A 113,399-nucleotide genomic window follows, 5' to 3' on the forward strand; every position below is an offset into this window, starting at 1 on the left:
CAACATCTTGGAAAGCGTCGTGCTGCGCTACTCGTAGGCCCAGCAGTTTAGGAGGATTTCATGACGACAACAGTTCTTATTACCTTGATTGCAATCGTATTTCTCGCCCTTGCCTTTGACTTTATTAACGGTTTCCATGATACGGCGAACGCGGTAGCGACTTCGATCTCTACGCGTGCGATGAGTCCGAAAGTGGCCATTATATCCGCCGCCTGTCTGAATTTCGTCGGTGCCCTGTATTCTTCGGAGGTAGCCAAGACGATCGGCAGCGGGATCGCGGACCCGTCCAAGATCAACCACGGCGAATTTATCGTTATCGCGGCTCTGCTTTCTGCCATTATCTGGAACCTGGCAACCTGGTATTATGCCATTCCTTCCTCTTCCTCCCATACGCTCATCGGATCCATTGTCGGAGCCGTGCTGGCCGGGGCGGGAGCCGACTTCGTCAAATGGGGCGGTCTCGGCAAGATCGTGCTGATTCTGGTGCTTTCGCCGATTGTCGCATTCGTGGCCGGTTACATCATCATGACGATCATCAAATACCTGGTCATCCTGACGGGCAACAAATCCCGCTCGAAGCTGAACCGCGTATTCAAGTTCTTCCAGATCCTGTCCGCCTGGCTGCTGTCCTTCTCCCACGGGGGTAACGATGCTCAGAAAGCGATGGGCATTATCGTATTCGGACTCGTCGCTGCCGGAGCCCAGACAACCATGGACGTGCCGTTGTGGGTGAAAATCGCCGCTGCGACCGCAATGGGTCTCGGTACTTCGATCGGGGGATGGAAAATCATTAAAACGATCTCCAAAAACTTGATCAAAATCGAGCCGATCAACGGGTTCGCCTCGGATTTGACATCTTCCATCGTCATTCAGACTTCTACGCATATGGGGATGCCGCTTTCGACCACTCACGTAATTTCCTCCGCGATCATCGGTTCGGGTTCCGTACTCCGGTTTCATGAGGTGAAATGGGGTACCGTAACACGCATGATCATCACTTGGATCATTACGATTCCGATCAGCATCATTCTGTCTTATGTGCTGTACACCGTGTTGTTTAAGTTCTTCGTCTAACATGTAAATCAAATAGCGAGTTCCATTAAAAAACCGCCATACGGCCTACACGGCCCATATAGCGGTTTTTCTGGTTTTCAAGACCAAAACCTCACTTGTTTATTCAGGAAGGTAATAGGCCAGGCTCTGGAGCTCTGCCGTAAAGTCCGCATGATGCACGCGGATTTCCTCGGGTACTTTCAGAATGGACGGGGCGAAGTTCAGAATCGCTTCGATACCCGCCTTTACGAATTGGTTGGCGACATTCTGCGCTTCCGGCGCCGGTACGGTTATGATGCCGATTCGAATGCTGGAATCCCGGATAACATCGGCCAGATGCTCCATGGGCAGAACGCTCATGTTATTGATGACCTGGCCGATCTTGTCCGGCGACGAATCGAAAATCGCCGTTATTTTCATCTGATCCCGCAAGTAGATGTTATAGTTGCACAGCGCCCGTCCCAGGTTACCGGCTCCCACGAGGGCAACCGGTATTTGGCGGTCAAGCTTCAGAATCTGCCGGATCTTCTCGATAAGATAGGTCACATCGTAGCCGATCCCCTTCTTTCCGAATTCACCGAAGTAAGCCAAGTCTTTGCGGATTTGGGCCGGGTTAAGATTCAGCTTCTGCCCCAGATCCTGGGACGAAACCGTTAATACGTTTTTCTTCGACAGTTCATTAAGAAAACGCAGATAGATCGGCAGCCGTTTGACGACCGCCTCGGATATTTTAAGTGACTTCAAGCGAGTTCTCTCCCATCCATTCCTGAATTCTCGGTACGATGCGCTCTACAGGCATATGCTCAATCTTCGGTCCCGGCAGGGAGTAGAGAAAATGCTTCCCGTACTGCGTCTCGATGACACGCGTATCGTAAATCAGCACAATCCCTTTGTCCGAAGCCCTGCGTACAAGCCGGCCGAAGCCCTGCTTGAATCGGATGACGGCCTGAGGCACCGACAGCTTCATGAACGGGTTCTGATTCCGTTTTTTCAGGTTTTCGCTCTTCGCTTCAACCAGCGGATGATTCGGCGGCTGGAAAGGCAGCCGTACGATTGCCAGACAAGTCAAGGCTTCCCCGGGAATGTCCACCCCTTCCCAGAATGAACTTGTGCCGAGCAGCACGCACGCTTTATGTTCTTGGAAGAGCCGGGTCAGCTTGCTGCGGTTGCCGGTGTCCACCCCTTGACCCAGCACATGGATGCCGTGCGGGCGGAGATTTTCCTTCAGAACCGCGTGGGCAAGCTTCAGCATCCGGTTCGAAGTGAACAGCACGAGCATCCTCCCTCGCGTAGCCACGGCCACTTCGGAGAGTGATTCCGTCAGCGCTTTGAGGAATTCCTCTTCGCCGCTGCGGCCCCGGATCATCGGAAAGTCCCGCGGTATGCAGACAAGAGCCTGCTGCCGGTACTGAAACGGTGACGGAAGTTGGACGGTTTTCAGCTTCGGATTCTCTTCTTCTTCGGCCGGCAGTTTCAACCCCAGCTGATCCGCCGAATACTGGAACGATTTATTGACCGACAGGGTGGCCGAAGTGAGAATAACGCTTTCTTTGTTGTCAAAGAAATGTTCGCGGATAAGCGGACTTACGTCCATCGGCACGGAGATCAGGTTGATCGAACGGCTTTTGTTGTACGTCCCCGCTTCTACCCAGTAAACGAAGTTATCGTCCGCCATCTTCATAAAGAAGCGAAGCGTCTCCTTCGCTGCCTGCAGTTCCTTCGCCACGCCGCCGAGATCGGTTACGAAGCTCTGAACGTCGTATTCTTCCTGGACTTCTTTCAAATCCTGCACGAGCGAATCTACGGATTTATACACATCCTGAACATGCTGTTCCAAAATCTCCTCAAGATCCGTGAAATCGCTCCAGTTCGGGGGGAGCGAATCTTTCTTCAGACGCATCACCAGGGAACCGGGGTCGATTTGGCCGGGTTCGGAATTCGTCTGGAGCAGCTCGTAAAACTTTTCACAGAGTAAATCCCAAGCTTCCTTGATGAGCAAGGTTTTCGGGAACAGGTTGTCGATTCCGTTCATCCAGGTAGCCGCCCGGTAATCGTCGTCATACCGTTGAAGCTTCGTGCGGAGCGCCGGCAGCTGCCCATTCCGGCTGTCCTTGAACAGCCAGAGAAGCTGATTCGTCAGCCCCAGGTAGTGAAGCTCCTTGCCCAGATGCTTGCTTGCCACTTCTTCGAAATGGTGGGCTTCGTCCAGAACGAGATGCTTATAAGCCGGCAGCACCCGGTTCTCGGCCTTCATATCGGTAAACAGCAGCGAGTGGTTCGTAATGACAACGTCCGAATTGTTGGCGTCATGGCGCGCACGGTGATAAAAGCATTTTTTGAACCACGGGCAGTGCCGGTTCTGACACGACTCCGCATCGCTGGAAACGGTATGCCAGAAAGCGGCCCCTTTGTTCCCGAAATGCAGCTCCTCCTCGTCGCCGGTCTGCGTCTGGCTCAGCCAGACGACCATCTGGGCGGCCGTAATGGCGTCCTCCTTGCCCGTTTCGAACTCCTGCATGGAAATGCGGTTCTCGAACTTGCGGAGGCACAAGTAGTGGCTGCGGCCTTTGAGAACCGACGCTTTGAAATTCACCGGAAAAATGTCGTGAAGCAGCGGAATATCCCGCTCCCGCAGCTGCTCCTGCAGATTGATCGTATGCGTGCTCACGACCACCTTCTCGTCATGTTTAATCCCGTAATACAGGGACGGGATCAAATAGCCGAGCGATTTGCCCGTGCCCGTGCCGGCTTCGATCATGAGGTGCCGGTCGTTCTGGAAGGCTTCCTCAATTTCATGAATCATGATTTCCTGGGCTTCGCGGCTTTCGAAATGCTCGAACTTCGCTTTCAGCGCTTCTTTGACCTGATCGTAAACGTCTTCAAAAGAATCGCTCAGTTCCAGCACATCGTTCTCGTCGCGTACGGGGTCTTCTTCCCCCCAGTCCTGCACGTTCAGCGCGAACTGGCGGTAATACTGGTGAATCGATTGGTCCAAAGGGGTTTGCTGTTCCTTGAACCGGGCGATTTCCGACATAAACCAGCCGAGGTCGCTCGTCTCGGCCGGCAGGATTTGAGCCAGCCGCTGAACCGTCAATAAAGGCAGGGACAGAAGCCTGTCCAGGCTCATCGTCCAGATCTCCGCCGTAACGTCCGCGTCGCTGTCGGCCTGATGGGGCCGCTCATGTTCGATGCCGAAGGCTGAAGCCACCATGCCGAGCTGGTAAGTCGGAAGAGAAGGAAACACAATTCTCAGCATGTCTATCGTGTCCAGGACGCGCCCGGTAAAATCGGGGTAGCCCGTTTTGCGCAGGGCCCGCTGTAAAAAACCGAGATCGAACGAAGCATGATGGGCCACTAGAACACAGTCAAAAAGCAGCGGATACATCTCCGCCATAATATCGTCGACCTTGGGGGCATGCTCCACCATCTCGTCGGTGATACCCGTAAGCTCCGTAATCGAAGAAGGTATACTGATCCCCGGATTTACCAGGGAAGTATACCTGTCGGTTACTTCCATATCATCTATAATAACGAGACCGACTTGGATAATATCGTCCGCCGGGCCCGTTCCAGTCGTTTCAAAATCCAACACCGCAAATTTCATAAGTTCAAGCCTTCTTCCTTTCTCCAGCTTCTATCCTAAGCATACCACATTTAGAGGCCCAGAGGGGAAGTTAGTTTGTCAATTCCGCAAATAAGGAGATCATCCGTTCTTATTTCTTTTCATTCGTTCGATGCGGAAAAAAGCTCCAGGCAGTCCGGATCGGCATGGTAGGCTTTTTTAAAATATTCAAGCGCCTGTTCCAGATTCCGGTTCTGAAATTGAATACAGCCCATCGCGTTGTAAGAGATGGCTTTCATCTGTTTATTTTCGGTAAGTGCCAGAAGAAGGGTGAAGTGCCGGGCGGCTTCCTCATTGTCTCCCTGGCGCAGATAACCCATGGCGAGATAAGCCCTCGCAAGTAAAAAGTCCGGTTCGCGCGTGAGCAGAGCCTCGAATTCCCGGGTCGCCTGCTCATACATAAGCAGCATATAAAACCCCTGTCCGCGGATAAACTCCACCGCTTCCTTCCCCTCGGCCGGATGAGGCTGAGCCTCTTCGGCAGACTGCGGCAAGTCCGGCAGCTGATTCGAATCGGAGGCTGAGGCTGAAGAGGGCGGGACGGACGCGTTTCCGACGGACAGGGTTTTTCCAAGCTTCTCCTCAAAGAGGAGCCAGTGCTCGATACAATCGTCACTAATGGCCTTCAGGGCCCCAAGCTCGTCTTCAAGCTCCGCTTTTAACGCACCTTTGGCATTCGGCAACTGAAGCAAAATTTCATCCAACACTTCATTCATCGTGGCGAACAAATGTTTGAACACTGTGCATCCCCCACCTTCGGCTTTGCTGTCGTACACTCATTCTGCGTTGCCGAAGGGCTTTTCATACAGGTTCTTTAAGGGTGCCAGACGTTACAGTACAGTTGCATGCATTTCCTCTTTTAGCAGCTGGGCCACTTTATTGTTTTCTCCCATGATGGCAACAGTCGGCTTGTGACGCCGCGCCTCTTCTTCCGTCATCATCGCGTAAGAAATGATGATAACGGTGTCGCCTGTCTGCACGAGCCGCGCCGCGGCACCGTTAAGGCAGATGACCCCCGTTCCGCGCGGACCCGGTATAATGTACGTTTCCAGGCGGGCCCCATTGTTGTTGTTCACGATCTGAACCTTCTCGTTTGGCAGCATATCGACCTGATCCAGCAGATCCTCGTCGATCGTAATGCTTCCGATATAATTAAGATTTGCCTCGGTCACCGTCGCACGGTGAATTTTGGCCTTCATCATTGTTCTGAACATGCGATCACTTCCCCAGGGTTAAAATAGTGTTGTCGATAAGCCGTGTGGCGCCGAATTTGACCGCCAGCGCGACGATGAGCTGTACGGATACACCGGCTTCCACCGCTTCCGGCTGCTCCAGCTGCGGGTACGTCAAAACCTCAACGTAATCGATATCAGCGAGAGGAGCTTCTTCGATGACGGCCTTTACGGCGCTGCGGAGGTCTTCCGCCCGGAAAGCAGCATGCTCCCGCGCCCAGGCTTCCGCCGCTTTCAGGGAACGGCTCAGAACAAGCGCCTGTCGACGTTCTTCCTCACTCAGGAATACGTTCCGGGAACTCATGGCAAGTCCGTCTTCCTCGCGTAAAATCGGGCAGGCCACAATGTCCACGTTCATGTTCAAGTCCTGCACCATCTGAGAAACGACGGCAACCTGCTGCGCATCCTTAAGTCCGAAGAAAGCTTTATCGGGCTGAACGATATTGAGCAGCTTGGCAACGACCGTAGTCACCCCGTCGAAATGCACGGGACGTGAAGCGCCGCAGAGTACCGAAGTGATGCCCGATACGGAAACGGTCGTTTTGACCGGTCCCGGATACATTTCTTCGACCTGGGGCAGAAAAACGATGTCCACGCCGGCTTCTTCCGCCAGCTTCAGGTCCCGTTCCGTATCCCGCGGGTAACGGTCCAGATCTTCGGTAGGACCGAACTGAAGCGGGTTTACGAAAATACTGAGCACGACGATTTCGCTCGCTTCGCGGGCCGCTTTGATCAGACTCAAATGCCCTTCGTGAAGATAACCCATCGTAGGCACAAAACCGACCGGGGTTTTAAGGGCCGCCCCGATCCCGGATTTTTTCTGTTCCAGTGTACTGCGCAGCAAGGCTATGCTTTGAATAACTTCCAACGTCTCTCTCTCCTTCAGGACTAAAGGTAGGATAACCGTTTATTTCACGGCTGTTCCGTACAAATACTGGAGAACTTCGTTGTCTCCTTTAAAGCTGTGCTGCTCGGCCGGGAATTTGCGGCCCTTCACTTCCGCCACATACTGCCCGATCCCATCGCGGATGGCAAGGCCGACCTGCGCGTAAGCTTTAACGAATTTTTTGGCCGGAGCGTCCGGCTCGTAGCCTAACATATCGTGAAAAACGAGAACCTGGCCGTCACAGGAAGCTCCTGCACCGATACCGATCGTCGGGATGGACAGTTTGCTTGTGACCCATTCCGCCAGTTCTTCCGTTACCAATTCCAGTACGATCGCGATTGCGCCCGCTTCTTCCAGCGCTTTGGCGTCATCCATCAGTTTACGGGCCTGCTCGGAATTTTTGCCCTGTATCCGGTAACCGCCCAGCACGTGAACCGACTGGGGCGTCAATCCGAGGTGGCCCACGACGGGAACACCCGCCTGGGTCAACGCTTTAACCGCATGGGCGATTTCCGCGCCGCCTTCCATCTTAACCCCTTTGGACAGCCCCTCGCGCATAATCCGTCCCGCGTTCTGAAGCGTCGTATCCAGGCTTCCGTGATACGTCATAAACGGCATATCCGTTACGACAAAGGCCGATTTTACGGCACGCGTTACCGTTTTGGCATGATAAATCATTTCGTCCAGCGTGACGGGCAGAGTGGATTCATGACCCTGAATAACATTTCCCAGGGAATCTCCCACCAAAATCATGTCCACTCCCGCTTCGTCAGCCAATTTGGCCGTCAAGTAATCGTAGGCCGTCACCATCGAAATCGGTTCCTTGCTCGCTTTCATTTTTTGCAGCTTGACAGTCGTCATCGGTTTGCGCTCTTGCGCCATGTCAATCCCACGCTTTCTTTTATAATGTGGAAAAAATAAAACCGTGCTTCCGTCTAAGCCTTGACCGGGTTCTAAGCATCAAAAAAACCCTTCAGCAAACAGACTGAAAGGGCGCATAGTCAAAGAATCGTATGATCCTTCTGTCTCGGTCCTTCAGGCTCAGAGCAGAATCAGAAAACACACAAACGTACTTTATGCAATTGTCTAAAGCGTTAACCGTATAAGTGCGGTTCCGAAGATACCGCCTTACGGTGACAGTATATCAAAAACCCGGTCTTTTGAACAGACGGTTTAGCGTAATTCGACATCGCCGCTGTAAATTTTAACTTTGCGGCCGTCGTCCGTGATCACGGTCAGCGCCCCGCTGTCATCGAGCGAATCCGCCCGGCCTTCCACCGTTCCCTGGCTCGTTTTGACCCGGATGGGACAATTCAGCGAGACGCTCATCGCTTCCCACATGATCCGGATCGGAGCGAATCCGTTTTCCAGATACAGGTCGTACAGCTGCTCCAGCTCATTCAGAAAAGCCGCAATCATCGCTTCCCGCTTAACGGGTGAACCCGATTCAAGTGCAAGGGAAGTGGCCACCGGTTTCAGCTCTTCCGGGAAGTCGGCTCCGGTCAGGTTGGCCGTAATGCCGACACCGATTATGACGTATTTCAGCCGCTCGTCTTCCCCGCTCATCTCCAGCAGAATCCCGCTTACCTTGCGGCCCTTCACAAGAAGATCGTTGGGCCATTTGATGCCGATTTCGACGCCGCATTCCTTGCGGATGGCCCGGCAAAGAGCTACCGCGGTAAGCAGCGTAAGCTGGGGAACGAAATAAACCGGCACACGCGGCTTCAAGATCAGGCTCATCCAGATGCCCTTCCCTTTCGGCGAATGCCAGTGCCTGCCCATCCGGCCGCGGCCGGAGATCTGTTCTTCGGCAAAGACCAGCGTCCCTTCCTCGGCCCCTTCCGCGACGAGCCTATGCGCTTCGTTCATAGTGGAGTCTACCGCTTCGCGGACTTCGATTTGCCTGCCCATAAAGCGCGTCCGTAAGGCTTCTTCTATATGAGCTTTCCGGAGCTTGTCAGGCTCTTCCATCAGACGGTAGCCTTTACGGGTGACGGCTTCGAACTGAAACCCGTCCTGCCGGAGGCTTTCGATGTGCTTCCAGACGGCTGTCCGGCTGCAGCCCAGCTCCCGGCTGATTTGCTCGCCGGACAAATATACGCCCGGATTGCTCCGGAACAAGTCTACAATTCGCTCGCGTACCGCCATGAGTCACTCATCTCGCATTTCTGTAGGACGGAAAGCTTCCGTCATTAAAATTTCTTTGGTGTTTTCCAGCTGCCCCAAGGCAACCCGCTCCAGAAGCATATTCAGCGTTTCGCCTATCCAAGGTCCCGCTTTTTGCCCGCTTTGCGCCATCAGGTCGCTCCCGCCGACGGCGAGATCTTTGACGCCATAGACCGGCATCACGCGTATCCATGGTTCACCGTTTTCCAGGTAAACGGCAGCTTCCTCCGTCATGAAGCGGAAAAGTTCTTCCAGACATGCTTCACCGGCGGCCGTATACATGCCTTCGTCCGTGGGGAGGCCCCCGGAAGCTTCGTACGGACCGGATGCACGGTGTGGCAGCGCCTGACCAGGCTGCGCGAGATTCGCGGATGGTGGAGCGTCTTGCTCCGGGCGCCCGGCTCCCGTGTGTGACGCTGCAAGGCAGTCTGACTCACCTTGAGACATCGACAAGCCGGACTCAGCGGGATTCGCGGACGGCGAAGCGTCCTGCCGCCGCCACGCTGCGCGCAGCAGACCAGCCGCGCGCAGCCAGCCGCGCACCGCCTCCTTGCCGTGAGCAAGCACGGCAAGCTTGAATCGCGCGGCTGCGCGCTCCTCCGCGGACGCCTGCGCCTCCGGCCGCGGACGCACCGCCGCAGCTTCAGCGTCACCGCGCTGAAGCTGCGCATGCACGGCGAGGATGCGCGTCAGACGCGCGATGTCCTCACCGGGGAACGTCAGCGCGCGCAGCTCCGCTCTGACGGCTTCCGGCTGCTGCGAACCGATCAGCAGCAGCAGAACCGCCCATCTGTCCTCCTCCGCAGGGATAGAGGACAGATGGGCGATAACCGCCTGCGCATGGGGATGCCCCCATGCGGCGAAGGGCAGCGCGAGGGGAGTCTTGGCGTGCCGCCACAGACCGCTCGCGAGGAGCAGACCCGCGGCGCGGGCCGGGTCCGCGCCGCCTACCATGCGCTGGAGCTCCGCGCGTACGCGCTCCATCGCGATGTGCCGCAGCAGAGGGGCCTGCCGCAGCAGAGCCAGCCACGTGGCCTCTTCGATGTCGAGGCCGTATTCGGCTGCGAAGCGGATGCAGCGCAGCATCCGCAAGGCATCCTCCCCGAAACGTTCGGCCGCCTCTCCCACGCATCTCAGAACGCCTCTATCCATATCGTTTTGACCGCCGAACGGATCAATGAGGTTTCCTTCGGCATCCATGGCCATCGCGTTCATGGTAAAGTCGCGTCGTTTCAAATCTTCTTCCAAATCCGTAATATATTCGACTTCCGCCGGCCTGCGGAACCCCTCGTATTCCGTTTCCTTCCGGAAGGTAGTGACTTCAAAACTGTAGGCACCCGTCAGAACGGTTACCGTTCCGTGCTGGAGTCCCGTAGGAACCGTCTTGGAGAAGGCTTCCATCACCTCTTCGGGTTTGGCCGAAGTCGCGATGTCCACGTCCTTTACCGGCCTCTCCAGGACAAAATCCCTGACAAACCCGCCGACAAAATAAGCTTCATGCTGACGGGAGCGCAGCCTTTCGAGCACTCTGCGCCCTTCTTCAATCATGGTCCGGTTCTTCTCTTCCATCGTATGTACTCTTCCTTCCGTTACCGGATCGCGCTTACCTTTCCGCGCAAGCTTGTTTATCCACCCGGTGCGACGGAGGCAGTTCTCTTCCCAGAACCCGGTAATAGATTTCCTCGTACTGCATCGTAATCCAGTCGTTGCAAAATGTCGTGCGGGCACGGTTCAGACATGCGGCCGACATTTTTTCGTATTCCTGCTGATCGCTAAGCAGCTCCACCGCGTAGTCCGCCATCTTCTCCGTGTCGCCGATTTCCGCAAGAAAGCCGGTCTCGCCGTGCGTCACCAGCTCGGGAATTCCGCCCGCTATCGAACCGACAGTCGGCACTCCGCATGCCATCGCTTCCAGGGCGACAAGTCCGAAGCTTTCTTTTTCCGAAGGCAGAAGCATAACGTCCCCCAGAGAAATAAGCTGCGCGACATCATCCTGTTTGCCGCAAAAGTTAACCCGGTCGCTAAGGCCCAGCTCTCTCACGTACGAAATCACTTTGGACAGCTCCGGACCTTCCCCCACAAAAAGAAGACGGCTCGGGATTTTTTCACTGACGCGCTTGAAAATATCGACCACGTCCGTAACCCTTTTGACTGGCCGGAAATTCGAAATATGCAGCAAAATTTTCTCGTCGTCCCGGGCGAATTCTTTGCGAAGCGACTTCACGTCCCGCGGGTAATACACCCGTTTGTCCACGAAGTTGTAGGTCAGATCAATATCGCGGGAAATATCGAGCGTTTCTCTCGTTTCCGCGATCAGATCGTTGGAAACAGCGGTAACCGCATCGCTTTCGTTAATGGCATACCGGATCAGGTCGCTGATGGACTGATCTTGGGCGAGTACCGTAATATCCGTCCCGTGAAGGGTTGTAACGACCTTCAGATCCGGTCCCACCATCTGCTTGGCCAGCAGCGCGCAAACGGCGTGGGGGATCGCATAATGTACATGCAGCAGATCCAGATTCTGCATCTGCGCGACCTGCGCAAGCTTGCTTGCGAGGGACAAATCGTAAGGAGGGTAACGGAATACGTAATAATCGCTGACCTCTACCTCGTGATAGTAAATGTTCCGGTGAAATTTACCCAGCCTGAACGGCATACTGTGCGTAATAAAATGGACCTCGTGGCCTTTTTCCGCGAGCAGCTTGCCTAGCTCCGTCGCAACCACTCCGGAACCTCCCAGGGTAGGGTAGCACGTGATTCCGATTTTGAGCTTATCCTTCATGCTCAGGTTCCTTTCTTGGACAGAAAATATTGAAGTGCAACGGGCAGCTTGGACATAAATCCTTCCGCATAAGCCATCATCCGCTTCTGTCCGAGCAGCGCGTCTCTTGCTTCCACGCGTTCCACGTAATTCTGGTTCAGGGGGGTCAGCACAATGTCTTCTCCGACCTGAGGAGGCGAGAATTGGGAACGGTAAGCTTGCAACACTTCTTTCTTGCCGGGATAGGCGTCCGAAACATCCACTACGATGTCCGGATCAATGGTATCGTTAATAAAATAAAAGAATAGGCTCTCGACTTGAAAAGCTTCCGTTTCAGGCAAATATCGTCTAAGTTTGGCATTGAAAACCGCTTCCTGCACCAGATGCGAGCATGCGATATGATCGGGATGGCGGTCTTCCCAATACGGGGCAAAGACGATTCTCGGCTTTCTCAGCCGGATTTCCTTCGTAATCGCGTCAATCTGATCCTTGGAGCCGGCCGATAAGCCTCGGTCTGGAAGTCCGAGATTGGAGCGGAGCACAATTCCCATCGCTTCCGCCGCTTTGTTCGCTTCCTCCAGCCGGTTTTCGGGCGTTCCGTTCGATGACATTTCGGACCGGGTCAGATCACACAAGCCCACCGTATAACCGGCTCTTGTGTGCTTCAGGATCGTACCGGCCATTCCGATCTCCGCATCATCCGCATGCGCTCCGAATACGAGGATATCTACCGTCTGCATTACGCTTCACCCGGCTTGTACTTGTGGACAAGCTCCCGCCAAGCGAAATCTCCTCTGCCCAGAGCGCGGACAAGAAGCTCCGCGGTAGCGATATTCGTTGCGACGGGAATCCCCATTACGTCGGACAAACGGAGCAGAGCAATGATATCGGGTTCATGAGGCTGAGCCATCAAAGGATCCCTCAGGAAAATAATCAGGTCCATCTCGTTTTTAGCTACCATAGCACCGATCTGCTGATCCCCGCCAAGGGGGCCTGACATAAACCGATGAATCGTCAGACTTGTATTTTCCATAATTCTTTGTCCCGTGGTTCCGGTTGCGAAAAGCTGGTTCCCTTCGAACACCTTTTCATAGGCAGTCACGAAATTGACCATCTCGTCTTTTTTGCGGTCGTGGGCGATTAAGGCAATATTTAAACTCACTTGTAAACTCTCCCTTCCCTGCCTTCAGGGGGCCTGCTGATATGTATGGTTCGTAGAGAAGCATAAAAAATGAATAAGAGCTAATTAGGAAGTCCGATTGAAGGAATGAAGAACAATCAGTCGATAAAATGTTCGAACCCGTAGATCATGCCTTCATAGGTCATGACTTTATGCACGGCCGTATTCACGCCTGGCATATAAGCCGCGCGCTCATAGGAATCATGCCGGATTTTGAGCGACTCTCCGTAAGCCCCCATAATAACTTCCTGCTGGGCAAAAACACCCGGAAGCCGGACGCTGTGGATACGGAAGCCGTTATAATAAGCTCCGCGCGCTCCTTCAAGCTGTTCCTCTTCTTTGGGGTTTCCTTGCCGAAACTCTTCCCGGTTCTGGGAGATAAGTTCCGCTGTTTTCACGGAAGTACCCGATGGAGCGTCAAGCTTCTGGTCCCCGTGATATTCGATGATTTCCAGGTGCGGGAAATATTTGGCCGCCTGTGAAGCGAATTTCATCATCAGAATAGCGCCGATGGAGAAATTGGGGGCGATCAGTCCGCCGATTTTTTTATCCTTGCATTGTTTGTCCAACTCTTCGATATCCTGGGTACTAAAACCGGTCGTTCCGATTACCGGTCTAACGCCATGGCGAATAGCAAGCGCCGTATTGGCGACAGCGCTCTGAGGTCCGGTGAAGTCTACCAGAACGTCCGCTTTACCTTCAACCAAAGCCAGTTCCAGATCGTTCGACATTTTAACTCCGCAATCCGGAAGACCCACCAAAGATGCGGCGTCTACCGGACCGGAGGACCGGTCAACGGCAGCCACCAGCTTCAAGGAGGAATCTCCGAGTACCATTTTTACCACTTCACGGCCCATCCGTCCGCTTGCTCCGGCAACCGCCACTTTAATTACTTCCTGAGTCATCACATATACCGCCTTTCTTATCTTGTGCAGTGTTTAAGGTTTCAAATACTGGCGCAGTTTCCTGCGGTACTCAACCAGCAGTGCCGCCGCTGCCTTATTCAGCGGTTCAAGGCGAATGGCCTCTTCGGCCGCGTGTATGGCCAGGTCAAAGTCGCTTACGCCCGCGTAAGCAGCGGCAAGCTTCAAGCAGGCCTCGGCACTCAGCGGATCCAGGGCAGCCGCCTGCTTCAGCAGAACGATCGCGTTTTTAAGCTGCTCCCTATCCCGGCTTTGGTCCAGACACTTGTCCGCTTCCGCAATCAGTGCTTTGGCTTTCAGCGTTGTCAGATGATACTGATAGGCTTCGCTTTCCGGTTCCAGATCATAAGCGTCGACCGCATGATCGATCGCTTTCGCGAGCTTTCCGCTCCTGGCATACGTAATCGAAAGCTTATAATGGTAAGAAGCGTTACCTGGTTCCGATAAAACCGCCTTTTCAAACCATGCGATCGCTTCTTCGAAATCATTGTTCAGAATAGCCTCGTAGGCCTTCTGAATTTCCTGTTCCCCATCCATCCGTCCATCCTCCTTCCGCCCGCAGAAGAGCCGGGGATGGTACAGCATATGAGGATTAGTCGGAATCGGTGTTTACTTTGGTCCACCTGTCCGCATCCCGAGTGTTGAATTTCTTCATCACTTTATCGTGCGCTTCCGTTAAGTCAATGCCCAGAGAATTGGCGAAGCAGATGGTGATAAATAAAATGTCACCGAGCTCCAGCTCAATCGAGTTTTCTTCTTCGGATGCTTTTTTAGGCTTTTCCCCGAACTGGTGATTGACTTCCCTGGCCAATTCCCCGACTTCCTCGGACATTCTGGCCAGCATGGCAAGAGGACTGAAATAGCCTTCTTTAAACTGCGATATGTATGTATCCACTTCCTGCTGCAGATCCTTCATTGAACGTTCCGCCATAAAAGGGCCTCTCTTTCTTTCACGCCTAACTTAAATCTTACCAACATCTTATTATAGACTCGTTTTTATTGCAATTTTCGATTTGCGGACAACACTTTCCTTGTATGACATTTAGGGTAGAGGGAAAACCAAAGATAAGCAGCAAACGAAGTCAATCAGGAAGGCGGGAATCAGATGAAACGGCTGTACAGTTTTTCACTCTGCGTTATGATGTTTTTGACCGTTTGCGGTACCTGCATCGCGCAATCCGCTGACCGGGGCCTACATGGAGAACCCGGGACGCTCGGTTATCCCGATAATAAGCCCTCATCCTACGGAACTCAGCGGATCAAGTCCGGCATCAGCGGATCCACCGGAACGGCCGATCCGGCAGAATATTCAAACGGCGGCGTAGGCACTAGCCTGCCCCAGCCTCCCCGAGACCCGCTTCCTAAGCCGGGCGATTACCCTCCGTCCAAAAAGTACAACGTCAACCTGATGCCGTTCGATTCCAAAGTATCCGATTCCGCGAGGAGAGACGATCCGACCTGGGACTGGCTGGGCTTTATCGGTGTGATCGGTCTAGCCGGATTTATCGGCAAATACCGCAAAAAAGATTTTTATTAACCTTTTTCTTCCCATGCAAAAAAACAGGCCAAGAAAGGAATTCGGCCTGTTTTTCCATATGATCCGGTAGGAACAATCAAGTCGCCTCTGGCGCCCGGATGACAACGGACTCGAATTTCATTACAATAGGATTGGTGATTAGTGGTAAGTCAGGGAAGGAGGAGAAACCAATGGCAATGGCTTTAAAAGATAAGACAATGCCGTATTTGAAGCAGTTCTTGCCGATCGCATTCGGGACCGCCATCTTTTCGTTCGGGGTTCATTATTTTGTCATTCCCAATGAGCTAATGGAAGGCGGGCTCACGGGCATTTCGCTGCTTCTGCACTATATTTTCCTGCTTCCGCCTTCCGCGACGACGCTCGTTCTGAATGTGCCTCTCTTTTATTTGGGATGGAGACATTTCGGCTCTAAAGCTATGGTCTACACGATTTTCGGCTCTCTTTCGTCTTCGTTTTTCTTATGGGTGATGGAAATCATGATCGGAAAAGGATGGATAATCCCCTTTGCCACCAAGCAGGATTATTTGCTTGCCGCGTTATATGCGGGCTTTACGATAGGCTTGGGACTCGGAATCGTATTCCGTTTTGGAGGAACGACCGGGGGATCGGATATTCTTGCCCAACTGGGCAACAAGTGGAAAGGATGGAGTGTCGGGCAGGTCATCCTGTTGATCGACCTCATCGTTATCGGCACGTCTTTACTCTACATACCGAAGGAAAAAGTACTCTACTCACTGGTCAGCGTATTTATCGGCTCCAAAATGATCGATTACATCACGGAAGGCTCGCATTCCGCCAAAGCTTTTACGATCATTACCAATGAAGCGGAACTAGTGTCTCAAGTGATTCAAAAAGAATTGGACCGGGGCGTCACTCTTTTTCCGGCCAAAGGGGCTTTCTCTCGTCAAGAGAAAGAAGTGGTCTACTGCGTGGTCTACCGGCAGGAAATGCGGCGGCTCAAGGAACTGGTCAAATCCATCGACCCCACCGCATTCATTATTATCAATGAAGTGCACGAAGTATTGGGAGAAGGCTTCAAGGTTGACTAGAAGCCTTCTTTATTTTTATGCCGGACGGTATCGTAACCGGGCTTTAAGCGGAACATCCGCCAGCCGGCAAACAGCAGGACGCCGATAATGAACGCGCCGACGCCAAGCGACCAGAATATGGGCTCCTGCGTGTCGGGCAGCGGCAGGAATGCTTCACGGTCGGAGCGGCCGAATATCCCGTCGATTGTCTTGCCGAACTCTTCCGAAGCTTGAAGCAAATTCGTTTTGTCGAGAGTCGGAGCGCCCAATCCCTTTCTCATGAACACGAGCAAGGAATCCAGCTTCGCCACTTCCGCAGGAGCACGGCTGATAAGCAGCGCCGGGCGAATAGTCGACATGTGCCGGTACAGCTTGTTGTAGTCCAGCAGAGCTTCAAGCTTTTTCCGGGCCGCTACATTCGTCTCGATCCGTTTCAAGTCATCTTTGATCAGCTTGTAATACTGAAGCCACATGGGCTGTCCCCGGTGGGTCAGCGCGTCGGCGGCCAGTCTAATTTTGGCGGCGGCAAAGCGCCCTTCATCCTGGGAAAAGGAAACAGAGGCATAGGTTTTCTTCGCCTCCGTAATCGTTTCCGTCAGTGCATGCAAACCTTCTATCGTAATCGAACCGTCATACGTCAGCTTAGTCGCGAGTTCTCCGAGCTGTTCGAGTTCGATTCTGGCTTCCGTCGTTTTCCCCTGTTCCGACAGCTTGTACAGCTGCTCCGCGGCTTCATTCAAGGATTCAGCCGTCTTCATTTGAACCGGAGTCATCGATGCCGCGGGAACTGCTTCTTTCGAGGCCGGTGCACAACCAACCGCCGCCGAAGTGAAGATTGCCCATACTCCGAGCAATCCGATGATCCGCCTGTAAGAACTAAACAACATGTGGACATCCCTCCTACCACATCATATGGAGGGATGTCCACATTTAGACCTTGCGGTGCCGGTGTTTTTGATAAGGCAGATAGGCAAGTGCCGCAAGAATGCCCGCTGCGCTTAATCCGACGGTAAACCACTGGATCGTATCCAGATGAGGCATCAGCACCTCGGAGAGTCTGGGGAAAATTCCCTTTGTATAATCCATCCAATCGTTCGCAAACACCCAGACAGCCACCAGGAACACGGAGGGAACCGAGTAAGTCATCACCCATGCGAATAAAAGCACCTCAATCGCCATACCCAAATGAGAAAGAGTAAGCATCCAATCCTGCCAGGCGACGGGATCTCCCAGCGCATAGCCGGACCAGATCATGGCTACGGCCCAGATGCCGTATTTGAAAGAGGTCACAAGCCCGAACGCTTCAATAAATCCGCGAAGCAGCGAACGTTTACCCAAACCGACTCCGTTCGTCCGCTCATCTCTTAACAGATACAGAAGGGTTAGCGTAAAAAACAGGCTTGCCGTCGGGCTGTCCGGAACAAAGGGCAGGTACCAGGCAGGCTCGAAATCATACGTATCTATTAACTGATATTTATACCAGTAGTAGCCGTATACGGTTCCTAAAGCATTAATCCAAAACAGCAGCCATAGCATAGGCCGGCTTCTCAAGAGAGTAAGCGCCTGATGCAGGGTGGCGTTATTTCTCATCGTTCTGCTCCCCTCGGAAATCCGGCTAACGGATCTCTTGCGTACATTTGGTTTTACAAAAAAACCTGACCGTCTGCGTACGGTCAGGTTCTTAGACATGCTTATTGGGCTTTCTTTTGTTTAGCAAGCCAGTCAGCCAGTTTGTCCAAATCGGCATCGGTTAGCCCTTTGGCGATGTTGTCTTTATACTGAGGCTGCATACCGCCCTGGCCGTTCTTGATGATGTTCATGATCTGTTCCTTATCATGCTTGTCGCCCACACCGCGAAGTGCCGGGATTCCGTTGTTCGGCATCCCTTTCAGGTCGCCGCCATGACAAGATACACAGGTCGCTTTCTTGTAAATCTCAGCAGACGGGTCGTCCGCTGCTACGACGCCTGCCGCTTTCTGCTGCTGTCCGCCACCGCCGGAAGCGGCGCCGCCAGCTGCTTTCTTCTCTTTCATTTCTTCTTCACGCTTGATGTGCTCCGGAATCGTGTTAGTCGCTTTCAATTCCAGCTGGTAATGATGCCAGGAGGTATACGTCAAGTATGCGGAAGCGATTAACGTTAGAAGCGCCAGAGAAGAAGCGATCGGGCGTCTGTAGAACCGACGCTCTTTCCCTGTATCCAGGAACGGTGCCAGAAGAAGTCCGCCGAACATCAGTCCGGGTACGATCAGCGTACCGATAACGACGTACTGATCCGATGTATACGGATATTTCAGCAGTTGGTACATAAACAGGAAGTACCAGTCCGGAATCGGAATAAAGGATGTGTTCTTAGGATCAGCCGGGTAGCCGAGCGGCGCCGGTTCTGAAATAACCAGACACAATACACCGACCAGAAATACAACGGCAACCATCCATTCTTTCAATAGAAAGTTCGGAATGAACGCTTCGGATTTCCCCGGATAAGACGAATAATCCGGAGGTACGGTGTTTTTTACTGTTTTCTTAACACGAGAGTCGCCTACATAGACGACTTTCTCGCCATCTTTTTGTCCGTGAGCCACTTAAGTACCCTCCTTTCATTTTATAGCGGTCCGGAAATCCCCTGCCTGCGAATCATCAAGAAGTGTCCGGCCAGTAATGCGAGGAGAGCTGCAGGTAGGAAGAACACGTGAAGTGCGAAGAATCTCGTCAGCGTCTGCGCACCTACAATATCTCCACCCTGCAGGAACGTTTGAACATATTGACCCAAGAATGGGATCGATGCCGCGATCTTGATCCCTACTTGCGTTGCATAGTAGGCTTTGTTATCCCAAGGAAGCAGGTAGCCGGTGAAACCAAGACCAAGCATAACAAAGAAGATCAGCATGCCGACGACCCAGTTCATTTCACGAGGCGCTTTGTACGAACCCGTGAAGAAAACGCGGAGCGTATGTAACAGCATCATGACGATAACAAGGGAGGCTCCCCAGTGGTGCATACCGCGCACGATAACGCCGAATGCTACCTGGTGCTGCAAATAGTCAACGCTTGCATAAGCGTTGATAATGTCCGGTGTATAATACATCGTCAGGAACATACCGGACAAGATTTGAATTACAGTGACAAAGAACGTCAGACCGCCGAAACAATAAACGAAAGCGGAAAAATGGTGAGCCGGGTTGACGTGTTCGGGAACCTCGTGATCGGCTACGTCCCTCCAGATCGGCGTGATATCTAGACGTTCGTCGATCCAGTTGTACATATTTTTAAACATCTGATCGTTACGCCCTCCTTATTTCGCCCTTGTGTTAGCGTGCAGCTGTCCCAGGTAGACGAATCCTTTATCGATTTTTACGTCGTATTCGTCCAGCGGAGCTGGAGCTACCGCAAGGTTTTTGCCGTCAGCGGTGTAATGCGCGCCGTGGCATGGGCAAAAATACTGGTTTTTGTACTCCGGATTGTTGTTCCAGTTAACCGTACAACCCAAGTGCTTGCATGTCGGGTTCAAGGCGAAGATTTTGCCGTCTTGACCCTTGGTGATCCATGCTGTCAGTTCCACATCGCTCTCGTACCAGCCGTCCACCTGATGGACCTGGAACGTGAATGATGTGGGCTCATTCGTAATTTTGGCTTCCTCAACTACTTTGATCCAATCCGAAGCCTTCTTCGGCTGAAGCACCGGATCCACCGCGAATCTCAGCATTGGAGCTACCATACCGGCCGCCATGAAAGCGGTGGTACCGCCGAGCGTGTACGAAAGAAACTGGCGGCGGGACATTTGACGCCGTACTACTGGCTTCTTGCCATGGTGCTCATTCGAATTGTTGCGTTCACTCATTTCGCGTGCTACCCCCCTAAGCCATTCAATTTGTCGCATGACAAATCGAACCTATATCACGTGTCGTTCGACATTATCTTACACTTCATAGACTAGGACATTACTAATAATATCCTACGACCTTTGGGGCGTCAAGGATGTAGCCGCAAGGTCAAGGGAGTGCCTTCTCGGGTTGTGTTGTGATGTTAACAAAATTGTCACAATTTCCTCCGGGAAACACGCCATCCTTTTTATCTTTACCAAATTTTCGAATTCTAACGAATCTCTTCTGATTTTTTTGAAAACCAGAGCTGCTCGATCCGTTCCCCTATCGCTTTCTTCGCTTCCTGTCCGGGATACTGCAGCGCCTCGGGGGTAATGTATACGATCAGATCCGCATTCTGCAGCTGCCAAGCCCCGATCTCCGGATGAGCGGTCACCACGACGACATAAGCGAAACCGACCTTCCTTAGCTGCCCGCAGGTCCTTTCCACGTATTCGCGATCCGTATCCTCCGAGGTACAGTAATGGAGAGCCGGATACGTGACGACTCTTCCTTTGTAGGGTATCTCCAGCACATCCAGCACGTCCCTGAGGCTTTCCAAGGCGTCTCCCGCTTCCCAGGGCTGCTCCGCGCCGCCCAGCCCCGTAACGGGAAGCAGACAGGTGTCCAGATACGGCTGCAGATCCGTCCAGTCTTTTTCCGTAATTTCGCTAAACTTCATCCTTCTCTCCCCTTCCGGTCAATAGAGCTACTTTACCATATCGGGCCAAACGGTGGGTACCCTTTTTATCCCGTGAAAATCAAAAAATCCCCTCCTTCCGCAAGAACGCATCCGCTTGGATGGTCCGCAAGAAAGAGAGGATAATGACGGGACATGCTCGGTTGCGGCAGTCCTGTTTTTTAATAAGTTTTGTGACGACACCGGCAGCCTAGCCGGGGGATTGGATGGATTTGAGTTCGGCGGTAAGCGCTAGAAATGTAGCTTCATCACCCTCGGCTAGAGCGCTGTCAATCTGTTGATAGAGATGATTTTCTTTATATTTCCGCATGGCGTCGTCCATTACCAATTCAGCGATCAGACCCAGCAGCGCTTCATTTGAAACATTCATTCTTCCCATAGGGATCTACCTCCAGGTATCGTCCGCACAATGCAGAGCAGCGATAGGATTGTATTACTTCCCTGGTTCCATCCGGTACTCTCTTCCCTTGCTTACATAGTTATCTGTCGTGCGTTTCATCCGTTCGAGATCCTGAGGTGTTAATTCCCGCACAACTTTTGCCGGAGTTCCCAGCGACAGCGTATAAGCCGGAAGAATCGTACCTTCAGTAACGAGAGAACCTGCCCCTACTAAAGCATATTCACCGATCTCGGCGCCGTTTAGTACGATCGCCCCCATTCCGATTAATGTGCCCCTGCCTATACGGCAGCCGTGTATGAGGGCACCATGACCGACGGAAACGTCGTCTTCTAAGATCAGCGGTTGGTCCGTATTGACATGACCGATGCATCCGTCTTGAATATTGCACCGGTTCCCGATCCGGATCGGAGCCAAATCTCCTCTCAGGACGGCATTGAACCAGATGGTGGAATCTTCACCGACAGAAACATCTCCGATAATCTGTACGCCCGGGGCGATGTAGACCGAAGACGCGATAGCGGGAAATAAGCCTTTAAAAGGATGCAGCATAGCGCCACTCACTCCTCTGGATTTTTTTCTCATCATAGATGCCGGGAGGAGATGCCGTCAACGTGGCGGCCGATTAAGGGCAGCCGCCTATCAACAGGCGCTATTCTTTTAAATCGATTTTGTCTTCCTCGGCAATCTGGTTGCCGGCAATCGTTTTGCCGCCCAGAGGGGTGATGCGGACCACGGCTCCGGCATGCTCTTCTTCCCCGACGGCAAGCAGTCCCAGATGCATCATCATGGCGATAATCCGCTGTTCGAAAATCGATTCCGGCGAATCGTAGTAAAACGGCCGGATCAACGGACACAGCACTTCCGCCAGCGACGCGGTCGTCACCCAGTTGTCGGCCAGCCGGGCCGTCCATTGTACGATCGACTGGAGGTTGTAGACAGGGCCTTTGTAGAGCCGGAGCCAGAAGCGGTACAGCTCGTCCTGGCCCGGCTTTATCCCGGCGTCCGTCATTTCCGCGCCTTTCTCCGTCGGGAGCAGCAGCCCGCCCCGTTCCTGGAGAAGCCCCTGGAAGAAGCAGTAGTCGTAGATCAGCGAGAACCGGTTCGGATATTCCTTGAATTTGCGTCCGTAACCGAATCTCCATGCCGTCTTGCCTACAAGCTCTTCCTTGACCGCCATGCCGCCCAGTATCTGGGACAGCTGCCGCTTGTACATGACGTCTTCATGGGTCAGCAGCACTTCATGGTCCCTGATATACCGCATTAGCTGAAGAACATCGTCAGCCATCAGGGTATGTTCCTCACGATAGACGGCAGGATCATTCGTATAGGTAAGGCGGCTTTTGTAATTGCGGGTCAGCACATCGCCGAAACGCCGCTTCAAATCATGGGGTACTTGAAAAAGATACTTGGTCTGCTGGGAATAACCGTGAAACAGCCAGCCGTGCTTTTTGAATTTCGAGATCGTGTCGCGCGGGTTGGAATTTTCCTTCTCTTCCTTCAAAAACTTGGCCTGCTGCACGCGGGCAACGAGCTCTTCCAGACTGAACAGCCCCCGCTCTTCAAACAACAGAGTGTTTAAAAACCGGATATCTTCCATCGTCAGCGCGTCTACCCGCTCTTCGAAAATGTCCCTGCGGCCGACCGTAGTCAATATAGACTGGATCAGCTCGTTCTTGGAATGCATGTTGCATTCGCAGGCATAGGTATCCGCTATCCGGTTTAAATCGTGGATATCCGCGTAACTGAGCATATCGGCCAGATTCAAGTCCGCCACCTCCTTTCACGATTCCTGTCCGTCTTTCATGACCGCAATCCTTCTAGTTAGCCGTATACTTGTTGGTACTACTCAGTATGGGAATAATTCCCTGAATTAAACCTTTCACGCAAAAAAAAGCACATCCGCCTTCCGGCAGACATGCTTTTCCTGTTTCCGTCGCTCACACGATTAGATGCTCCGTACAATTATACAGCGTGCATTCCCACACCGCGGTGCCCTGGCGGACAATCGTTAAGGACGCGTTCGTGAGAGGGTCGCCCGGACGCTCCAGTTTCATCGTCTCTAACGCTCGTCCGATAAATGCTCCATGGCTGACGATGAGCGTCCGGCTGTGGGGGTAGTTCACGCATAAATCCGCATAGAACGAAAGCCAGCGGCTGCGGACCTGCTCGTCCGTCTCCCCGCCAAGCTCCAACTGCAGCCAGTCGGGTCCCCAGCGGTCGAGCCGTTCCTGGAGCGTCGTGCCCTCTACCTGGCCGAAGCCTTTCTCCCTGAGCCTGCTGTCCGTTCCGGCTATCGGGATGCCCGATCGTTCGCTGATCAACTGCGCGCTTTCCTTCGCGCGTTTCAAATCACTGCTGATGATGCCGTCCCACGCTTCTCCGCGCAGCCGTGTACCCAGCCGCCTTGCCTGTTCTCTTCCCTCTTCGGTAAGCTCCGTGTCGAGTGCTCCCTGTATTTTTCCCAAAAGGTTCCATTCGGTGCTGCCATGCCGGATTAACCCGATTGTGGTCAATATAATCTCCTCCATAAACAAACCAGCTCCGTAAGAGCTGGCGGGTACTTTCCTACGTTTTCTTTTATCGTTTGCCGCGTCCGATCCAGGCATGGAACAGGAAGCTCACAAACAAGCCGATCAGCGATAACGCGATGAGATGATGAACGTAAGGCGGTAAAACAAACGTGCTCCTACTGGGCATAACCGCCGAAACATTCAGGCCCGCAACGGCCTGCTTCATCGTGCGGCCGTTCATCGCCGAGGCCGCTTCCATTCCCGGTGATCCGGCATAGGCATGCTCATACGCCGAGCTTAACCCCTCCCCCAGGAAAGCGGGAGACGAGTTCAGTGAGAGGCACAGCAGTACGCCTACGAAAAGCAGAAGGCAGAAGGAAGCCGCCAAACGGCCCGCGCTGCGAAATTTGCGCGCGCGTCCGGAGCTTGCCGCGGCCCCCGCCTCTGCGGGATAACGCCACGGCTCGTAAGCGCCGATCCGCTGCATGACCGAATCCGCGATAGATACTCGCGGGACAGGCGTATCGGTACGCAGCGATAAGCGGATCAGGTCCCGGCACTCCTGCCACGCGTTGAACTGCTCCGAGCAGCGCTTGCAGCTGTCCGAATGTACCCGGATAGCCTGGCGCCTCAGCTCGCTGGCCGTGCCCTCTATGTATTCAAGCAGCCATTCCTGAACATCCTCACATTTCATCTCCGCGTCATCCCCTCGCATTCTTCCAGCCAATTATCGGTGTTGTAGTAGGGCTCCATCTGCAGCTTTACACTGGCTCTGGCCCGAAACAACAGAGATTTGACCGAACTGACGGTTTGTCCCAAAATGGATGCGATCTCCTGGTAATCCAGCTGATCGTATTCCCGCAGGATCAGAGCCGATCTCTGCTTCTCCGGCAGACTATTGATCGCAATCCGGACCATGGAGACTTTCTCCTTCCGTATCACGGTCTGTTCGGGAAGCGATTCAAACGAAGTTTGAGGGGTATGTCCGCAATTGTCCAACGATATTTTAACGATTTTGTGTTTGCGCATTTCACTCAGCACGGTGTTACGTGCGATCGTATACAACCAGGTAGAGAAGGAAGCTTCCGCTTCACGGAACGAACTCAGGCTCCGGTAAGCTTTGTAAAAAGTTTCGTTGCACAAATCCTCAGCCATCAGCTCCAGTTGGGCGCTTTTGAGCATATGATAAATAAAAACGAAAATTTTTCGCTCATAGCGGTGCATCAGCTCGTTGTATTTCCCTACATTTCCATCCTTAACCTCACGAATCAACTGGGTATCCGTCATTACGTGCACCCCTCCTGCACAGTACGTTCGGGTTCCCCGCTTCCATTTACATGCTTATACCGGGCGGGAACCAAAAAGTTGCGCGGTCTGCGGGCTAACTTCCATCAATCGAAGCACAACATGATATCACTATAACAAATCTTGCATAGAGCTGTAAAATTTTCTCCGGGTCCGCCGCGATACCGAAAAAAGGCAAAAAAAAAACCACCTCTGCGAGGTGGCTGCACAATGTGCGATTATCGGATAGGAGTGGAGAGAAACCATACTGTACTTTTATTATATGTATCCGTTTACAAAAAGTCAATGCTTTTTTGAAAACGTTTACGAAAAAGTTTTCGAAAGCTGTTAACTACCATTAAAAAAGCCTCTCCCCCGCACACGTCCGCATAAAGGCAACTATGCATATCGGGAAAGAGACTTCATTGTTTCGCACAAGAAAACGACCTAAACGTGAATGGAAAATTGCTCGCTGAGCAGGGCCGATGCTCTGTCCGCAGTTTCCTGGTCCCGGAAAGACAGACGGAGTACGCCCGGCACGTCGAGACGGCTCTCGATGATCTGCAGGTTGCTCAGGTTGAGCCGATGCTTGCCGAGCAGCGTTGCGATCTGCCCGATCATTCCCGGATGGTCCGGAATATCCGCGTAAATATCGTACAGCGGCGTAAGCATTCCTTTCCGGCGGTCGGGTACCTGCTTGCGGAATGTCCCGGCTACCTCAAACTGCTTCTGGATGCCCTCGCCGTCTTCCTTCTCGAGAAGCTCGCGGAACACCGAGATCTGCTGATCCCAGTCGTCCAGAAGCTTGAGCAGAACGGTGCGGTTGTTGATGAGGATATCCCGCCATATAAAAGGATCGCTGGATGCGATGCGCGTAATATCGCGGAAACCGCCGGCCGCCAGGTTTTTGTAGAGCTCATTGGATTCGTTGTACGTCCGGATCTGGTTAACGAGCGCGACTGCAATCATGTGCGGCAGGTGTGAGATGGCTCCCACGATATCGTCGTGTTCGCGTGCGTCCACTCGGATAATCTGGGCTTGCGTATACGCAAGGAGTCTGGCCAAACGCTCGACTTCAGCAACCGGCGTGTCTGTACCCGGTGTCAGAACGTAGAATGCATTCTCGAACAAATGCGAAGAGGCGGCTTCCATGCCGGAACGTTCCGAACCGGCCATTGGATGACCGCCGATGAAATAAGCGTCCTTAAAGCGCAGTTTCTCCGCACACTGTACGACGGACAACTTGGTGCTGCCCACATCCGTTATAAGGCAGCCCTTTTTTAAGGAGAACTGCTTTAACCGTTCGAGATACGATTCCAGCGCCCCTACGGGTACACACAGAAAAATGATATCGGCGGCTTCGGCCGCCGCCTGCATCGAGGTCGTTCCTTCGTCCACGATGCGCCTTTTCACCATATTTTCCACCGACGTCGGGTTATTGGAGTGGCCAATGACCGTAATGTCCGGTTTGCCTTTGAAGCATAGAGCGAGCGAGCCGCCAATGAGCCCGACGCCGAAAATTGAGATTGTCGTCATGTTTGATAACCTTTTCCTATACGTATTATGATTCTTGGACAGCCCCGTGAAGCACAAGCTCAAGAGCACGAATGAACGCTTCGTTCTGCTCTCTGCTGCCCACCGTTACTCTCAGCATGGTCGGGAAATCGAGCTTTTCCCCGCTGCGGACGATGATGCCGTGACGAAGAAGCTCGTCAAATACCGGACCGGAAGGACGGCCGATATCCACCAGGATGAAATTGCCGTGGGCCGGATACGAGAAAAGGCCGAGTCTCTGGAATTCGCCGAGGAGATACGCGACCCCTTCCCGGTTGAGCCTGCGGCACTGCTCCACAAAATCCTGGTCCCGGATAGCCGCAGCCGCAGCCGCTTGAGCCAAACGGGTCGTATTAAACGGCTCCCGCACCTGATTAATCGTGCGAATCACATCCGGATGTCCGATTCCGTAACCGATCCGCAGGGAAGCAAGCCCGTAAATTTTCGAGAACGTGCGGAGGATCACGATATTGGGATATCTGTTCAGCAGATCCAGACTGTCCGGATAGGCCTCATCGGTCGTATATTCGTAGTAAGCCTCGTCGAGAGCCACCATGACATCAGAAGGAACCTTGTTCATAAAAGCTTCCAGCTCCTGTCCGGTCACTATCGTTCCGGTCGGGTTGTTCGGGTTGCAGATCCAGACGATTTTCGTCCGTTCATTGACGCGTCGGAGCATTTCGTCCAGATCGTGTTTTCCTTCTTTTAAAGGAACCTCAACCGAAACCGCGCCTTCAATTTCCGCGTTATGTTTGTACTGGGGAAACGTATGGGTTGCCATGATCGTTTCATCTCCGGGTACGAGATAAGCCCTGGCGATCATAAGGATCACATCATCCGATCCCGCCCCGAAAATAAGCTGGTCCGCGTTAACGCCATAGTGACCGGCAACGGCCCGCGTCACCTCTGCTCCCGCCCCGTCCGGATACAAGGTCAAGTTGTCCAGGTCAGCCAGAATCGCTTCTTTGGCTTTAGGCGAAAATCCGAACGGATTTTCGTTGGAAGCCAGCTTGATCACATGAGTCAAGCCAAGCTCCCTTTTCACTTCGTCAATCGGTTTGCCCGGCTGGTAAACCGGCAGTTTCGTTACCTGTTGTTTGGGACGCATGTCTATCACCTCTGCCAATCTCTCTATCTGTCTTCTTCTTGCTTTACTCGTTAACTTTGGGTCTGAAAAGACGCGCCTTTCAAGTCTCTGACAAATTCACCGATTTGCTTCAGCGCGTCTTGTTTCGTACTTTCATCCTGGAGGCGGTGTTCCTGTTCGCCGATCCGGCGGACGATGGCGCTGCCCACAACGACCGCGTCGCACGTTTTCTCGAAGCGCTCGACCTGCTCGCGGTTCGAAATGCCGAAGCCGATTGCGATCGGCAAATCCGTGGCCGCTTTTACCGAAGCCAGGAAATCGTCTACACCCGCATGAAACTCGGAGCGTACACCGGTCACTCCCATGGAGGACACGCAGTAGACAAAACCCGAAGCCCGGCCGACGATTTTCTGCACACGCTCTTTGGAAGTCGGCGCAATCAGCGGAATCAGATGAATGCCGTGCCGCTCCGCGAGCTGCTTGGCTTCCGCGTCTTCCTCCATCGGCAGGTCCGGAATAATAACGCCGCTGATATCACTTTCCTTCATGAGTTCAAAAACAGGCTCCAGCCCGATGCGAAGGAGCGGATTGTAGTAAGTAAACAAGATCATGGGCAGCTCGGAGCCCTCGCTGCGCGCCTGCTTGGCGATTTCGATTACCTTCAGCACGGTGATCCCGCTTTTCAGGGCACGCCCGGAAGACTCCTGAATAACGGGGCCGTCCGCGAGCGGATCGGAGTACGGGACGCCGAGTTCCAAGAGGTCCGCGCCGGATTTCTCCAGCTCACGGATAATATCCAGGGTAACGTCCGCTGTAGGATCCCCTACCGTAATAAAAGGTATGAGTGCGTTCTTACCGGCGGATTTCAGCTCCGCAAATTTACGATCAATGCGATTCATGATCTGCACCTCCGAGATAGCCCATGATAGCTTCCACGTCTTTATCTCCGCGGCCCGACAAACAAATGACAAGAAGCTCGTCCGGGGACATAGTCGGAGCCGTTTTTATCGCTTGCGCGACCGCGTGCGCGCTTTCCAGTGCCGGAATAATACCTTCCGTCTTACAGAGCAGCTGCAGAGCGTCGAGCGCCTCGGCGTCGGAGATCGGCACGTATTCTGCCCGCTTCAAGTCTTTCAGGTAAGCGTGCTCAGGTCCTACGCCGGGATAATCAAGACCGGCCGAAATGGAATGGGCCGGAATCACTTGGCCGAATTCGTCCTGGAGCACGTAACTGAGTGATCCCTGGAACACGCCGGGGCTTCCCTTCGCCATCGTCGCCGCATGCTCTTCGGTGTCCACGCCGCGTCCGGCCGCTTCCGTCGCAATCAGACGCACGCTTTCATCGCCGACAAACGGATAAAACATCCCCATCGCGTTGCTGCCTCCGCCGACACAGGCGATAACCGTGTCGGGCAGTCTTCCTTCGAGTTCCAGAATCTGCGAGCGCGTCTCGTCTCCGATTACACGCTGGAAATCGCGGACAATCATCGGATATGGATGCGGACCGGTTACGGATCCGAGGATATAATACGTATCGTGCACGTTGCTGACCCAGTAGCGGAGCGTCTCGTTGCACGCGTCCTTAAGCGTACGGGTGCCGGACAGCACAGGAACGACTTCCGTTCCGAGCAGACGCATCCGGAATACGTTCAACTGCTGGCGTTTCATATCTTCTTCGCCCATGAATACCTTGCATTCCAGGCCAAGCAGTGCCGCAACGGTAGCCGTAGCGACGCCATGCTGGCCCGCGCCGGTTTCGGCGATGACTTTTTTCTTGCCCATCCGCTTGGCCAGAAGCGCCTGGCCGATCGTATTGTTGATTTTGTGCGCGCCCGTGTGGTTAAGATCTTCACGCTTCAAATAGATTTTGGCTCCGCCAAGCTTCTCCGTCAGCCTTTGCGCGTGATAAAGCCGTGTCGGTCTGCCGGAATAATCATGCAGCAGCGTTTCAACCTCTTTTATAAATTCGGGATCCTGTGAATATTTACGGTAAGCTTCTTCCAGTTCGATCAGTGCGTTCATTAAAGTTTCAGGTACATATTTACCCCCGAAACGTCCGAATCTTCCATGTTCATCTGGTACTGCTGCTGCCATTATCCTGTCACCCTTTCCACAAAAGCTGCAATCTTGGCGATATCTTTGACACCGTCCGTCTCGACTCCGCTCGAAACGTCGACTCCGTCGATTTCATATTGTTCAATGAGGTCGCCGACATTGTCGGGATTTAACCCTCCCGCTACAATCAGGGGCATGCCCGCGGACAATGCCCATTTACGGGCTGCGGGTATACAATTCCAAGCGAATGTACGCCCCGACCCTCCGCCGTAAACCGGATCGAACGTATCGATCAATACGGCATCCACTGCATCGCGATAAGGCTCCAACCGCTGTATCCAGCCGTTCACCCCGTCCTTTATATCCGAAAAAGAGCTCTCGTTGACAGGAGGCTCTTCGTTTTTAATCGAGGATACTTTCCAAAGCTCCACACCAAATTGTTCTTTGATGCTTCTGCACGTTTCGGGCGCCTCTTCCCCGTGAAACTGGATAATATCCAGTTTGGCGACGGACAAAACATCCGCGAGCTCATCCCGGGTGGGATTGACAAACACCCCGACCGTCTTGGGAACACGGTGGCCCTGCCGAGAACGTTCATGCAGAAACGAAATCATCTCGGAAGCTCGCTCCGGTGTGATTCGTCTTCTGCTGGGTGCAAAAACAAACCCGATCTGGCTAATCGGGAAATGTACGATTGATTTTAACACTTCAACGCTTTGAAGTCCACAAATTTTTACGTCCGGTCTTTTTGAAACCGATCCCATTTTCTTCACTCCCCGGCAGCCAAAAAGCCTATTTAGCCGCCATTACTCCACTCGCTTACTCGCTTACGAAGGAAACTTCTTCTACAGCCCATTCCTTAGCATTAAAAATTCCGGGTAATACTGCGTTCGCCCATCAAGTCATGGACGGCTTGACCGACATCCGGCTGTCTCATAAAATGCTCCCCGATCAGCACGGCCCGTGCGCCGGCTTTACGGACGAAATCCAGATCGTCCCGGGAAGAAATTCCGCTTTCGCTGACTAGAATCCGGTCGTCCGGCACGATCGCCGCCAGTTCTTCCGTCGTCTTGATATCGGTCACGAACGTTTTCAGATTCCGGTTGTTAATGCCGACTAGAGTCGCGTCCTGCTCCAGGACCGTTTCCAGCTCCCGGCGGTCGTGAACTTCCACGAGAACGTCGAGCCCGACATCCTGCGCGAGCTGCTTGAGTTCCTTCAGCTCGGAAGGCTTGAGGATGGCCGCAATCAGCAGAACGGCATCCGCGCCGATGACTCTCGCTTCCAGAACCTGCAGCGGGTCGATGGTAAAATCTTTGCGGAGAAGCGGCACGTTTACCGCTTCGCGGACGGCGCTTAAGTAGTCGTTGGCGCCTTGGAAGTAATCTTTGTCCGTCAGCACCGAAATGCAGTCCGTCCCGGCTTCGGCATAGGCCGAAGCCAACTGGACGGGATCGAAATCGGCACGGATAAGTCCTTTGGAAGGGGAAGCCTTCTTCACTTCCGCAATGAGTCCCGTCGGCCGATTTCTTCCGTCCCGCAGGGCACGTTCGAACCCTCTGCACGCCTGCAGGCCGGAAATACGACGCTCCAGCTCGGAAGAGCTTACCTGTCCGCGGAGTTCCTCAACTTCTCTGCGCTTGGTTGTTACGATTTTATCAAGAAACATAGCTCAGATCTCCTGTATAGTGGGCTAATTGCTGTAATTTTTCCATAGCTTTGCCGCTGTCAATGACATCGGCCGCTACCTTGACGCCTTCTTGAAGCGTGCCGGCAATTCCGGTCACGTAGAAGCAGGCGCCCGCATTGGCAAGCACGATTTCGCGGTGTGCGCCTGTGGCGCCGGTGAAAATCGTGCGGATGATTTCCGCATTCTCCGCCGCGTTTCCTCCCTGGATGTCTTGCAGGGAGGAAGTTTGCAGGCCGAGATCGTCCGGTGTAACGGTGTAGGTGTTCACCGTTCCGTTTTTCAACTCCGTCACCTGGGTAGGTGCGGAAATGCTGATTTCGTCCAAACCGTCGTAGCTGGAAACCACGACCGCCCGTTTAAGGCCGAGCGCTCCCAGCACTTCGGCGACCAGCTCCGTCTTGCCGCGCTCAAACACTCCGAGCACCTGACGGTCGGCGCCGGCCGGGTTGGTCAGCGGGCCCAGCAGGTTAAACACCGTCCGGACTCCCAGCTCACGGCGGGGACCCGCAGCGTGCTTCATCGACTGGTGATACCGCTGGGCGTACATGAAGCAGATGCCGATCTGATCGAGGCACTGCGCCGCCTGACCGCCGTCGAGCTCGATGTTCACTCCGAGTGCCTCCAGCACATCCGCGCTGCCGCTGCTGCTGGACATCGCACGGTTGCCGTGCTTGGCGACCCGGATACCCCCGGCTGCCGCTACGATAGCGGAGGCGGTCGAGATGTTGAACGTTCCCGCTCCGTCGCCTCCGGTTCCGCAAGTATCCAGCAGATTATCCTGGATGGTCTGCACCGAGGTCGCTTTAAGCCTCATCGCTTCGGCAAAGCCCGTCACCTCTTCGATTGTTTCTCCCTTAATCCTCATCGCGGTCATCACACTGCCGATTTGGGCGGGGGTTGCTTCCCCGTCCATAACCGACAGCATGACCTCCCTCGCTTCATCGCGGGATAAGTTCCCGCCTCCAATGAGTGTCGAAATCGCCCGCTGAATGGTACCATTCGCCGCCATCTGACCGTCCTCCTTCTTCGAAATGGATTTTAACCTGCCGTACATGAGCCGTTCATCTGCCGTTCGTTCCGTACTATAGTTCCGGCCCTTCCTGGCCTAGCCTTCCCACCTAAAGGGCCGGGACGTGGACATAGTAGTCGAGGTTCGGATTATCCGCCGCCCGCTTGAACATCGCTTCCGCGGTACGGATCGCTGTCATCATACCCCGCGCCTTGTTCACCGTCTCCTCGTACTCTTTCACCGGATCGGAATCGAAAACAACCCCCGCTCCGGCCTGGATGTACGCTTTGCCGTTCTTGAAAACGATGGTCCGGATCGTGATGGCCGAATCCATATTCCCCGAGAAACCAAGGTAGCCGATAGCACCGGCGTAGGTACCTCTTCTTTCATTTTCAAATTCGGCGATTATCTCCATCGCTCTCAGCTTCGGCGCCCCGGACACCGTGCCTGCCGGCAGACAGGACAGGAAGGCATCGAAGAAGTCCTTCTCTTTGTTCATCGTCCCCGACACGTTCGACACGATGTGCATCACGTGCGAGTAGCGCTCGATCTGCATAAAGCTGTCGCAGGACACCGTACCGTACTCGGCAACCCGGCCTACATCGTTGCGCACAAGGTCCACTAGCATCAGATGCTCCGCACGTTCCTTCTGGTCCGCGAGCAGATCCTGCTCAAGCTCAAGATCTTGTTCGGGCGTTTTGCCTCTCGGTCGTGTGCCCGCAATGGCTCTTGTATCCACTCTCTCGTCCTCCACGCGTACCAGCATTTCGGGAGAGGTTCCCACGATGACTTCATCGTCCATTTTCAAATAGTACATGTAAGGAGAAGGATTCAATGTACGGAGTACCCGGTAAACCTGCAGCGGAGAGACATCCGTATCCGTTTCGAAACGCTGGGACAGCACCACCTGAAAGATGTCACCGGCCTTAATATATTCCTGGGCCGCCTTCACATTGGATACATACTGTTCTTTACTCAGATTGGAACGGAAACCGCTCAGATCCGTAGTCGTTTCCACTTCGCTATGGGTCATCATGGTCGAAGGGAGCGGCTTTTTGAGCTTTTGTATCGTCGCGTCCAGCTTCTGACAGGTTTGACGGTATGCTTCCGCTATCGTTTCCTCGCTGGCTCCGTCGGGAATGTGCACGTTCGCGATCACGTTCATCTGCTGTTTGAAGTGATCGAAGGCAATGACCTGGTCGCAAAACATGAACTGGATATCATCCATCTGAATATCGTCGACGCGGTGTTTGGGAAGGTTCTCATAATACTGGAGAAGATCGTACCCGAAAAATCCGACCGCTCCGCCCGTGAATCTAGGCAGTCCCTCAATCGAAGGGCTCCGGAATAACGCAAGCTGGCTTTTCAAAGCCTCGAGCGGTTTTTCTTCCGTCGTGACCGTTCTTCCCTGCGTCTCCAGATGAGTCTTGCCGTCGCGTGCCCTTATAATGAGAAACGGGTCTGTGCCGATGAACGAATACCGGGCCCACTTAATGCCGCCCTCTACGCTTTCAAGCAGGAACGCGCGTTTCTCGTCGGCAACATGCTGAAATACTCGGATCGGTGTCTCCGTATCCGCCAGCAGGCAGCGTACAATCGGTATCAGATTGTATTCTTTTCCCAGGCGGATCACTTCTTGAAGCTCGGTATTCATTCTTGTTTTCCCCTTTCTACGGGCAGCATTTGAAAAAATAAAAAAACCTCTACGCATCCGTAGAGGTTTGGTTGAGTTCATTTGATTGGTAAGAGTGCAGGAATTCAAGGCGCATCGTCTAGAGCCGTAAAGGTTCGTTAAAAGAACCGGCTGTAAGACTACAGTTCTCCGCTCTGCAGAAAAAAACTACAGAACCCCCCTTGCTATCAAAGGGACGGAACGGTTATTATCGTCCTTTCGCAACTCATGCGAAATGCTAACGATAGTTATGCGCTGTCTATGCTCAACTCTACTCTTCTCAACTGATCTCATCTAAGCTCTACTCATCTATAATGACTATACTACCCGGATTAGGGATTTGTCAATTTTACAATATCCGGACGCAGAACCTGCGCGCCTTTTAAATAAACGTGCCGCATTTCATCCTGCCGTTTCGTCGTATTGGCCAGCACCATAAGCCGGATACATTTCGGAAGACTGTTGTCTACATCGATTTCGATGGAGCACATAAGCGGCACGAGATCCCAGCCCGGCATCTGGCGGATGGCTCTCGCCGGGAACGTCGCGGTCAGTTCTTTGGTGACCGTAATAAAGACCGAGGAAATTTCATCGGGTTTCACGTCGTTCTCGCGGACAATCTTTTCCAAAAGCTCCAGCGTAGCCGCCAGAATCTGTCCTTCTTCGTTGCTTTCCACGGTTGTTGCGCCGCGGATTCCTCTAACGAACATGGTTATGCCTCCCGCTTAAGTTGTTCCACGACTTCTTCCACCCATTCGCGGCGGACGTCGCTTCGGATTTCCACCTGCCCGACAGCCGTAGGTATAATGAACGTCATGGTGCCTTCCTTGAACTTCTTGTCGTGCATCAATGCGCTCATAATCCGAGCCGTGTCGTACTGCTCCGGCAGACGAACCGGCAGCCCGAAGCTTTGCAGGATGCGCTTGGTCACCGTGTAGATGTCCTCGGAGTATCCGAGCTTCACGGCAAGCCGCGCCGAACCGACCATCCCGATGGAGATGGCTTCGCCGTGCAAGAGCTCATTGTAGCCGGCGACCGCCTCTAAAGCATGGCCGATCGTGTGGCCGAGGTTCAAAATCGCCCGGAGGCCGTTCTCGCGCTCATCCTGCGATACAACCAGAGATTTAACCTTGCAGCCCTGGTAAAGCCCGTACTGCAGAGCTTCCGGGTCCAGAGAAAGCAGCTTCTCCCGGTTGTTTTCCAGCCACGTCACAAAATCGGCGTCCCAGATCAGACCGTGCTTGATCATTTCCGACAATCCCGCGGAAATGTCCCGCTGTGGCAGGGTTTGTAACGTGGTTACGTCGTACAGCACCATCTCCGGCTGGTGAAAAGCGCCGATGATGTTTTTCGCCAAAGGATGATTGACCGCAACCTTACCCCCGACGCTGCTGTCATGAGCCAGAATGGTGGTAGGCATTTGGACAAAGGCGATGCCGCGCATAAAGCTTGCCGCAGCGAAACCGGCGAGGTCTCCGACGACGCCTCCGCCCAGTGCGACGATGGTGGACTTGCGGTCCAGCCCGGCTTCAAGAGCGGCTGTAACGATTTGCTCCAGCATCTGCAAAGATTTCGAGCCCTCGCCCGGCGGCACGATAAAAGAAGACGCCTTGTATCCGCCGGCTGTCAGGCTGTCCATGACGGGCTGAAGATGATGGCGCGCAACCGACTCGTCCGTAACGACCAGCAGCGGGGCGCGTTTGCTGATGGCATGTTTGTCGAAATACGCGGCACAGTCCTTGAGCAGTCCTTCCCCCAAGTAGATCGGATACGAGCGCTCGCCGAGATCAACTTTCAGCTCCATCATCTTAATAGCTCTCCACTTGCTTCAAGTAATTCTCATAATTGCGGCGAATCTCTTCGAGAGAATCTCCGCCGAATTTTTCCATGAACGCCTGCGCGACTTCCCAGGCCACCACGTTCTCCATGATGACGCCGGCAGCCGGTACGGCACAGGTATCGGAGCGTTCCACTTGAGCCGTGAATGCTTCTTTCGTATCGATATCCACGCTCTGAAGCGGTTTGTATAGAGTCGAGATCGGCTTCATGACGCCTCTTACGACAATCGGTTCGCCTGTCGTCATTCCGCCTTCGAAACCGCCTGCGCGGTTGCTCGCCCGGCGGAAGCCCTTCTCGGGATCATATTGAATCTCGTCGTGCACGCTGGAGCCGCGCAGTTTGGCCGCTTCGAATCCGATGCCGATTTCGCAGCCTTTAAACGCCTGGATGGACAGAACCGCCTGAGCGATGCGGCCGTCAAGCTTGCGGTCCCACTGCACATGGCTGCCCAGACCGACCGGCGCGCCTTCCACGATAACTTCTACGACACCGCCAAGCGTATCTCCGTCGGCCTTCGCCGCGTCAATAGCCGCAATCATCGCCGCTTCCGCTTCGGGATCCGTCACTCTTACGGGAGATTGCTCCGTAATCGCGATGAGCTCGTCGATCGGCAGCTGCGGAGATTTCGCCTCCACATCGCCGATGCGGACGACGTGGCTCGCCAGCTTGATGCCGAACGCTTCAAGCAGCTGTCTCGCGACGGCACCGCAAGCTACGCGCATCGTCGTTTCCCTGGCGCTGGAGCGTTCCAGAATGTTGCGGAGGTCACGCTGGTTGTATTTCAAACCGCCGTTGAGATCCGCGTGACCCGGACGCGGCCGGTTAACCCGCCGTTTTCCTTCGTCCGTATCCGGCTGCTCTTCTATGTTCATAATGGAAGTCCAGTGCTTCCAGTCGTTATTCTCGACTACCAGGGCAATCGGCGCACCTGTCGTTCTGCCGTGGCGCACACCGCCGACAATGCTTGCGGTATCTTTCTCGATCTGCATCCGGCGTCCGCGTCCGTGGCCTTTCTGCCTTCTATGTAATTGGAAGTTCATTGCTTCAAAATCAATCGTTACATTACTCGGAAATCCTTCAATGATCGCAGTCAGCTGCGGACCATGTGTTTCCCCCGCCGTTAAGTATCTCACTACTCTTGCTCCCTTCTAATCCGTACAACTACGGTACCGACAAACACTTTAGCGCTTTCAAGTGCCTAAGTTTTTCTATCATTATAGTATACCCCTATGCGTTTGACAACCGCACGCACAAAAAACACGCCCTGCGTGCCAGCCGGCATCAAAGCGTGTTTTATCCGGTTTCCATTAGACCTGAGCTTCCGATCGTCAGCCGCCGGCCGATTGCTTCTGCCAGGGACCGGACGGACCGGCCATCTTCGGATCGTTCATCATCCCGAGAATCTGCACGGAATCTATGCCTAGAATCTGCGCACACTCCTGCATGGTGATAAACCCCCGGCGATAGGCGGCAATAACCTTTCGTTTATCCATTTGAGTCCTCCTTGAAAGACGGTACTCCAAGTATCGGTTTCAAAAGGAAAAGTTATACATTCCTACCCCTTTTTCCGGTAAAAAAAGGTATCCGCGGGTTCGAGGTCATACTGGGCCGGAGAAAAAATCTGCTCGGTGGAACCCACGAACAGAATGCCTCCCGGTTTCAACGCTTTTGAAAATTTCTGATACAGCCGATGCTTCGCTTCTTCCGTAAAATAAATGATGACATTGCGGCAAACAATCAGGTCGAAGCCGCTGTCGAAACGGTCCTCCAGCAGGTTCTGCTTCTGGAATTTCACCGCTTTCTTGAGCTCGTCGGTGACATGGAAACCGAGCTGCTCCTGTTTGAAATACGTTTTCACGTAGTGGGGCGGAACGTCTTTGAGCGATCTTTCCACATAAATGCCGCGGCGCGCCTTTTCCAGCGCTCCTTCGTCAATGTCCGTCGCAAGGATGGAGGCGTCACGCAAAGCGCCCATGTGAGACAAGATCATAGCCAGCGTATACGGCTCCTCGCCGGTCGAGCAGGCTGCGCTCCATACTTTGAGATTCCGGCTCGCGTTTCGCAGTTCCGGCAAAAATTTCTGTTCCATTACTTCCCAGCGGTTCGGGTTGCGCCAAAACTCGGAGACGTTGATGGTCATCCGGTCCAGAAATTCGTAAAAGAGTTCTTTATCTTTCGACATGGCATCGAAATAGGCCGAGAAGGTATTGTAGCCTTTTTTGATCCGCAGCGTCGTCAGACGCCTTTTCATCTGAGCTTCTTTGTATAATGCGAGATCTATCGATGTGAAGTCCTTGATTTTGCGGATAAATAACGGAAAATCGTCGTTTTCCAAGTTGTATCCCACCTCTGATGTATTTGTCCAGGTGTTGATATTCCCTATCCCGGGCGAATTCTCCTGCAAAAAAAGAAAAAGATATAGGCAAAAATGCCCATATCTTTTTCCCTAGTCTGATTACAGCCAGCGGGATACGTCGCGCTTGTAATCCAAAATTTCTTCCGGCTTGAAGAAATGGTTGATCTCGCGCTCTGCGCTCTCGGGTGAATCCGAGCCGTGAATCAGGTTTAATCTCGTATGTAAGGCGAAGTCGCCGCGGATCGTTCCGGGAGCCGCTTCCAGTACGTTCGTTTTACCGTTCAGAATGCGGGAAAGCGCAATAACCTGCTCGCCCTGCCACACCATGGCAAATACGGGACCGGAAGTAATAAACTCTACAAGCGGCTCGAAGAAGTCTTTGCCTTTATGCTCGGCATAATGCTCTTCCGCTTGCTCTCTTGTCATCAGCATCAGTTTAGCGGCTACCAGCTGGAAGCCTTTCTGCTCCAGTCTCTTGACGATCTCTCCGATCAGTCCGCGCTGGACGCCGTCCGGTTTTACCATTAGAAAAGTTTTTTCCATGTAATCTGCCTCCAATTGGTAGAAAAGTAATCTCTCTTACTGTAACACCGTTTCAGCAGCACGTACAATGAACAATTGCACACATCCGTGAAACCGGAGCCCGCCGGGCCGATAAAATATAGGATTAGTGCGTGCGGTTGCCGATAAAATGGGCGACCTGGATGAGATCCTGCTTGGCCCGGGTGTTCGGAAGCGTATCCAGAGCCGCAATGGCTTTTGCGATATAACGGTCGGCAAGCGCACTGGATTTCTCGATCCCTCCGCTCCCGCGGATCATGTCCAGAACGCGGCTGACGTCCGTCTGCCCGTCCGCTTGCTGGATGCGTTCGATCTCGCTCAGAATCGGGCCTCTGAGCTTCTCCTCCTGCAGGGCGAAAATAACGGGCAGTGTAATGTTGCCCTGTTTGATATCGCTTCCCGGAGGTTTGCCGATCTCCTTCTCGGTACCGCACAGATCAAGGATGTCGTCCCGGATCTGGAAAGCGAGCCCGACATTGTAGCCAAAAGAATACAGCCGGTTGGATACGTATTCGTCGGCTCCCGCCACCATAGCTCCAAGCTGGCAGGAAATCGCGATAAGAAGAGCCGTCTTCCGCTTGATGCGGAGAAGATAATCCCGAAGCGTCTGCTCCGTATGGAAGAAGAAACGGATCTGCTCCATTTCACCGATGGACATTTCCACCAATGCCTTTGACAGGATCAAATGGACACGCGGATCTTCCAGTCTGGCGGCTATCTCAAGCCCCTTGGCAAAAATAAAATCCCCGGTATACATCGCAATCCGGTTGTCCCATCTGGACTTTACGGTATCCTGGCCGCGCCGGGTGTCCGCATCGTCAATCACATCGTCGTGAACGAGCGAGGCCGAATGGAAAAGCTCCAGGGGCACCGCTATCATTTTCAACCGTTCAATATCATAGGTTCCGAATTCGCCGCCCAACAGGACAAGAACAGGCCGGATTCTTTTGCCCCCGGCCTTTAGCAGATGCATGGACGTTTCCGTCAATAATGCGTGGTCGGTCTGCAGGCTCACTTCCAGTTCCCGCTCGATAGCGCCCACGTCTTTTTTCTTGCGCACGTATATGTTAAGAATTTTCATTCCGTCACCCGCACCCTCGTATTATCGGACCAGATCTGGATGGAGACCTCTTCCGGTAAAAAACCAAGCTCCCAAGCATAGCGGTAATACAGCTCCAGACCGCTCCACTGCTCGGGACCGAATTCGTAGCAAAGATTTCTGAAATAATGTTCCCAGTAAGATTCCGAACCGCCGATTTTGAGGACGGCTTCATTAATAACGCCCGTAAGGTCGTCCAGCGACTTGCGTTTGCTTTCCACGAAACCGTCAAAGATGCTTTTAACCAGTTCCGGCGACCGTTCGATAGTATCTTTACGGACGGCCCACACGGCAAACGACATCCAATGCCCGGTCCATTCCTTCCATTCTTGCCCCAGGTCGGTTACCATATACCCGCTGCCCTGCCAGCTGGCTTTGATGGCATGGTCGCCGATCAGGAGCGCCGCGTCGTTGTCTTTCATCATGTCTTCCAGCACAGGCGGAGCATAACTGTAGGTCGGATTGCCGCCGTATTTTTTGTTCATGATGATTTTCAGCAGGTTTGTCGTCGTTGCGGAGGTCGTCGGAAGCGCAAATCTTCCGTTTTTCAATTGGTCCAGCGGTTTTTTATGAAAAAGCAGCAGTGAATTCACATACCCGTAAGCGCTGACCGACAAATCGGGAAACAGGACGTAATCCCGGAAATTTTCTCCATACGAAAACGAGGAGATAGCGCTCATATCGATCTCTCCCGCCGCCAGAGCCCGGTTTAAACCTGTCGGAACCTGACTTACGAACTCTACTGAATTTGCCAGCTTCTGCACCGGAAAATGGTAAAACACAGGCCAAGCATTCGTAAATTCAATTCTCCCGATGCGCAGTTTCTTCTCTGTTGTCGTCATTGCTTTCTCCCCATCTTCTGAACAATTCATGATCCAAATCCATGTTGTCTAGTACCTTCCCCACGAGAAAGGCAACGATGTCTTCCAATGTCTCAGGTCGCTGATAGAAGGCCGGCATGGCCGGAATCAGCTTCACGCCCATTTTGGCAAGGACAAGCATGTTCTCCAGATGAATGGTGTGCAGCGGCGTTTCCCTGGGAACCAGAATGAGCCTGCGCCCTTCTTTCAGCATCACGTCGGCTGCCCGCTCCAGAAGGTTGTCCGAGGCGCCGCGGGAAATTCCCGCTAAGGTGCCCATCGAACACGGCATGACCACCATGCCCTCGGTGCGGAACGAGCCGCTTGCTATGCCGGCCCCGATGTCTTGGAGCGGATAATACGTGTACGAGCCCGGAAAACCGCCGAAATGAGCTTCCAGCGTTTCTTTCCGCTTGGCGGCCACCCAATCCAGCTCTTCGTGAAGCACCCGCCAGCCGGCATCCGTAATGACCAGATGGACGGGAACGCCCCTTTTCAGAAGTTCCTTGATGAGCGTCACTCCGTAAATCGCGCCGCTTGCCCCCGTAATGCCGACGACCCAGCCGCGTTTCTTCATCGGAACGTCTCCACCAGAATATCCACCAGCGTGAAGACGAAAACGACCGTGCTGAGTATCCCGTTCATGGTGAAAAACGCCGTATTCAGCTTAGATAAATCCGTCGGCGAAACCAGGCGGTGCTCGTAAAACAAAATGATGTACGCGATGATAATGCCGACGAGGTACCACCAACTGAGATTCGTCATAAAGAAAAGCGAGATCAGACCTACAGCGGTCAGCGTATGGAGAACGCGCGCCGTAATCAGCGCCACCGGAATACCGAAGCGGCCCGGATAGGAATGCAGGCCTTCCTCGCGGTCAAATTCCACATCCTGGCAGGCGTAGAGCAGGTCGAAGCCGGCACTCCACATCGCTACGGTAATAAATAGGACAAGCGCGGCCGGCGTGATTCCTCCGGTAATCGCCACCCATCCGCCGAGCGGGGCAAGACCCAGGGTGATGCCGAGAACAAAATGGCACGCCCACGTAAACCGTTTGGTGTACGAATAAAAGACAAGAAAAAAGACCGCAACCGGCAGCAGGTAAACGGACAGCAGGTTGAGGTGATAAGCTGACCAGAAAAGCAAAAGGAATGAAAGGATAATAAATACCGTAACTTCCGCGACTGAAATCAGCCCCGCCGGGATCGCCCGGTTCGCCGTCCGCGGATTTCTCTTGTCGTACTTTTTGTCTATAACCCGGTTCAGGGACATCGCGGCCGTGCGGGCGCCGATCATCGCAAGCGTGATCCACATGATCTGCGTCCACGTTGGCAGAACCCCCGTTTCCACAACGGCTCCGAGAATAGAACCCATATAGGCAAAAGGAAGGGCGAAAAGGGAATGCTCAAATTTGATCATTTCCAGGAAAATTTTTGTTTTATGAATGAGTTGTCGCATCTGTCTTACTCTCCTGACTCGAATTCCCTTTGACGCCTATATGAAGCGCCGCAATTCCGAAGGTCAGCGGGTAAGCTTCGACTTTCTGAAGCCCCGTTTGGCGAAAAATTTCGGCAAGCTCTTTATAGTCTGGGAAACTGATTAGCGATTCCGGAAGCCATCTGTACTGCTCATAAGACTTGGCAATCAATTTGCCGAGCATCGGAAGCACTTTCTGAAAATAAAAATAATACAAAGCTTTAAAAGGCCGCCAAGTCGGCTTGGACAACTCCAGAGAAACGACAAGCCCGCCCGGTTTCACAACGCGCTGCATTTCACGCAGCACCTGCTCCACGTCCGGCACGTTCCTAAGCGCGAACCCGATAGTGGCATAATCGAAAGTGTTATCGTCGAAAGGGAGGCTCATGGCATTGCCGTGCACAAGACGGATCTGGTTGTCCAGCCTCTCCTCACGGATCTTGCCCGCGCCGTAATCGAGCATGTTCTGGCTGAAATCCAGCCCGACCATTTGTCCGGTGCCGCTTGCCTTCGCCATGGAGATCGTCCAGTCGCAAGTGCCGCAGCAAATATCGATCGCGGTCGAGCCCGGCTTGACGTTCATTTTGGCCATCGTAAATTTCCGCCAGGCCTTGTGCCTGCGGAAGCTTAGGATACTGTTCATTTTATCGTATTTGGGCGCGATACTTTCAAACACGGAATGAACAAATTGTTCTTTCGTTTTGCCTTGCACGGCTTTCCCCACCTTTATCTCTCTTCCAGTAATCTGGTCTTGGAAATGAAACGAAAAAATGGCTCGCCAATGTGAAACAGTTCACTTGCGAGCTTGTCCGAATCAAGCTGCTTTATTTTCACTTCCAGCTGTTGAAGCTGGGCCGCAAGCAGGTTGTACAATTGGGACGGCACGTTGTATTTGTGGATCAGCGCCTTGAGTTTAGCCGGATCCTGCTCCTCAGCTTCGAGCAGCTTCCGCTCTTCTTTGGAGCCGTTCTGGATAATGTGCCAATAGCCCCAGCTCCCGTGGAAATCCTGAAGAGATTCCGAACGGAAAATTTCCTTGAAAATCACTTCGCAGCGGGTAAACGCTTCGAGAATTTCCGGCCAGGCGCGGCGGTTTACTTCTTCCATCAGTCCGCCGAACGACTTGAACAGATGGGACTTGATATCCACGGACTGCCGCACGTAGTCCTCTGTCGTGACTTTAAGATGCTTCATCGTCACATACAGATTCGTTTTGAGCCGGTTCAGCTCGCAGATGGCCGTGGACAACCGTTTGATAAGTTCGATTTGACCGGCTTGCGATAGCAGGTGGTAAAATCGGGAACTGAAATAATCGCCGGCCAGCACTTTCAGCTGACGGGACCTGGCGGCTTTCTTCTCTTTCACCTCATTAGAAACCGTTACCTCGTCATGCGTATCGAGTCCCATCTGGACAAGCGAAGTGACGAGCGCAAACAATTCGGACGAAGGGTTAAGCCGGGAATCCCTGCTCAAAAAAGCATACAGAAGCTGCGCCCGGAAGTTCGGGAAATCAGGCAGATCCGTATGCTGGCGGATCATGTCATAATCCGTATATTGTTTAGCGATCTCAGGGATCCGATATGGGTTCATACAAAAGCCTCCGTACGTGTGCCAGTTTCATAGATCGTATCTAAGTAATTATAGCATAACCTTTTGAGTGACGCACAAGCAATTATTCTGGAAAGTGCCGCTGCCATTTCTTTGTAAAGGTCAGAAGAAATCTGCGCTGAAGTTCGGCAGCGACCTTATCTTCGCCGTCGGTTCCCTTCAAGGAGGACAGTGCCTTCGCCTCCGTGCGGGCCGCTTCCATCGCCATGACGAGCTGCGGACCGTTCTCGCCCGGTTTTGCGCCGTATTCCACGATCCTGACGAGCACCCGGCTAATGTTGGAAGTCCGGAGCAGGGACGATTGCGCGATCCGCAGCAGATCGCCGTAAACAACCTTCTTCTCGGCCGTTCCCGGCAGCAGCAGATCGAGCGAGAGAATGGAATGCGTAAGCTCCACCTTGCGCACGCGCAGTTGAAGCGGGAGTCCGTTTACGTAATCGGGCAGATTTACCTCCGTCAATTCCGGACCGGAAATACTTCTCCAGGCTTCCGATCCTTGACCGCTGTTCTTTCTGTCTAGAAACGGGACGAACGCCATAGTCAGCACAACGGCCGCCGACAGGCCGCCTATCGTCAACAGACGGGCAATTTTGTTCATCGTACAAGGGCACCTCCTGTCTATATCCCATTGTACAATGAAAAAAAGCAGGCTATGCCTGCCGACGCAAATTATTGTTCGGTTTCGATATTGCCGAACTTCGTCATGATCAGCGCCTTGCCCCGGACCTTCACCGCCGAAGTGTGCTCCGTGAACTGGGCGATCATAACCTCGCCTTTGTCCAGCTTTTCGGTATGATGAAAGCGCGTGTCGTGTCCTCTTGTCAGACCGATCACATGTACGCCGTTTTCTTTCGCCTTAATAATAAAATAATCTCCCTGTGTCTGATCCATAAATCGGTGCCCCCTTCTATCCATACTGCTTATCCGTATGTGGCTTACAATTTATCATGCTTTAAAAAGAAGCCGCCTGTCAACCCTTATTCCGCGCCGGACCGCTTCGGCTTCAGGCGGATGATTTTGTCGTCGTCTCCCGCCGGTTTACCCCGCCCGTCCCGGTTGTTCGTCAGCAGGTACAGAGAGCCGTCAGGGCCTTCCGTTACCGAGCGAAGCCGTCCGAAGATGCCCGCGAATGCGGCTTCCGCCTTGGTCAGCTTGTAAACGGGTACGGAAGCCCCTGCTCCCGGAGCTGACGTGCGGTCAGGTTCAAGCGTGAACAGCAGCAGCTTCGTCCCTCTCAGCCCGGCGACGGCTAGTCGTCCCTGCCACGGCCCCTGGCGTATGAACGTCATTCCCGAAGGAGCCCATGTGTCTTTGCCGCTGTGCAGAAGCGGAGGGATAAGCGGTCCGGCCGCCTTGGGCGATCCCGTTTCGTCCCCTTCGATCAGAGGCCAGCCGTAGTTTCCCCCCGGGACGATGACGTTCAGCTCGTCATGAGCCGACTGTCCGTGTTCGGAACTTAGCAGCGTATCGCTTCGCGGGTCCCACGCCAGGCCCTGTGCGTTGCGGTGGCCCCAGGAGTACACGGGCGAACCTTGAAACGGATTGTCTTCCGGAATCGAACCGTCCGGCTTTATCCGCAGAATTTTGCCGCCGAGGCTGTTCTTGTCCTGAGCCAGGGGCGGATCGTATTTCTCGCCCGTTGTGACATAAAGCATGTTGTCGGGGCCGAATTTGATCCGTCCGCCGTTATGATTCTCCGCCCCCGGTATGTCATCGAGCAGCACACGGTCTATTAAAGCCTCGTCACCTTGCAGTTTCAGCCGAAGCACTCGGTTCTTCGTATCTCCTTCCCCGGCGTACGTGTGGTAAACATACAGGTAGGAATTGGCGGCGAAGTCGGGATCGAGCGCCAAACCGAGCAGCCCGCCCTCCCCGCTGCTGATAAAAGGGCCCTGCAGCTTCAAAAGCGGCTTCTCCTGCAGGTTGCCGTCCCGGATCATCCTCAGCTGCCCCGGCCGCTCCGTGAAAAATATGCGGCCATCCGGCGCAAAAACCAGTTCCCACGGCACATTAAGGCCGGAAGCCACGATCTCCCGCGTGTAGTCCGCCGCCTTCTGCTCTACGAGCTCGGGCACGACGGGAGCATTCCCGGAGCCGCTCCCCCGCGCCTGACCGGCGTCGGTTGGCCCGGGCGCTTCCGTGCCTGAAGGGCCGGCTCCCGTACCACCTGTGGAAGCAGGCTTCCCTTCACACCCCGACGCCATGACGGCTATCGCCGCCGCTGCCGTAAACAGGGCGCTTTTAACACGTGTTTGACCGTTCTGCCGCATTTCCGTTCCCCTCCTGCGGATTTGTTGATTCTATCGTAACACAATCGGGCGCCGCTTCCAAAAGAGACCGCCGCCTGGCCGAAGGGAGGAAGGAGCTCTCCCGGCCGCATTAAAAAATGCTTCCGTCAGGATATGATCCTGAGCGAAAGCATTTGGTGTATGTATGGGTTTCATGGTCGGAGTAGCGGGATTTGAACCCACGGCCTCACCCACCCCAAGGGTGCGCGCTACCAGACTGCGCCATACCCCGACGCCGTATCCCTATTATACCGGATAATCGCAAGTTGTCAATGCGGAAAAAAAGCGCTAATAAAAACTAAACCGCGCGCCCGGAGGCACACGGTCTACACAAAATCCATATGTAAGAGAAGCGATTATTGAATGCCGTCTCTCAGCGCTTTGCCAGGTTTGAAAGCAGGAATTTTGCTTGCAGGGATTTCGATTTCATCGCCTGTTTGCGGGTTGCGTCCTTTACGTGCGGAGCGCTCGCGAACTTCGAAGTTGCCGAAACCAACAAGCTGAACTTTGTCGCCCTGCTGAAGAGCTTCGGAAATTGCATCGAATACAGCGTCAACCGCTTTCGTCGCATCCTTCTTGGAAAGCTCGGAGGTCTCAGATACTTTAGCAATCAGTTCGGATTTATTCATGCCTTTCACCTCCCTCCCAAAATATCTACTGTTTTACTTTCTGTTTTCACCGTTTCGTTAAAAAATATACATGAACCGGGCAAAAGCCCAAGCCCATCAACGAAAAACGAGTACCGAAGAAAACGAAACAAACTTATAGTAATATACGCTAGAGCTTATTTCAAGTCAAAGTCGCTGATTTTGTGGAAAATGCACAAAAAAACAGGGAAATTCTTGGAGAACGTGAAGTTCTCTGAAGAATTTCCCCACCGGAAACGGTAGAAAAACGAAATGTCAAGCTCGTTATAAAATAATGGCGATGAGCCCCCCGGAACCTTCGTTGATAATACGTCCGAGTGTCTCCTGGAGCTTGTAGCGGGCATTGTCCGGCATCATGGCAAGCTTCCCCTGAATACCTTCCCGGACGATAGAGTGCAGAGAGCGGCCGAAAATATCGGACTCCCAAATTTTGAGCGGGTTGTCCTCGAAGTCCTGCATGAGGTAGCGGACCAGCTCCTCGCTCTGCTTCTCCGTTCCGATAATCGGGGAGAACTCCGACTCCACATCGACACGGATCATATGTATCGAAGGAGCCGTCGCCTTCAGCCTTACACCGAAGCGGGAACCCTGACGGATAAGCTCCGGCTCATCCAAAGCCATTTCCGCAAGCGTAGGCGGCGCGATGCCGTAGCCGGTCGTTTTGACCATTTCCAGCGCTTCGGCGAACTGGTCGTATTCCCTTTTCGCATGGGTGAACTCCTGCATCAGTTGAAGCAGGTGATCCTTACCGCGAATCTCGACGCCGACCACTTCGACCAAAATTTTATCGTACAGTTCATCCGGTGCGTACAGGTCGATCTCGGCCACACCCTGCCCCATATTCATTCCGGCAAGAGCCGCCCGGTCGATGAACTCATATTCGGAGAATTGTCCGACAACCCGCTCCACGTCCCGCAGACGCCGGATGTCCTGAACGGTATCGCGGACGGAATTTTCAAAATGCGTACGCAGCCAGTGCTTCTCCGGCAGCACCATCACCCAGCTCGGCAGGTTTACGTTCACTTCGTGTACCGGGAATTCATACAGAACTTCACGGAGCACGCCGATCATCTCGTCTTCGCCTGCCGTCGCTACGCTCATCGTGACGACCGGAATGTCGTACTTGCTTTGCAGTTCGCTGCGCAGTTCCTGGGCCGGCTCGCTGTTAGGTTTTTGCGAGTTGATGACTACGATGAACGGCTTGCCGACTTCCTTCAGCTCCGCTATGACTCTTTCTTCCGCCAGCACATAAGACGAACGCGGAATATCTGAAATCGTTCCGTCGGTCGTCACGACGACCCCCAGCGTTGAATGCTCTTGAATGACTTTGCGTGTGCCGATTTCGGCCGCTTCCTGGAACGGGATCGGTTCGTCGAACCACGGCGTCGAAATCATCCGGGGACCGTTCTCGTCCTCGTAGCCTTTGGCGCCTTCCACCGCATAGCCGACGCAATCGACCAGCCGGACGTTGACGTTCAGTCCTTCCGCTACGGAAATCTGCACGGCGTTATTCGGCACGAACTTCGGTTCGGTCGTCATAATCGTGCGCCCTGCCGCACTCTGCGGGAGCTCATCCGTGGCTCTGATGCGATCGGTTTCACTTTGGATGTTAGGCAGTACAACTGATTCCACGAAGCGTTTGATGAAGGTCGATTTTCCCGTACGGACCGCTCCAACGACCCCCAGGTAAATATCTCCTCCCGTTCGCTCAGCAATGTCTTTAAAGATATCCACTTTCTCCAAGAGAATCCCTCCTACAGGTTGTTAAATGAAGCGAGAGCCACGATACGTTCTTCAGCCGGCCTTCCCTTTGCCATCCGTATGCGACATAACTCGTACATCATTTGGACTTGTAACAAATATATGTGCCGGTCGTCGAAATATGCCTGGCAATAATCTCTGAAAAAATATATGATTCCCGGAATCCGAATATGCGCCGAACGCGAAAAAACCCTTTTCTCCATGAGGAAGAAAAGGGGTTCGAAAGCCCGTAGCCGGCGGATAAAACCGCCTTGCAGACTTATACGGCCGGTTATTTCATGACGGGAACAGGTTTGCTCGTCGCGCTGTCCCATTTGTACTCAAACGACATGATAGGTACGAAATAGGAGTCTTCCGCCAAAAGGGGAAGAAGGTCCTGACCGTCCTTCAGGCCAGCCTGAAGCTGCTTGTCCCTGATCTTTTGAGCCAGATCGGGTGCATAATCAATCGCAACTTTGCCGGAGTCATGAACAAGGAAATTAATCAGGCTCTGACGGTTGTAGACACTTTTGAGTTCAGGCGTTTTCATGCCGATTTTGCCGAAATCCACATACTTGAAGCCGGGAGAATAGGTTTCTCCGCCCGGAACGGCGCCGTTGTTTTTGCTGATATAGTCGTTTACTTTCTTCTGGATGTCAGCCGTGGTCCGGTAAGCTACCAGATCGAAAAGCTTCACTTTTGCCTTCGTGTCGGGGTCGACGAGCACATAAATAAAATCTCCGCCGCTTTCGTAAGCATTGCCCGGAAGGTTGGACAAATAACCGCTGTTTTTCAGCTTTTGAAAATCAATGACGTATTTTTCATAAAGCGGTGTTTCCATATCGCTGTTTTTAATGGGAAAGACGCTTTTCTTGGTATGATATTCGTCGATACTCTGCTGGACTACGGCAATAAACTCGCCCGGGTTAGTCTGGTTTTCTTTGCGCATTTCTTTGGGATACATACAGCCGCCAAGCAAAGCCAGCGAAAATAAAGCGGCCATCAGTACCGTCAGGCGCCCGGCTAGAGCGCCCTTTACGATATTCATCATCGGTTCTCCTTTGGTTTCGTTTCTCCGGATCGCTGAAAGGTTCTAAGGCCAGTCATCCTCTTCCCGCTGCTTGGCCAATTGGGCGCGTACAGCCGCTTTCAGCGGGTCTTCGGGGACGGTAACCGTCACATCGCCCGTAATCCGGGCTTGACAGGACAGGCGCAGCCCTTCCTGCAGCTGGCTGCCGAGCTTGAGCCGCTCGTTCTTGCCGGGCTCGGTCAGGCCGCTCTGGTCCCCGGCGTGCACTTTGCACATCAGGCAGGCGGCCTGCCCGCTGCACCGGGTGCGGATGTGCACATTGGCCCGCCGCGCCGCATCCAGCAGGGTGGTATTCAAGCGGACGGAAGCGCTGCGGTTGTCCGGCATAAATGTCACTTTCGGGTTGGTCTGGCTCATTCTCGTCCCTCCCTCTGTCTAAGGCATTTGCTTATTTCCAGGGCGCGGCTCGTTCCCGTTGCGCTCCGGCTTCCGGTCATGGAGACGGAAGCCGGAGCTGCCGCAAACCGCGGATGCTTCTATAATCCGGGAATAAGTCGCTTGACGACGGACAATGCGGGCGCTCCCCAGCTGTTTCTGGAAAGCAGGTCTGTCAGGGCGGCTTCGTGCCGGGACGGACAGCTGTTTATCGTCCTTGCGATAGCCTCGTACCGGTCGGGACGTTCGCGCAGGATGTTAAAGAGCAATTCGTGGGCAAGCGGCATTAACGCCAGATTCTCACCTTCCAATTGCCGCACTTCCGCGTGCTTCTCCCTCAAGTAGGCCGCCTCGACTATGTACTGCGATCCCGACGCACAAACTTTAAACCCGCCTACGAGCTCCACCTGAATGCCGCCGATGGCGTAATGGCTGAGCAGCGATTCATAGATGCCCGTACGGTCCAGTTTCTGCTCATCGACGGCATAGGGTTCCAGGATACGCGCCGCCGCTGACGCCTGATCCGTATCCACGTACAGATCCAGATCCCGCGGCTGGGCTCCGATCTCCACGCCCTGCAGCGCCAGACCGCAGCTCCCGCCGATCAGCCAGCCGGTTCCGGTGTCGTTGAGAAGACGGGCCGCCTGACGCATGACCCGGACTAACGACTCCTCCAGCGGAAGGTCCCGACGCATTTCGAGCGCAATCCGCCGCTCCTTTGAACGTTCGCTTTTCATGCCGGTCCTCCTAGAAGTAAGGCTTGTGAGTAACGGAAACATCGCCGGTTTCCTGAATCACGGCCTGACATCCCAGACGGTAGCCCAGATCAATTTCTTCGGGTTCCAAACGGTCAAGTTCCGCTTCCGTAGGCGGTGCGAGCCGTTCCCGGCCTTCTTTGACAAAACAGCGGCAGCGCGCGCATGTACCGCGCTTGCAGGAATGTCCCCATTCGAGTTTATGTTTGAGGGCCAGTTCAAGTACGGTCAGTCCCGTCTCGCTTTCGACCGTCTTGTCCCCTTTTCTCGTGCGCAGTGTAATCATCTATGTTTCCCCCTTCGTGTAAACGATGCTGCTTCATTCCTAGGTTGATTATAGCATTTCGGCCGAAACTTTGTGAATCACGAGTAAAAGGACCGCGGGCTGCCTTACGGCCTCCTACGGTCCCCCTGCGCTTCCGCTGGCGTTTATCGCTACCTTTTCATGATGAGATTCATCATCTGCTGCAAGTTGCCGCCGTCCAGTTTGCTGCTTTTAACCGCATGAACGATTTCTTTGACGGTTTCTTCCGGCACATCAATCCCGACAAGCTGGGAAACCTGCTTAATCAACTGCCGCAGCTGTGCTTCATCTTGAACGGTCGACGGTTTCACGCCGCTGGCCAACTTCTGGATATCTTTCTCGGTTACGCTTTTACCCGTTTTTTTCTTAACGGTATTAAGAATGTCTTTCGGATTTCTAGGCACGCTGCCGCCTCCCAACCATAGTGTCCGCTATAAGGAACTGGACTTGAATCTATGGTAGTGTATGAAGGCTCGGCAGGAATGGTGTAGGCTACAGAATCCATTTATCCGTCTGATTGGCGACCTCTTCGATCTCATGCGTACGGCCGCGGCCCATCAGATCTTCAACCGCCGCCCGCGGAGCTTTCCCTTCGAACAGAACGTGATGAAGCTCGTTCGTGATGGGCATTGTGACGCCGTACTCCTGGGCAAGCACGTAGGCGGACTTCGTCGTTTTGACGCCCTCGACGACCATGCCCATTTTATCGAGAACCTGGTCGAGAGGTTCTCCCTGGCCCAGCAGATAGCCCGCCTTCCAGTTGCGGCTGTGCGTACTGGTACAGGTGACCACGAGGTCGCCGATTCCCGCCAGGCCTGCGAAGGTCATCGGGTTGGCGCCCATCTCCGCCCCGAGGCGTGCGATTTCGGCGAGTCCCCGGGTTAAGAGGGCCGCCTTGGCGTTGTCGCCGAACCGGAGACCGTCGGAGAGACCCGCGCCGAGGGCGATGATATTTTTGAGCGCGCCGCTCACTTCGACTCCCGTTACGTCCGGGTTCGTGTAGACGCGGAAATACGAATTAATGAACAGATCCTGCGCCGCTTCGGCCGCTTCGATCGTCGGAGATGCCACCACGACAGTCGTCGGGCATTCCCGGATCACTTCTTCCGCATGGCTCGGTCCCGACAGAACGACGATACGTTCCGGGTCGCACTGCGGAAGCTCCTCGGCCAGCACGGTGGTCATCCTTTTCAGCGTGAGCGATTCGAAGCCTTTGGTCGCGTGAATCACGAGCGTATCCGGGCTTAAGAATTCTCTCACTTGGGACGCCACCTCGCGCATTCCTGCCGAAGGTACCACGAATACGACGGCGTCCTTATTTTCAACCGCTTCGCGAATCGATGTAGTGGCACGGATGCGCGGGGACAGCGCGATGTCCTGCAAATAACGGCTGTTGGTATGTAAGGTATTGATCTCTTCCGCCTGTCCGGCGTTTCTCGTCCAAATCGTTACGTCCAGGTCGTTAGCGGCCAGTACGGAGGCAAGAGCCGTTCCCCAGCTTCCCGCTACCAGTACGGATACGTGTTTAGTCATGGCTGTCTCCCTTCTAAGCCGATTCATCGAGCAGGCTACGCCTTTTTGGAGCCGATCTTATTTTCTCGGCCTTGAACCAGTTTACTGATATTTGTACGGTGCCGCCAAAACGTAAATACCCCGATTACGATAACGCCCCACAAGATCTCCACCGGTCTTCCCATGCCCCATACGAAAAAAGGTAAAAGTGCGGTAAACAGCAGGGAGCCCAGCGATACGTAACGGGTCAGAAAAATGGATGCAATGGCGATAATGCCCGCGAAGATCGCGGGAAGAAAGCATAGGGTAGCCGTTACACCGATGGCAGTAGCTACGCCTTTGCCGCCCCGGAAACCGAAAAATACCGGCCAGTTATGGCCGATAATGACGGCGAGCCCGCAAGCGACATGGACCCAGATCAGATCCGGAGCCATCCACTTGCCGATCCAGACAGCCAGTATCGCTTTTACGACATCCAGCGCAAGTACCAGGACAGCCGGTCCTTTGCCAAGCACGCGCAGCGTGTTGGTGGCTCCGGCATTTCCGCTTCCGTGCGCCCGGATATCAATCCCCTTGACCAATTTCCCAATTATAAAGCTGAAGCTGAGCGAACCCAGCAAATAAGCTGCTACTGCGGGAATGATGTAGATCAAACGAACTCTCCCCTATTCGTCGTCGGATTTTCTTCGCGTGAACAAACGGATCGGGGTTCCCTCAAAACCGAAAGCTCCGCGAATTTTGTTTTCAAGATAGCGCTCATATGAGAAGTGCATCATATCCGGCTCATTCACAAAGAAAACAAAGGTCGGCGGCTTAACGGAAACTTGCGTGGCATAGTTAATACGCAGACGCTTGCCTTTGTCGGTCGGAGGAGGATTAAACATGACCGCATCGGAGACCACATCGTTGAGAACGTGAGTCTGAACGCGCATCGTATGCTGCTCCGCCACCTGGTTGACCATGGGCAGGAGTTTCTGGACACGCTGGGTCGTGCGGGCGGACACATACAGAACCGGCGCGTACGTCATAAACAGGAAGTGATCGCGGATTTTCTGCGTGAACTGGTGCATGGTCTTGTCGTCCTTCTCCACCACGTCCCATTTGTTGACGACGAATATAGCCGCTTTGCCCGCTTCGTGCGCATAGCCGGCGATATGCTTGTCTTGCTCGATAATCCCTTCCTCGCCGTTGATGACCACAAGCACGACGTCTGCGCGCTCAATGGCTTTCATCGCGCGCATTACGCTGTATTTTTCCGTATTCTCATACACTTTGCCGCGTTTGCGCATGCCGGCCGTATCGATAATGACGTATTTCTGATCGTCAAGCTCGAAAGGCGTATCAATCGCATCCCGGGTCGTACCGGCCTGGTCGCTGACAATGACCCGGTCTTCTCCGAGGATGGCGTTTACAAGCGATGACTTGCCGACGTTCGGACGCCCGATCAGCGCGACCTTGATGACTTCCTCGCCGTATTCTTCATCCGGATGATCCGGGAAATGAGCTGCCGCGGCTTCCAGCATATCGCCGATTCCGATTCCGTGCGCGCCGGAAATCCCGATCGGGTCCCCGAAGCCGAGGCTGTAAAATTCATAAATTTCATCCTGCCGCTGAATGTTGTCCACCTTGTTAACGGCCAGGACAACCGGCTTGCGGGACCGGAAAAGAAGCTGGGCAACCTCCTGGTCCGCCGAGGTAACGCCCGCTTTGGCGTCTACCATGAAAATAATAACGTCCGCTTCTTCAATCGCGAGCTCGGCCTGGACGCGTACGGACTTCATGATCTGGTCTTCGCCTTCGACTTCGATACCGCCAGTGTCGATGACGCTGAACTCACGGTCCAGCCATTCGCCGATCCCGTACAATCTGTCTCGGGTCACGCCCGGTTTATCTTCAACGATGGCCAGCCGATCGCCGATTATCCGGTTAAATATCGTCGATTTACCGACGTTCGGACGCCCCACAATCGCTAGAATGGGTCTTGCCATTCGGTTCACTCCTTACTGATGGTCACTCAAGTTCTCATTATTGGAAATTTCACATTCTTCATCATAGCAAAAAAGCGCTGGATTGGCTAATGTTTTCAGTGAACGCTATCCCTTGTGATCGACAAGGATGAAGGTTCCCGGTTTTAAAACGTGAGCATTGACATCCAGAATTTTCTCCAAATTAAAAGCGAGCTGCTGGAGTTCCGCTTCATCTTTCGCATAAAAAATGGGAGCCCCGCCATCGACTTTAACGCCTTCCACAACCGCAACCGCTTTGATCGTTGCCACTCTTCACGCCTCCTTGCGAGGTCCGGCCGCCGACTCCGTCGGCATGCGGATGGCGCTTTCCAGTACCGGCACCCGTTTGAGCGCGGCGGCCGCCTTTTGTGCGTCCTTCACTTGGGGAAGGACAAAAATACCGAGCGTCCCCGAGTCCAGATGAAGCTTGGCCATCGGCATCAGGGCGGGTTCTCCAGTGTCCCTGTACACGCCGAGGACCGTGGAGATATCATGCAGAATGGCCTGGCGCTGGCCCAGATTCGCCAGTGTGACGCGGGCGTCGGGATTTTTCGGTACGGCCAGCAGGCCTACCCCCTGCCTCGCGATCAGCTCCCGGTCGCTCTCGAGCCCGACGTTCATGATGTAAATATCGCCTACATACAGATTCGGCCCGTCCAGCCGCACTTCGCTGATCCCAATATCCGCGATGTGGGTCATATTTTTTCCCGTCTTGAAATAAATCGATACTCCGACAGCAGCCAGTCCGGCAGCCGCTCCCCAATACCAGGCGAAAACCAGAGTGAACAGCGAAGCCATCATCGAGGTAAAAATCACCAGATAGTTTCGGCCTTCGAAAACCATCGCAATGCCTTCAATGTACGAAACGCCCCGCGGGACAAGCTCCATCTGATCCACCTGCATCAGGCTTTGACGCTCCATATTCCGCACATCGCGGAACTGCTGGGCCGCAACGGTCAAAAACGTGACGGCCGTGTAGTTTTTGTCGAGCAATGCAGGTACCGCCACCGCACCCAGACCGGCTGCAATCACTCCCAGCGAAACATGAATGATTTTGCCGTGGGGATAAGTCGGATATTGACGATAATCCGTTCTTAATAAGTACAGACGCGACGCGATCCCGAAAAACAATCCGACAAAAACAGCGACCGTTTCTTTTTGCGACAGCATATGCGCAATCATTTCCTCCAACCTCGCTTTCGCTGGATCCATTGCCGGGCGGTTGTCCTGCATCCCGAATAAACCGATTCGAGGAAGACGGTCAGCAACCGCGCCGCAAAAAAGGAGAGCCACCATTTGTCCAGAAACGAGGGTGTACCGAGATGAACCGGCATCGTGCCGCCGTGTATACAGGCAAAAGAAAGGTCTCCCGCAATCATGGCTACCGTCAGCGAAACATACTGCTCGGCCGCTCCCCGGTGCATTCCCATTACCAATACCGCAAGGACAACGGCGATATCCCATTCGGGTTTCAGCACAATCATGACGGGATCCACGCTGTACAGCTCCAGCATCAGCAAATGAACGGCCCCGAGAAGCAGACCGGTCGCGAACAGATGCCCGCCTTCCCAAAGGCTCTTTTTACGGATACCGATCAGAAGAGCCGCACAGAAGGCAACCGGGACGGTGCCGTTGATTAGAGCGCCTCCCACGGAGAAGGTCATCAAAGCGGCAGGCAGCGCGAACATAAAAAAAAGAAGTATGTCACGTCCGGATATACTTCTCATAAAAATTTCCCGCCATCCGCTGAGCAGAAATATGACAGAGATGGCGAGGAGTACGGAAGCAAGATAACCTGGATTCATAGTTTGTCACCCTAGCTCGTTTCGTTACTCCTAGTATGACAAAACATCCCGTTTTTACTCCGCTTCCGTTCTGCAGGCATATTCAGTTAAATCGATCCGGCGGGCCCTGCACCATTCCGCGGTCGATCCCGTGATAATCACGGGACGTGTCCACAGCTGTTCGATGCGTACCGTTCCTAGAGCGGTCATCATCAGAACGATCCCGTGATGCAGCTCGTCGATGTGATCGATTAAAGCTTGCGTACCTTCGCTTCGCAAAATTTTAAGCAGGGCTCCGGCCATTCCGGCCGCCGAAGCGCCGAGGGCAAGCACCTTGACGATGTCTTCGCTGGTGCGGATGCCTCCCGTGGCCATGACCCTGCCTCGTTCGTAGACTTGCAGCGCTTCGATCAGAGTCACGCTCGTTTTCATGCCCCAGTCGTTCAGCCAATCGAGGGGCAATTTTCGCCGCGCATTCTCTATCGCGGCGAAATTGGTGCCGCCGGAACCGCCGACATCCAAAATTTGTACGCCTGCCGATTTGAGCAGTCTCGCGTTTTCAAGCGGGATGCCGAAACCGACTTCTTTGACGATCAGAGGCACTCCTGTGCCCGCCGCAATGCGGCTTACGCGCTCCAGCATGCCGTGAAAGCTGCGATCGCCTTCAGGCATGATCAGCTCCTGCATGACGTTCAGATGGATTTGAAGCGCATCCGCTCGAAGCATGTCCACGGCGCGTGCCGCCTGCTCCACTGTCGCTTCACTTCCCAAATTGGCAAAGACGAGCCCGTCCGGATTCATTTGACGGACGATGCGGTAACTTGCTTCCTGCAAAGGATCCCGCAAAGCGGACATCTGAGAGCCCACGGCCATTGCCAGTCCCCGTTCCCTGGCCGCCACTGCAAGCTCGCGGTTTATTTCTTCGGTTTCGCGTGCTCCGCCGGTCATCGCATTTACGACAATCGGCGAACTCAAATTGAGTTCGCCGATTGTCGTAAAGAGAGCGACAGACTCGGTGGAAGCGTCTGGCAGGCAGTTAGGCACCAGTTTGACATCCGTCAACCCCTGGTTGCCGGACTGACCCGTCTGGAGCGCAAACTGCACGTGATCCATTTTGCGCGATGAGCGCATTCCGCTTCCTCCTGTTCAGTCGTCTATTATTTTTTGAATTTGGAGAGCTTGTCGCCGAAGCGCTCGCCGAGCGTCATGGACAGGCCTTGATTGCTCAGGGAAACATTCTCGTTGCCAGCCAGTTCTTTCTGGTGGTTGGAGGATCTTTCCGGTCTGGAAGAGTAGTTGGAAGGCGCGGAAGATGCGGTTTGAGCCGGAGCTTCTTCCGTTTCCTTGATGCTGAGGCTTACGCGCTTCTCAGCTGCGTTAACGTCAAGGACTTTTACCTTAACTTCTTGGCCTTCTTTCAGAACTTCCTGCGGAGTCGCGATGTGACGGTGAGCGATTTGGGAAATATGAACCAGACCTTCAACGCCCGGAGCGATTTCAACAAACGCGCCGAAACCTGCAAGACGTTTTACCGTACCGGTAATGATTTCGCCGGTTGTGAAAGTTTTCTCGGCCTTTTCCCAAGGACCTTCTTGAGTCGCTTTCAGGCTCAGGCTCACTTTATCTTTCTCCGGATCTACTTTCAGGACCTGCACGCTTACTTTGTCGCCTTCTTTGACGATTTCGGAAGGGTGCTCAACATGGTGCCAAGCCATCTCGGAGATGTGCACCAGGCCGTCGATGCCGCCGATATCCACGAACGCGCCGAATTGAGTCAGGCGTTGTACGGTACCTTCGTATACTTTGCCCACTTCGATTTTGCTGATGATGTCTTTCTTCTGAGCTTCGTATTCTTCATCCAGAACGTCTTTCTGGGAAAGGATCACTTTGTTCTTCTCGCGGTCGATTTCTTTGACTCTCAGGCGCAGAGTGCGGCCCTTGTAGTCGGAGAAATCTTCGACAAAGCTGCGTTCTACCATGGATGCCGGCACGAAGCCGCGCACGCCAACGTCAACAACGAGACCGCCTTTAACCACTTCGGCCACGACAGCTTCGATGATGACTTTCTCGTCCAGTTTCTGCTGCAGGGTTTCCCACGCTTTTTCATTGTCAACAGAGCGCTTGGAAAGTACCAGCTTTTCTTTGTTGTCGTCAATCGTTACGATTTTAAGCTCAATCTCCTGGCCCTCTTGAACCGCTTGATCCGCGTTCTCGATTTGGACGGAAGACAGCTCGCGAAGCGGAATCGTGCCGTCGTACTTGTAACCGATATCTACGATTGCTTGATCCTGCTCGACTTTAATGATTTTGCCTTTGACGATGTCGCCTTTCTTTACGGCTGCGACTTGGCTCATCGCTTCTTGAGCTTCTTGGCTTTCGTTCGTTTGATTTTCGTTTTTGATTTCTTCTGACATGGAATACCCTCCTCGAAAATAAACACACCGACGGTTAATTTTGTATAGGCATCTGCACGGCGCGGATTGCGCGGCAGGATTTCCTTACAACCGGGTTCGTTTTTAGTTAAGCGACTTCTTTCCGGTGTTCCCGGATCAAAGTCTGAATTTCTTGCATGATATACTCGGTCACCTGCTCGAGATCGGCCGATCCGGCTTCGCTGAACGGGGTCAAATCAAGCGGTTTCCCGTAAATGACCGTCATTCTGCCGAACACCTTGTAATCCCCGATGATTGCGGTCGGCACAACGGCCGCGCCGGATTTCAGGGCAAACATCGCTGCGCCCTTCTTTCCCACACCGGGATTTTTACGGCTTCCCTCCGGAAAGATGCCAAGTACGTTTCCATCCCGAAGCAAGTTCAGCGTTCCCTTGATCGTTTCTTTGCTGACGCCTCCTCGTTTAACCGGAAAAGCGCCAATTTTACTAATTATTAGACCTAAAACCGGAATTTGAAACAGCTCCGCCTTCGCCATAAAATGAACTTTGCGTTTAAGGCGGATGCCGACAAGCGGAGGATCAAAGTTGCTGATGTGATTGGAACAGAGCAGCACACCGCCGTGCTCGGGGATGTTATCCTTGCCGATCACGCGAATCCGGAACAGCAGGGAATACACGACATTGCAAACTCCCCGCGCGAAATGGTAAAAGCTCATGCTCTTTCACCGCCTGCTCTCAACCGGCACATCTCCAGGATGCTCTCCACCACTTCGGGAATGGTCAGATCTGTACTGTCCAGCATTACAGCGTCGGCCGCTTGTACAAGGGGAGATACTTCCCTGCCTTCATCCAGCATATCGCGGCGGGCAATGTCCTTTTCCATCTCTTCGAGAGTGGTCGCCATTGCCGTGCCCTGAACTTCTTGAAACCTTCTTTCGGCGCGCTTGCGCACGCTCGCGGTCAGGAACACCTTCACTTCCGCATCAGGAAGCACATGCGTGCCGATATCCCGGCCGTCCATCACGATGCCTTTGGAAGCGGCCATCTGCTTCTGCTTGTCTACCAGAAGCTTCCTCACTTCCGCAATGGCGGCGATTTGTGAAACCTGGTCCGTGACGAGTTTGGTACGGATATCGGAAGATACATCCCGGCCGTCTACAAACACCAGCTGTCCGTCCGGTCCCGGTACGAGTTCGATCTTCATGCCGGCAGCGGTTTCTGCGACAGCCTCCGTGTCCAGAGGGTCAACCCCGTCCTGCAGCGCCTTCCAGGTGACCGCCCGATACATCGCTCCCGTGTCCACATAGACAAAACCAAGCTCGCCTGCGACCTTGCGGGCTATGGTGCTTTTGCCTGCACCGGCTGGCCCATCTATCGCGATATTAAATTTAGTCAAAACAAAGGCTCCTCCTAACAAAACCTTACGAACAAAAAAGCAGGCGTAGCCTGCTAACGCTGTAAATTATACCATAGGCGGAAGACAGATGCAAAAGTCTGCGGCCTGCCTGAATTTTCCGGAAAGCGACTATTCCTCCCCATGCCGGACATACGGCACTCCCTCCAGAGGATCGACCCGGGTGATTTCTTTTCGCACAGCCGGAGATTGGAGAAGGAGCTGGCTGATTAGCAAACCCGCCAACAGTACATATAAACATCTTATGAGCATCTTCTCGACCCGCTCGGAAAATTCAACAAACAGCCGTTCGTAACGTTCGTAAGTTAATGGGCGTTGCTGCCCGGACCTCCGGATTTTCACTGGCATCCTCCCGCAAACGAGCTTTGTTTGGAATGCAGTGTTTCCCGAACGGGCCGATTTTATGTAAGTTACTTTTTGCGGAAATCGAATTGTTTCTCGAAGCAGTACTGAATCAGCTTCTGACGGTCGCGGTCCGTAATTTCGCTGAACTGCAGCATGACGATTTTGCGTCCCGTTTCCAGCGTTTTAACCCGTACGACCTCCGCTTTGAAAGGCAGATGCTCCAAGGTTCCGTTCTTGTAAGTCACAAGCAGCCAGCAGTTCACCTGAGTGACGTTGTCCGGAAATTCGCTGCCCTTGCAGGTGAAGGAAACCCCGCCACCTCCGACGTCCTCCGTCAATGCTACGATAGGAACGGTGTCGCCAGCCTGTACGGAAATTTCCAGCTCCGCGGGAATCCGCAGAAAGCTCCTGCGCTGGATTTTCGTAATCGAGGCCGGATCGGGCATGGCTAGCGCGACCAGCCGGATTCCTTCTTCCTTGAAGCCGATGACCGAGGTCTGAAAATAATTTTTCACGCCTCCGTCCGTCACAAAAAAGGCGCTTACTTCGTCCCCCGTGTACAGCCGTTTCAAACGGCCCGTCCGCTCGTTCATAGGGGTTTCGATCCACAGACGGTCCGGGAGCACGTCCGAAATTCTCGCTTTGTATTCTTGTTTCGCTTCTTCTTCGTCAATCGTATTGACATGAAGATGCAGCAGCTGGTTGATTTTCATAAGCTGAGCCACGGTAACCTCATCCTTTTTTCGGTTAAATCCTGCCTGTTTCTACTTGATTATAGCACGCCTCCACCATTTAGGAAGACACAAAAAAGCGGCCCCGGGATTCCCGAAGCCGCTTGTCTGAACGAATGCCGTCAAGTCCCCTGCGTGACAGGCTGCTGCTTGGCCTGCTCGGCGTCTTCCTTGCGGATCGTTTCCACTTTTTCCTCCGTACCGTCTTCGCCGTTGACATAAATCCGGTACGTTTGACCGTTCAGACTGCCGATAAATTCATGGCAGAGCACTTCCTGATTCAGATCGTTGATGATAAGCGCCTTCGTGTGACGGGTCACTTTCAACTGAGGGCTCAGGTGACTTCTCGCCTCTTCTTTCGAAAGCTTCGGCTCTTGGTCGATATTTTTGTGATTCCGGTTGGCGAACACGAAATCCGTGCCCTGGAGCCCAAGAATCTGACCGTCGTCCAGAGCGACGTTTACGACGAGTTTCTCCGGATAAATAACGGTATCCTTTTCCTGCTTGGCGAACGTCATATTGCAGATGTTCTGGTGACGGTCGAAGCTGACCGCAGTCATATTTTTATAACCGTGCCGCTCCAGAAACTGGGCCGCCGCTTCACGCGTGTGCTCGACCTGAAGTTTGGTCGACTTCACATCGCGGGGATTCATGAAGTAGATCAGCTGCCCGCCTTTTTTCGTAAAGTCCATCGTGATATCGGCACCGTTCTTACCGGGCAGGGAACACGTATACGATTCGTACTCGGCCGCGCCGTTACCGTTTTTGACCACATTAAAGATGGCCGGGTTGTTTACCCCAAGGAATGCCGCCGCTTTCTTACGGACCTCCTGTTCGTCGATCTCGGGACCGTCCAGCATTTGAGCCGTATATTTCGACTGCGTTGACATGGTGAAGGGGCCTTCTTTCAAATCGTTGTAGGACCCGACTTTTTTGTCCACCGTTTTGAAACCGTCGATAATCGTATTGTCGTTCGGTTCCTTGTTGGCTCCGAGCGCCAAGTCCACGTCCATCCAGCGCAGGTTATTGGCGATAACCTTCTCCTGGACTCCGCGCAAATCCCCCGTAATCTCCTTGGAATGCTCATACAGAGTGCTCAACGTTTTTAATTCGCCGTCCGTCAGAGGCTTTTTCGTCAAATCCCGCGTCGAGGTCTGGTAACTGAATTTCGAGACGTTGGCCAGGAACTCTTCCGTTTTGTTAAAAGGAAGCAGGCCCAGCGGCAGCTGGTTCACTTCGTTTTGCGCCTGGCTGGTCAGCCTCCAGACATTCACCAGACCTTTACGGTAGGTGTCATTCGAGGTGGAATTGATCGCCAGCGTATTGCCCAGTTCCGTATGTAGCTTCTCGATATGATAGGACAAATCGTGAAAAGCACGCTGATACTGGTTTTCCGCCTTAATGGAGACTTGATTTTTCTGCTTTTGCTGAGAATACCCCCAAACCCCCGTACCGACCAATGCCGCAGCGCAGACTGGAAATAAAACCATACTCATTTTTCTGTACATGCTTGTAAGCTCCTTTCTTAGGCGATATTGCCGTTATTGTCTGCCTTCGAAACGAAGTTTATACAGCAAAAAAAGCCTGCACGCCATGCGCAGGCTTTCTTAGCTCTTCTTGCTTACATTCGATTGGATTAATCTTCAATCTTCCGTTTCAACCTCTAAATCGTGCTCGTTGTCACAGATGCAGCGTTTAAAGCCGGTTTCGATTCTGCCATTGTCGCGGCGTCCCTTCAGGATAAATCGTTCTCCGCACTGTCTGCAACGGATCGTAACTTTCACCCGGTTCACGGTCATGTGTTCACCTTCCGCGCCTTCGCTTGCGCACCAAATAAGTGTTCTCACAACCAGTATGGTCACCGTTATCCGATTTTAAACTCCTCTTCCCCGCGGACGATGCGGAGCGGAGAACGGTCGTTGGCACGGTCCACTTTCCAGAGCGTGCGGATCCAGAGCAGCGTCATAAAGGGCAACATAAACCAGATCCAGTTATTGGCCGCCACCAGCAAAATGTAGTCGAACGCCCCGTGCCATAAAATAGGCAGGAACAAAGAGGCGAGCAAATACTTGCGTTCGTGGGAACGCATAAACTTGGCTTTGCCGAGATAATAGCCCATCATAACACCGAAAAGCGCATGTCCCGAAACGGGAAGAAGGGCGCGCATGAGCAGCGAAGACATGCTGATCCCATTGGCGAACGCATAGAGGATATTTTCCAGTGTGGCGAATCCAAGGCTGACGGCCACGGCGTAAACGATCCCGTCGTACGGCTCGTCGAACGAATCGTGACGGTATATCAAATGGTACACGACGAACCATTTCAAAAACTCTTCCAACCCGCCGGAGATAAAGAAAGCAAAGGTAAAATGATTATCCCCGCCGATCTCCTGCATAAACGAATTCTGAAGCACCATGGCCGGAATAACGAGTAAAACTCCGCACAAAAACAACTTGCCGACCAGGTGAATCGGCTCCGTTTCATAACGGTCCTTCAAATAAAAATAAGCAAGAAGGGAGATTCCGGGAGCAACCGCCGCCATTAGAACGGAAAACACGTTCATCCCATTTCCCCCTTTCTGATCCGGTGAACGATTCCGTCCTTCTTATACCCAACCACGGAAACGGGCGGCTTCCGCCATTTTGCGTACGCCGGTCATATAGGCCGCCAGACGCATATCGATTCCGCGTGTTTTATGAACAGTATAGACATTTTCGAAGCCTTTTTCCATCACTTCTTGAAGTTTGGAATGAACTTCTTCTTCCGTCCAGTAATATCCTTGGTTATTTTGTACCCACTCGAAATAAGACACAACAACACCGCCGGCACTAGCCAGGACGTCCGGAACGAGCAGCACGCCGCGCTCCGTCAAAATTTTGGTCGCTTCCAGCGTAGTCGGTCCGTTCGCCGCTTCGACCACGATACCCGCTTTAATGCGATGGGCATTCTCTTGCGTGATCTGGTTCTCGATTGCGGCCGGCACCAGAATGTCGCAATCCTGCTCCAGAATTTCGGTGCTCGGCATTACGTTCGGGAACAAGTTCGTCACGGTACCGAAGGAATCTCGGCGGTCGAGCAAATATTCGATGTCGAGCCCGTCCGGATTGTACAAGGCCCCGTTCACATCGGCAATCCCGACCACTTTGGCCCCGGCTTCGTGCATAAACTTGGACAAGTAGCTTCCCGCGTTGCCGAATCCCTGAACGATGACACGAGCGCCTTGAAGCGGAATGCCGCGCTTCTCCAGCGCTTTGTTGATCATGATCGTGACGCCTTTGGCAGTCGCCGTCTCGCGTCCGTGGGAACCCCCCAGCACAATCGGCTTGCCCGTGATGAACCCCGGGGAATCGAACTCGCGGATGCGGCTGTACTCGTCCAGCATCCAGGCCATGATCTGGGAGTTCGTCATGACGTCCGGCGCCGGGATGTCCTTGTTCGGACCTACCAGTTGGCTGATCGCCCTTACGTACCCGCGGCTGAGCACTTCCAGCTCACGGAAAGACATGCTCCTCGGGTCGCAGATGATGCCGCCCTTGCCGCCGCCGTAAGGAAGATCCACGATGCCGCACTTCAAGCTCATCCAGATGGAGAGAGCTTTCACTTCGTCTTCGGTCACGCCGGGATGAAACCGGACTCCGCCTTTCGTGGGACCGACCGCATCGTTATGCTGGGCGCGGTAGCCTGTGAATACCTTGACTTTGCCGTCGTCCATCCGGATCGGAATCCGAACCGTCAGCACGCGGAGCGGCTCCTTGAGAAGCTCGTACATTTCGTCGGAATATCCGAGTTTCTTCAGAGCATCTTCAATAATCGTTTGAGTAGATTCCAGTACGTTCAAGTTTTCGGTGTTAGCCATGTTGACCACCTCGTTTATGTATTATAACGCAATGAAAATAAAGCATCCTGCAAAAACACTTGTTTTTGGAGAATGCTTTATGAAGCAGGTGCCGCCTATATCTTGTCCGGCATGCAGCCACCCGGAGCCGTGCACATTCGGGCAAGGTCGGGAATGGTCCACGCCGGTAGTTGGAGTGTAGGGCATTATCATGCGAAATGCCGGCATAATTCCTGGACCGCATTAGCTTCAATTACAGCTTTTCCATACTCTTCGAGTACGGCCTTCGTCACGTTGGTCGCATCTCCGTACTCGGATAGAACGGCGATGAGCGTCTGGAACTTGCCTTCCGGCAGTTCGGTCGGTTCGAGCTGAAGGATCCATTTGTTTTTATACGTATAAAGCGCTCCACCATCCGTTAGCATCGGATTGACGACTTTTGAAGCACGAAGCAAATCTTCGAAATCGCGGAAGGCGTATGAAACGATGTCGCTTTGTTCAAGCGTCACTTCCATTTCGTACACTTCTTCGTCATCATGGTCATCCAGCAAATCGGCTTGCAAGGACAAGTCCATGCTGCCCCTGGTCACAATGACGACCATTCCTTGGGCAGGGAGCGCAAAAACTTCTACAGCTAAAGGTCCTGCAGGTTCGAAACCCAATTCGGAATAGGCCTGATCCATCATGTCGCTGAAAAGATCGTGAACTTTGGGGATTTCCCTCCACATGTCGTCTTTCTGGATGCCCCGTTCCGTCAAATCATCGAATGTAAGGAAAATCCGTATTTTGTCCGGGCTTAAACGTTCGATTTTCATGACAGGATCCTCCTTTCCATGACACCTCTGTTTGAATGGTTATAAACAAATTATGCCGGTTTGAAAACCATGGTGTGTGCGCTTGCGTAAACAAGCACGCTTATGGGTGCCACCTAGTATTAGTATACCATGTTAAAGCCAAAATGTTAGCTATGCGGCAAAAATTTAAAGGCACCTTCTCTGCGGAATGCAGAAGAGGTGCCTTTCGGTCTTTCACGCTCCCCGCGGAGCGGTCAGCGCAGCTTTACACTCAGTGAGTCGCCTGAGATGATGCGGCGTTTTTCACCAGTATTTCGTCTACAGCCGCTTTTACCTGCGAATCTTTGGCGATCAGGTTTTCCAGCGCTTCCCTGCCGTCCGAAGAATGAGATCCGCCGGAACCGTGAGAAGAGCTGGAGCTCTGATTCGACTGCTGCTTGGAGGAGCTTTCCTTGCGGCCGGAATCGGAAACAAAATTTTTCGTCTGGCCGATTACATCGTTCAATGAGCTGCCGATCCCGCTGTTTTCCGAACTGAACATCGCGGACCGCATGCTTTTTATCCGCTTGCCGGCATACATAGCCAATGCAGCGCCCGCGACGCTTCCGATAAGGAAACTGCCTAATTTCATCCCGTATCCCTCCAAATTTTTAGAATGTATGAGTCTTGATTAGGTTGCGTCCGATAGGCGGGGGCCATTCGCCCGTAAAGTGGGAATGGGAGGGATTCGGACCACAGGAAATAAGCCGCCTGGCAGCACAACAAAAAGCCCGACGAACCTTATGACTAGACGGCTTATATGCGCCGCGCGTCTTCCGGGTTTGTCAGGCATCTGGATTGCGGCCGGACTTGATTTGTCAAGTTCCGGATGTATATCGGATTCCCCACCAGCCGAGCCCCATGACGAGAAGAATGAACAAAAACAGAAGCAGACGGTAAAACCAGCGTGTAACTTTGGCCCGTTCGGACGGATGTACCGAGCTTCTCGGAGGGAGGTAGTGGCTTTCTTCTTCATTTTCATTGACTAAATCGCTTTCTGCGAGTATCGGCTGTTCGTACTCTATCCCCTGTGTCTTGTTGCCTTCCATGCCGGATTACTCCTCCTTGCCATAACGTAAGATGCAGCCCGAAATAAAATCAATCATAAAATGGGCGAAAATAGCGGTCCACAAGGACCCGGTATGGATAAAGATCCAGCCGATCCCGTAGGATATGCAAAAAACAAGACCCGTCATCAGCCAATGCTGGAGATAACGGATATGAATGGCCGCAAAAACGATGCTTGTCCAGTATGGACCCAGGTAATGCTGAAGGCCCGCGCGGAACAGGAGTTCTTCGCATATCGAAACCAGTACGCAAATGAGCGCGATATGCCACAGCGGACGCCTGCCGAAGATACGCTTGTTCACTCCCCCGTCGTCCGTAACTTCCTCGGGGACATATTTGGACACGATCAGGTCCGCGGCCAGCACGGCCAGTGCGATGCCGCCTCCCCAGAGGACGATGGACCAGCCGGGCGCAAAGCTGAAAAGACTCCGCCAATCCGCCCCTTGAACGAACAGCATGATAACGCCGATCACCAGCAGAATCGCCTGGGTTCCATATAAGTTAATAAGCAGCATCCGGTCATTAAGATCATCGACCCGGATGTCCGTCTTAATGCGGATATTTTTCAGATCTTTCCATTTCCAGTTCCATTTTCTCATGATGGTCCTTCCCAGGGACTTTCCCCTATTACGCGGTATTAGTTGTGTATGATGCCGAGTCTCGATACCATCATCTTCATCCTTATTAACATACCATGAATCTCACATAGAGGAAATCTTGTCCTTCTTAATAGAACGGATAAGTCCTGCAAAAGTTCCGCTCCGGACATAAAAAAAGCGCCCCTCCACAGTGGATGGCGCTTAACATTGAGCCGGGTGAGGCGCTTCCGCTTCCTCAAAGGCATGACTAGTCTGACGTCTCTTAATCGTAGGCAAAACCGCGCAGCATCGCCAAAGCCGCCATGCCACCTTCGACATTGACCAGTTTGTCCGGATCGAAGCCGTTTCTCTCCAGATAACCGCACACCATCTCGCTGCGCACACCGTGCGCGCACAAGACATACAGGTCGGCGTCACCGACCAGTTCGTCCAATCGCTCCGGAATGGTATTCATGGGGATGAGCTCCGGCTCATCCAGATGGTAGTGGTCCCATTCGTACGGCTCGCGGACATCGACAATTCGTATCCCCTTAAGCATCTCCGGTTGTTCCAGAAGTTCAAGAAATTTTTCGGGCGCAATATGTTTCATGCAGGCTTCTCCTTTTTTTACATGCGCTTACATGTGGAAAATTTTCGTAATAACTGAAGAATAGCGAATATTATATCCTAATACAAGAGTAATAGTACGGATTTATCACTCTATTTGGCGTTTCGTTTGTTAAAACGGCGTGAATATTCGGGTAACCCTATTGACACGTTGCCGGGGCCATGTTACATTAAGTGAAACTTAACGACATATACCACGTTAAAGCGTTGACGGAGACACGTACGTATGGACAGCCTTTCAGAGAGCCGATGGTTGGTGGAAATCGGCAGGACGCATGCATACCAAGCACTCCGGAGCATTGAACCGAAGCGAAAGCCGCAGGCTCAATCGGCAGAACCCGTTATCGTTCAGGTCCCGATACGGACCAATAAGGCCTTGCGTGAGAACGCCGGGTGAAGTAGGGTGGCACCGCGAAGATAACTTTCGTCCCTTCATACGGGTTACGTATGAGGTTCGGGAGTTTTTTTATTTCCCAAGAGGAGGCTATATACATGTTTAAAGTACTTGTATCGGATCCGATCAGCGATATGGGGATCCAAATGCTCTACGACGCAAGCGATGTTGAGGTAGACAAGAAACCGGGATTAAGCGAAGACGAGCTTGTCTCGATCATCGGCGAATACGACGCCCTGCTCGTGCGCAGCCAGACCAAGGTTACACCGCGCATCATGGAAGCCGCGCCTAAACTGAAAGTAATCGGCCGCGCGGGTGTCGGCGTCGACAACATCGACCTCCAAGCGGCAACCAAACACGGCATCGTGGTGATCAACGCGCCTGACGGCAACACGATCGCAACCTGTGAGCATACTTTCGCGATGATGATGTCGGTAGCCCGCTCCATTCCGCAAGCCTACAAAAAGACGGTCAGCGGTGAATGGGACCGCAAATCGTTCGTCGGCGTCGAGCTCCGAAACAAAACGCTCGGCATCATCGGAATGGGACGCATCGGAAGCGAAGTCGCCAAACGCGCCAAAGTGTTCGGCATGAATGTCATCGGCTACGATCCGTTCCTGACGGAAGACAGAGCGGAGAAAATCGGCGTCAAGCTCGGAACGGTCAACGATATCGCGGCCGCAGCCGACTTCATTACCGTCCATACGCCGCTGACGAATGAAACCCGCCATATCGTAGGCCCGGCTCAGTTCGCCATCATGAAAAAAGGCGTCCGGATCATCAACTGCGCACGCGGCGGAATCGTTGACGAGAACGCCCTCGTGGCCGCAATCGAAAACGGCACTGTAGCCGGAGCCGCGTTTGACGTATTCGAGCAGGAACCTCCTCAGGCGAGCCACCCGTTCCTGAACAATCCGAGTATCATTGTCACGCCGCACTTGGGCGCATCGACCATTGAAGCTCAGGAAAACGTAGCCATTGACGTCTCGGAAGAGCTTCTGCATATTCTGCGCAACGAACCGTTCAAAAATGCCGTGAATATGCCGCCTGTGCCGGCTACCGTGATGAGCAAACTGCAGCCTTACTTCAACCTCGGGGAAAAGCTCGGTCTTATCGCCGGTCAGCTGACCGAAGGACCGGTCAATGAAATCGTCGTCAGTTACTCCGGCGATCTCGCCGACGTGGACACGAATCCGTTAACCCGCTATATCGTTAAAGGCGTTTTCACGCAGCATCTCGAAGGCATCAATCTCGTGAACGCCATGCATATGGCCAAATCCCGTGATATCAATATCACGACGCAGCAATCGTCCACAACCGGAACGTTCACCAATCTCGTGACGATTACCGTTAAATCCAAGCAAGGCGACCGCACACTGGCAGGTACGCTGCTGGCCGGTTACGGCGAGCGCATCGTGCGCATCGATCAATACCCGGTGGACTTTGCACCGGAAGGCTCGCTTCTTCTCATCTCGCATAACGACAAACCCGGCATTGTCGGCCGCGTAGGTACGCTGCTCGGAAGCAATGACGTGAACATTGCGACCATGCAGGTAGGCCGTACGGTCGTCGGCGGATCGGCGATCATGGTTCTGACCATCGATAAGACCGCTCCGAAAGAAGTTATTGCCGAGCTTGAGAAACAGCCGGAAATCGTCAACGTTCGTCAACTGGGCATTTAAGCACTTCTCGGCCGATTTATCCCGATCCGGCGCTTGCAGCGTAAATCAAGGCGCCGGACCCTTCTTATCCGGCCTGCGAAATGTTTCACGAACAACAAGATTTAATTCGTTTTTTCAACAAAAAAGGCGGAAAGCAGCTGAATGACTCAGCAGGCTTTCCGCCTTTTGCATGTAATCTTGCAGAGCTCGGGCCAAAGCCGTCCGGAGCCTTTTACGGTTTGTCGGCTCCGCTCCCGATGTCGGCTCTAACCCCCCCTCTTCGTCGTTAGAGACGTTACGGGGACTAAAGGGGCCGTGCGAGCCTTAGCACTCTTTGCACGGCAGGACGATGGTAAACGTCGTCCCCTGCCCCAGCTTGCTGCGCATCGTGATCGTTCCCTGATGGGCGTCCACGATGTTCTTGACGATGGCCAGTCCGAGGCCCGTGCCGCCGGTCGCTCCCCGTGTCCGGGCTTTGTCCGCTTTATAGAAGCGCTCGAACACGTAAGGGACATCTTCGGCCGGAATCCCCTGGCCTTCGTCCGTCACTTCCAGCTTGCAGCCGGGAGAAGACTTGTACGCGTAAGGCTCCGCCTTAATCGTAATCGTCTTCCCGCCCGGCGTGTGCCGGAAGGCGTTGTCGAGCAGGTTGGTCAGCACCTGCTCCAGCCGGTCTTCATCCGCCGTACAAACCAGCTCCCCTTGCGGGAGCTCGAAATTCAGGCGGATGTCCTTCTCCCTCGCCAGGACCGTAAATTTGCGGTGCATCCGTTTCACGAGCCCGCCGATATCGGTCCTGTTGAAGCTCATCTCGAGATGCCCCGCTTCCATGCGGGCCAGATCGAGAAGATCCCGGACGAGGCGGCCCATCCGCAGCGCTTCGTCATAGATGACCTGAGCGAGCTCCTTGCGCTCCTCGGGGGACCCGGCGATGTCGTCCAGCAGCGCCTCGCTGTAGCCCTGCACCATCGACAACGGCGTGCGCAGTTCGTGCGAAACGTTCGCGACGAAGTCCTTGCGCAGCTTGTCGAGCCGGAACTCCTCCGTCACGTCGCGGAGCACGGCGACGGCGCCGCGTACCCCGTCGCGCGAATGCAGCGGCGTCATCGCGACGGACCAGACCTCGTTCTCGACGTGAAGCTTATCGGTCTGCTCCCGAGCCTCCGTCACCACTTGATGGAACATAGACTGCAGCGGAGCGGGAATATGACGGTCAAGCGGCAGAGGAAGCGCAGCCGGAACGCCGCCGTTGACGGGCGGCCCGTCCGGGTTCCAGGAGAGTTCTTCCCACTCCTGGATGATTTTGTCCCCCTGCGGGTTCGTCACAATGACTTTGCCGCCGGCATCGAACGTCATGACCGCGTCGGTCATGCTCCGGAGAACGCTGGAGAGGTTCTCTTTTTCATGCCGCAGGGCTTTCACGTTCTCTTGAAGCTCTTCTCCCATCACGTTAAACGATTTGGCAAGCTCCCCGATCTCGTCGGAAGAAAGAATCGGAACCTTCGTGCCGTATTCTCCCCGGGAGATTCTTCCAGCCGCATCTTTGAGCTGAAGCAGCGGCCGCGTGATCCGGTAGAACAGGAAGAACGCGAACACGGTCGTCATCAGGAAGCCGATAATCGAAACGATTACGAACAGCCGGAATACGTCCCACTGGGTAGCTTCCAGGGATTTCAGGGATTGATACAGGACAATAGCGCCCTCCGTATCTTTGGCCCCTCCGTCCGGCGTGTGATAGAGCGGCACGGCCACGGCGATATAATCGTTGCGCTGGTTGATTTTACCCTGCTTGTTGTAGGGAATTCGCTTCTCCAGCATTTGGCCGTTCAAGACGGTTTTCAGCTCCGCGTCCGAAAAAAAGTCGGCCGTTTTGAACCGGAGTAGCTCCTGGTTTTTGCCCTCGACCGACGGATTCAATTCTTTCAGATCTTTATCCAGCGCAATCATGCGCGCATCCTGAAGTTCCAAGAGCTGATTGGCCATCTTGTAAAACTCTTCGTCCTGCAGATGAAGGGCGGCTCCGTTCGAATAATCGCCCGCAAGCTGTTTCAGATTGTGTACCTGATCCTCGGACTGGGAAAAATACTGTTCCAGCGACTGCACGAGAAACACGCCGAGCGTGATCAGAATAACCGCCACAAGACCGATAATGGTCAGCCACAGCTTGCCGACTACACTGCGCAGGCTAAACACGTTACTTCGGCACCTCTAGCTTGTAGCCTACGCCCCAGACCGTCGTAATCATCGCAGCCGCTTCTGGCGATACTTTGTTGAGCTTTTCGCGCAATCTTTTCACATGGGTATCGACCGTGCGCAAATCCCCGAAAAATTCGTAATTCCAGACATCTTTGAGCAGCTCTTCCCGCGAAAATACCTTATCCGGCGATACGGCCAGATAATGGAGCAATTCATACTCTTTGGGCGTCAGGGCGACTTCCTGACCGCCTGCCGTTACGCGGTGAGCGTCGTGCTCGATAACCAGGTGCGGAAATACGATGTTGTTGCTCGAATTCGCATCCTTGGACAGAAAAGCCGTTGCGGACGAACGCCGCAGGATCGCCTTGACCCGGTAAATCACCTCGCGCGGACTGAACGGTTTCACGACGTAATCGTCGGCACCGACTTCGAACCCGTGAACGCGGTTCGTTTCTTCGCCTTTCGCGGTCAGCATGATTACCGGCGTGGACTTCACTTGGCGCAGACGAGCACAAACTTCCGTCCCGTCAATCCCCGGCAGCATCAGATCGAGCAGAATCAGATCGAAATCGCGCTCGGTCGCCAGCGTCAGGGCCGTTTCGCCGTCTTCGGCTTCCTCGATGCCGTAGCCCTCTTTCTCCAGGTACATCCGAAGCAGACGTCTGATCCGTTCTTCATCGTCTACAACCAGAATATTCAATCTCTGTTCCATGACGTTCACAATCCCTTCCGTCCATAAACGATTGTAGTAAATGATTTGCTAAAATTATACACCCGAATAGGAGTGCAGGCCAGCGATGACCAAGTTTACCCCGACCAGCGTAAACATAACCACGATAAAGCCGATTACGGCCAGCCATGCGGAACGTTTGCCCTGCCAGCCGCGGGAAAGACGGAGATGCAGGAATACCGCATAGAAGAGCCAGACGATCAATGCCCATACTTCCTTCGGATCCCAGCCCCAGAATCGGCCCCATGCTTTATGAGCCCAGATCATCGCGAAGATGAGGGCGCCGAGCGTAAAAATCGGATAGCCGATCGCGATGGAACGGTACCCGATCTCGTCAAGGTCCTCCGGGTCCATGCCTTTCATAATAGGTGAAATCGCCTGTCCGATCGGCTTGCGCAGGATCAGTCTGAGCAGCGCATATAGAAGGACGCCGATCACAACCGTCCAGATCACCGTATTGAACTTCCGGCCGGCATTTTCACCGCTCATCCAGGAAGGCGCCGTGAAGAGCGGCTTGTCCATGCCGAGGAACGTGTCCATTGATTCGAGCGTCGTCTGGTATGGAGCCACGATAGGCGGCAGCACGTAAGTGACGGTCTGGCTTACTTTTTGCTGGGTGCCGTCTTCTTTGGCCAAGATTTGTTCTTTGACAAACTTGGCTTCATAGCCTGCGGCATTGAACGTGAATACGGAAGCGATAAAAGCGATCAGCATAAAAATAATGAGCAGGGTGAATTCCACCCCTCTTTGTTCCTTGCGGTCGGAGGCCGTTTTCCCCTGAAAATTCACCGTCCGGATCAAATACATTAAACCCGCGGCAAAGCCTACAGCGAAGAATGCTTCACCCGCAGCCGCGGTCGTTACGTGGATTTTAAGCCAGTAGCTCTGCAGCGCCGGAATCAGCGGCTGGACTTCGTTCGGGAAGACGGCCGCGTACGCAATGATGAGCACGACGACCGGCAGAGCAAATACCCCGAGAACCGGGGTACGATAGATTGCGTATACGATAATAAAGGCAATCATGATCATCATACCGAGCATCGTCATAAATTCGAACATGTTGCTGGTCGGAATGTGTCCGCCCCCGTACCAGCGGGTGAAGAAATAAAGAAGCTGGGACACAAGGCCTAAAACGGACAGGCCGTAAGCGGCTCTGCCCCATTTGCGCGCATGAACTTCGGGATCCCGGTTGCTCCATGTTTTGCCGGCGATTGAAAGTACAAATACCAGAAAAGCCACACAGTAGATAACAAATGAAACCAGCAGCGCGTTCCCGCTGAAATTTAACCAATTCATGTAGCTTTCCCTCCTTTTTCAAGCGTTTTCTGATCCACGGTAATGCCTGTTTTGTTCAGTGAGGCAGCTACTTCCTTGCGGACGCCAAACCAGTTCTTGTTCGTGTGCGCGCCGAGTACGAGCCGTCCGTCGTCGATCCGAAGCCATACTCGGCGGTGCTGCCAGTAGAAGCCCATGATGAGACCGATCATTCCGATCGCGGCCCCGATCCAGATATAGGGAAGCGCACGGTCCGTCCGGATATTCAGATAAGAGGTATAGGAGGAAAACGTAACGTTTTCCATCGATCCGACAGATAAGTCGAATTTAGCGCCTATTGATCCGTTAATTTCGTCCTGGCGGAACTCCTGCTTGTCTATTTGTCTCGGGAAATAGATGTAAGGCTCACCGTTTGGAGAAAGCCCCGGCCCCGTAATCTGAAAAATAAATGCAGGCGCTTTCGCTTCATTCGATTTCGTAATAGGCTCCCCTTTGTCGTCCAGGCCGAATTCCGGGAAATATCCCTTCAGCGACAGCTTGTAAGGGCCTGCCTGGTACGTATCCTGAGGATCCTTCATCGGAAGCTCGAAGCTTCCGTAAGATTCGCCCGTCTGTTTGTTCGTCAGCGTAGGCTTGACCGAAATGAGCAGCGGCGCTTCCTTATAATCGTATTGAAAAGCGAGAAGGCCTTTGTAATCGAGCGGTTCGTTCACGATAATTTTTTGCCGGTGTACTTCCTGCAGCTCCGGTTTTTTGCCGGGAGTGTCGCAGTCCGCTTTACAGGTGTAGATCACGGCTTCGGTTTCATAAATTTTCGGGACGGCCCGTTCCCTTTTTTTAAACTCTTCGGTCATTTCTTCCGGCTTGTAAAAATCGATGGTGAACTTCTCATTCTTGATATAGAGCGACGTATCGGGAATTTTCTTGATCTCCCCTTCGCGAAGCCCCATATATTCATCCATCTGCCAACCCGGGAAACTGCGCATCAGCACGGCCAGCAGAAAAATAATGAGGCCGATATGAAGCACGTAAGGTCCCCAGCGGCTGAACCGGTACTTCTCGGCAAGAAGCGCGGCTCCGTCCGTATGTACGCGGTAATGTTTTTTGCGGAGCTGGCGGGCCATTTGCTCTGTCCATTCTTCTTCGCTGATTCCTTCCGGAATGCGTCCGTCGTAAGAGACCTTCTGGCGGAGCAGGAAGCTGTGGTGCTTCTGGATCTTCTGCTTGGAGAGAGCCCGGTACAGCGGAAGAACGCGGTCCAGGCTGCAGATGACCAGCGAGGCCCCGATCATCAGAATAAGCAGCTTAAACCACCACGATTCGTACGTATGGGATAAGCCCAGCAAATAATACACATGGCCCAGTGTTCCGTATGTATTCTTATAGTAAGTGGAAGGGTCTACCTGAATAAAATTGCTTTCCTGCGGATAAATGGTGCCAAGCGAAGAACCGATCAAGGTCAGGACGATAATCGTCACGGCCACCTTCACCGATGAAAAGAAATTCCAGATCCGGTCCAGCCAGGACGGATTTTCACGCTGGGATCGACGCGCGACCCCATCATATTTCATTTCCAGCGGTTCGTTGGAAAACGCTTCTTCGGTCAGCGGCTTGCCGCACGATTCGCAGAGCAGAGTCCCTACATGGTTCTGGTGCCCGCAATCGCACTTCGTGTTCTGAAACACGCCGCATTCCCCCTCTATGCTGTTGAATGGATACCTTATTGGCCGCCGCCGGTACCGGCTGTCAGCTTTTTCAGCGTGTCAGCGATAAAAGCCTCGTCCATCTCGCCTTTATGGATCTTCATGACCGTCCCGTCGGGTTTGACGAAGAACGTCGTCGGATATTCCACGACCCCGTACTGTTTCCGTACGTTCTCCTCGTTATCGAGCAGGATCGGCAGATTCAAGTTGTACTGGTCCACAAAGTTCTGAACCGTGACGCGGCTCGTATCCAAGTTGACCTCCAAGAACTCCACGTTCTTGTCTTTCCAAATGTCGTACTGCTTCTGCAGAGCCGGCATTTCTTTCTTGCAGGGAGGACAGAAGGTTCCCCAGAAATTAATCAGGACGCCTTTGCCTTTGTAGTCGGAAAGCTTGTAGGACTTGTTATCGAGTCCGGTGAGTGTAAAGTCCGGCGCTTTGGAGCCCTCGACCGGATATTTTTTATCGTCGGCGGATGTTAGGTTGTTGACGATCGTAAATACACCGATGATAAGAACAAGGCCTAAAATGATAATCTGAACCCATTTTTTGTTCTTTTTCATAGCGAGCACCCTCAAAAATAAGACATAACTATCCTCATTATAACGAAAAAAAAGGCCAAGCTTAGCGGCCTTTTTGAATTTTATGTGACTGCAAGGCCGCATCGCGCAGGCTGTTAATTTCGTCATTGCGCAGGACTCTGTACTTTGCTCTCGGAAGACCGGCAAGCAATAAGGGTCCGTACTGTACCCGTCTTAATTTGGCTACCGGAAAAGATACGGCATCGAACATTCTTCTCACCTGACGGTTCCGGCCTTCGTAAATCGTAATGGAAATAACGCTCTCATTCTGCTCCGGGCGCACATCGACGTATTCGACCTCGGCGGGAGCGGTCATGCCGTCCTCCAGCTCGATGCCCGCTCTCAATCGGTCGAGAACGGAACCGTGCACGACGCCTTTGACGGTCGCATGGTACGTCTTGGCCACATGATGCCTCGGATGCATCATCAGGTTGGCGAATTCCCCGTCGTTCGTCAGAATCAGCAGACCTTCCGTATCGTAATCAAGACGGCCGACCGGATAGACGCGCTCCTTGATCCCCGGCAGGTAATCGGTTACGACTTTGCGGCCCTTCGGGTCCGCAGCGCTCGTAATAACGCCTTTCGGCTTGTTCAGCATCACGTACACTTTCGTCTGCTGCTTAATGGCCCGTCCGTCTACCATAATCATATCCTCAGCGGGATTCACTTTCACGCCAAGCTGCGTGACGACTTCTTCGTTCACGCTCACACGGCCGGCCAGGATCAGCTCCTCGCTTTTCCTGCGGGAAGCTATGCCCGCCTCGGCCAGCACTTTCTGCAATCTCTCCATCCTCAACGTTCACCTCAAAGCTAATGATAACCATCCTTGCGTGAAATCACAAGTTCTCTCCCGGCGAATCCGCAAATGTTTTTCGGGGGATACGGGGCTGGAGCCTCCCTTCCCGTCTTTCATGGACGGGCGTTGACGGATGAGACGGCAACATCAGGGGCTGTATCGGCGGCGTGAGTTTGGAAGGTTCTTCTGCTAATCGTTCCCTTAAGCGGAGGAAAATAATCATTTTTTGCCAAAATACAGGCCGGGCTGAACGGTTTCCCCGGAAAACGAAGAAGCCGCCCGGTCCGGGCGGTCTTCAGGTAGCGAACACGAGCAGACATATGATGATGGAAGCGATGAAACCCACGACATCGGAAATCAGGCCGACTTTGAGCGCGTAGCCGGCTTTGCGGATGCCGATAGCCCCGAAGTACACCGTGATGACGTACAGCGTCGTATCCGTGCTGCCCTGGACCGTTGAAGCGATCCGGCCGACGAGCGAGTCCGGTCCGAACTGGGCGATCAGATCGGTCGTAAAGGCAAGGGATCCCGCGCCCGTGATGGGGCGCAGGACAGCCAGCGGGAGCACCTCCGGCGGAACGCCGAGAGCCTGGAACAGCGGCTTCAGCCAGCCGAGGGTCAGTTCGAGCGCTCCCGATGCCCGGAACACGCTGATCGCGACCATCATGCCGACGAGATGGGGAATGATTTTGACCGCCGTATCGAAGCCTTCCTTGGCACCGTCCGTGAAAGATTCGTACACGGGCACTTTCCGGTAGGCGGCGTACAGCGGAATGAAGACGATAAGGACCGGGATCGCCCACGCCGAGAGCACGTTAACCCATTCGTACATCAGCGGCTCATCCTTTCACTGCGGGGTTCGCCGGCAGCCTGCGCCTGTACCAGCGGTCGACGATGATCGCGGCGGCCGTGGATACGATCGTGGCCAGCAGAGTCGTCCCGACGATTTCCGACGGATTCATGGAATTGTAATTCATCCGGATGGCGATCAAGGTCGTCGGAATGAGCGTGATGCTGGCCGTATTCAGGGCCAGGAGCGTACACATGGCGGGGCTGGCCGTATCCTTATGGGGATTCAGCTTCTGCAGCTCCTGCATCGCCTTAATTCCCATCGGAGTAGCGGCATTGCCCAGCCCCAGGATGTTCGCGCTCATGTTGGACATGATGTATCCCAGCGCAGGATGATCCTTCGGAATGCTGGGAAACAGGAAGCGGACGACCGGACGAAGCAGGACCGCCAGCTTGGACAGCAGGCCGGCATCCTCGGCGATCCTCATCATACCGAGCCAGAAGACCAGCACGCTGATCAGGCCGAAGCAGACCGTCACGCCGCTTTTGGCGCCGTCGAAGGCCGCCTGCGTTACGGCTTCCACGTTGCCCTGGACTGCGGCAACCGCAAAGCCGGTTACGATGAAAAACAACCAGATCCAATTCACCATCGTGCCTTCCTCCTTTCCTGTACTTGCTTACACGCCGGGTGAAAACATCGCCCGGATGGCTTTGCGCAAGGTTACACTCCATGCGTTCCAGACGCTCATGTCCGCATCGGTAGCCTGAAAGCCGAATGCCGCCTTGTCGGCCGCTTTCAGCCTCGGGCTTGCCGGATCGACCAGCGGCACGGTGCCGATCAGGCGGTCGTCGAGCTTAAGCCGGAGAGTCCCTTTTTCGCCGAGACGCGAGTCCAGCGAGTCTGGCGGGAACGACTCCGGTTCGGCGGTAACGCGGTCTTTTTCCACGGAGAGCAGCGGGTACGAGAAATCCCGCTCCGCCACATAAGGCGTCCCGTCAACCGCCTGGCCCTTTTGCGACAGAGGAACCAGCGGATAATGCTCAAACCCCCACCGCAGCAGTCTGGTATGGTCCGCCCAATCATCGCCGTCGTTAAGCGTCACGACGACAAGCTGCTGACCGTTCCGAGTTGCCGATGACACCAGGCACCGCTTGGCCAGCTTCGTATAGCCGGTTTTAACCCCGTCGGCCCCATCGAAAAGACCCAGCATCTTGTTTTTGTTAAACCAGGTGTATTCCCACGATTCGTTCGGGTTCGGCACTTTGATCATTTTCGTCTGGACAATTTCCTGGAAAGTCGGATTTTTCAGGCTGTAAGCCGCCAGCTTCGCCAAATCGTCGGCGCTGGAATAATGATCGGCACTTTCGTCCAATCCCGACGGGTTCGTGAAGTTCGAGTGATCGAGACCGATCTGCTCGGCTTTCCGGTTCATCATTACGGCAAAACCTTCCACGCTGCCGCCTACATGCTCGGCTATGGCTGTCGCCGCATCGTTGCCGGAACGGAGCATAAGCCCGTAGAGCATATGCTTCAGGCTCATTTCCTGCCCCGCCTTCAGGTACAAGGATGAGCCTTCTTTTCCGGCGGCGCGGGTGCTCACTTTGACAATGTCCGTCAGCTTGCTCTCCTCGATGGCCACGATCGCCGTCATGATTTTAGTCAGGCTCGCTATCCTCATCGGCCTGTCTCCCCGCTTCGAGTAAAGAACTCTGCCCGATTTCACGTCGACGAGGGCCGCGGCCTCCGCATTCGTTCCTATCGCCGGGGGTTCCGCCGCCAAAGCCGCTGTGCCCAACAGGTTCAGCATGCACAAAAACGCCAGCATACCGGATACCCACATCCGCTTGCTCATATGCCCTTCCTCCCATTGCCCCTCGCATCCGGGTCAAGACTTGTCTTCCCAACAGGGAACTTTGTACAAGTATATGCTTGACCCGTCCGCTTATGACCCGCTTGTCTGAGTGCGAGCGGTTCTTTACAAATTCCCGGAACTCCGGTATACTTCTTTAGGATTGTTTAAGAAACGGCCGAGAACACTGAGCAAGTGAATAGGGAGATCACCGGAGGAGCCTGTCATCGCAGGCTCCTTTTTGCGTTTTTTTCCTCCGCATCCGTTCCGCCGGACAAACGCGCAGCAGTCTAAATCCGCCCGAATGTGCGGATGCGGGAACGCTTGAAAACCGCTAACAAGAAGGAGAGATCACCCTATGACTCAAGTCTGGATCGCACTTATCGTTTTTCTGGCGACGTACGCCGTCATTATATCGGAGAAGAAAAACCGCGCCGTCGTCGCCCTGCTCGGGGCCGCCATTATGGTCATCTTCGGTATTGTGGACGTCCACAAGGTGTACACCGAATATATCGAATGGGGAACCATCGCTCTATTGGTGGGCATGATGATTCTTGTCGGCATCACCAACAAGACCGGCGTGTTCCAGTACGTAGCCGTACGCGCGGCAAAAATGGCCAAGGGAGACCCGATGCGCATTCTCATCTTCCTATCCCTTCTGACCGCAACCGGTTCGGCCATGCTCGATAACGTGACGACTGTGCTTCTGGTCGTACCGGTCACTTTGTCGATTACCCGGATGCTGAACATTAACCCGGTGCCTTTTCTTATTTCCGAAATCATCGCTTCCAATATCGGTGGGACCGCTACTCTGATCGGAGATCCGCCCAATATTATGATCGGGTCGGCTAATCCCCATCTCACGTTTAACGCTTTTCTGAGCAATCTCGCGCCGGTGACCGTTCTCGTCCTCATCGCAACGCTGGCGATGCTGCGCGTCATCTATAGAAAGCAGCTTAAAACCAGTCCCGAACACAAAGAAAAACTGATGAAGCTGGACGAAAAAGCCTATATACAAGATCCCGTCCTCATGAAAAAATCGCTGATAATTCTCGGGCTGACCATTATCGGATTCGTGCTTCATTCCGTCATTCATGTGGAAGCGGCTGTCGTAGCCATCACGGGCGCCGTGCTTTTAATGCTTTTCGGATTAAAAGAAAAAGAAGTTGAAGAAGCGTTCGATTCCGTGGAATGGGTCACCATTTTCTTCTTCGCGGGTTTGTTCGCCCTGGTCGGAGCCTTGCAGGAAGTCGGCATCATTAAAAGTCTGGCTCTGCAGGTGCTGAACGTTACGGGAGGAGACGTGAGGCTCGCCGCTCCGCTTATTTTATGGGGATCGGGAATAGCATCCGCCACTATCGACAACATCCCCTTCGTCGCCACCATGATCCCTCTTATTAAAGATATGGCCGTGAACATGCAGCTTCCTGCCGATTCCATGGAGATCAACACGCTTTGGTGGTCTCTGGCCCTGGGAGCATGCCTTGGAGGCAACGGGACTCTGATCGGCGCTTCCGCCAATGTCATTGTAGCGGGCATTGCCGCTAAAGAAGGCAAAGGATTCAGCTATTTGGAGTTTCTTAAAATCGGAGCGCCCATTACCTTCGTTTCGCTGCTTATTTCGCAGCTGTATCTCTATTTCCGCTACATGATTTTTCTGCCCTGACCACGAAAATCCGTACCCCTGCCAAAACGGTAAAAAAGCCCGAAATCGGTTTGATCCGATTCCGGGCTTTTCGCATGGCGGGAGAAGAAGTTACATTTTGATGGTGTCGGCTTCGATATTAATGTTCGAAGTACCCGCACCGCCAAGACCCGAAGCGCTTCCGCCATACTTGATCATGGACTGCACACGGTCCACGATTTGCGGAGCGGAGTCGATCAGACGCTCAATCAGATGAGTCTGATTGTCGAGCGGCACAATCTTGACGCCATGCTTGCCTACGACAAGAAACGCGATCGGGGTAATGGAGACACCGCCGCCGCTTCCGCCGCCGAACGGCATTTCCACGGCCGCTTTCTCAAGCCCGCCCCGGCTCCCCACGTCCGGAAGAGTTTCCGTCGTGAATTCGCTGCCGCCTGCCGCGAAACCGAACCCGACTTTACTGATCGGCATAATGACGCTGCCGTCCGGTGTTTCTACCGGATCGCCGACAATGGTGTTCACATCCACCATTTGCTTGATGTTTTCCATGGCTGTTTTCATCAGCCCTTGAATCGGATGATCGGTCAATGAAGTCTCCTCCTTTGGTTCCTTCAAAGCGGAAGTTCCATGCTTGAAGGAGTGTTAGGTCTGCATCCGATAGGTTGCCCCGGGAATGATCTTCGTATGTAAACCGCCCTAAGCCCGTGCCGGTTTTACGTCGTGGCCGGCTCCGGCCTTTTGGCGCGCGTTCTGTCTCCGGGAATGACTTGACGCAGGAGCCGGAACCAGGCGTGCAATCCTCCGGGCGTTCTGATAATCCTGTAGATCAGTCTGCATCCGGAAAGACCGATTGCCGCCGCTTTAGCCTGAATGACACACACAAACTCGATTTGAAAAGCGGTGCGATTATACTGCGGATTTACAGCCAGTTTCGGAACGGCGGACAGCGGCACATATTTCGTCAGCAGCCCGACAGCCGCCGATTTCAAAGTCCATACGGTTCCGGACAGAATAGCGGTCTGTACCGCGTCGCCAGCCCCGACTCCCGTGCTCCATTTCAGCTCCGTGCAGCGAAAGGCGCTCATGGTACGTTTAAACCAGGCGTTTAGCCCTTGCGTGTGCCGCAGCAGGTCTTTTCCTTCGCGGTAAAAAGTTTGAATATATGCTTTATCGATTCTGCTTTTGTTTTTTTTAGTGGTATCCATCTTATTCTGATCGGCTTGGTTGATTTTCAGTGTCAGTCCGTCAATCAGATTGTTGAACTGAATGGCCGGCACATTAAACCGGTATTTAATCCAGCCGTACAGCGCACGGACTTGAACGTACATTTCGTCATTTTCCCCGACCCGGTTCCAGTAAAACGTAAGTTGAACGGAGCTGAGCATGGCTAAGACGGCCGCCAGGACCAAAACAAGCACAATGGCGATTATTATTCCCCCGATTAACACAGGTACCCTCCTCCCGCAAACCGACCTTCCTAGTATCACCCGCTCCATCCAGATCATTCAAACATTTTGTGAGACCCCGGCCTCGGTCCCAACCAAAAAAAAGCGCCCCGCTTGCATGCCGCAAGCCAAGACGCTTCTCTTTTGCTTATTCTTTGTCGGGTACGTTCGGATCTTTAGCAAGCCCTTCAGGCAGTTCCGGAAGTTCCGGAAATTCCCAATCGTTCGGTTCCGATGACGTAAATTCGTACCGTTCCGGAATAGAGGCGTCATTTTCCAAGAGCAAGTCCTCCCCGTTGTCCACGGACAAACCGGCGTTTTTGGCATCCAGCCCGTCCAGCAGATCCCGTCCCAAATCTTCGAAAGTCAGCTGGTCGGTTTCGTCCCCGTTCAATTTGTCAAAAAGAAGCTTTGTCTCTTCTTCCAGATCGAAATCGCCGACAAAAGCAGGCGACTCCGGCAGATCGTCGATCGAACTCAAGCCGAAGTATTCCAGGAAAGGCTTCGACGTTCCGTATAAAATCGGCCGTCCGATCGCTTCCGCGCGCCCCGTTTCCACAATGAGCTCCTTCGCCATAAGCGTATGAAGGGCCCGTTCGGATTTGACCCCGCGGATTTCCTCGATCTCCACCCGTGTGATCGGCTGTTTGTAAGCGATAATGGACAACGTTTCAAGCGCGGCCTGCGACAAAGAGGAACGGGAAGGAGAATAGGCCAGTCGTTCGAAATAAGGCGCATGCTCCGGAACCGTCGTCATCTGATAGGCACCGGCAACCCTCGTGATCTGGATCCCCCTGCCTCCGCTGCGCAGGTCATCCTGGAGCTCTTCAACCAGCTCGGTGACGATGTGCGCGTCCGTCTCCAGAATATCGGCGAGCTGTTTCTTGTCCAGGCCCTCGTCTCCCGCCACGAAAAGCAGCCCTTCAATAATCGATTTCATCTGTTGAAAGTCCATCCGTCATCTCTCCCTCTTTGGCCTGAATGACGATGTCTTCAAACAGCCGGTGCTGAAAGCATTGAATCTTTTTCATCTTCATCAGTTCCAATAATGCCAAAAACGTGACCACGATTTCCTCGCGGCTGCATTCCTTTTCAAAAAGCTTCGAGAACAGGAGCCGCCCGCCTTTATTGTGCAGAAGCTCCACCAGATCCACGATCCGGTCCTTCACGGATATTTCGTCCCGCCGGATTTTGGTGACCTGGTTGCGGTGCACCATCTTCCGAAGCGTCCGCTGGAAGGCCAGCATCAGGTCATTGACGTCCAGCCCTTTAACGGGATTCTCCTGCACCTGGGGAACGTAGGGCGTCAAGTCCTCGGGCTCGCGCGTAAACACAAGACTCCGCTCCACTTCCTTGTCGCGCAGCAGATCGGCAACCGCTTTGTACTTGCGGTATTCGATCAGCTTCTGCACGAGTTCGGCCCGCGGATCGAAGTCGTCCTCTTCGTAATAATCGAAGTCCAGATCGAGTACGGGAGGTTTCGGCAGCAGCATTTTGCTCTTGATCGCCAGCAGCGTGGCGGCCATGACCAGAAATTCGCTCGTCACTTCCAGTTCCAGCTCGTGCATAGCCTGGACATATTCCATGTACTGCTCCGTAATGTCCTTGATCGGGATATTGTAGATATCGACCTCGGACTTATCGATCAAGTGAAGCAGCAGGTCGAGCGGCCCTTCGAACGCTTCAAGTTTATACAGCATTTTCATGAATCTGCTCTCCCAAAAAAAGATCCCCGTCCTAAGTGGCCGGGGCTCCGAATCGCTTGCTAAGCGCTGTAGGGAGGCGCGAGCTCAAAACCGCGGTCAGCCCTGCAGCTGCTTCGTAAGATTAGCCATTTCTATCGCGGTAACGGCGGCATCCCAGCCTTTGTTGCCCGCTTTCGTGCCGGCCCGTTCAACCGCCTGTTCGATGGAGTCGGTCGTCAGGACTCCGAAAATAACCGGAACACCCGTTTTTAATGAAATGGCGGAAACGCCTTTGGCCACTTCGTTGCAAACATAATCAAAGTGAGGCGTGGAGCCGCGAATAACGGTACCCAGCGTAATGACGGCGTCATATTTGCCGGTTTCCGCCAGTTTCTGTGCAATCAGAGGAATTTCGAATGCGCCCGGTACCCAGGCGACTTCGACTTCGGTATCTTCCACTCCGTGGCGCTTTAGCGCGTCGAGCGCTCCGCCCAGCAGCTTGGACGTAATAAATTCATTAAAACGGCCTACAACGATGCCGTATCTCTGTCCTTGGGAAATCAGATGACCTTCATAATTTTTTACCACAATAACCGACTCCTTCTAGTATACAAATTGATGACGCAGATAAAAAGAGATTTTTAGAAAAAAGCATCAGTTTGGATCAAATTGGAGCAAATGACCGAGTTTTTCCTGCTTGGTATGCAGATATCTGGCATTATCTTCATTATGCGGCATCTGGATCGCGACTCTTTCGACGACCTCCAGTCCATAGCCTTCCAAACCTTTGATCTTGCGAGGATTGTTCGTAAGCAGGCGAATCTGCCGGATTCCGAGATCTTTCAGAATCTGGGCCCCTACTCCGTAGTCGCGCAGATCGGGAGCGAATCCCAGCTTGACGTTCGCTTCGACCGTATCGAGGCCTTCTTCCTGCAGCACGTAGGCCTTAAGCTTGTTGATCAGTCCGATGCCGCGCCCTTCCTGACGCATATAGAGCAGCACGCCCGCTCCTTCATCGTTTATCTGCTGCAGAGCGGCAGCGAGCTGGGGACCGCAGTCGCAGCGGTGGGAGTGGAACACATCTCCCGTCAGACACTCGGAATGCACGCGCACCAGCGTCGGGACCGAACCGTCGATATTCCCTTTGACAAGCGCAACATGCTCCTTCTGATCCAACTGGTTTGTATACGCGATGGCCTGGAACGTGCCGAAATCCGTCGGCAGCTTCGCCTCCACTTCGCGTTTGACCAGGTTTTCCTTTTCACTCCGGTAATGGATGAGGTCTTTGATCGTAATGATCTTCAGCCCGTGAATGCGGGCAACCTCCATCAGATCGGGGACCCGGGCCATCGTTCCGTCTTCTTTGATCACCTCGCAAATAACCGCCGCGGGATACGAGCCGCTCATGCGGGCCAGGTCGACGGCCGCTTCCGTATGACCCGCGCGGCGCAGGACGCCGCCCTTTTTCGCAATCAGGGGAAATACGTGCCCCGGCCTGCGGAAATGAAGCGGCTTCGCTTCCGGATCAATGAGGGCCCGGATCGTCCGGGAGCGCTCGTGGGCCGATATCCCCGTCGTCGTTTCCGCATGATCGACGGACACCGTAAAAGCCGTCCCGTGATAATCCGTATTGCGGGATACCATGGGAGGCAGGTCCAGTTCCTGCGCCCGTTCTTCCGTGATCGGGGTGCAGACGAGTCCGCGGCCTTCCTTGATCATGAAATTGATAACCTCGGGCGTCGTTTTGTCGGCCAGGGCAATGAAATCGCCTTCGTTCTCGCGGTCCTCGTCGTCCACGACGATAATGACCTTCCCTGCGGTCAGGTCGCTGACCGCTTCTTCGATCGAATGAAACGAATAGGTTTCTCTCTCTGTCATTTTGTTCCCTCCTTCAAAAAAATACCGTTCGGCTTACCGTCAGAAAAATCCGTTCTCCGCCAAAAACTTCTCGGTCAGCCCGCCCTGTCCGGCGCGGGAATGTGTCTTCCCGCTCGGACCCGTGCGGAGCAGTTTTTCAATATATTTCCCAAGCACGTCGCATTCGATGTTCACGCTGTCCCCGGGCTGTTTGTCCTGCAGAATCGTCTGGGCCAGGGTATGCGGAATGATTGAAACGGCAAACGTGCTGTCGGTCACGTCTATAAGCGTAAGCGAGATACCGTCGATCGTGATGGAACCGCCCGCGATCATGTAGCGGAGGACAGCATCGTCGTCCGGCTCCAGCCGGTAGACGACCGCATTCTCCTCCGGCGTTCTCGCCCGGATCCGGGCGGTGCCGTCCACGTGGCCCTGTACGAGATGGCCGCCGAAACGTCCGTTCGCCGGCATCGCCCGTTCCAGGTTGACGCGTGCTCCCGTCTGAAGCGAGGCCAGGTTCGTTTTGCGGTATGTCTCCGGCATGACATCGACGGAAAAGGTCTCCTTGTCATAAGCGACGACGGTCAGACAGACGCCGTTGACGGCTATACTGTCGCCGAGCTTTACATCTTCCAGCACCAGGCGTGCGCCGAGGGTCAGGACCATCGCCTGGCCCTGCTTGTGTATGCGGCGCATAACGCCGATTTCTTCGATTAATCCGGTAAACATGATGAACCCTCCTTCTCGGCGTACTGCGGGTAACCCGTGAGACAGACGTCTTCGCCGACGGTCTCGACGGTCATCCGCGCCAGCCGGATCGCCTCGCTCATGCGGCCGAATCCGGCGAACGACGCGTTGTCCGGCGCCTCCGGCCCGCCGCCGATCCATTTCGGGGCGAAAAACAGCACCGCCTTGTCCACCAGGCCGTTCTCCAGCATCGCCCCGCAGAGCCGTCCTCCGCCTTCCAGGAGGACGGAGGGCACCTCCCGCTCGCCCAGCAGCCGCATCGCGAGCGGGAGATCGACGTGCGGGCCGCTGCCGCACGCCAGCACTTCGGCGCCGAGGGCTTCAAGCTCTTCGCGCTTGGCGGGATCGGCGCCGGCGGTTGTCAGGATGAGCGTCGGCCGCTCATCCTGCTGCCGCAGCACCCGCGCGGACAGCGGCGTCCGGAGCTGCGAATCGACGACGATTCGCAGCGGATGGAGCGCCGGCACGGACAGCCGGGTGGTCAGCTCGGGATCATCGGCAAGCACGGTGCCGATGCCGACCATGATCGCGGCGTGGCGGTGCCGCATCGCGTGGACGAGCTCGCGGGCGGGCGCGCCGGTGATCCACTTGCTGTCGCCGGTTTTGGCGGCGATCTTGCCGTCAAGCGTACTCGCGGATTTCATCGTGACGAAGGGCAGGCGCGTCACGATGAATTTGTTGAACGCCTCGTTCAAGGCGTTCGCCTCGTCCGCGAGCAGACCGGCCTCCACATCGATGCCCCGGCTCCGCAGTCTCGCGATCCCCGATCCCGCCACGAGCGGGTTCGGGTCTACGGTCGCGACGACGACCCGGCGGATGCCGCTCTCGATGAGCCGGTCGCTGCACGGCGGCGTCTTGCCGTAATGGCTGCACGGCTCCAGCGTGACGTAAGCCGTGGCGCCTTCAGCTTCGCGGCCGGCCATCTTCAGCGCGTGCACTTCCGCGTGGCCCTCTCCCCGCTTCAGATGGGCGCCCATGCCGACGATGCGGCCGTCTTTGACGACGACGCAGCCGACGACGGGATTGATGCCCGTCTGTCCGAGCGCCGCCTGGGCCATTTGCAGCGCCAGGCGCATGTAACTTTCGTCCTGTAAAGGTTGAAACATGAGCGGTCTCCTTTCCGGGAAGGGAATTGGCTCTTCCCTCTTTTCTGCCTCAGCAGCGTTCCGGCTTGGTTCGTTCTGTGTGTAGTCTCTCCCGCATCGGCCAAAATGTTGAACCTGAAAAAGCCCCTGTCCGTTTCGGACAAGGGCGGTTTATGGAATAGCAAGAACGCGCGTGAAGCCAGTCTGCGGGTACGGGAAAGTACCTCCGATCCCCTTAATAAGGGAACGGATACGGGATTCTCCGGCAGGTATGCCAAAGAAACGTGCTGCTACCACACATTTCGGATCTTGCTTGCAGAAAGGACGTTATCGGAAATAACGGCAGTGGAAAGATAGCACAAGCTAAGGCCTCGATGGCCCGCCGTCCGGTCTCGCCGCTGCGTATGAACTTTAGAGCACAAATAAGCCGGCCAACCCAGGCCGCGTATGTACCTAAAAAAGCCCTTTCTGCGCGAATGCAGGTAAAGCTGCGTATGCAGACTGAATCGTTTCGTTCTCCTTCTCCCATCCAGACTTTAACTGTCGGTCTCGGACTCTCACCAAGTCAGCCGGGTTGTCCTGCGTTCGAACGCTTAAAAACAGACAAGCCGGGTCACGGACTGAGCTGCAGACCGGATAACCGGTACTGCGGCAACACCGCCGGTAGGGACTTTCACCCCGCCCCGAAGGATTGATTCAATCTTATTCGATTGTTGACTGAATAGTACCATTGTCATTTCCAAATTGCAAGTGTCAAGTTGACTAGTCCGGTCGGAAAACGGTATAAGCAGGGCCGAATCGGGGAAAGGCTGGATAAGTCTGTCCTATGGATGTCATGCGAAAAAAAGCGGAACGGGTCTCACATCAAGGAAGGATGCTTATGTCCCGTACCTAAATGGAGATTGCGGCGGAAGGACAGAAGGGTATTCCACCATCCGGATATTTAAGCAAGTGCCCGGAAAACCCGGACGATCATCTTATACGAAAGGGAAGCCGAATAAATGAAAAGGAACACAGACTTTACCCGAAAGGGCCTGAAGGCGGCCAAAAACACGGCGGCTGTCGGCTTTGCAAACCTATATCATGGCCATTCTGACGCGATCCCCGTTATTGTGCGCGGCCGTGTACTCCATGAGGGATTGGCAGCCTGCGGATGGGATAAAGCGCGGCTCTGGGACGAACTCGGTAAAGCCGGCGTGGATTCTCTGCTGGATGTTGCGTACGCGGAAATACGCCGCGATGCCCTGAACCTGAAAAGCCCCTGATCAGCCGCTTTCTTACAGCGGTTGTCCAGGGGCTTTTGGGTTCATTCCTTACACTTCGACGATTTCAACTTTCTCCATCGTGTCGCGGCCTTTGAACGCGTCCACATATTCCATGCCTTTGGTTACTTTGCCGAAAACCGTGTGCTGGCCGTCAAGATGAGGCTGCGGCTGGTAGCAGATGTAGAACTGGCTGCCGCCCGTGTTGCGTCCGGCGTGAGCCATTGCAAGCGTTCCGCGCTCGTGTTTGTTCGGGTTGATTTCGCAGTCGATCGTGTATCCGGGACCGCCGGTGCCGGTGCCTTGAGGGCAGCCGCCTTGGGCTACGAAGCCCGGAATAACGCGGTGGAAATTGAGTCCGTTGTAGAAACCGGAATTAGCCAGTTTCTCGAAGTTTGCCACTGTGTTCGGGGCATCCTTTTCAAAGAGGTCGATCAGCACTTCGCCGCCGCCTGCCATTGTGATTTTCGCTTGTTTTGCCATGTGGGACACTCTCCTTTTATGTATCGGTTCCTGCTTAGATTGCGGGGTACATGATTGTGAAAGCAATCTCTTTCATTGTACTCCATATTGGATGGATGTACAAATAAGCGTCACTTTTACGAGTCAGGTTCGTCCGTCTGTTAACGGGAACCGTTCACTATCTTTCGCTGCGCTGCAGCACTTTCCAAGCGTATAGAGTAAAAAAACAAACCGGAGGGAGTCCTCCGGCTTGTTTGGCCGTTATCGGGACGTTATGCCCGTCTATGGATGAAAATCAGCGGACCGGCTGAATTTGTTTCATCCGTTCCGGCACGACATCGTTGCGGACCAGATCTTCGTACGTTTCCCGTTTGACCGCCATGTCGGCCATTCCGTCTTTTACGAAAACGACGGCGGGTCTGCGAATCCGGTTGTAGTTGCTGGCCATGGAGTAATTGTACGCTCCCGTACTGGCAACGGCCAGTATATCACCCGTCTCGACGAGAGGAAGCTCCACGTCCCAGATCAGCATATCGCCGCTTTCGCAGCACTTGCCCGCGATGGAGACCGTCTCCTGAGACGGCTCCGAAGCCCGGTTCGCCAGCATCGCTTCGTACTGGGACTGGTAAAGGGCCGGGCGGGGATTATCCGTCATGCCCCCGTCTACGGAAACATATTTGCGAACGCCGGGAATATCCTTGTTCGTTCCTACGGTGTACAAAGTCGTTCCGGCATCGCCGACGATACTCCGGCCCGGTTCGATCCAGATCTCCGGCATCGGATAAGAAACGGCCTCGAAGCGGGTTTTGACCGCTTCCGCGATCGCTTCGACATAGGTCGACATCGGCAGAGGCGTGTCGCCTTCCACATAGCGGATTCCGAAGCCGCCGCCCAGGTTGATGACCGAGAAAACCACGTTCAGCTCATCCCGTACCTGCGAGGCGAACTGGGCCACCTTCTCGGCTGCCACCCGGAAACCTTCGACCTCGAAAATTTGCGATCCGATATGGGAATGAACGCCGAGCAGGAGCAGATGATTCGCCTCGGCGGATTCTTTGACCGCTTCGAAAGCGGCCCCGTTCCCGAGGTCGAATCCGAACTTCGAATCGATCTGGCCGGTGGAAATATATTCGTGCGTATGGGCTTCGACGCCCGGTGTTATTCTCAGCAGAATCGGTACGCGCTTGCCTTTCGAACCCGCAATCGCATCCAGCATGCGGAGCTCCGTGAAGTTATCGACGACGAAACAGCCGATTCCGGCGTCAAGCGCCATTTCGATCTCGGCCGGCGTCTTGTTGTTGCCGTGGAAGTGTATGCGCTCGGGAGGAAAACCCGCCTGAAGGGCCGTAAACAGCTCCCCGTCGGATACGACGTCCAGGGACAGTCCTTCCTCCGCTACGATGCGGCACATCGCCATGACACAGAATGCTTTGCTTGCGTAAGCAACCTGAAATTTTAATCCGGACGCCTGAAAAGCATCGACAAACTCGCGGCAGCGCCTGCGCACGAGCGCCTCATCCACAACATATAACGGTGTTCCATAGCGGGCGGCCAGTTCCGTGGTATCCACACCGCCGACTTCCAAATGGCCTAGAGCGTTAACTCGGCTTGTTCCATGAAGATGCATCGTCCGTTTCCCCTCTTCGTTATCCGTATCCATGACTGCTTCCGTCTTGTTTCTCCATTACATTATTAACTAAAGTAACACAATGTCACTTAGCTGACAATACAACTTTCACGGAAGCGGACAAGCCGGATAGGACGCGCTGTCATTCGGGCGCGGGCTGACGGGTCCCGTCTTTGGAACGCGTGATGCTGAGCCTTGTTTTGTGCGTCAGAACCGGCAGACGGAACAAGATGTTCAGCAGCCCCATCGCATTGAACGGAAGGAAAGGCCACATGTACGGAGCCGTGTGCGAACGCTGGAGGGACAGGAACATCAGCCATACCGTAGTTGCGATGACGAAACCCGGAACTTTGAAGAGCGCCACCGAAAACAGCAGGATAAGCCGGACGATCCGGTTGGCTAAACTCAGCTCGTAGCTGGGTGTGGCGAACATGCCGATCGTCGCGATTGAAATGTAGAATATAATCTCATTCGTGAACAGCCCCGTTTTAACGGCAATGTCTCCGATGAGAATGGCCGCGACCAGCCCCATGGCAACGGATAAAGGCGTCGGCGTATGAACGGAAGCCATCCGCATCAGATCGATCCCGAGTTCGGCCAGAAGAAACTGGATGAGAACCGGGATTTTGCCCGGATTTTGCGGTCCGATAAACTCCAGGCCGGTCGGTTTGAGACCGGGTTCTAATACCATCAGGTACCAAAGCGGCAAAAGAAACAGCGAAGCCAATATTCCCAGAAAACGGACCCAGCGCAGATAGGAACCGATAATCGGAAGCTGCCGATACTCTTCCGCATGCTGCAGATGATGGAAGAACGTCGACGGCATGATCATGACACTCGGCGAAGTATCGGACATCAAAATAACGTGCCCCTCCAGCAGATGGGCGGACGCCACATCGGGCCTCTCCGTGTAGCGAACCAGCGGATACGGGTTCCAGCCTTTCGCTACGATTGCCTCCTCCAGTTGCTTCTCGGCCAGCGGAATTCCGTCAAGATCCACGTTCTTGACTTTGTCACGGATGGCCTCAACCAGCTTCGGATTCGCGATATCGTCGATATAGCCGATGCAGATATCGGTGCTGGTCCGCTTCCCCACCTGCATAATTTCGGCCCGCAGCTTCGGGTCGCGGACCCTTCTTCTCACAAGCGCCACGTTCGTCATCAGCGTTTCCACGAATCCGTCCCTTGAGCCGCGCACGACTCTTTCGAGGTCAGGCTCTTCTGTCGAACGGACGGGGAAGTTTTTGGCGTCGACGACGAGCGCCGTCTTTTCGCCTTCGATAAAAACGCCGGTCGCCCCGGTCATGACCTGGCCGATGACTTCTTTCATCGTCTGGTACGGCGACACTTGGATGTGCGGAATGAGATATTCTTTGAGGCTCTCGGCCGGACTATTCTCCATCGCGGCGTGGTCCGCGTAACTTAGCCGGTCCAGGACCATCGTGAGCACCTGGTCTTTGGCCAATCCGTTTACGAAGTAAAAGCCGACCCGGATCGAGCCGAACACCATCTCGCGCAGCACAAGGTCAAACGATGTCCCCAGGCCCGAACGCTCTTCCAGCATATCCTTGACTTCCTGCATCGAGAGCGGGATCGGGTCGTCCACCGGTTTCGATGCATCGCCATTCGACGGCCCCTTGCCCTTCTGGCCTTGTTTATCCCCCTCGGCGCCGGAAACCTGCTTCTGCTGCCCGGTGCCCTCGCTGCGTCTGACGTCTGGCGCGGCGCCGTGGCCTTCGGCGTTCGGCGGCTGCTCTCCGCCGCCTTGATCCGCAGACGAACGCTTCCGGGAGAAAGAAGCTTGAATAGGACCCTTGTTCCCATCCTGCAACAGCTTCTTGATCCCGAAAGCCTCTTCTTCCGGCATGCCCCCGGAACGGTCCTGCTCCTTGCTTCCGCTTTCACGGCCCGGGGATTCTTCCGGGGACCTTGGTCCGGCCCGGAAGCCTTTACTTGCTTCGGACCCTTTGCCGGATCGGGCAGCGCCGCCTGATTGGTCGTCGCGGGTTCCGGTTCGTAATCCGGCGGCGGTTCCGCCGTCCCCTGATTCACACCGCGATTCGTCCGGTTTTCCGGCTCCTTGCGCCGGTTCCTGTCTTTCCCGTCCGGGCGCTCCTTTTTCCGGAGTCTCTTCCGGGGCATTCGCCCGGCTTTGCAACTGATCCTCACGCCCGGTATCCCCGGCGTTTTTGTTCAGCTCCGTGCCCGATGGGGCATTCTCCTCCATCTCCGGAGCGGCAAAAACGTTGCCTTCCTCATCGATCTGGAGGGCGGGAGCTTTAGATCTGTCATCGGCGTCGGCACCGGAACCGGAAATTTCTCCCGCCCCCCCATGTCTGCGGTCTTTATCTTTCACCATCATCTTACCGATCAACTTCTTCATGCGTACTCCTCCTCAGCCTCAATAAATAAACCATTCGAACAAGGAGCCCAGAACCTTGCCTGCGATCATGGCCATGAGCAGCCATACCATATAGGACGTCATGCCCACCCGTTTGGCGAGAACCGGCAGGACATTGATGATTTCCGTCAGGGCCGCGGACAGCATGCCTATAAACGCTCCCGCAAACAACCCGAAAATACCGGTCCACCAGACAGGAGCGGACAGCTTCCAGTTAAAGAAATCCATCAAGGTAAAAACCAGCGAACCGGCAATGACCGCGATCTCGCAGCTGCGGATGCGGTTTTGAGCCCAGCTTACCTGAAGCAGCCGCGGTATGATATCCAGCACTAACAGGAAAGCCACCATCCCGCTGCCGACCGCGATACCCCCGGCAAGTCCTATCACGACCGCAGCAGACCAGCCCAGCAGCGTGATCATGGGGAAGACTCTCGCTTCCCGCGGTTTAAAGACTGATATTCTTCGGCTATCGTATAGCGGTCGATGTTTTCCTGATAGGTAAACATCTCGACTTCGAGCGGGCTCGGCTCTTCGTTGAATTTTTTCTTAAAAAAGTGATTAAAAAAAACCGCCATGCCGATCCCGATACCAAGCGAATACGGAATTTGCAGAAACAGCGGATGCTCGGTCTTTTTGCCGGTTACAAGCTCATACACCCGCTGATGCACCTCCAGCATGCTTACGTCCGCATGAAAATTCATAATCGTAAGGCCCGACCCGATAAAAAGCAGAACCCAAACCGCCGCGAGAAACAATAGATTAGGTTTACGAGTACCGGAATCGATCTCCACGAGCGTATGCGGCTCGCCGAAATGTTCAATTTGCAGATTAGGGTGCACGTTTTTGACAGCCGCCACGATGCTGAGCATATCGATCAGAATACGGTTGCCGTCCTTGACTTTCGGTTGGACCAGCACAATCCCCCGAAGCGTGCTTTCATACGCGGGCTCGACAATCATCTGGGCGACCCTCCCCAAGGTGACCGGTTCCCGGGCGGGTACCCGTATTCTGCGGCGCAAGCGGATATAGAGACAGGCGTCTGCGGTTCGATTCAACCCTCATCCCCCCAAAAACATCCTTTTGCCAGTAGTATGCGGCGCATTCGGCAGAATCATCCAAGGAAAGGTCCCCAAACTTTGCACGAGGCGCATCCTCCGCTTAAATCCCGCCATGCATAAAAAATTCCCTCCGAGGAACATTAGGAACGAACAAGCTTTTCCAACTTTCAAACAGGTGGTGAACACCCATGTCTCGAATTGCTCTTACCCTGATTATCGTAGGCGCGCTCAATTGGCTCCTCGTAGGTATCTTCGAGTGGGATCTGGTATCCGCGATTTTCGGCGGTGAAGTGCACCGTACCTCTTCCGCCTTCAGCCGGATCATTTATACACTGGTCGGATTGGCGGGCATCTACAGCCTTTCGTTCTTCTTTCGGGACGATGCGACCGTACGTTAACCAGGCATTTCCTCCGGCCCTGCTCCGGAGGGAAATCGGGGACGGGTCCACGAAACGTTTCAGCTCCCGGCGGGCGGACGAATCGTGGATTTTTTTCGCGTCCGCTCCGGCAAAAAGAAAAAAGACCAGACCGCTATTGAGCGATCTGGTCTTTTATGGATTGCAAGATTTTTTTCTCCAGCCTGGATACTTGGACCTGTGAAATGCCGAGCCTGCTGGCGACCTCCGACTGCGTCTGATCCCGGAAATACCGGAGATACACGATCAGCCGCTCCCGTTCGTTAAGAGCGCCGATGGCTTCGTTAAGTGCCAGCTTCTCGAACCATTTATCCTGGGTTTCGTCGGCGATCTGGTCCATCAGCGTGATGGGATCCCCATCGTTCTCAAAAACCGTTTCATGGATCGAGGAGAGCGGCTTGCTCGCCTCCTGGGCGAAGACGACTTCCTCCGGCGTAATCCCCAGCGCATCCGCGACCTCCTTGATCGTCGGAAGGCGGTTCATGCCTTTGGAGAGCTCGTCCTTGGTCTTGCGGATTTTGCTGGCCAGTTCTTTAAGCGATCGGCTGACTTTCAGCGTTCCGTCATCACGGAGAAACCGCTGGATCTCCCCGATAATCATCGGAACCGCATAGGTCGAAAACTTCACATCGTAGGACAAGTCGAACTTGTCCACCGATTTGAGCAGTCCGATGCAGCCGATTTGAAACAAATCCTCGGCTTCGTAGCCGCGGTTCAGAAAACGCTGAACGACGGACCAGACGAGCCGGATGTTGGAGTTAACCAGCCGTTCCCGGGCGAGTGAATCTCCCGATTGGCTGAGTGCGATCAAACGCTTGACTTCACTGTCATCCAGGAAACTGTGCGAGGAACCTTTCAAATCGACATCCATCGTATCAAACCCCTAGTTTACCAAAGCTTTTTTGGATTCAATTCTTTTCTTCATCCGGATGCGGGTGCCGGTACCGACTTCGGTAACCACGTCGACCTCATCCATAAAGTTTTCCATAATGGTAAATCCCATTCCGGACCTTTCCAGCTCCGGCTTGGACGTATACAGCGGCTGCTTGGCTTCTTCCAGATCTTCGATTCCCGCTCCGTTGTCTTCCACCGTGATATAGACCTCATCGTCCACAATTTCCGTCACGATCGTTACGACTCCGTCGGGTTTATTGTCATAGCCGTGGATAATGCAGTTCGTTACCGCCTCCGAAATGACGGTCTTGATATCCGTCAACTCGTTCATGGTCGGATCGAGCTGGGAGATGAACGAAGCGACGGCGACACGCGCGAAAGCTTCATTCTCGGACTTGCTGGCGAATTGGAGCTTCATGAAATTCGATTCGCTCATAACGCGACCTCCAGACTGGAGATTGCGGATCTCTCGTTGTCTTCAATCGTCACGATCTTGAACATGCCCGACAATTCGAACAAGCGGTACACTTCCGGAGAGATGTCGCAAACCACCATACGGCCGCCCTTGCCCGTAATCTGCTTGTAGCGCCCGAGAATGACACCCAGACCCGAGCTGTCCATGAAGGAAAGATCCTTCAGACTCAAAATGAGGTGCTTGGTATCCTGCCGGAAAATGGCATCTTCCATGCGGGTTTTGACCACATCGGCCGTATGGTGATCCAGTTCCCCTTTCAGACGAACGACCAGCGCTTTACTTCTGTGCTCAAATTCGATTTGCAAACTCATGTGCCATGTCACTCCTTCCCACATGACTCACAAGTTCTACAATCCCTTTGGCATTTCCTGCCTGCTGACAAAACTAGAAGAAAAGCGCCAAAAGCTCTTCGGAAGCGGGAAAATGCGACTTTATTCTCCGCCGAACAGGCTGCGAGCCGAACGCTTCATAAGCGTCCACCAGCCGGCTTTTTTGACATCGGCGGGAGACTCGATCGGGTACTCGGTCAGCACTTCGTTGTTCTTATACACGACGATTTTGCCGATAGGCTGCCCTTTGGCGATCGGCGGCTTCAGCTCCTGGTTGAGCTGGAGCTCGTGGCGGATTCCTTCTTTGCCTTCGCCCTTTTTCATCAGAACGCTGTACGAACGCGTTGCGGTCAGAGGTACCGAAGCGACATCGCCCTTGCTGATCTTAAGCTCCCCCAGGGCGTCTCCGGCTTTGAAGATCGAGAAATTGCTGTACTGGGCAAACGCGTAGTCGAATAGCTTCGTCACTTCGGCATTGCGGGTCTTCGTGTTCGGTTCGCCGAGCACGACGGCAATCACGCGAAAGCCGTCACGGACGGCGGTTGCCGACAAGCAGAACTTCGCTTCGCTCGTATAGCCGGTCTTCAAGCCGTCGGCTCCCGAATAGAAACGGACGAGCTTGTTTGTATTGACGAGCCAGAACGGTTTCGCGGAATCTTTCCGCAGATGGTCCTGGTAGTTGCCGGTAAACTTCGTGATGCCGGTATGTTTGAGAAGTTCCCGCGACATAATCGCGATATCGTGCGCGGAAGTATAATGATTTTCCGTCGGCAGTCCGTTGCAGTTGGAGAAATGGGTGTTGTTCATTCCAAGCTGCTTGGCGCGCTCATTCATCATCGCGACGAAGTTTTCCTCCGAGCCCGCCAGCTTCTCGGCCATCGCTACGGACGCATCGTTCCCCGAAGCCATCGCGATACCCTTGAGCATTTCTTCAACGCTCATCTCTTCGCCGGGCTCCAGGAAAATCTGCGAGCCGCCCATCGACGCCGCATATTCACTGGTGCTTACCTTATCCGTCATCTTGATTTTTCCGCTGTCTACGGCTTCCATGATGAGAAGCATGGTCATAATTTTCGTGATACTGGCCGGCGGAAGCTTGGTATCCATGTTTTTGTTCACAATAATTTCGCCCGAGTCCGCATCCATTAGAACTGCCGATTGCGCATTGGGAGCGAGATCAACCTGCTGAGGCTTCTCCTCCTTGGCCCATACGGCCGGTCCGGCTGCGGACAGCAGCAGACTCAGCGCCAGAACCGCACAGCTCATTTTCTTCCACATCGTCTTCTACCCCTCCTGCTCAACAATTAGACATACGATTCACAAACTGGGTGGCTAGTATGTAAACCGGGAATTTCATTAAGCAGTCTTGACGGAACCGGACAAAAATATTCCAGGGATTCCCTATCCGGACAAAAGACTTCAACAAAAAAAAGAGCGGGCTCCTCAGCCGCGCTCTTCATCCGTAACGAATTTTCAGTTTTCGTTCAGCCATACATTCAGCAGAGAGATCAGCTGATTCAAATCTACCGGCTTGGGGATATAGTCGGAAGCACCGGCTTCGATACATTTATCCCGGTCGTTCTTCATCGCTTTGGCCGTGACGGCAATAAGCGGAAGATCCGCCCACTCCGCGCGTTCCCGAATGCGGGTCATCGCCTCATACCCGTCCATCCCCGGCATCATGATGTCCATCAGCACGACGTCGATATCCGGCGTATGGTCCATCAGCGCCAGACATTCGATCCCGTCGCCTGCCGTCAGCACGCGCATTCCTCTGCTTTCCAGCGCTACGCTGAGCGCCGTGACGTTGCGGGGATCGTCATCCACGATAAGCACGGTTTTGCCGGCGATAATCGTTCCGGTTCGGCCGGCAGCCTCGCGTTTCGGCTTCGGCTTCGCGGGCGCCGGCAGGGCAGACGCCTCCGCTTCCAGCGCGGATGCCGCTTCCATACCGGCCGTATCCGTCCGGTCCAGGCAGCAGATATACAGCGTGAAGGTGCTTCCCGCTCCTTCCTCGCTCGCCAGATGGATGCAGCCGTTCAGCAGACCGGCCAGATCGCGGGAAATGGACAGCCCGAGTCCTGTGCCTCCATACTGCCGGCTTGTCGCTCCGTCCGCCTGTCTGAACGCCTCGAAGACATGCTCCTGCTTGTCCTTCGGGATGCCGATCCCCGTATCCCGGACGGATATCGCCAGGGCCGTCGTCCAGTCGAGGCCGGGCAGCAGGTAATTCTCTTCCTCCTCTTTCGCCCGCCGCAGCGACAGGGTTACCTCACCGTAATGTGTAAATTTAACCGCATTCGACAGCAAATTCTTGACGATTTGCTCCAGTCGCTGTCCGTCGGTCTGGATGATCTCCGGCAGTCCGGGCTCCATGATACGTTTGAACGCAACGTCTTTGTCCTTTAACATTTTGCCGAAAAGATGTTCCATTTTGTCGGGCAGCTCCGTTAAATTGAACGGTTCGTAATTAACTTCCAGCTTGCCCGCTTCGACTTTGGACAGGTCGAGAACGTCGTTGATGAGCGCGAGCAAATCATTGCCCGCTTTATGAATCAGCTCCACGTAATCGAGTTCCTCTTCGCTCAGCGTGTTGTTCTGATTTTCGGCGAGGAACTGCGACAGCAGCAGCATACTGTTCAGCGGAGTCCGCAGCTCGTGGGACATATTTGCCAGAAATTCCGATTTGTATTGGGAAGCCAACTGGACCTGCTCCGCTTTGGCTTGAAGTTCCAGCGCCGCCTGCTCAAGCTCCAGCGTTTTTTGTTCCGATACCCGGTACTGGGCTTCGAGTTCTTCGTTCGTGACCTGCATTTCTTCCGTCTGGGTGCGCAGCTCTTCGGACTGGACTTGAAGTTCTTCCGCCATGACTCTGGATTCCTGAAGAAGGCGCTCCACTTCCATGCGGCTTCCCACACTGTTGAGTATGATGCCGAACGAAGTGAGAAGCTCTCTCAATACTTGGCGCTGAGAAGCCGTAAACGGTTCGAAGGAGGCAAATTCCACCACAGCCGTAACCGAACCTTTGAAAGAAGCCGGGGCAATCAAAATATGCCGCGGCGCCGATTCTCCGAGGCCGGAACGGACCGTCACGTAGTTTTCCGGCAGGTGATCGACTGCCAGCATCCGGTTTTCCTCCGCGCACTGTCCGACGAGACCTTCGCCCGGTTTAAACATGCGGGAACGCTCCCCGTTTCCGCCATCGGACGCGTACGCCGCCATCCGGTGAAGGCCGTACTCCCCATCTACGGTGTGAAGCATGTAAACCACGCCGTACGGGGCGTTGAACAGTTCCGCCGCTTTGCGTACGAACATGTCGGACAGAGCCGCCGTGTCCGTAAAGCCTTGCAGAGCGGTCGTCAACTCGGCCACCTGCGTTTTCTCCTCGGTTTCCCGCTGCACATTGTCGAGCAGACGGTTCGTCGCATCCCCGAGGTCGCGTATTTCATCCCGTGACTTGACCTCGATCCGTTCGGAAAGATCCCCGTCCGACGAAGCCAGATGGTTGATGGCGCGAATGACCTTACTGATCGTCCCCTGAATCGATCGGGAGATCAGGATCGCAGTCGCGACGGCTACAACGGCCACGCCGAGCATCATGAGGTACAGGGCGCTGCGCATATCCTTGTTCCGCTCGTCCAGATTAGCTACCCGGTCTAGGGTCAATTTGGTTTCCGTACTGCGGAAGGTGTCAATCATGACCCGGATCCGGTCCATATATTTTTTACCGGGGTCCTCTTGAAAATATTGCTGGATTTGCGGAGTATTCCCGGCTTTTTTCCACGCAATGACAGGCTGTCCCGCTTCCGCGATCCATTTCTCGATAACCGACCGCATTTCCTCCAGCCGTTTCTGTTGGGAAGGATTGTCAGCAACAAGACCGTGAAGCGTATCGTAATCCGTCAACCAGTTTGCCTGCGCTTTCTCATAAGGCTCCAGATAACGGTCATCCCCGGTAATGACGTACCCCCGCTGCCCCGTTTCCATGTCGAGAAGCTGCTTCTCAACCTCCGACGTCAAATCATGTACCTGAATATCGTGTTCCGTGACAAAGTCGATCTCTTTCTGCAAAGATACAATTCGTCCGTTTACGGCAAAAATCGAGGCCGCCAGGCAGACCAAGATAAGCAGATAACCGGACATAATTTTCCACCGGATACTGAAACGCCGTGCTCGCGCCACTCTTACTCCCCCTAGTTACGGATACTTTCTTTTAACGAACAAAAAGGGCACGGCTGAAAAAGGCCGCATGCTTCCTGACGGGCACGCGACTTCGTTGAGGCCTGAATAACCTGACCTTTTGCAGTTCGTAACAAACAACTTAATTTAACTAGTATACTATTGATCGCTGTTATTTGCTAACCGGGTTTACTAGATTTTTGTAAAATTTTCCTCCGCTTGGACAAATAAAAAGGAGCCCTCCAGGGACTCCTTTTCAAACCGACTACTCTTATTCCACTATCAGTACCGACTTCATATCGTTGTGGCCTTCGCCGCAAGGCAGGATACATTTAATTTCGTATTTGCCCGGCTTCTCAAAGTTCACATCCTGGGATTTGTTCGTTCCGTCCAGTTTAACGTCGATGCCTTCACCCGTAATGTCGATGGCGTGCACGCCTTCTTTCATAAGGAGAGAAACTTTGGTCTGGCCTTTCGGAATTTTGTACTCCGCTTGATCGAATTTCCAGTTGGATGCTGCAATTTTGAGAGAAGCGCCGGCTGTTTCTTCCGCGGCTCTTTCCGCTTGTCGGGCATTGATATCTTGAAAGAGGAAACCCACTCCCATAGCACTCGCGCCGATAAATAGTACAAACATGATCCACTTGTACATGAAGATCCCCCCATCGCGTAATTACCTAATTATTGTACCTAAAATAACGGAAATTGCCTAATCCTTTCCTGAGGCAAACTTCGAATAATTTGTGACAATTCCGTGATATTTTGATCCGCAGGCCGTTTCGGACCGTCAGCGGCCCGAAGCAAAGCCGTTTGCGTAAAGCCTACAATTCCTCGATAATGCCGAGAACCAGCTGCAGAAACTTCGGTTTGACCCGCTCCGTCGTCTCCATCACTTCCTGGTGGGAAAGCGGCTGGTCCAGGATGCCCGCGGCCATGTTCGAGATGCAGGAGAAACCGAGCACCTCGATGCCGGCATGACGTGCGACGATCACTTCCGGCACGGTCGACATACCAACGGCGTCCGCCCCGAGCGTACGGATCATGCGGATTTCTGCCGGCGTTTCGTAAGTGGGGCCGAGAAGCCCGAGGTAGACCCCTTCGCGCAGCGAGAAATTCTGTTTCTCAGCAACGCTGTGCGCAAGCTTGCCAAGCCTTCTGCTGTAAGCTTCCGACATATCCGGGAAGCGAACTCCGAGCTCGTCGTCGTTAGGACCGATGAGCGGATTGCGGAACATGAAGTTGATATGATCCTGGATCACCATCAGATCGCCGACCTCGTAAGACGTGTTCACGCCGCCCGCCGCGTTGGTTACGATGAGCGTCTGAACGCCCAGATCTTTCATGACGCGCACCGGAAATGCGACCGTTTCCGCGCCGTAGCCTTCATATTGATGGAAGCGGCCTTTCATCATGACGACTTGTCTGCCCTTTATGGTGCCGGCCACAAGCTCGCTCGCATGACCTTCCACGGTCGAAACCGGGAAGTGCGGGATATCGCTGTAGTCGATAACGACCGCTTCTTCGATAAGATCGGCCAGGACGCCGAGTCCGGAACCGAGGATGAGACCGATGGTCGGACGGAAGCCAAGCTTCTGCTCGATATAGGCCGCCGCTTCATTGACGCGTTGTTTTTCTGTGCTCATGTAAGAACACTTCCTCTCTTATTGTGTCCGATTATTTGAATTCCTTGAATAAGGTTGTTCATTTGGACAACCCCCTCCGGTTGTCAAATGCAGGTTACAGCCTGGTAATTTTTTATGTAAGGCAAAAACAGCATGGACATTATCTCATTATTGCCTCCGGGATGCAAAAATACCCAATGCCGCATTGACGCATTAAAGGATTTTTATTTCCGCCCAAAAGGAAAAGCCCCTTAAGGGGCCGGGTCACCGTTCACGTCATTTTCGCCCTCGGATGCGTCCGGTCATAAACTTCCTTCATCTTCGACTTCGTCACATGCGTATACACCTGGGTAGTGGAGAGGTCGGCATGGCCCAGCATTTCCTGCACCGAGCGCAGATCCGCCCCGTTCTCCAGAAGATGCGTGGCGAAGGAGTGCCTCAAGGTGTGCGGCGTAATGTCCTTGTCCACTTCGGCGTCCGCGGCGTAACGCTTAAGCATTTTCCAGAAGCCCTGGCGGGTCATGCGCGTACCGAGGTGATTCACGAACAAGGCCGTTTCCGGCTTGTGCGCCTTCATCAGCTGCGGCCGCGAGGCGGACACATACTCGTCGACCACTTTGGCCGCCATGCTTCCGAGCGGAATAATCCGCTCTTTGGCCCCGCTTCCGACGCAGCGGACAAATCCGAGGCTCGTGTTGACGTCGCCGACATCCAGGCTGATCAGCTCCGATACGCGGATGCCGGTCGCATACAGCACCTCCAGCATGGCCTTGTCCCGGATGCCGTTGCTCGTGTCCGACTGCGGCGCCGCGAGCAGGCGTTCCATTTCGTCCATGGTCAGCACCTGGGGCAGTTTCTTCTCCTGCTTCGGATTCTCGATATCGCGCGTAGGGTCGAAATCCATCCTGCCGCAGCGGATCATATAACCGTACAAGGAACGGATCGAAACAAGCGTCCGGGACTGGGTTGCCGTAGCCCTCCCGAGCTGCTTGAGACGGGAGATGTAGCTGACCACATGCACCTTGCTCGTCTCGCCCAGCGTCCGGATGTTCTGCTGTTCCAGAAATTCTATATATTGCTGCAGATCCCGAGCATACGATTCGAGCGTATTCCGGGACAAGCCTTTCTCATGTTCCAGATAGTCCATGAATACTTCCAGATCTTCTCTCAAGTTTCCTTGCTCCTTCATGGCATTTCTAAGCTAGCCGGTTTTAAGTCTATATACCATTCGTCACAAAACCGATAATTCCTCTTTATTCCCCGTACCAATAAAACAAACGGAGCCTCGCGGCCATACTCTCGCTGCCTTCCGTCTGAATCGCGTGCTGCTGGAACACTTTTACCGACGTGCCGCTGGGATGGCGGTACTTGTCAACCGGTTCGACCCAGACCGAAAACAGGGCAAACACCCGGTACAGGACATAAGTCAGCGTAACGAACAAAACGAGGAATTTGGTCCTCTCCAGCCATTTATGTACGGATACGATCATACAACCCGTCCCCCCTTTATAACAAGCGTATGATAAGGGAACGCAGGATATGCGGCTCCGCGGCACCTGTGTAATGTTTCGGCTATAAAAAGAGGGAGCGCCCCGCAGGGGGCCCTCCTCGACCGTTAAAGAAGCGATTCCGCGCCGTCGATGTAAACTTCCGTCCCCGTAACGTGGCTGGAAAGGTCGGAACCCAGGAAGACCAGCAGGTCCGCCACCTGATCCGCCGTTCCGGGACGGTCCGCCAGCGGCATGCTCGTTTCCGGATATTCCACCGGTATCCGGATTTCCTCCAGCTCCGGCGTACGTTCCGTACTGTCCTCAATGTTCGTGTCGATCGAACCCGGACAGATGACGTTGACGCGGATTTTATAGCGGGCTCAAGCGCAGCCATTTTGGCGAAGGCTGCCTGCCCCGCTTGGAAGAGCTGTAGGCCGTAAACCCGAAGTTTTTAAAAATCCTTGTTCCGTTGATGGAACTGGTGATCACGATGCTGCCCCCGTTTTCTTTGAGCAGCGGCACCGCGTATTTTACGGTCAGGAACGTCCCCTTCAGATTGGTCTGCAGGGTTGCGTCCCATTCTTCCGGTTCCAGGTCTTCGATCGGCGCTATTTTACCGTTAATGCCCGCATTGGCCAGCACGATATCAAGCCGTCCCCAAGTTTCCTGCAGCTTCACGTATGCCTCTTTGACCTGTTCCGGGTCGGAAATGTCCGCTTCGGCGACAATCGCTTCTCCGCCCTTGCGCATAATAATTTCCTGGACATCTTCGGCATACTCTTTGCGGATATCCACCAGGCAGACCTTGACTCCCAGCTTGGCGAGTCTCAGCGCCGCCGCTTTGCCTATCCCCGAGCTTGCTCCCGTGATAAGCGCCGTTTTCCCGGCCAGGCCGTATTCCCCTGTATGTACGGTATTGGTCTGCTCCATGGACCGTCCTCCTCTGAAAGCCGACACCTGCAAGGCAGCGGCATGTTGGTGATGGGTATGTTCCACTGCCTCCTTACCCGGTGGACCGCCCGAAGAAACGAAGGAACTCGCCCGATTTTCATCTTCGTGAGAAGGGCTGCAAGCGGCTGCAGACGCGCCAAAAAGCCCGCTGAACCGGCAGCGGGCTTCCAGGGGCTTGCGGACGCATCAAGCAGACAAAAACCTTCCGCGTCTGTTTAAACGAGCGTAGAAGGTTTTGCGCTTGCATGGTGATGGTGATGCTTCGGGCTAGCGTCTTTATTTTTCGGCTGGTCGGCGCCTTTCTCCAGACATCTGTGGCAGATACCTTGAAAATCGAGGCGGTGATCCAGCACTTTAAAATTATATTCACGGGCGAGCCGTTCTTCCAGCGGTCCCAGCCAATCTTCCATAATTTCGTCCACTGCGCCGCACTGCACGCAGATCAAATGATGATGATGGTGATGAGTGCTGTCGCTGCGAAGATCGTAACGGGCTACGCCATCTCCAAAATTCATTTTCTCAAGCACATGCATATCGCTAAGCAATTCGAGCGTCCGGTACACGGTAGCAAGTCCGATTTCAGGAGCTTTGTCCTTGACGAGCATAAATACGTCCTCGGCGCTAAGGTGATCTTCTTCATTCTCGAGCAGCACTCGAACCGTCGCTTCCCGCTGGGGAGTCAGCTTGTAACCTTGGGATTGCAGCTGCTGCTTGATCTTCTCAATACGTGCTTCCATACTCCTCCCCCTCTTACAACGCGTCTAAACGGCGCGATAGTTTCCCTTTTTTCATTATAGAGGGAGGGAGTCACGAAAGTCAAACGGCTATTTAGAATGATTCTAGTTAGTAAGAGCCGCCAGCATCGGCGTAACCCACTTCATCATCGTCGGAGACACGAATGCTTCCAAAAGCGCCGCCCCAAGCATGCAGACGCCCATCGCGAGCGTAACACCGGAGTAACGCATGAACGGGTGGTAGATAGTGCCGCTCCGGCGGACGAGTCTGTTTTTGATAATGAAAAGAGAGAAACTGATGGAAACGACGCTGCAGATCAGAATGGCGGGAACGACAATCAGATTCGGGGGCGCGATGGAAACAAGAGCGAAAGCGATGCCTTTCCAGGAAAGCTGCCCGACCATAAAGCCTACGCTGAAGCCGATCAGGACGCCTTTTAGAAAATCCAGCACGAGAATAAGCGGCAGTCCGATAACGGACAGCCCGAGCGTCCAGATGAGCAGAATCCATTTCATATGAAGCGAGAACGCCGCCAGCATCGACTGCTTCCCGTCCACCTGGGCCCCGTCCTGTATCGTCCGGTAGAACGAACTGAGATAGCGCCCCAGCTCCTGCTTCTGTTCGAGAGACAGCGCATTGACCATGACGGCGCCGAACACGACACCCACGACGAAGAGGACCGAGACGAATAGAAAGAGCGTAAACTGTTCTTTGAAATACTGCTTCAAGGTCTGCATAGCCGGCATGATAAGTCCTCCTTGTCCGCTTGTTCACTATAGGCAGTATATGCGGCGGGTAACCGGGATAGACCAAGCCGTACGGCAATGTGAAAAAAAGCAAAAAAGCCCTCTAGGCTTGAGGGCTTTTGCTTCGGCGGTTCGCAACCGGCAGTCATCCGGCAGAAGTGGCTTCAGGCGTCGGGATGCTGCCTGTCCTACGCCTCCGGCAGAGGCGTGTCGGTCGGCTTGCCCGCAGTGCCTTTATAGGTCTCGTCGATCTGCTTGCGGATTTCCAGCGGCGTTTTGCCGTCCTTCTTAAGCGAGATGGCCTTTACCGCGATCTCCATGCAGATGCCGCAGCGCGTCCCGTGATCGTCCCAGACGACGGAACCGTCCGCATTCGTTTCGCGGATGAAGCAGTTCTGGTTGCTCTTGTGACCGGCGCTTTCGCCGCAGCCGCAGTAGCACGGCATGGACTGCAGCAAGTCCGCGTTTTTGCCGGCCAGCTCGTAAACAAGGCGGATTTCTTCGCGCTGCTTGTTCAGAAATTTCGGCAGGACGGCGGACGAAGCCGTCTTCTCCTGCAAGTCCCCGTTCGCGGCTTGATGCGCCGCGCCGTCTCCATGCGCATCCTGCTTGGCTCCGCCGCTTCCGCATGCGGCTGCCAGCATGCTTGCGCACAGAAGGGTGGCCGTAAGCAGGCCCCATTTTTTCTTCATATTCAGATTCCCCTCTCCCTTTACGGGAATTAGATCGCTTCTGTTACGGGCCCGTGTTTGTGTTTATCCGTTTGCGCGGGTCCCGTTCGTTCCCTTGTCAGCCGGCTTCGCTTTCGCCGGCGCTTTGACTTTACCGTACGTGCCTCCGCCGCCCACCTGGAGATCGAGGACGCCCGTACGGGCCTCCAGGATCATCCCGGCAATGTCGTCTCCCACCGTCTCGGCCAGCTCGCTTCGCGTTGCCCGGTGCAGGATGTTCATTTCGGTGCCGAATCTGGCGAGCAGCTGGTCCAGCTTTCTTTTGCCCAGTCCCGGAATGAATTCCAGCGGTACCTGGTAGTAATAGGGCGGCCGGTAATCCGGCACATACGGCTCCTCGCGGTCTGCAAGCTCCATGATGCGGTCCATAACGCCGCGGACTACCTTGGGACTGCCGCAGTACAGGCACCTTCCAACGGCCGCCTCGCTCTCGTCCAGGATGCTTTCACAGCTCAAACAGTAGGTGCGGTGATATTTGCCGAGCCGCGGATTCAGACCGTAGTTCGCGGTAACCGCGCGGCCACCTTCTCTGCGGAGAGCGAGCACCAGCTCCGCGAACGTAGGCTCCGCCAGCCGCAGCTCGTTGTACTCGCGGCCGATTTTCCCGAGGGAATGGGCATCCGAATTCGTGACGTACGTGTAGCGGTCCAGCTCCGGCAAATAGCCCGCCATCTCGGAATCGGAGCTGAGCCCGAGCTCGACACCCGCCAGCCCGTCCAGATCCAGCATATGCTCCATGCGGGTCGACCCACTGCCGTAGATGCTTTTGTGCGGCGTAAAAATGTGTGCGGGAATCAGTATGCCTCCCCGCCTAAGCACTTCGGCCTGAAGCTCCCTGGCCGTGACATACATGCGCTGGGAGCTCAGCTCCACATTTTTCATCCGCGGGCGCATCCACTCCGTGAACTCTTTCATCTGAGCCAGCTTCGGGAGAAAAACAAGCAGATGCACGGGTCCCATACCGGGATCGCGCACCTCGATTTCGCTCCCCAGCAGAACCGTGGTCTGGTGATACCGGATGCCCCCGCCGTCCAGCTCCTTCATTTCGCCGGCAGCGAGATAGTGCTCGATCTCTTCCTGTACCGCCGGCGAATGGCAGTCGATGACGCCGACGATCTCGATTCCTTTGCGGTCGGACGCCTCACGGGCAATGTTGTAGAACGTCAAGTTCCGGGCTCCGCTGATCTTGACTGCGGCTCCCTTCTCCGTCCGGCCGATATGAATGTGAAGATCCGCGTAGTACGTCCGCAGCATCAGAACGAGCCCGTCAGCTTGTACGCTTGCCAGGCGTATACGGCCGTGATGGTTTTGGCGTCGCTGATGCTCCCGCGCGCAATCAGCTCTTTCGCCTCCTGGAGGGTAATCGCTTCGCACTCTAGAAATTCGTCCTCGTCCGGCCGCGCTTCCCCGCGAACCAGGTTCTTGGCTACGAACAGATGAAGGATTTCATCGGCAAAGCCCGGAGACGTATAAAAGGAGCAGACCGGACGGACCGACTCCGAACTGTAGCCGGTTTCTTCCTCCAGCTCGCGGATCGCCGCCCGGATCGGCTCTTCGCCGGGATCGAGCTTGCCGGCCGGAATTTCCACCTGGCTTTTTTCCAGCGCCTTGCGGTACTGCTCCACCACGATCATCCGGTCGTCGTCCGTTAATGCCAGAACGGCCACCGCACCGGGATGCTTCACGATCTCGCGCGTGGCCGTTTCCCCGTTCGGCAGGCGGACATGATCCACCTGCAGCGTAATGATTTTCCCCTCGAAGATGGGTTCGGTTTTTATCGTAACTTCCTCAAATTTCCGATTGTTTTGATCAGCTGACATGTCCCGCTCCTCCCCCGGGTATATCCCGGAAACGCTTATTTTCTCCCCTATTATATCAAATGGCTGAAAAAAAACGGCTATACCCTGTGTTGAATTATGGCAAAACGGGGAAAGAATGAATACAGGATTTTGTGCCTTATTTTAACAGCTGACATAACTCGTCCCTTACTCGCATAGGTTTTAACCTAAACTAAGTGCGGAAATGAGGATTGAATCATGAAAAATTATACAGCTTCCGAAAGCCTGCGTCTCGTCGGAAAGGCATGGGAAATTAAACAATATCTTCAGCTCGCCGTTCAGAAAGGCGGACGCGATCTGCCTCTCGTCGTCTTTTTGGAACAAAAATCAGGATGAACCAGCGCTGACCTCTCCCTAAAAGCATAAAACGGTTACGGCCTCCCGAATCGGTTTCCGATCCCAGGCTCAATCAAATCGTAAATCCCGTACGATTGTAAAGGCGCCGCGGTAGGTTCCGGCTGTTTACGGACGAGCCTCTGTAATTCGGCCGCAACCCGGCTGCGCTCGTTTTCCGTTATATTCATATACGATACTCCCCCGATCATCGCCGTAGTAGCTTCAAGCGGCATCGTGACCACGTCGTTTCCGGTAAGAGCGGAAAATGTGCTCGCAAACTGGAAAATGGTTCGGGCCGGGATGTCCATGCGGACATTGCCTCCCATAATTTTAAGAAGGTTATTGATCTTAGCCACGTTGCGGTATTGAACCGTCTGGGTGAGCAGCTCGCGCACAACCTGCTGCTGGCGGCGCATTCGGCCGAAATCTCCGTCCGCATCTCCCCGGTACCGGGCATAATTAAGCGTCTGCTGACCGTTCAGCGTCTGCCTGCCTTTCTTGAGATACACATGACGATGGGTAATCCGGTCGTCGAAGTCCATATTTTTTTCCACGTCAATCGACAATCCTCCGAGCGTATCCACGAATTCTTTGACGCCGTTAAAATTAAAAGCCACATAGTAATCTACCGGAATGCCGAAAAACGCTTCGACGGTTTTCACGGCCAAATCCGCTCCCCCGTAAGCGTAAGCGTGGGCCAGCTTCTCTTTGCCGTGTCCCTGAATGCGGATCCGGGTATCCCGCGGGATCGAAAGCAGCGTTATTTTCTGGCTTGAAGAATCGGCAACGGCCAGCATGTTCGTGTCCGAACGCCCCTGCTCCACGTTCCCGGAGTCTATTCCCAGCATAAGAAACACATACGTCTCTTTGGCAAGGGTTTCACGGACCGGTGCGGGATTCACCGGATTCGTTTGCGGAACTCCCGTTTCGATCCGTTCTTTGTACACCAGATTCCAGCTGTGATAAGCGTTCCACGCGTAATAACCGCCGACCGCGAGCAGCAGGGCAAGCGGCAGCGCAGCCCAGAGCCAGAACCGTTTTCTTCTGCGTTCTCGTTTCATCCGTCCCGTTTCACCCCCGATTCTGCAAGATGTGCAATATCCGTAGTATGGGGAAACCGCCGGCAAAAAAAAGATCCCCGCCCCTAACATCTTCTGTAGAAAGCGGGAAACTTTGTGAAACCGAAACAAAGACGTACTTCTCCTCCGGGAGCCGTACGTCTTTGTTGATACAACTGAAAGAACAGAAACCCAAAACAAAACCTCCATCCGGATGGCCGTTAGGCTTGCCGGGATGGAGGTTTTTTGGTTCGGACTGCTTATTTCGCTTGTTCGGTTACTTCGCGGACGATAGCCACGACCGCTTCGGCTGTTTTCACGAGATCGGATACGGCGATATGTTCGTTGGTGGTGTGAATTTCCTTGTAACCTACCGCCAGGTTCACCGTAGGAATTCCCATGCCGTTGAAAATATTCGCATCGCTTCCTCCGCCGGAATGGAACGTGCTGGTTTTGCAGCCCATGCCTTCCAGGGCTTTCATGGCCAGCTTCACAACCGGCGATGTTTCGTCGTGCATGAAAGCGGGATACACGATATCCGCTTCGAAATCGCACGTCGTGCCGAAATCGGCCGCCGTGTCTTTGCACGCCTGCTCCATCGCGGCCAGCTGGGCCTCCAGCTTGCTTTGGACGATGCTGCGCGCTTCCGCTTCGAGAAGCACGCGGTCGCAGACCACATTAAGGGGACCGAGGCCGGAGAAACTGCCGATGTTAGCCGTCGTCTCCGAATCCAGGCGGCCCAGCTTCATGCGGGATACCGCTTTGCTTGCCACCTGAATGGCCGAAATGCCGTCTTCCGGGTTCACACCCGCGTGAGCGGATTTGCCGTACATGACGATCTTGATTTCCGCGCGGGCCGGAGCCGCAACGGCGATTTCGCCGATCTCACCGTTAGAGTCCAGCGCATAGCCGAACTCGGCCTTCATGACGGACGGATCCATCGCGCGTGCGCCTTTCAGCCCGGATTCTTCTCCTACCGTGATCACGAACTGGATCGGACCGTGGGCGATATTCTGCTCCTTCAGCACCCGGATAGCTTCGAACATCGCCGCGATACCGGCTTTGTCGTCGCTTCCCAGAATCGTGGTTCCGTCGCTGCGGATAATTCCGTCTTCACCGATTTGCGGCTTGATTCCGTTGCCCGGAGCCACCGTATCCATATGGCTGGTAAAGAAAATGCACGGAGTGGATTCCGGCGCGCCGCTGGCTTCCAGCATACAAATCAGGTTGCCGGCGCCGTGGCCGGTTTTCTCGGCCGCGTCATCCGTCTGGATGGAAAGACCGAGTTCCTTGAATTTCGTCTGCAGGACAACACTGATCTCCTGCTCGTATTGCGTCACGCTGTCGACCTGTACAAGCTCGATAAATTCTTTTATTAACCGTTCCTGCTGGATCATGGGTTCCCTCCGTTGTTGCTATGGTTTACAATAGAGTCAGCGAAAAGTTTGTCCGAATAGGAGTGATTGGTATGAAACGCAACCGACTGTTCAAAATCGTCGTGTACATCATGCTGTTCAGCATGGTCGCATCGACCTTGATGGTCTCCCTCAGCTTCCTGACAACCTCATAATACGCCTCAATACAGCTTGGTTTCAAGATTGTAGGCTTCCATATTTTCCTTCACGCGCTGTAAAAAGCGTCCGCAGATAACCCCGTCTAGAATCCGGTGGTCCAGCGACAGGCAGATGTTCACCATCGAACGGACCGCGATCATATCCTGGATCACGACCGGCCTTTTCACGATGGATTCGAAGGTCAGGATGGCCGCCTGCGGATAGTTGATAATCGGCTGCGAAAGGATGGAACCGAAGGAGCCCGTGTTGTTCACGGTAAAAGTGCCCCCCTGCAGGTCGTTTAACGACAGCTTGCCGGTGCGGGCCTTTTTCGTTAGGGTGTCCGCTTCGAGGGCAAGCCCCGCGATATTCATCTGATCCGCTTTCTTGATCACGGGCGTCAGAACGGATTCTTCCGTACCGACCGCAAGCGCGAGGTTGATATCCCGCTTGATGATGATTTTA

General features: G+C 54.1%; 124 protein-coding genes, 1 tRNA gene, 2 pseudogenes, 1 riboswitch and 1 other annotated feature (2 of these 129 running past the window's edge). Of the genes and pseudogenes, 10 read left to right on the plus strand and 117 right to left on the minus strand.

Features of this window, described 5'->3' with window-relative positions:
- Nucleotides 1-37 carry the final stretch of a DUF47 domain-containing protein gene (locus tag AC2TF6_RS18220; protein ID WP_009675522.1) on the plus strand. It extends 593 nt beyond the left edge of the window, so only the last 37 of its 630 coding nucleotides appear in the window; its start codon lies off the left edge, out of view; it ends in the stop codon at nt 35-37.
- Nucleotides 38-60: 23 nt separating this feature from the next.
- Nucleotides 61-1,074: an inorganic phosphate transporter gene (locus AC2TF6_RS18225; RefSeq protein WP_009675606.1), complete on the plus strand. Its 1,014-nt coding sequence runs from the start codon at nt 61-63 to the stop codon at nt 1,072-1,074.
- A gap of 99 nt (nt 1,075-1,173) precedes the next feature.
- Here the strand turns inward: AC2TF6_RS18225 and AC2TF6_RS18230 are convergent, their stop codons facing one another.
- The 14 genes from AC2TF6_RS18230 to AC2TF6_RS18295 all read right to left on the minus strand — a co-directional run bounded on the left by AC2TF6_RS18230 (nt 1,174) and on the right by AC2TF6_RS18295 (nt 14,754).
- A complete protein-coding gene (locus AC2TF6_RS18230) occupies nt 1,174-1,797 on the minus strand; it encodes a redox-sensing transcriptional repressor Rex (RefSeq protein ID WP_009675483.1) in 624 nt (207 codons plus the stop codon).
- The gene (gene dinG / locus AC2TF6_RS18235) at nt 1,784-4,657 is read right to left on the minus strand and encodes an ATP-dependent DNA helicase DinG (protein ID WP_491307952.1); all 2,874 of its coding nucleotides are present in this window, start codon (nt 4,655-4,657) and stop codon (nt 1,784-1,786) included. Before dinG ends, AC2TF6_RS18230 begins: the two co-directional genes overlap by 14 nt.
- A gap of 119 nt (nt 4,658-4,776) precedes the next feature.
- Nucleotides 4,777-5,415 (minus strand): tetratricopeptide repeat protein, encoded by a 639-nt coding sequence (locus AC2TF6_RS18240; RefSeq protein ID WP_369995531.1) that lies wholly within the window; start codon nt 5,413-5,415, stop codon nt 4,777-4,779.
- A gap of 90 nt (nt 5,416-5,505) precedes the next feature.
- Complete coding sequence (panD, locus tag AC2TF6_RS18245; protein ID WP_009675514.1) at nt 5,506-5,889, minus strand: aspartate 1-decarboxylase; 384 nt, start codon at nt 5,887-5,889, stop codon at nt 5,506-5,508.
- Between the two features lie 4 nt (nt 5,890-5,893).
- Nucleotides 5,894-6,775, minus strand: coding sequence for a pantoate--beta-alanine ligase (panC, locus tag AC2TF6_RS18250; RefSeq protein ID WP_491307953.1), 882 nt, complete (start codon nt 6,773-6,775; stop codon nt 5,894-5,896).
- A gap of 39 nt (nt 6,776-6,814) precedes the next feature.
- Entirely contained in the window at nt 6,815-7,675 is an 861-nt protein-coding gene (panB, locus tag AC2TF6_RS18255; RefSeq protein ID WP_491307954.1) for a 3-methyl-2-oxobutanoate hydroxymethyltransferase, read from the minus strand.
- Nucleotides 7,676-7,966: 291 nt separating this feature from the next.
- Complete coding sequence (locus AC2TF6_RS18260; protein WP_491307955.1) at nt 7,967-8,941, minus strand: biotin--[acetyl-CoA-carboxylase] ligase; 975 nt, start codon at nt 8,939-8,941, stop codon at nt 7,967-7,969.
- A gap of 3 nt (nt 8,942-8,944) precedes the next feature.
- Entirely contained in the window at nt 8,945-10,528 is a 1,584-nt protein-coding gene (locus tag AC2TF6_RS18265) for a CCA tRNA nucleotidyltransferase (RefSeq protein ID WP_491307956.1), read from the minus strand.
- A gap of 34 nt (nt 10,529-10,562) precedes the next feature.
- Complete coding sequence (gene bshA / locus AC2TF6_RS18270; RefSeq protein ID WP_491307957.1) at nt 10,563-11,741, minus strand: N-acetyl-alpha-D-glucosaminyl L-malate synthase BshA; 1,179 nt, start codon at nt 11,739-11,741, stop codon at nt 10,563-10,565.
- A gap of 2 nt (nt 11,742-11,743) precedes the next feature.
- Entirely contained in the window at nt 11,744-12,460 is a 717-nt protein-coding gene (gene bshB1, locus AC2TF6_RS18275; RefSeq protein ID WP_009675469.1) for a bacillithiol biosynthesis deacetylase BshB1, read from the minus strand.
- Nucleotides 12,460-12,834, minus strand: coding sequence for a methylglyoxal synthase (locus tag AC2TF6_RS18280; RefSeq protein WP_491311685.1), 375 nt, complete (start codon nt 12,832-12,834; stop codon nt 12,460-12,462). Before AC2TF6_RS18280 ends, bshB1 begins: the two co-directional genes overlap by 1 nt.
- A gap of 164 nt (nt 12,835-12,998) precedes the next feature.
- Nucleotides 12,999-13,805: a 4-hydroxy-tetrahydrodipicolinate reductase gene (gene dapB, locus AC2TF6_RS18285; protein ID WP_491307958.1), complete on the minus strand. Its 807-nt coding sequence runs from the start codon at nt 13,803-13,805 to the stop codon at nt 12,999-13,001.
- A gap of 33 nt (nt 13,806-13,838) precedes the next feature.
- Nucleotides 13,839-14,360 (minus strand): tetratricopeptide repeat protein, encoded by a 522-nt coding sequence (locus AC2TF6_RS18290; protein WP_491307959.1) that lies wholly within the window; start codon nt 14,358-14,360, stop codon nt 13,839-13,841.
- 55 nt (nt 14,361-14,415) lie between these two features.
- Nucleotides 14,416-14,754, minus strand: a complete 339-nt coding sequence (locus AC2TF6_RS18295) for a nucleotide pyrophosphohydrolase (protein WP_009675531.1) — start codon at nt 14,752-14,754, stop codon at nt 14,416-14,418.
- Between the two features lie 174 nt (nt 14,755-14,928).
- Here AC2TF6_RS18295 and AC2TF6_RS18300 point away from each other — a divergent pair, with 174 nt between their 5' ends.
- Both AC2TF6_RS18300 and AC2TF6_RS18305 read left to right on the plus strand, forming a co-directional pair.
- Nucleotides 14,929-15,360: a WGxxGxxG-CTERM domain-containing protein gene (locus AC2TF6_RS18300; protein ID WP_491307960.1), complete on the plus strand. Its 432-nt coding sequence runs from the start codon at nt 14,929-14,931 to the stop codon at nt 15,358-15,360.
- A gap of 170 nt (nt 15,361-15,530) precedes the next feature.
- The gene (locus AC2TF6_RS18305) at nt 15,531-16,409 is read left to right on the plus strand and encodes a YitT family protein (protein ID WP_491307961.1); all 879 of its coding nucleotides are present in this window, start codon (nt 15,531-15,533) and stop codon (nt 16,407-16,409) included.
- Here AC2TF6_RS18305 and AC2TF6_RS18310 read toward each other — a convergent pair.
- From AC2TF6_RS18310 to AC2TF6_RS18620, 63 genes are all read right to left on the minus strand, one after another.
- On the minus strand, nt 16,406-17,275 hold the full coding sequence (locus tag AC2TF6_RS18310; protein ID WP_491307962.1) for a sporulation protein YpjB: 870 nt from the start codon (nt 17,273-17,275) through the stop codon (nt 16,406-16,408). The two genes, AC2TF6_RS18305 and AC2TF6_RS18310, sit on opposite strands and share 4 nt — an antisense overlap.
- Before the next feature lie 43 nt (nt 17,276-17,318).
- Nucleotides 17,319-17,978 (minus strand): DUF1405 domain-containing protein, encoded by a 660-nt coding sequence (locus AC2TF6_RS18315; protein ID WP_491307963.1) that lies wholly within the window; start codon nt 17,976-17,978, stop codon nt 17,319-17,321.
- Between the two features lie 101 nt (nt 17,979-18,079).
- On the minus strand, nt 18,080-18,970 hold the full coding sequence (locus AC2TF6_RS18320; RefSeq protein ID WP_491307964.1) for a c-type cytochrome: 891 nt from the start codon (nt 18,968-18,970) through the stop codon (nt 18,080-18,082).
- A gap of 20 nt (nt 18,971-18,990) precedes the next feature.
- Nucleotides 18,991-19,662, minus strand: a complete 672-nt coding sequence (gene qcrB, locus AC2TF6_RS18325; RefSeq protein WP_009675629.1) for a menaquinol-cytochrome c reductase cytochrome b subunit — start codon at nt 19,660-19,662, stop codon at nt 18,991-18,993.
- An 18-nt stretch (nt 19,663-19,680) separates the two neighbouring features.
- A complete protein-coding gene (locus AC2TF6_RS18330; RefSeq protein WP_016423998.1) occupies nt 19,681-20,226 on the minus strand; it encodes a QcrA and Rieske domain-containing protein in 546 nt (181 codons plus the stop codon).
- A 254-nt stretch (nt 20,227-20,480) separates the two neighbouring features.
- The gene (locus AC2TF6_RS18335; protein WP_491307965.1) at nt 20,481-20,930 is read right to left on the minus strand and encodes a DUF2487 family protein; all 450 of its coding nucleotides are present in this window, start codon (nt 20,928-20,930) and stop codon (nt 20,481-20,483) included.
- A 208-nt stretch (nt 20,931-21,138) separates the two neighbouring features.
- Nucleotides 21,139-21,327: an IDEAL domain-containing protein gene (locus AC2TF6_RS18340; RefSeq protein WP_009675494.1), complete on the minus strand. Its 189-nt coding sequence runs from the start codon at nt 21,325-21,327 to the stop codon at nt 21,139-21,141.
- Between the two features lie 54 nt (nt 21,328-21,381).
- Nucleotides 21,382-21,897 (minus strand): gamma carbonic anhydrase family protein, encoded by a 516-nt coding sequence (locus tag AC2TF6_RS18345; protein WP_369995499.1) that lies wholly within the window; start codon nt 21,895-21,897, stop codon nt 21,382-21,384.
- Nucleotides 21,898-21,997: 100 nt separating this feature from the next.
- Nucleotides 21,998-23,113 (minus strand): hypothetical protein, encoded by a 1,116-nt coding sequence (locus tag AC2TF6_RS18350; protein ID WP_491307966.1) that lies wholly within the window; start codon nt 23,111-23,113, stop codon nt 21,998-22,000.
- Nucleotides 23,114-23,285: 172 nt separating this feature from the next.
- Nucleotides 23,286-23,876 (minus strand): histidine phosphatase family protein, encoded by a 591-nt coding sequence (locus AC2TF6_RS18355; RefSeq protein WP_491307967.1) that lies wholly within the window; start codon nt 23,874-23,876, stop codon nt 23,286-23,288.
- 49 nt (nt 23,877-23,925) lie between these two features.
- The gene (locus AC2TF6_RS18360) at nt 23,926-24,552 is read right to left on the minus strand and encodes an anti-sigma factor family protein (RefSeq protein WP_491307968.1); all 627 of its coding nucleotides are present in this window, start codon (nt 24,550-24,552) and stop codon (nt 23,926-23,928) included.
- A complete protein-coding gene (locus AC2TF6_RS18365) occupies nt 24,549-25,145 on the minus strand; it encodes an RNA polymerase sigma factor (protein WP_009675572.1) in 597 nt (198 codons plus the stop codon). Before AC2TF6_RS18365 ends, AC2TF6_RS18360 begins: the two co-directional genes overlap by 4 nt.
- A 444-nt stretch (nt 25,146-25,589) precedes the next feature.
- Nucleotides 25,590-26,678, minus strand: coding sequence for a prephenate dehydrogenase (locus AC2TF6_RS18370; protein WP_491307969.1), 1,089 nt, complete (start codon nt 26,676-26,678; stop codon nt 25,590-25,592).
- 25 nt (nt 26,679-26,703) lie between these two features.
- Nucleotides 26,704-27,804, minus strand: coding sequence for a histidinol-phosphate transaminase (gene hisC / locus AC2TF6_RS18375; protein WP_491307970.1), 1,101 nt, complete (start codon nt 27,802-27,804; stop codon nt 26,704-26,706).
- Between the two features lie 50 nt (nt 27,805-27,854).
- A complete protein-coding gene (gene trpA / locus AC2TF6_RS18380) occupies nt 27,855-28,682 on the minus strand; it encodes a tryptophan synthase subunit alpha (RefSeq protein ID WP_491307971.1) in 828 nt (275 codons plus the stop codon).
- Nucleotides 28,669-29,877, minus strand: a complete 1,209-nt coding sequence (gene trpB, locus AC2TF6_RS18385; RefSeq protein ID WP_491307972.1) for a tryptophan synthase subunit beta — start codon at nt 29,875-29,877, stop codon at nt 28,669-28,671. Before trpB ends, trpA begins: the two co-directional genes overlap by 14 nt.
- Nucleotides 29,877-30,602 (minus strand): phosphoribosylanthranilate isomerase, encoded by a 726-nt coding sequence (locus AC2TF6_RS18390; RefSeq protein WP_491307973.1) that lies wholly within the window; start codon nt 30,600-30,602, stop codon nt 29,877-29,879. The genes trpB and AC2TF6_RS18390 overlap by 1 nt, the downstream gene beginning before the upstream one ends.
- Nucleotides 30,603-30,703: 101 nt before the next feature.
- A complete protein-coding gene (trpC, locus tag AC2TF6_RS18395; RefSeq protein WP_491307974.1) occupies nt 30,704-31,507 on the minus strand; it encodes an indole-3-glycerol phosphate synthase TrpC in 804 nt (267 codons plus the stop codon).
- A complete protein-coding gene (trpD, locus tag AC2TF6_RS18400) occupies nt 31,497-32,537 on the minus strand; it encodes an anthranilate phosphoribosyltransferase (RefSeq protein ID WP_491307975.1) in 1,041 nt (346 codons plus the stop codon). Before trpD ends, trpC begins: the two co-directional genes overlap by 11 nt.
- Nucleotides 32,538-32,646: 109 nt before the next feature.
- Complete coding sequence (trpE, locus tag AC2TF6_RS18405) at nt 32,647-34,191, minus strand: anthranilate synthase component I (protein ID WP_491307976.1); 1,545 nt, start codon at nt 34,189-34,191, stop codon at nt 32,647-32,649.
- A 350-nt stretch (nt 34,192-34,541) separates the two neighbouring features.
- The gene (aroH, locus tag AC2TF6_RS18410) at nt 34,542-34,919 is read right to left on the minus strand and encodes a chorismate mutase (protein ID WP_009672004.1); all 378 of its coding nucleotides are present in this window, start codon (nt 34,917-34,919) and stop codon (nt 34,542-34,544) included.
- 2 nt (nt 34,920-34,921) lie between these two features.
- Entirely contained in the window at nt 34,922-36,016 is a 1,095-nt protein-coding gene (gene aroB, locus AC2TF6_RS18415) for a 3-dehydroquinate synthase (RefSeq protein ID WP_491307977.1), read from the minus strand.
- 1 nt (nt 36,017) lies between these two features.
- Nucleotides 36,018-37,181, minus strand: a complete 1,164-nt coding sequence (aroC, locus tag AC2TF6_RS18420; RefSeq protein WP_491307978.1) for a chorismate synthase — start codon at nt 37,179-37,181, stop codon at nt 36,018-36,020.
- Nucleotides 37,182-37,376: 195 nt separating this feature from the next.
- Nucleotides 37,377-37,541 carry a hypothetical protein gene (locus AC2TF6_RS18425; protein WP_218229815.1) on the minus strand — a complete coding sequence of 55 codons (165 nt, stop codon included), beginning with the start codon at nt 37,539-37,541 and terminating at the stop codon, nt 37,377-37,379.
- A gap of 62 nt (nt 37,542-37,603) precedes the next feature.
- Complete coding sequence (locus AC2TF6_RS18430) at nt 37,604-38,383, minus strand: CheR family methyltransferase (protein ID WP_369995470.1); 780 nt, start codon at nt 38,381-38,383, stop codon at nt 37,604-37,606.
- Nucleotides 38,384-38,503: 120 nt separating this feature from the next.
- A complete protein-coding gene (ndk, locus tag AC2TF6_RS18435; protein ID WP_009671982.1) occupies nt 38,504-38,947 on the minus strand; it encodes a nucleoside-diphosphate kinase in 444 nt (147 codons plus the stop codon).
- Between the two features lie 124 nt (nt 38,948-39,071).
- Entirely contained in the window at nt 39,072-40,046 is a 975-nt protein-coding gene (locus tag AC2TF6_RS18440) for a polyprenyl synthetase family protein (protein ID WP_491307979.1), read from the minus strand.
- Nucleotides 40,043-40,906, minus strand: a complete 864-nt coding sequence (locus tag AC2TF6_RS18445) for a menaquinone biosynthesis protein (RefSeq protein ID WP_491307980.1) — start codon at nt 40,904-40,906, stop codon at nt 40,043-40,045. Before AC2TF6_RS18445 ends, AC2TF6_RS18440 begins: the two co-directional genes overlap by 4 nt.
- Nucleotides 40,866-41,501 carry a UbiX family flavin prenyltransferase gene (locus tag AC2TF6_RS18450; protein WP_491307981.1) on the minus strand — a complete coding sequence of 212 codons (636 nt, stop codon included), beginning with the start codon at nt 41,499-41,501 and terminating at the stop codon, nt 40,866-40,868. Before AC2TF6_RS18450 ends, AC2TF6_RS18445 begins: the two co-directional genes overlap by 41 nt.
- Nucleotides 41,498-42,382, minus strand: coding sequence for a UbiA-like polyprenyltransferase (locus tag AC2TF6_RS18455; protein WP_491307982.1), 885 nt, complete (start codon nt 42,380-42,382; stop codon nt 41,498-41,500). Before AC2TF6_RS18455 ends, AC2TF6_RS18450 begins: the two co-directional genes overlap by 4 nt.
- Complete coding sequence (locus AC2TF6_RS18460) at nt 42,363-43,112, minus strand: demethylmenaquinone methyltransferase (RefSeq protein WP_369995972.1); 750 nt, start codon at nt 43,110-43,112, stop codon at nt 42,363-42,365. The genes AC2TF6_RS18455 and AC2TF6_RS18460 overlap by 20 nt, the downstream gene beginning before the upstream one ends.
- 14 nt (nt 43,113-43,126) lie before the next feature.
- Nucleotides 43,127-43,990 (minus strand): heptaprenyl diphosphate synthase component 1, encoded by an 864-nt coding sequence (locus AC2TF6_RS18465; RefSeq protein ID WP_491307983.1) that lies wholly within the window; start codon nt 43,988-43,990, stop codon nt 43,127-43,129.
- An 82-nt stretch (nt 43,991-44,072) separates the two neighbouring features.
- A complete protein-coding gene (locus AC2TF6_RS18470; protein WP_491307984.1) occupies nt 44,073-44,606 on the minus strand; it encodes a hypothetical protein in 534 nt (177 codons plus the stop codon).
- 71 nt (nt 44,607-44,677) lie between these two features.
- Nucleotides 44,678-44,899, minus strand: coding sequence for a trp RNA-binding attenuation protein MtrB (gene mtrB, locus AC2TF6_RS18475; RefSeq protein WP_009672001.1), 222 nt, complete (start codon nt 44,897-44,899; stop codon nt 44,678-44,680).
- A gap of 86 nt (nt 44,900-44,985) precedes the next feature.
- A complete protein-coding gene (locus AC2TF6_RS18480) occupies nt 44,986-46,278 on the minus strand; it encodes a PQQ-dependent sugar dehydrogenase (RefSeq protein WP_491307985.1) in 1,293 nt (430 codons plus the stop codon).
- 173 nt (nt 46,279-46,451) lie between these two features.
- A tRNA-Pro gene (locus AC2TF6_RS18485) sits at nt 46,452-46,528 on the minus strand.
- Between the two features lie 124 nt (nt 46,529-46,652).
- Nucleotides 46,653-46,925: an HU family DNA-binding protein gene (locus AC2TF6_RS18490; RefSeq protein ID WP_009671985.1), complete on the minus strand. Its 273-nt coding sequence runs from the start codon at nt 46,923-46,925 to the stop codon at nt 46,653-46,655.
- A 282-nt stretch (nt 46,926-47,207) separates the two neighbouring features.
- Entirely contained in the window at nt 47,208-48,686 is a 1,479-nt protein-coding gene (gene spoIVA, locus AC2TF6_RS18495; RefSeq protein ID WP_009672005.1) for a stage IV sporulation protein A, read from the minus strand.
- A 289-nt stretch (nt 48,687-48,975) separates the two neighbouring features.
- On the minus strand, nt 48,976-49,731 hold the full coding sequence (locus tag AC2TF6_RS18500) for a YphF family lipoprotein (RefSeq protein ID WP_491307986.1): 756 nt from the start codon (nt 49,729-49,731) through the stop codon (nt 48,976-48,978).
- 45 nt (nt 49,732-49,776) lie between these two features.
- The gene (locus AC2TF6_RS18505) at nt 49,777-50,130 is read right to left on the minus strand and encodes a 2Fe-2S iron-sulfur cluster-binding protein (RefSeq protein ID WP_491307987.1); all 354 of its coding nucleotides are present in this window, start codon (nt 50,128-50,130) and stop codon (nt 49,777-49,779) included.
- 119 nt (nt 50,131-50,249) lie between these two features.
- Entirely contained in the window at nt 50,250-50,885 is a 636-nt protein-coding gene (locus AC2TF6_RS18510; RefSeq protein WP_491307988.1) for a nucleotidyltransferase domain-containing protein, read from the minus strand.
- A gap of 10 nt (nt 50,886-50,895) precedes the next feature.
- The gene (locus tag AC2TF6_RS18515; protein ID WP_009672002.1) at nt 50,896-51,189 is read right to left on the minus strand and encodes a 2Fe-2S iron-sulfur cluster-binding protein; all 294 of its coding nucleotides are present in this window, start codon (nt 51,187-51,189) and stop codon (nt 50,896-50,898) included.
- Between the two features lie 149 nt (nt 51,190-51,338).
- Complete coding sequence (locus AC2TF6_RS18520; RefSeq protein WP_217556253.1) at nt 51,339-51,611, minus strand: stage VI sporulation protein F; 273 nt, start codon at nt 51,609-51,611, stop codon at nt 51,339-51,341.
- 88 nt (nt 51,612-51,699) lie between these two features.
- Nucleotides 51,700-52,740: an NAD(P)H-dependent glycerol-3-phosphate dehydrogenase gene (locus AC2TF6_RS18525; protein WP_491307989.1), complete on the minus strand. Its 1,041-nt coding sequence runs from the start codon at nt 52,738-52,740 to the stop codon at nt 51,700-51,702.
- 35 nt (nt 52,741-52,775) lie between these two features.
- The gene (plsY, locus tag AC2TF6_RS18530; protein WP_491307990.1) at nt 52,776-53,372 is read right to left on the minus strand and encodes a glycerol-3-phosphate 1-O-acyltransferase PlsY; all 597 of its coding nucleotides are present in this window, start codon (nt 53,370-53,372) and stop codon (nt 52,776-52,778) included.
- A 12-nt stretch (nt 53,373-53,384) separates the two neighbouring features.
- The gene (gene der / locus AC2TF6_RS18535; protein WP_009671990.1) at nt 53,385-54,707 is read right to left on the minus strand and encodes a ribosome biogenesis GTPase Der; all 1,323 of its coding nucleotides are present in this window, start codon (nt 54,705-54,707) and stop codon (nt 53,385-53,387) included.
- A 105-nt stretch (nt 54,708-54,812) separates the two neighbouring features.
- Complete coding sequence (locus AC2TF6_RS18540) at nt 54,813-54,995, minus strand: capping complex subunit for YIEGIA (protein WP_009671973.1); 183 nt, start codon at nt 54,993-54,995, stop codon at nt 54,813-54,815.
- Nucleotides 54,996-54,998: 3 nt separating this feature from the next.
- Entirely contained in the window at nt 54,999-55,907 is a 909-nt protein-coding gene (locus AC2TF6_RS18545; RefSeq protein ID WP_491311686.1) for a YIEGIA family protein, read from the minus strand.
- On the minus strand, nt 55,904-56,530 hold the full coding sequence (locus AC2TF6_RS18550) for a YphA family membrane protein (RefSeq protein ID WP_491307991.1): 627 nt from the start codon (nt 56,528-56,530) through the stop codon (nt 55,904-55,906). The genes AC2TF6_RS18545 and AC2TF6_RS18550 overlap by 4 nt, the downstream gene beginning before the upstream one ends.
- Before the next feature lie 54 nt (nt 56,531-56,584).
- Nucleotides 56,585-57,640, minus strand: coding sequence for a type 2 isopentenyl-diphosphate Delta-isomerase (gene fni, locus AC2TF6_RS18555; protein ID WP_491307992.1), 1,056 nt, complete (start codon nt 57,638-57,640; stop codon nt 56,585-56,587).
- A gap of 26 nt (nt 57,641-57,666) precedes the next feature.
- Nucleotides 57,667-58,923, minus strand: a complete 1,257-nt coding sequence (gene rpsA, locus AC2TF6_RS18560) for a 30S ribosomal protein S1 (RefSeq protein WP_491307993.1) — start codon at nt 58,921-58,923, stop codon at nt 57,667-57,669.
- A 106-nt stretch (nt 58,924-59,029) separates the two neighbouring features.
- Entirely contained in the window at nt 59,030-59,617 is a 588-nt protein-coding gene (locus AC2TF6_RS18565; RefSeq protein ID WP_326051923.1) for a lysophospholipid acyltransferase family protein, read from the minus strand.
- Nucleotides 59,614-60,297 (minus strand): (d)CMP kinase, encoded by a 684-nt coding sequence (gene cmk, locus AC2TF6_RS18570; protein WP_491307994.1) that lies wholly within the window; start codon nt 60,295-60,297, stop codon nt 59,614-59,616. Before cmk ends, AC2TF6_RS18565 begins: the two co-directional genes overlap by 4 nt.
- A gap of 428 nt (nt 60,298-60,725) precedes the next feature.
- Nucleotides 60,726-61,385, minus strand: coding sequence for a flagellar brake protein (locus tag AC2TF6_RS18575; RefSeq protein ID WP_491307995.1), 660 nt, complete (start codon nt 61,383-61,385; stop codon nt 60,726-60,728).
- A gap of 128 nt (nt 61,386-61,513) precedes the next feature.
- Nucleotides 61,514-62,899 carry a germination protein YpeB gene (gene ypeB, locus AC2TF6_RS18580; RefSeq protein WP_491307996.1) on the minus strand — a complete coding sequence of 462 codons (1,386 nt, stop codon included), beginning with the start codon at nt 62,897-62,899 and terminating at the stop codon, nt 61,514-61,516.
- 135 nt (nt 62,900-63,034) lie between these two features.
- Nucleotides 63,035-63,238, minus strand: coding sequence for a hypothetical protein (locus AC2TF6_RS18585; RefSeq protein WP_491307997.1), 204 nt, complete (start codon nt 63,236-63,238; stop codon nt 63,035-63,037).
- A 17-nt stretch (nt 63,239-63,255) separates the two neighbouring features.
- Nucleotides 63,256-63,954: a glutamic-type intramembrane protease PrsW gene (prsW, locus tag AC2TF6_RS18590; protein WP_009674403.1), complete on the minus strand. Its 699-nt coding sequence runs from the start codon at nt 63,952-63,954 to the stop codon at nt 63,256-63,258.
- Between the two features lie 42 nt (nt 63,955-63,996).
- The gene (locus AC2TF6_RS18595) at nt 63,997-65,247 is read right to left on the minus strand and encodes a Glu/Leu/Phe/Val family dehydrogenase (protein ID WP_491307998.1); all 1,251 of its coding nucleotides are present in this window, start codon (nt 65,245-65,247) and stop codon (nt 63,997-63,999) included.
- Nucleotides 65,248-65,435: 188 nt separating this feature from the next.
- Entirely contained in the window at nt 65,436-66,041 is a 606-nt protein-coding gene (locus AC2TF6_RS18600) for a genetic competence negative regulator (protein WP_009674407.1), read from the minus strand.
- Between the two features lie 250 nt (nt 66,042-66,291).
- Complete coding sequence (locus AC2TF6_RS18605; RefSeq protein WP_491307999.1) at nt 66,292-66,651, minus strand: hypothetical protein; 360 nt, start codon at nt 66,649-66,651, stop codon at nt 66,292-66,294.
- 226 nt (nt 66,652-66,877) lie between these two features.
- Complete coding sequence (locus tag AC2TF6_RS18610; RefSeq protein ID WP_326051914.1) at nt 66,878-67,108, minus strand: hypothetical protein; 231 nt, start codon at nt 67,106-67,108, stop codon at nt 66,878-66,880.
- A gap of 6 nt (nt 67,109-67,114) precedes the next feature.
- Entirely contained in the window at nt 67,115-67,726 is a 612-nt protein-coding gene (locus AC2TF6_RS18615; protein WP_009674414.1) for a CPBP family intramembrane glutamic endopeptidase, read from the minus strand.
- Nucleotides 67,727-67,988: 262 nt separating this feature from the next.
- Nucleotides 67,989-68,315, minus strand: a complete 327-nt coding sequence (locus AC2TF6_RS18620) for a rhodanese-like domain-containing protein (protein ID WP_491308000.1) — start codon at nt 68,313-68,315, stop codon at nt 67,989-67,991.
- 215 nt (nt 68,316-68,530) lie between these two features.
- Nucleotides 68,531-68,767: a binding site (T-box leader), on the plus strand.
- A 57-nt stretch (nt 68,768-68,824) separates the two neighbouring features.
- Between AC2TF6_RS18620 and serA the strand changes: the two genes are divergently transcribed.
- Nucleotides 68,825-70,408, plus strand: a complete 1,584-nt coding sequence (gene serA, locus AC2TF6_RS18625; protein WP_491308001.1) for a phosphoglycerate dehydrogenase — start codon at nt 68,825-68,827, stop codon at nt 70,406-70,408.
- 303 nt (nt 70,409-70,711) lie between these two features.
- Here serA and AC2TF6_RS18630 read toward each other — a convergent pair whose 3' ends face one another.
- The 9 genes from AC2TF6_RS18630 to AC2TF6_RS18670 all read right to left on the minus strand — a co-directional run bounded on the left by AC2TF6_RS18630 (nt 70,712) and on the right by AC2TF6_RS18670 (nt 80,310).
- Nucleotides 70,712-72,580: an ATP-binding protein gene (locus AC2TF6_RS18630; RefSeq protein ID WP_491308002.1), complete on the minus strand. Its 1,869-nt coding sequence runs from the start codon at nt 72,578-72,580 to the stop codon at nt 70,712-70,714.
- Between the two features lies 1 nt (nt 72,581).
- Nucleotides 72,582-73,295 carry a response regulator transcription factor gene (locus AC2TF6_RS18635; RefSeq protein WP_016423993.1) on the minus strand — a complete coding sequence of 238 codons (714 nt, stop codon included), beginning with the start codon at nt 73,293-73,295 and terminating at the stop codon, nt 72,582-72,584.
- A 54-nt stretch (nt 73,296-73,349) separates the two neighbouring features.
- On the minus strand, nt 73,350-74,609 hold the full coding sequence (gene ccsB, locus AC2TF6_RS18640; protein WP_491308003.1) for a c-type cytochrome biogenesis protein CcsB: 1,260 nt from the start codon (nt 74,607-74,609) through the stop codon (nt 73,350-73,352).
- On the minus strand, nt 74,606-76,273 hold the full coding sequence (resB, locus tag AC2TF6_RS18645; protein ID WP_491308004.1) for a cytochrome c biogenesis protein ResB: 1,668 nt from the start codon (nt 76,271-76,273) through the stop codon (nt 74,606-74,608). The genes ccsB and resB overlap by 4 nt, the downstream gene beginning before the upstream one ends.
- A 35-nt stretch (nt 76,274-76,308) precedes the next feature.
- Nucleotides 76,309-76,854, minus strand: a complete 546-nt coding sequence (resA, locus tag AC2TF6_RS18650) for a thiol-disulfide oxidoreductase ResA (protein WP_491308005.1) — start codon at nt 76,852-76,854, stop codon at nt 76,309-76,311.
- 61 nt (nt 76,855-76,915) lie between these two features.
- Complete coding sequence (locus tag AC2TF6_RS18655; RefSeq protein ID WP_491308006.1) at nt 76,916-77,662, minus strand: pseudouridine synthase; 747 nt, start codon at nt 77,660-77,662, stop codon at nt 76,916-76,918.
- A 301-nt stretch (nt 77,663-77,963) separates the two neighbouring features.
- On the minus strand, nt 77,964-78,500 hold the full coding sequence (locus AC2TF6_RS18660; protein ID WP_491308007.1) for a spore maturation protein: 537 nt from the start codon (nt 78,498-78,500) through the stop codon (nt 77,964-77,966).
- A 7-nt stretch (nt 78,501-78,507) separates the two neighbouring features.
- A complete protein-coding gene (locus AC2TF6_RS18665; protein WP_009674409.1) occupies nt 78,508-79,107 on the minus strand; it encodes a nucleoside recognition domain-containing protein in 600 nt (199 codons plus the stop codon).
- Nucleotides 79,108-79,134: 27 nt separating this feature from the next.
- Nucleotides 79,135-80,310, minus strand: coding sequence for a D-alanyl-D-alanine carboxypeptidase family protein (locus AC2TF6_RS18670; RefSeq protein ID WP_491308008.1), 1,176 nt, complete (start codon nt 80,308-80,310; stop codon nt 79,135-79,137).
- Between the two features lie 355 nt (nt 80,311-80,665).
- Here AC2TF6_RS18670 and AC2TF6_RS18675 point away from each other — a divergent pair, with 355 nt between their 5' ends.
- On the plus strand, nt 80,666-81,973 hold the full coding sequence (locus AC2TF6_RS18675) for an ArsB/NhaD family transporter (RefSeq protein ID WP_491308009.1): 1,308 nt from the start codon (nt 80,666-80,668) through the stop codon (nt 81,971-81,973).
- A gap of 90 nt (nt 81,974-82,063) precedes the next feature.
- On the opposite strand, the gene ytfJ is transcribed toward AC2TF6_RS18675, so the two are convergent.
- The 8 genes and pseudogenes from ytfJ to ribD all read right to left on the minus strand — a co-directional run bounded on the left by ytfJ (nt 82,064) and on the right by ribD (nt 88,792).
- Nucleotides 82,064-82,540: a GerW family sporulation protein gene (gene ytfJ / locus AC2TF6_RS18680; protein ID WP_491308010.1), complete on the minus strand. Its 477-nt coding sequence runs from the start codon at nt 82,538-82,540 to the stop codon at nt 82,064-82,066.
- A gap of 125 nt (nt 82,541-82,665) precedes the next feature.
- Nucleotides 82,666-83,400 (minus strand): DUF2953 domain-containing protein, encoded by a 735-nt coding sequence (locus AC2TF6_RS18685; protein ID WP_491308011.1) that lies wholly within the window; start codon nt 83,398-83,400, stop codon nt 82,666-82,668.
- A gap of 349 nt (nt 83,401-83,749) precedes the next feature.
- Nucleotides 83,750-84,352, minus strand: a pseudogene (gene scpB / locus AC2TF6_RS18690) (SMC-Scp complex subunit ScpB); the annotation flags it as partial.
- Nucleotides 84,321-85,103, minus strand: a complete 783-nt coding sequence (locus AC2TF6_RS18695; RefSeq protein ID WP_491308012.1) for a segregation and condensation protein A — start codon at nt 85,101-85,103, stop codon at nt 84,321-84,323. The gene AC2TF6_RS18695 and the pseudogene scpB, both read right to left, overlap by 32 nt.
- Before the next feature lie 96 nt (nt 85,104-85,199).
- On the minus strand, nt 85,200-85,670 hold the full coding sequence (gene ribH / locus AC2TF6_RS18700) for a 6,7-dimethyl-8-ribityllumazine synthase (RefSeq protein ID WP_009674421.1): 471 nt from the start codon (nt 85,668-85,670) through the stop codon (nt 85,200-85,202).
- Between the two features lie 66 nt (nt 85,671-85,736).
- A complete protein-coding gene (locus tag AC2TF6_RS18705) occupies nt 85,737-86,960 on the minus strand; it encodes a bifunctional 3,4-dihydroxy-2-butanone-4-phosphate synthase/GTP cyclohydrolase II (protein WP_491308013.1) in 1,224 nt (407 codons plus the stop codon).
- Between the two features lie 39 nt (nt 86,961-86,999).
- Nucleotides 87,000-87,668: a riboflavin synthase gene (gene ribE / locus AC2TF6_RS18710; RefSeq protein WP_491308014.1), complete on the minus strand. Its 669-nt coding sequence runs from the start codon at nt 87,666-87,668 to the stop codon at nt 87,000-87,002.
- Complete coding sequence (gene ribD, locus AC2TF6_RS18715) at nt 87,653-88,792, minus strand: bifunctional diaminohydroxyphosphoribosylaminopyrimidine deaminase/5-amino-6-(5-phosphoribosylamino)uracil reductase RibD (RefSeq protein WP_491308015.1); 1,140 nt, start codon at nt 88,790-88,792, stop codon at nt 87,653-87,655. Before ribD ends, ribE begins: the two co-directional genes overlap by 16 nt.
- Before the next feature lie 492 nt (nt 88,793-89,284).
- A riboswitch (FMN riboswitch) is annotated at nt 89,285-89,466 on the minus strand.
- A gap of 306 nt (nt 89,467-89,772) precedes the next feature.
- Between ribD and AC2TF6_RS18720 the strand changes: the two genes are divergently transcribed.
- Nucleotides 89,773-90,036: a hypothetical protein gene (locus AC2TF6_RS18720; protein WP_491308016.1), complete on the plus strand. Its 264-nt coding sequence runs from the start codon at nt 89,773-89,775 to the stop codon at nt 90,034-90,036.
- A gap of 48 nt (nt 90,037-90,084) precedes the next feature.
- Here the strand turns inward: AC2TF6_RS18720 and AC2TF6_RS18725 are convergent, their stop codons facing one another.
- From AC2TF6_RS18725 to AC2TF6_RS18745, 5 genes are all read right to left on the minus strand, one after another.
- On the minus strand, nt 90,085-90,516 hold the full coding sequence (locus AC2TF6_RS18725; RefSeq protein ID WP_009674443.1) for a peptidylprolyl isomerase: 432 nt from the start codon (nt 90,514-90,516) through the stop codon (nt 90,085-90,087).
- A 274-nt stretch (nt 90,517-90,790) separates the two neighbouring features.
- Nucleotides 90,791-92,122: a diaminopimelate decarboxylase gene (gene lysA, locus AC2TF6_RS18730; RefSeq protein ID WP_491311687.1), complete on the minus strand. Its 1,332-nt coding sequence runs from the start codon at nt 92,120-92,122 to the stop codon at nt 90,791-90,793.
- A gap of 142 nt (nt 92,123-92,264) precedes the next feature.
- The gene (locus AC2TF6_RS18735) at nt 92,265-94,505 is read right to left on the minus strand and encodes a spore germination protein (protein ID WP_491308017.1); all 2,241 of its coding nucleotides are present in this window, start codon (nt 94,503-94,505) and stop codon (nt 92,265-92,267) included.
- Nucleotides 94,506-94,523: 18 nt separating this feature from the next.
- A complete protein-coding gene (locus tag AC2TF6_RS18740; RefSeq protein WP_491308018.1) occupies nt 94,524-94,943 on the minus strand; it encodes a stage V sporulation protein AB in 420 nt (139 codons plus the stop codon).
- A complete protein-coding gene (locus tag AC2TF6_RS18745) occupies nt 94,940-95,578 on the minus strand; it encodes a stage V sporulation protein AA (RefSeq protein WP_491308019.1) in 639 nt (212 codons plus the stop codon). Before AC2TF6_RS18745 ends, AC2TF6_RS18740 begins: the two co-directional genes overlap by 4 nt.
- A gap of 191 nt (nt 95,579-95,769) precedes the next feature.
- Here AC2TF6_RS18745 and AC2TF6_RS18750 point away from each other — a divergent pair, with 191 nt between their 5' ends.
- The gene (locus AC2TF6_RS18750; RefSeq protein WP_009674431.1) at nt 95,770-95,979 is read left to right on the plus strand and encodes a DUF378 domain-containing protein; all 210 of its coding nucleotides are present in this window, start codon (nt 95,770-95,772) and stop codon (nt 95,977-95,979) included.
- A gap of 133 nt (nt 95,980-96,112) precedes the next feature.
- Here AC2TF6_RS18750 and sigF read toward each other — a convergent pair whose 3' ends face one another.
- The 15 genes and pseudogenes from sigF to AC2TF6_RS18825 form a co-directional block, all read right to left on the minus strand.
- Nucleotides 96,113-96,868: an RNA polymerase sporulation sigma factor SigF gene (gene sigF / locus AC2TF6_RS18755; protein WP_009674438.1), complete on the minus strand. Its 756-nt coding sequence runs from the start codon at nt 96,866-96,868 to the stop codon at nt 96,113-96,115.
- A 12-nt stretch (nt 96,869-96,880) separates the two neighbouring features.
- A complete protein-coding gene (gene spoIIAB, locus AC2TF6_RS18760; RefSeq protein ID WP_009674418.1) occupies nt 96,881-97,327 on the minus strand; it encodes an anti-sigma F factor in 447 nt (148 codons plus the stop codon).
- Nucleotides 97,324-97,677: an anti-sigma F factor antagonist gene (gene spoIIAA, locus AC2TF6_RS18765; protein WP_009674398.1), complete on the minus strand. Its 354-nt coding sequence runs from the start codon at nt 97,675-97,677 to the stop codon at nt 97,324-97,326. Before spoIIAA ends, spoIIAB begins: the two co-directional genes overlap by 4 nt.
- 120 nt (nt 97,678-97,797) lie before the next feature.
- Nucleotides 97,798-98,973 (minus strand): D-alanyl-D-alanine carboxypeptidase family protein, encoded by a 1,176-nt coding sequence (locus AC2TF6_RS18770; protein ID WP_491308020.1) that lies wholly within the window; start codon nt 98,971-98,973, stop codon nt 97,798-97,800.
- Between the two features lie 195 nt (nt 98,974-99,168).
- Complete coding sequence (locus tag AC2TF6_RS18775; RefSeq protein ID WP_491308021.1) at nt 99,169-101,877, minus strand: CHASE3 domain-containing protein; 2,709 nt, start codon at nt 101,875-101,877, stop codon at nt 99,169-99,171.
- 268 nt (nt 101,878-102,145) lie between these two features.
- Nucleotides 102,146-102,526 (minus strand): cupredoxin domain-containing protein, encoded by a 381-nt coding sequence (locus tag AC2TF6_RS18780; protein ID WP_317954320.1) that lies wholly within the window; start codon nt 102,524-102,526, stop codon nt 102,146-102,148.
- Between the two features lie 169 nt (nt 102,527-102,695).
- Nucleotides 102,696-103,517 (minus strand): purine-nucleoside phosphorylase, encoded by an 822-nt coding sequence (locus tag AC2TF6_RS18785; RefSeq protein WP_218229786.1) that lies wholly within the window; start codon nt 103,515-103,517, stop codon nt 102,696-102,698.
- Between the two features lie 250 nt (nt 103,518-103,767).
- Nucleotides 103,768-104,667: a site-specific tyrosine recombinase XerD gene (xerD, locus tag AC2TF6_RS18790; protein WP_218229785.1), complete on the minus strand. Its 900-nt coding sequence runs from the start codon at nt 104,665-104,667 to the stop codon at nt 103,768-103,770.
- A gap of 82 nt (nt 104,668-104,749) precedes the next feature.
- Entirely contained in the window at nt 104,750-104,986 is a 237-nt protein-coding gene (locus AC2TF6_RS18795) for a DUF4227 family protein (RefSeq protein ID WP_491308022.1), read from the minus strand.
- 125 nt (nt 104,987-105,111) lie between these two features.
- Nucleotides 105,112-105,916 (minus strand): annotated as a pseudogene (locus AC2TF6_RS18800) (SDR family oxidoreductase).
- A 236-nt stretch (nt 105,917-106,152) separates the two neighbouring features.
- Nucleotides 106,153-106,674 carry a ferric iron uptake transcriptional regulator gene (fur, locus tag AC2TF6_RS18805; protein ID WP_491308023.1) on the minus strand — a complete coding sequence of 174 codons (522 nt, stop codon included), beginning with the start codon at nt 106,672-106,674 and terminating at the stop codon, nt 106,153-106,155.
- Between the two features lie 102 nt (nt 106,675-106,776).
- A complete protein-coding gene (gene spoIIM / locus AC2TF6_RS18810) occupies nt 106,777-107,418 on the minus strand; it encodes a stage II sporulation protein M (RefSeq protein ID WP_405079545.1) in 642 nt (213 codons plus the stop codon).
- 188 nt (nt 107,419-107,606) lie between these two features.
- Entirely contained in the window at nt 107,607-108,110 is a 504-nt protein-coding gene (locus tag AC2TF6_RS18815) for a PCYCGC motif-containing (lipo)protein (RefSeq protein ID WP_491308024.1), read from the minus strand.
- Nucleotides 108,111-108,173: 63 nt separating this feature from the next.
- Complete coding sequence (locus AC2TF6_RS18820; protein WP_491308025.1) at nt 108,174-109,403, minus strand: endonuclease Q family protein; 1,230 nt, start codon at nt 109,401-109,403, stop codon at nt 108,174-108,176.
- A complete protein-coding gene (locus AC2TF6_RS18825) occupies nt 109,403-109,969 on the minus strand; it encodes an NUDIX hydrolase (protein ID WP_491308026.1) in 567 nt (188 codons plus the stop codon). The genes AC2TF6_RS18820 and AC2TF6_RS18825 overlap by 1 nt, the downstream gene beginning before the upstream one ends.
- 216 nt (nt 109,970-110,185) lie before the next feature.
- Between AC2TF6_RS18825 and mciZ the strand changes: the two genes are divergently transcribed.
- Nucleotides 110,186-110,323 (plus strand): Z-ring formation inhibitor MciZ, encoded by a 138-nt coding sequence (gene mciZ, locus AC2TF6_RS18830; RefSeq protein ID WP_491308027.1) that lies wholly within the window; start codon nt 110,186-110,188, stop codon nt 110,321-110,323.
- Between the two features lie 35 nt (nt 110,324-110,358).
- Here mciZ and AC2TF6_RS18835 read toward each other — a convergent pair whose 3' ends face one another.
- On the minus strand, nt 110,359-111,384 hold the full coding sequence (locus AC2TF6_RS18835) for an LCP family protein (RefSeq protein ID WP_491308028.1): 1,026 nt from the start codon (nt 111,382-111,384) through the stop codon (nt 110,359-110,361).
- A 257-nt stretch (nt 111,385-111,641) separates the two neighbouring features.
- Nucleotides 111,642-112,778, minus strand: a complete 1,137-nt coding sequence (locus AC2TF6_RS18840) for a M20/M25/M40 family metallo-hydrolase (protein ID WP_009674394.1) — start codon at nt 112,776-112,778, stop codon at nt 111,642-111,644.
- Between the two features lie 71 nt (nt 112,779-112,849).
- Between AC2TF6_RS18840 and prli42 the strand changes: the two genes are divergently transcribed.
- Nucleotides 112,850-112,951 (plus strand): stressosome-associated protein Prli42, encoded by a 102-nt coding sequence (prli42, locus tag AC2TF6_RS18845; protein ID WP_016423989.1) that lies wholly within the window; start codon nt 112,850-112,852, stop codon nt 112,949-112,951.
- 6 nt (nt 112,952-112,957) lie between these two features.
- On the opposite strand, the gene AC2TF6_RS18850 is transcribed toward prli42, so the two are convergent.
- Nucleotides 112,958-113,399: the end of a dihydrolipoamide acetyltransferase family protein gene (locus AC2TF6_RS18850; protein WP_491308029.1), read on the minus strand. Its footprint extends 962 nt past the window's final position; the window shows 442 of its 1,404 coding nt (coding positions 963-1,404); its start codon lies off the right edge, out of view — the gene reads right to left on this strand; it ends in the stop codon at nt 112,958-112,960.

It is taken from the genome of Paenibacillus sp. JNUCC 35 (assembly GCF_058269095.1).

Coding starts and splice junctions, on each gene's coding strand:
- ypeB (WP_491307996.1), bottom strand. CDS start 62,899: ATGTACAGAAAAATGAGTATGGTTTTATTTCCAGTCTGCGCTGCGGCA.
- prli42 (WP_016423989.1), top strand. CDS start 112,850: ATGAAACGCAACCGACTGTTCAAAATCGTCGTGTACATCATGCTGTTC.
- AC2TF6_RS18795 (WP_491308022.1), bottom strand. CDS start 104,986: ATGATCGTATCCGTACATAAATGGCTGGAGAGGACCAAATTCCTCGTT.
- der (WP_009671990.1), bottom strand. CDS start 54,707: ATGGCAAGACCCATTCTAGCGATTGTGGGGCGTCCGAACGTCGGTAAA.
- AC2TF6_RS18720 (WP_491308016.1), top strand. CDS start 89,773: ATGAAAAGGAACACAGACTTTACCCGAAAGGGCCTGAAGGCGGCCAAA.
- mtrB (WP_009672001.1), bottom strand. CDS start 44,899: ATGGATCAGACACAGGGAGATTATTTTATTATTAAGGCGAAAGAAAAC.
- AC2TF6_RS18770 (WP_491308020.1), bottom strand. CDS start 98,973: ATGTGGAAGAAAATGAGCTGTGCGGTTCTGGCGCTGAGTCTGCTGCTG.
- AC2TF6_RS18550 (WP_491307991.1), bottom strand. CDS start 56,530: ATGAATCCAGGTTATCTTGCTTCCGTACTCCTCGCCATCTCTGTCATA.
- AC2TF6_RS18315 (WP_491307963.1), bottom strand. CDS start 17,978: ATGAGAAATAACGCCACCCTGCATCAGGCGCTTACTCTCTTGAGAAGC.
- AC2TF6_RS18370 (WP_491307969.1), bottom strand. CDS start 26,678: ATGACGACAATCTCAATTTTCGGCGTCGGGCTCATTGGCGGCTCGCTC.
- AC2TF6_RS18330 (WP_016423998.1), bottom strand. CDS start 20,226: ATGAGTGAACGCAACAATTCGAATGAGCACCATGGCAAGAAGCCAGTA.
- AC2TF6_RS18265 (WP_491307956.1), bottom strand. CDS start 10,528: ATGGAAGAGAAGAACCGGACCATGATTGAAGAAGGGCGCAGAGTGCTC.
- AC2TF6_RS18440 (WP_491307979.1), bottom strand. CDS start 40,046: ATGAAAATTCTTAACATATACGTGCGCAAGAAAAAAGACGTGGGCGCT.
- dinG (WP_491307952.1), bottom strand. CDS start 4,657: ATGAAATTTGCGGTGTTGGATTTTGAAACGACTGGAACGGGCCCGGCG.
- trpB (WP_491307972.1), bottom strand. CDS start 29,877: ATGGCAGCAGCAGTACCAGATGAACATGGAAGATTCGGACGTTTCGGG.
- dapB (WP_491307958.1), bottom strand. CDS start 13,805: ATGACTCAGGAAGTAATTAAAGTGGCGGTTGCCGGAGCAAGCGGACGG.
- AC2TF6_RS18545 (WP_491311686.1), bottom strand. CDS start 55,907: ATGATTGCGCATATGCTGTCGCAAAAAGAAACGGTCGCTGTTTTTGTC.
- trpD (WP_491307975.1), bottom strand. CDS start 32,537: ATGGCGGCGAATGGTACCATTCAGCGGGCGATTTCGACACTCATTGGA.
- resA (WP_491308005.1), bottom strand. CDS start 76,854: ATGAAAAAGAACAAAAAATGGGTTCAGATTATCATTTTAGGCCTTGTT.
- AC2TF6_RS18825 (WP_491308026.1), bottom strand. CDS start 109,969: ATGTCAGCTGATCAAAACAATCGGAAATTTGAGGAAGTTACGATAAAA.
- AC2TF6_RS18785 (WP_218229786.1), bottom strand. CDS start 103,517: ATGAGCACAGAAAAACAACGCGTCAATGAAGCGGCGGCCTATATCGAG.
- panB (WP_491307954.1), bottom strand. CDS start 7,675: ATGGCGCAAGAGCGCAAACCGATGACGACTGTCAAGCTGCAAAAAATG.
- AC2TF6_RS18360 (WP_491307968.1), bottom strand. CDS start 24,552: ATGAAATGTGAGGATGTTCAGGAATGGCTGCTTGAATACATAGAGGGC.
- AC2TF6_RS18840 (WP_009674394.1), bottom strand. CDS start 112,778: ATGATCCAGCAGGAACGGTTAATAAAAGAATTTATCGAGCTTGTACAG.
- AC2TF6_RS18675 (WP_491308009.1), top strand. CDS start 80,666: ATGACTCAAGTCTGGATCGCACTTATCGTTTTTCTGGCGACGTACGCC.
- ccsB (WP_491308003.1), bottom strand. CDS start 74,609: ATGAATTGGTTAAATTTCAGCGGGAACGCGCTGCTGGTTTCATTTGTT.
- AC2TF6_RS18525 (WP_491307989.1), bottom strand. CDS start 52,740: ATGACTAAACACGTATCCGTACTGGTAGCGGGAAGCTGGGGAACGGCT.
- AC2TF6_RS18595 (WP_491307998.1), bottom strand. CDS start 65,247: ATGGCTAACACCGAAAACTTGAACGTACTGGAATCTACTCAAACGATT.
- AC2TF6_RS18665 (WP_009674409.1), bottom strand. CDS start 79,107: ATGGTGAATTGGATCTGGTTGTTTTTCATCGTAACCGGCTTTGCGGTT.
- lysA (WP_491311687.1), bottom strand. CDS start 92,122: ATGCATCTTCATGGAACAAGCCGAGTTAACGCTCTAGGCCATTTGGAA.
- trpE (WP_491307976.1), bottom strand. CDS start 34,191: ATGAATACCGAGCTTCAAGAAGTGATCCGCCTGGGAAAAGAATACAAT.
- AC2TF6_RS18610 (WP_326051914.1), bottom strand. CDS start 67,108: ATGGAAGGCAACAAGACACAGGGGATAGAGTACGAACAGCCGATACTC.
- panD (WP_009675514.1), bottom strand. CDS start 5,889: ATGTTCAGAACAATGATGAAGGCCAAAATTCACCGTGCGACGGTGACC.
- AC2TF6_RS18260 (WP_491307955.1), bottom strand. CDS start 8,941: ATGGCGGTACGCGAGCGAATTGTAGACTTGTTCCGGAGCAATCCGGGC.
- AC2TF6_RS18565 (WP_326051923.1), bottom strand. CDS start 59,617: ATGAGCTTTTACCATTTCGCGCGGGGAGTTTGCAATGTCGTGTATTCC.
- AC2TF6_RS18365 (WP_009675572.1), bottom strand. CDS start 25,145: ATGACGGATACCCAGTTGATTCGTGAGGTTAAGGATGGAAATGTAGGG.
- AC2TF6_RS18290 (WP_491307959.1), bottom strand. CDS start 14,360: ATGGATGGGGAACAGGAAATTCAGAAGGCCTACGAGGCTATTCTGAAC.
- AC2TF6_RS18510 (WP_491307988.1), bottom strand. CDS start 50,885: ATGAAAAGCGAACGTTCAAAGGAGCGGCGGATTGCGCTCGAAATGCGT.
- AC2TF6_RS18655 (WP_491308006.1), bottom strand. CDS start 77,662: ATGGAGAGATTGCAGAAAGTGCTGGCCGAGGCGGGCATAGCTTCCCGC.
- AC2TF6_RS18835 (WP_491308028.1), bottom strand. CDS start 111,384: ATGAAACGAGAACGCAGAAGAAAACGGTTCTGGCTCTGGGCTGCGCTG.
- AC2TF6_RS18465 (WP_491307983.1), bottom strand. CDS start 43,990: ATGAACCCATATCGGATCCCTGAGATCGCTAAACAATATACGGATTAT.
- AC2TF6_RS18345 (WP_369995499.1), bottom strand. CDS start 21,897: ATGCTGCATCCTTTTAAAGGCTTATTTCCCGCTATCGCGTCTTCGGTC.
- ribD (WP_491308015.1), bottom strand. CDS start 88,792: ATGTTTCAACCTTTACAGGACGAAAGTTACATGCGCCTGGCGCTGCAA.
- AC2TF6_RS18390 (WP_491307973.1), bottom strand. CDS start 30,602: ATGGGATCGGTTTCAAAAAGACCGGACGTAAAAATTTGTGGACTTCAA.
- trpC (WP_491307974.1), bottom strand. CDS start 31,507: ATGTTTCTTGATAAAATCGTAACAACCAAGCGCAGAGAAGTTGAGGAA.
- AC2TF6_RS18820 (WP_491308025.1), bottom strand. CDS start 109,403: ATGCTGCGGACGTACTACGCGGATCTTCACATTCATATCGGCCGGACG.
- AC2TF6_RS18615 (WP_009674414.1), bottom strand. CDS start 67,726: ATGAGAAAATGGAACTGGAAATGGAAAGATCTGAAAAATATCCGCATT.
- AC2TF6_RS18445 (WP_491307980.1), bottom strand. CDS start 40,906: ATGACGACAACAGAGAAGAAACTGCGCATCGGGAGAATTGAATTTACG.
- rpsA (WP_491307993.1), bottom strand. CDS start 58,923: ATGTCAGAAGAAATCAAAAACGAAAATCAAACGAACGAAAGCCAAGAA.
- fni (WP_491307992.1), bottom strand. CDS start 57,640: ATGCGCTCATCGCGCAAAATGGATCACGTGCAGTTTGCGCTCCAGACG.
- AC2TF6_RS18735 (WP_491308017.1), bottom strand. CDS start 94,505: ATGAAGAAGTTGATCGGTAAGATGATGGTGAAAGATAAAGACCGCAGA.
- AC2TF6_RS18515 (WP_009672002.1), bottom strand. CDS start 51,189: ATGATTACACTGCGCACGAGAAAAGGGGACAAGACGGTCGAAAGCGAG.
- AC2TF6_RS18480 (WP_491307985.1), bottom strand. CDS start 46,278: ATGCGGCAGAACGGTCAAACACGTGTTAAAAGCGCCCTGTTTACGGCA.
- AC2TF6_RS18695 (WP_491308012.1), bottom strand. CDS start 85,103: ATGAAAATGCTGTATAAACTTGAAGCGTTCGAAGGGCCGCTCGACCTG.
- qcrB (WP_009675629.1), bottom strand. CDS start 19,662: ATGTTTAAAAATATGTACAACTGGATCGACGAACGTCTAGATATCACG.
- mciZ (WP_491308027.1), top strand. CDS start 110,186: ATGAAAAATTATACAGCTTCCGAAAGCCTGCGTCTCGTCGGAAAGGCA.
- aroH (WP_009672004.1), bottom strand. CDS start 34,919: ATGTTCGTTAGAGGAATCCGCGGCGCAACAACCGTGGAAAGCAACGAA.
- spoIIAA (WP_009674398.1), bottom strand. CDS start 97,677: ATGAGTTTGCAAATCGAATTTGAGCACAGAAGTAAAGCGCTGGTCGTT.
- trpA (WP_491307971.1), bottom strand. CDS start 28,682: ATGAATCGCATTGATCGTAAATTTGCGGAGCTGAAATCCGCCGGTAAG.
- ribE (WP_491308014.1), bottom strand. CDS start 87,668: ATGTTTACCGGATTAATCGAAGAAATCGGCGTTATGCGCCGCATACAC.
- ndk (WP_009671982.1), bottom strand. CDS start 38,947: ATGGAAAAAACTTTTCTAATGGTAAAACCGGACGGCGTCCAGCGCGGA.
- AC2TF6_RS18605 (WP_491307999.1), bottom strand. CDS start 66,651: ATGAAATTAGGCAGTTTCCTTATCGGAAGCGTCGCGGGCGCTGCATTG.
- AC2TF6_RS18500 (WP_491307986.1), bottom strand. CDS start 49,731: ATGAATATCGTAAAGGGCGCTCTAGCCGGGCGCCTGACGGTACTGATG.
- AC2TF6_RS18750 (WP_009674431.1), top strand. CDS start 95,770: ATGTCTCGAATTGCTCTTACCCTGATTATCGTAGGCGCGCTCAATTGG.
- AC2TF6_RS18305 (WP_491307961.1), top strand. CDS start 15,531: ATGGCAATGGCTTTAAAAGATAAGACAATGCCGTATTTGAAGCAGTTC.
- hisC (WP_491307970.1), bottom strand. CDS start 27,804: ATGCGTCCCAAACAACAGGTAACGAAACTGCCGGTTTACCAGCCGGGC.
- bshA (WP_491307957.1), bottom strand. CDS start 11,741: ATGAAGGATAAGCTCAAAATCGGAATCACGTGCTACCCTACCCTGGGA.
- AC2TF6_RS18505 (WP_491307987.1), bottom strand. CDS start 50,130: ATGAGCCAGACCAACCCGAAAGTGACATTTATGCCGGACAACCGCAGC.
- AC2TF6_RS18815 (WP_491308024.1), bottom strand. CDS start 108,110: ATGAAGAAAAAATGGGGCCTGCTTACGGCCACCCTTCTGTGCGCAAGC.
- bshB1 (WP_009675469.1), bottom strand. CDS start 12,460: ATGCAGACGGTAGATATCCTCGTATTCGGAGCGCATGCGGATGATGCG.
- AC2TF6_RS18635 (WP_016423993.1), bottom strand. CDS start 73,295: ATGGAACAGAGATTGAATATTCTGGTTGTAGACGATGAAGAACGGATC.
- spoIIAB (WP_009674418.1), bottom strand. CDS start 97,327: ATGAGCGAATCGAATTTCATGAAGCTCCAATTCGCCAGCAAGTCCGAG.
- spoIIM (WP_405079545.1), bottom strand. CDS start 107,418: ATGCCGGCTATGCAGACCTTGAAGCAGTATTTCAAAGAACAGTTTACG.
- AC2TF6_RS18470 (WP_491307984.1), bottom strand. CDS start 44,606: ATGAACAAAATTGCCCGTCTGTTGACGATAGGCGGCCTGTCGGCGGCC.
- AC2TF6_RS18340 (WP_009675494.1), bottom strand. CDS start 21,327: ATGGGAAGAATGAATGTTTCAAATGAAGCGCTGCTGGGTCTGATCGCT.
- AC2TF6_RS18355 (WP_491307967.1), bottom strand. CDS start 23,876: ATGGAGGAGATTATATTGACCACAATCGGGTTAATCCGGCATGGCAGC.
- AC2TF6_RS18490 (WP_009671985.1), bottom strand. CDS start 46,925: ATGAATAAATCCGAACTGATTGCTAAAGTATCTGAGACCTCCGAGCTT.
- AC2TF6_RS18740 (WP_491308018.1), bottom strand. CDS start 94,943: ATGATCACGCTGCTGGGCTGGTCTGCTGCGGTCGTGATAGGACTTGCC.
- AC2TF6_RS18225 (WP_009675606.1), top strand. CDS start 61: ATGACGACAACAGTTCTTATTACCTTGATTGCAATCGTATTTCTCGCC.
- fur (WP_491308023.1), bottom strand. CDS start 106,674: ATGGAAGCACGTATTGAGAAGATCAAGCAGCAGCTGCAATCCCAAGGT.
- AC2TF6_RS18280 (WP_491311685.1), bottom strand. CDS start 12,834: ATGGTCAATTTCGTGACTGCCTATGAAAAGGTGTTCGAAGGGAACCAG.
- AC2TF6_RS18300 (WP_491307960.1), top strand. CDS start 14,929: ATGAAACGGCTGTACAGTTTTTCACTCTGCGTTATGATGTTTTTGACC.
- AC2TF6_RS18450 (WP_491307981.1), bottom strand. CDS start 41,501: ATGAAGAAACGCGGCTGGGTCGTCGGCATTACGGGGGCAAGCGGCGCG.
- AC2TF6_RS18455 (WP_491307982.1), bottom strand. CDS start 42,382: ATGCGACAACTCATTCATAAAACAAAAATTTTCCTGGAAATGATCAAA.
- AC2TF6_RS18780 (WP_317954320.1), bottom strand. CDS start 102,526: ATGTACAAGTGGATCATGTTTGTACTATTTATCGGCGCGAGTGCTATG.
- AC2TF6_RS18335 (WP_491307965.1), bottom strand. CDS start 20,930: ATGAAGTTTAGCGAAATTACGGAAAAAGACTGGACGGATCTGCAGCCG.
- AC2TF6_RS18425 (WP_218229815.1), bottom strand. CDS start 37,541: ATGGATAAACGAAAGGTTATTGCCGCCTATCGCCGGGGGTTTATCACC.
- AC2TF6_RS18600 (WP_009674407.1), bottom strand. CDS start 66,041: ATGAAAATCGAACGTTTAAGCCCGGACAAAATACGGATTTTCCTTACA.
- AC2TF6_RS18725 (WP_009674443.1), bottom strand. CDS start 90,516: ATGGCAAAACAAGCGAAAATCACAATGGCAGGCGGCGGCGAAGTGCTG.
- AC2TF6_RS18670 (WP_491308008.1), bottom strand. CDS start 80,310: ATGAGCAAGCGGATGTGGGTATCCGGTATGCTGGCGTTTTTGTGCATG.
- AC2TF6_RS18620 (WP_491308000.1), bottom strand. CDS start 68,315: ATGAAACATATTGCGCCCGAAAAATTTCTTGAACTTCTGGAACAACCG.
- prsW (WP_009674403.1), bottom strand. CDS start 63,954: ATGAACGTGTTTTCCGTTCTAATGGCGGCGGTTGCTCCCGGAATCTCC.
- aroB (WP_491307977.1), bottom strand. CDS start 36,016: ATGATGGAGCTGAAAGTTGATCTCGGCGAGCGCTCGTATCCGATCTAC.
- AC2TF6_RS18310 (WP_491307962.1), bottom strand. CDS start 17,275: ATGTTGTTTAGTTCTTACAGGCGGATCATCGGATTGCTCGGAGTATGG.
- serA (WP_491308001.1), top strand. CDS start 68,825: ATGTTTAAAGTACTTGTATCGGATCCGATCAGCGATATGGGGATCCAA.
- AC2TF6_RS18660 (WP_491308007.1), bottom strand. CDS start 78,500: ATGTACGAATGGGTTAACGTGCTCTCGGCGTGGGCGATCCCGGTCCTT.
- AC2TF6_RS18295 (WP_009675531.1), bottom strand. CDS start 14,754: ATGGCGGAACGTTCAATGAAGGATCTGCAGCAGGAAGTGGATACATAC.
- sigF (WP_009674438.1), bottom strand. CDS start 96,868: ATGGATGTCGATTTGAAAGGTTCCTCGCACAGTTTCCTGGATGACAGT.
- AC2TF6_RS18705 (WP_491308013.1), bottom strand. CDS start 86,960: ATGACAGAGAGAGAAACCTATTCGTTTCATTCGATCGAAGAAGCGGTC.